The organism is Enterobacter sp. AG326 (assembly GCF_004362415.1).
Taxonomy (GTDB): Bacteria; Pseudomonadota; Gammaproteobacteria; order Enterobacterales; family Enterobacteriaceae; genus Enterobacter; species Enterobacter asburiae.
The window spans coordinates 927910-1043252 of record NZ_SNXG01000001.1 but is presented as its reverse complement, the minus strand read 5'-3'; the positions used below and the strand labels follow the sequence as shown (position 1 = coordinate 1043252).

At 54.9% G+C, this 115343-nt stretch carries 95 protein-coding genes, 4 tRNA genes and 1 other annotated feature (1 of these 100 running past the window's edge); of the genes, 62 read left to right on the top strand and 37 right to left on the bottom strand.

The window, feature by feature from the left end; genetic code table 11:
• The 4 genes from mdtC to yegD all read right to left on the bottom strand — a co-directional run.
• A protein-coding gene (gene mdtC / locus DFO52_RS04930) for a multidrug efflux RND transporter permease subunit MdtC (protein ID WP_047647327.1) crosses the window boundary here: on the bottom strand, positions 1 to 1526 show its start. Its footprint begins 1552 nt before the window's first position; only the first 1526 of its 3078 coding nucleotides appear in the window; it begins with the start codon at positions 1524 to 1526; the stop codon falls past the left edge of the window.
• Complete coding sequence (locus DFO52_RS04925; protein WP_133549557.1) at positions 1527 to 4649, bottom strand: MdtB/MuxB family multidrug efflux RND transporter permease subunit; 3123 nt, start codon at positions 4647 to 4649, stop codon at positions 1527 to 1529.
• Positions 4649 to 5851 carry an MdtA/MuxA family multidrug efflux RND transporter periplasmic adaptor subunit gene (locus tag DFO52_RS04920; RefSeq protein ID WP_133549555.1) on the bottom strand — a complete coding sequence of 401 codons (1203 nt, stop codon included), beginning with the start codon at positions 5849 to 5851 and terminating at the stop codon, positions 4649 to 4651. Before DFO52_RS04920 ends, DFO52_RS04925 begins: the two co-directional genes overlap by 1 nt.
• 212 nt (positions 5852 to 6063) lie before the next feature.
• The gene (yegD, locus tag DFO52_RS04915) at positions 6064 to 7416 is read right to left on the bottom strand and encodes a molecular chaperone (protein WP_059347026.1); all 1353 of its coding nucleotides are present in this window, start codon (positions 7414 to 7416) and stop codon (positions 6064 to 6066) included.
• A 130-nt stretch (positions 7417 to 7546) separates the two neighbouring features.
• On the opposite strand from yegD, the gene alkA reads away from it, so the two are divergent.
• Complete coding sequence (gene alkA / locus DFO52_RS04910) at positions 7547 to 8419, top strand: DNA-3-methyladenine glycosylase 2 (RefSeq protein ID WP_133549553.1); 873 nt, start codon at positions 7547 to 7549, stop codon at positions 8417 to 8419.
• Here alkA and DFO52_RS04905 read toward each other — a convergent pair.
• Positions 8384 to 11713 (bottom strand): diguanylate cyclase, encoded by a 3330-nt coding sequence (locus DFO52_RS04905; RefSeq protein ID WP_133549551.1) that lies wholly within the window; start codon positions 11711 to 11713, stop codon positions 8384 to 8386. The two genes, alkA and DFO52_RS04905, sit on opposite strands and share 36 nt — an antisense overlap.
• Positions 11714 to 12056: 343 nt before the next feature.
• Here DFO52_RS04905 and udk point away from each other — a divergent pair, with 343 nt between their 5' ends.
• The 3 genes from udk (at position 12057) to asmA (ending at position 15244) form a co-directional block, all read left to right on the top strand.
• Positions 12057 to 12698, top strand: coding sequence for a uridine kinase (udk, locus tag DFO52_RS04900; RefSeq protein WP_008500855.1), 642 nt, complete (start codon positions 12057 to 12059; stop codon positions 12696 to 12698).
• A 91-nt stretch (positions 12699 to 12789) separates the two neighbouring features.
• Positions 12790 to 13371, top strand: coding sequence for a dCTP deaminase (gene dcd, locus DFO52_RS04895; protein ID WP_023312408.1), 582 nt, complete (start codon positions 12790 to 12792; stop codon positions 13369 to 13371).
• A gap of 22 nt (positions 13372 to 13393) precedes the next feature.
• Positions 13394 to 15244, top strand: a complete 1851-nt coding sequence (asmA, locus tag DFO52_RS04890; protein ID WP_133549549.1) for an outer membrane assembly protein AsmA — start codon at positions 13394 to 13396, stop codon at positions 15242 to 15244.
• Between the two features lie 109 nt (positions 15245 to 15353).
• Here the strand turns inward: asmA and DFO52_RS04885 are convergent, their stop codons facing one another.
• A complete protein-coding gene (locus DFO52_RS04885) occupies positions 15354 to 16937 on the bottom strand; it encodes a TerC family protein (protein WP_023312406.1) in 1584 nt (527 codons plus the stop codon).
• 693 nt (positions 16938 to 17630) lie between these two features.
• Here DFO52_RS04885 and DFO52_RS04880 point away from each other — a divergent pair.
• The 36 genes from DFO52_RS04880 (at position 17631) to ugd (ending at position 58264) form a co-directional block, all read left to right on the top strand.
• On the top strand, positions 17631 to 18770 hold the full coding sequence (locus DFO52_RS04880; protein ID WP_014170829.1) for a polysaccharide export protein: 1140 nt from the start codon (positions 17631 to 17633) through the stop codon (positions 18768 to 18770).
• Positions 18771 to 18776: 6 nt separating this feature from the next.
• Positions 18777 to 19220: a low molecular weight protein-tyrosine-phosphatase Wzb gene (wzb, locus tag DFO52_RS04875; protein ID WP_023312405.1), complete on the top strand. Its 444-nt coding sequence runs from the start codon at positions 18777 to 18779 to the stop codon at positions 19218 to 19220.
• A gap of 2 nt (positions 19221 to 19222) precedes the next feature.
• Positions 19223 to 21385, top strand: a complete 2163-nt coding sequence (gene wzc, locus DFO52_RS04870; RefSeq protein WP_059347023.1) for a tyrosine-protein kinase Wzc — start codon at positions 19223 to 19225, stop codon at positions 21383 to 21385.
• A gap of 95 nt (positions 21386 to 21480) precedes the next feature.
• Complete coding sequence (gene wcaA, locus DFO52_RS04865) at positions 21481 to 22323, top strand: colanic acid biosynthesis glycosyltransferase WcaA (RefSeq protein WP_023312403.1); 843 nt, start codon at positions 21481 to 21483, stop codon at positions 22321 to 22323.
• Positions 22323 to 22814, top strand: coding sequence for a colanic acid biosynthesis acetyltransferase WcaB (gene wcaB / locus DFO52_RS04860; protein WP_059347022.1), 492 nt, complete (start codon positions 22323 to 22325; stop codon positions 22812 to 22814). Before wcaA ends, wcaB begins: the two co-directional genes overlap by 1 nt.
• Positions 22811 to 24028 carry a colanic acid biosynthesis glycosyltransferase WcaC gene (wcaC, locus tag DFO52_RS04855; RefSeq protein WP_133549547.1) on the top strand — a complete coding sequence of 406 codons (1218 nt, stop codon included), beginning with the start codon at positions 22811 to 22813 and terminating at the stop codon, positions 24026 to 24028. The genes wcaB and wcaC overlap by 4 nt, the downstream gene beginning before the upstream one ends.
• Positions 24003 to 25223, top strand: coding sequence for a colanic acid polymerase WcaD (gene wcaD, locus DFO52_RS04850; RefSeq protein WP_029742034.1), 1221 nt, complete (start codon positions 24003 to 24005; stop codon positions 25221 to 25223). The genes wcaC and wcaD overlap by 26 nt, the downstream gene beginning before the upstream one ends.
• A 16-nt stretch (positions 25224 to 25239) precedes the next feature.
• Positions 25240 to 25986 carry a colanic acid biosynthesis glycosyltransferase WcaE gene (gene wcaE / locus DFO52_RS04845; protein WP_133549545.1) on the top strand — a complete coding sequence of 249 codons (747 nt, stop codon included), beginning with the start codon at positions 25240 to 25242 and terminating at the stop codon, positions 25984 to 25986.
• 15 nt (positions 25987 to 26001) lie between these two features.
• Positions 26002 to 26550 (top strand): colanic acid biosynthesis acetyltransferase WcaF, encoded by a 549-nt coding sequence (gene wcaF / locus DFO52_RS04840; protein ID WP_029742032.1) that lies wholly within the window; start codon positions 26002 to 26004, stop codon positions 26548 to 26550.
• 24 nt (positions 26551 to 26574) lie between these two features.
• Entirely contained in the window at positions 26575 to 27696 is a 1122-nt protein-coding gene (gmd, locus tag DFO52_RS04835) for a GDP-mannose 4,6-dehydratase (protein ID WP_014884502.1), read from the top strand.
• Between the two features lie 2 nt (positions 27697 to 27698).
• The gene (locus tag DFO52_RS04830; protein ID WP_013097874.1) at positions 27699 to 28664 is read left to right on the top strand and encodes a GDP-L-fucose synthase; all 966 of its coding nucleotides are present in this window, start codon (positions 27699 to 27701) and stop codon (positions 28662 to 28664) included.
• A gap of 2 nt (positions 28665 to 28666) precedes the next feature.
• Positions 28667 to 29146, top strand: coding sequence for a GDP-mannose mannosyl hydrolase (locus DFO52_RS04825; protein ID WP_029742031.1), 480 nt, complete (start codon positions 28667 to 28669; stop codon positions 29144 to 29146).
• Positions 29143 to 30366, top strand: a complete 1224-nt coding sequence (wcaI, locus tag DFO52_RS04820) for a colanic acid biosynthesis fucosyltransferase WcaI (protein WP_133549543.1) — start codon at positions 29143 to 29145, stop codon at positions 30364 to 30366. The genes DFO52_RS04825 and wcaI overlap by 4 nt, the downstream gene beginning before the upstream one ends.
• Before the next feature lie 3 nt (positions 30367 to 30369).
• Positions 30370 to 31806, top strand: a complete 1437-nt coding sequence (gene cpsB, locus DFO52_RS04815) for a mannose-1-phosphate guanyltransferase (RefSeq protein ID WP_029742029.1) — start codon at positions 30370 to 30372, stop codon at positions 31804 to 31806.
• 111 nt (positions 31807 to 31917) lie between these two features.
• Positions 31918 to 33288: a colanic acid biosynthesis phosphomannomutase CpsG gene (gene cpsG / locus DFO52_RS04810; RefSeq protein WP_029742028.1), complete on the top strand. Its 1371-nt coding sequence runs from the start codon at positions 31918 to 31920 to the stop codon at positions 33286 to 33288.
• Positions 33289 to 33379: 91 nt separating this feature from the next.
• Positions 33380 to 34774 (top strand): undecaprenyl-phosphate glucose phosphotransferase, encoded by a 1395-nt coding sequence (wcaJ, locus tag DFO52_RS04805; protein WP_029742027.1) that lies wholly within the window; start codon positions 33380 to 33382, stop codon positions 34772 to 34774.
• 1 nt (position 34775) lies between these two features.
• Positions 34776 to 36254, top strand: a complete 1479-nt coding sequence (gene wzxC, locus DFO52_RS04800) for a colanic acid undecaprenyl disphosphate flippase WzxC (protein ID WP_063923199.1) — start codon at positions 34776 to 34778, stop codon at positions 36252 to 36254.
• A gap of 17 nt (positions 36255 to 36271) precedes the next feature.
• Positions 36272 to 37552, top strand: a complete 1281-nt coding sequence (wcaK, locus tag DFO52_RS04795) for a colanic acid biosynthesis pyruvyl transferase WcaK (protein WP_133549541.1) — start codon at positions 36272 to 36274, stop codon at positions 37550 to 37552.
• A complete protein-coding gene (gene wcaL / locus DFO52_RS04790; protein ID WP_133549539.1) occupies positions 37549 to 38769 on the top strand; it encodes a colanic acid biosynthesis glycosyltransferase WcaL in 1221 nt (406 codons plus the stop codon). Before wcaK ends, wcaL begins: the two co-directional genes overlap by 4 nt.
• A 12-nt stretch (positions 38770 to 38781) precedes the next feature.
• On the top strand, positions 38782 to 40173 hold the full coding sequence (gene wcaM / locus DFO52_RS04785; protein WP_133549537.1) for a colanic acid biosynthesis protein WcaM: 1392 nt from the start codon (positions 38782 to 38784) through the stop codon (positions 40171 to 40173).
• Positions 40174 to 40349: 176 nt separating this feature from the next.
• Positions 40350 to 41246, top strand: a complete 897-nt coding sequence (gene galF / locus DFO52_RS04780) for a GalU regulator GalF (RefSeq protein ID WP_112778367.1) — start codon at positions 40350 to 40352, stop codon at positions 41244 to 41246.
• A 383-nt stretch (positions 41247 to 41629) separates the two neighbouring features.
• On the top strand, positions 41630 to 42574 hold the full coding sequence (locus DFO52_RS04775) for an NAD-dependent epimerase/dehydratase family protein (RefSeq protein ID WP_133549535.1): 945 nt from the start codon (positions 41630 to 41632) through the stop codon (positions 42572 to 42574).
• Positions 42574 to 43617 (top strand): glycosyltransferase family 4 protein, encoded by a 1044-nt coding sequence (locus DFO52_RS04770; RefSeq protein WP_133549533.1) that lies wholly within the window; start codon positions 42574 to 42576, stop codon positions 43615 to 43617. The genes DFO52_RS04775 and DFO52_RS04770 overlap by 1 nt, the downstream gene beginning before the upstream one ends.
• Positions 43610 to 44170: a sugar O-acyltransferase gene (locus tag DFO52_RS04765; RefSeq protein WP_133549531.1), complete on the top strand. Its 561-nt coding sequence runs from the start codon at positions 43610 to 43612 to the stop codon at positions 44168 to 44170. The genes DFO52_RS04770 and DFO52_RS04765 overlap by 8 nt, the downstream gene beginning before the upstream one ends.
• Positions 44171 to 44208: 38 nt before the next feature.
• Complete coding sequence (locus DFO52_RS04760) at positions 44209 to 46095, top strand: nucleoside-diphosphate sugar epimerase/dehydratase (protein ID WP_133549529.1); 1887 nt, start codon at positions 44209 to 44211, stop codon at positions 46093 to 46095.
• 102 nt (positions 46096 to 46197) lie between these two features.
• Entirely contained in the window at positions 46198 to 47283 is a 1086-nt protein-coding gene (gene rfbB / locus DFO52_RS04755; RefSeq protein WP_133549527.1) for a dTDP-glucose 4,6-dehydratase, read from the top strand.
• Complete coding sequence (gene rfbD / locus DFO52_RS04750) at positions 47283 to 48182, top strand: dTDP-4-dehydrorhamnose reductase (RefSeq protein ID WP_133549525.1); 900 nt, start codon at positions 47283 to 47285, stop codon at positions 48180 to 48182. The genes rfbB and rfbD overlap by 1 nt, the downstream gene beginning before the upstream one ends.
• Before the next feature lie 52 nt (positions 48183 to 48234).
• On the top strand, positions 48235 to 49113 hold the full coding sequence (rfbA, locus tag DFO52_RS04745) for a glucose-1-phosphate thymidylyltransferase RfbA (RefSeq protein ID WP_063923190.1): 879 nt from the start codon (positions 48235 to 48237) through the stop codon (positions 49111 to 49113).
• Positions 49114 to 49116: 3 nt separating this feature from the next.
• Complete coding sequence (rfbC, locus tag DFO52_RS04740; RefSeq protein ID WP_133549523.1) at positions 49117 to 49665, top strand: dTDP-4-dehydrorhamnose 3,5-epimerase; 549 nt, start codon at positions 49117 to 49119, stop codon at positions 49663 to 49665.
• Positions 49666 to 49727: 62 nt separating this feature from the next.
• A complete protein-coding gene (locus DFO52_RS04735; RefSeq protein WP_166642345.1) occupies positions 49728 to 50948 on the top strand; it encodes an oligosaccharide flippase family protein in 1221 nt (406 codons plus the stop codon).
• Entirely contained in the window at positions 50945 to 52111 is a 1167-nt protein-coding gene (locus DFO52_RS04730) for an O-antigen polymerase (protein WP_133549519.1), read from the top strand. Before DFO52_RS04735 ends, DFO52_RS04730 begins: the two co-directional genes overlap by 4 nt.
• Entirely contained in the window at positions 52108 to 53190 is a 1083-nt protein-coding gene (locus DFO52_RS04725; protein WP_133549517.1) for a glycoside hydrolase family 99-like domain-containing protein, read from the top strand. Before DFO52_RS04730 ends, DFO52_RS04725 begins: the two co-directional genes overlap by 4 nt.
• An 18-nt stretch (positions 53191 to 53208) precedes the next feature.
• Positions 53209 to 54078, top strand: a complete 870-nt coding sequence (locus DFO52_RS04720; protein WP_133549515.1) for a rhamnosyltransferase — start codon at positions 53209 to 53211, stop codon at positions 54076 to 54078.
• A gap of 73 nt (positions 54079 to 54151) precedes the next feature.
• Positions 54152 to 55264, top strand: coding sequence for a glycosyltransferase family 4 protein (locus tag DFO52_RS04715; RefSeq protein WP_133549513.1), 1113 nt, complete (start codon positions 54152 to 54154; stop codon positions 55262 to 55264).
• A gap of 200 nt (positions 55265 to 55464) precedes the next feature.
• The gene (gndA, locus tag DFO52_RS04710) at positions 55465 to 56871 is read left to right on the top strand and encodes an NADP-dependent phosphogluconate dehydrogenase (protein ID WP_024908082.1); all 1407 of its coding nucleotides are present in this window, start codon (positions 55465 to 55467) and stop codon (positions 56869 to 56871) included.
• A 226-nt stretch (positions 56872 to 57097) separates the two neighbouring features.
• A complete protein-coding gene (ugd, locus tag DFO52_RS04705; protein WP_059347010.1) occupies positions 57098 to 58264 on the top strand; it encodes a UDP-glucose 6-dehydrogenase in 1167 nt (388 codons plus the stop codon).
• A 52-nt stretch (positions 58265 to 58316) separates the two neighbouring features.
• Here ugd and DFO52_RS04700 read toward each other — a convergent pair whose 3' ends face one another.
• Positions 58317 to 59321, bottom strand: coding sequence for an NAD-dependent epimerase (locus DFO52_RS04700; protein WP_133549511.1), 1005 nt, complete (start codon positions 59319 to 59321; stop codon positions 58317 to 58319).
• Positions 59322 to 59512: 191 nt separating this feature from the next.
• On the opposite strand from DFO52_RS04700, the gene wzzB reads away from it, so the two are divergent.
• Positions 59513 to 60493 carry an LPS O-antigen chain length determinant protein WzzB gene (gene wzzB, locus DFO52_RS04695; RefSeq protein WP_063441245.1) on the top strand — a complete coding sequence of 327 codons (981 nt, stop codon included), beginning with the start codon at positions 59513 to 59515 and terminating at the stop codon, positions 60491 to 60493.
• A gap of 40 nt (positions 60494 to 60533) precedes the next feature.
• On the opposite strand, the gene hisIE is transcribed toward wzzB, so the two are convergent.
• The 9 genes from hisIE to hisL form a co-directional block, all read right to left on the bottom strand.
• Positions 60534 to 61145, bottom strand: a complete 612-nt coding sequence (gene hisIE, locus DFO52_RS04690) for a bifunctional phosphoribosyl-AMP cyclohydrolase/phosphoribosyl-ATP diphosphatase HisIE (RefSeq protein ID WP_133549509.1) — start codon at positions 61143 to 61145, stop codon at positions 60534 to 60536.
• Positions 61139 to 61915, bottom strand: coding sequence for an imidazole glycerol phosphate synthase subunit HisF (gene hisF / locus DFO52_RS04685; RefSeq protein ID WP_023330862.1), 777 nt, complete (start codon positions 61913 to 61915; stop codon positions 61139 to 61141). The genes hisIE and hisF overlap by 7 nt, the downstream gene beginning before the upstream one ends.
• Complete coding sequence (hisA, locus tag DFO52_RS04680; RefSeq protein WP_133549507.1) at positions 61897 to 62634, bottom strand: 1-(5-phosphoribosyl)-5-[(5-phosphoribosylamino)methylideneamino]imidazole-4-carboxamide isomerase; 738 nt, start codon at positions 62632 to 62634, stop codon at positions 61897 to 61899. Before hisA ends, hisF begins: the two co-directional genes overlap by 19 nt.
• Positions 62634 to 63224, bottom strand: coding sequence for an imidazole glycerol phosphate synthase subunit HisH (gene hisH / locus DFO52_RS04675; RefSeq protein WP_133549505.1), 591 nt, complete (start codon positions 63222 to 63224; stop codon positions 62634 to 62636). Before hisH ends, hisA begins: the two co-directional genes overlap by 1 nt.
• Complete coding sequence (gene hisB, locus DFO52_RS04670) at positions 63224 to 64291, bottom strand: bifunctional histidinol-phosphatase/imidazoleglycerol-phosphate dehydratase HisB (RefSeq protein ID WP_047647361.1); 1068 nt, start codon at positions 64289 to 64291, stop codon at positions 63224 to 63226. The genes hisH and hisB overlap by 1 nt, the downstream gene beginning before the upstream one ends.
• A complete protein-coding gene (gene hisC / locus DFO52_RS04665) occupies positions 64288 to 65349 on the bottom strand; it encodes a histidinol-phosphate transaminase (protein ID WP_133549503.1) in 1062 nt (353 codons plus the stop codon). The genes hisB and hisC overlap by 4 nt, the downstream gene beginning before the upstream one ends.
• On the bottom strand, positions 65346 to 66650 hold the full coding sequence (gene hisD / locus DFO52_RS04660) for a histidinol dehydrogenase (protein ID WP_133549502.1): 1305 nt from the start codon (positions 66648 to 66650) through the stop codon (positions 65346 to 65348). The genes hisC and hisD overlap by 4 nt, the downstream gene beginning before the upstream one ends.
• Positions 66651 to 66655: 5 nt before the next feature.
• Positions 66656 to 67555: an ATP phosphoribosyltransferase gene (hisG, locus tag DFO52_RS04655; RefSeq protein WP_000886595.1), complete on the bottom strand. Its 900-nt coding sequence runs from the start codon at positions 67553 to 67555 to the stop codon at positions 66656 to 66658.
• Positions 67556 to 67600: 45 nt separating this feature from the next.
• Positions 67601 to 67724 (bottom strand) — a sequence feature (His leader region).
• Positions 67700 to 67750 (bottom strand): his operon leader peptide, encoded by a 51-nt coding sequence (gene hisL, locus DFO52_RS04650; protein ID WP_001364200.1) that lies wholly within the window; start codon positions 67748 to 67750, stop codon positions 67700 to 67702. It overlaps the preceding feature by 25 nt.
• A gap of 175 nt (positions 67751 to 67925) precedes the next feature.
• Here hisL and DFO52_RS04645 point away from each other — a divergent pair, with 175 nt between their 5' ends.
• The 3 genes from DFO52_RS04645 to plaP all read left to right on the top strand — a co-directional run bounded on the left by DFO52_RS04645 (position 67926) and on the right by plaP (position 71352).
• On the top strand, positions 67926 to 68750 hold the full coding sequence (locus DFO52_RS04645; RefSeq protein ID WP_133549500.1) for an SDR family oxidoreductase: 825 nt from the start codon (positions 67926 to 67928) through the stop codon (positions 68748 to 68750).
• A 42-nt stretch (positions 68751 to 68792) separates the two neighbouring features.
• Complete coding sequence (locus DFO52_RS04640) at positions 68793 to 69722, top strand: LysR substrate-binding domain-containing protein (protein WP_133549498.1); 930 nt, start codon at positions 68793 to 68795, stop codon at positions 69720 to 69722.
• Between the two features lie 271 nt (positions 69723 to 69993).
• Positions 69994 to 71352, top strand: a complete 1359-nt coding sequence (plaP, locus tag DFO52_RS04630; protein ID WP_023312362.1) for a putrescine/proton symporter PlaP — start codon at positions 69994 to 69996, stop codon at positions 71350 to 71352.
• A 122-nt stretch (positions 71353 to 71474) separates the two neighbouring features.
• On the opposite strand, the gene sbcB is transcribed toward plaP, so the two are convergent.
• Positions 71475 to 72902: an exodeoxyribonuclease I gene (gene sbcB, locus DFO52_RS04625; protein WP_208110469.1), complete on the bottom strand. Its 1428-nt coding sequence runs from the start codon at positions 72900 to 72902 to the stop codon at positions 71475 to 71477.
• A gap of 207 nt (positions 72903 to 73109) precedes the next feature.
• Here sbcB and dacD point away from each other — a divergent pair, with 207 nt between their 5' ends.
• The 4 genes from dacD to DFO52_RS04605 all read left to right on the top strand — a co-directional run bounded on the left by dacD (position 73110) and on the right by DFO52_RS04605 (position 76514).
• Positions 73110 to 74276 carry a serine-type D-Ala-D-Ala carboxypeptidase DacD gene (gene dacD, locus DFO52_RS04620; protein ID WP_029739251.1) on the top strand — a complete coding sequence of 389 codons (1167 nt, stop codon included), beginning with the start codon at positions 73110 to 73112 and terminating at the stop codon, positions 74274 to 74276.
• Between the two features lie 119 nt (positions 74277 to 74395).
• Positions 74396 to 74869, top strand: coding sequence for a DNA gyrase inhibitor SbmC (gene sbmC / locus DFO52_RS04615; RefSeq protein WP_133549494.1), 474 nt, complete (start codon positions 74396 to 74398; stop codon positions 74867 to 74869).
• 92 nt (positions 74870 to 74961) lie between these two features.
• Entirely contained in the window at positions 74962 to 76020 is a 1059-nt protein-coding gene (locus tag DFO52_RS04610) for an FUSC family protein (protein ID WP_023312358.1), read from the top strand.
• Positions 76021 to 76178: 158 nt separating this feature from the next.
• Entirely contained in the window at positions 76179 to 76514 is a 336-nt protein-coding gene (locus DFO52_RS04605) for a DUF496 family protein (protein ID WP_008499467.1), read from the top strand.
• Positions 76515 to 76561: 47 nt separating this feature from the next.
• On the opposite strand, the gene DFO52_RS04600 is transcribed toward DFO52_RS04605, so the two are convergent.
• Together DFO52_RS04600 and DFO52_RS04595 are read right to left on the bottom strand one after the other, a co-directional pair.
• The gene (locus tag DFO52_RS04600) at positions 76562 to 76897 is read right to left on the bottom strand and encodes a gamma-glutamylcyclotransferase family protein (RefSeq protein WP_133549492.1); all 336 of its coding nucleotides are present in this window, start codon (positions 76895 to 76897) and stop codon (positions 76562 to 76564) included.
• 53 nt (positions 76898 to 76950) lie between these two features.
• Positions 76951 to 77026 (bottom strand) — tRNA-Asn (locus tag DFO52_RS04595).
• Between the two features lie 161 nt (positions 77027 to 77187).
• Here DFO52_RS04595 and emmdR point away from each other — a divergent pair.
• Together emmdR and DFO52_RS04585 are read left to right on the top strand one after the other, a co-directional pair.
• Positions 77188 to 78642 (top strand): multidrug efflux MATE transporter EmmdR, encoded by a 1455-nt coding sequence (gene emmdR / locus DFO52_RS04590; protein WP_133549490.1) that lies wholly within the window; start codon positions 77188 to 77190, stop codon positions 78640 to 78642.
• A gap of 103 nt (positions 78643 to 78745) precedes the next feature.
• Positions 78746 to 78821: transfer RNA gene (locus DFO52_RS04585), tRNA-Asn, on the top strand.
• A 142-nt stretch (positions 78822 to 78963) separates the two neighbouring features.
• On the opposite strand, the gene DFO52_RS04580 is transcribed toward DFO52_RS04585, so the two are convergent.
• The 3 genes from DFO52_RS04580 to shiA all read right to left on the bottom strand — a co-directional run bounded on the left by DFO52_RS04580 (position 78964) and on the right by shiA (position 83587).
• Positions 78964 to 80730 (bottom strand): aminopeptidase P family protein, encoded by a 1767-nt coding sequence (locus DFO52_RS04580; RefSeq protein ID WP_133549488.1) that lies wholly within the window; start codon positions 80728 to 80730, stop codon positions 78964 to 78966.
• Between the two features lie 15 nt (positions 80731 to 80745).
• Entirely contained in the window at positions 80746 to 82200 is a 1455-nt protein-coding gene (locus DFO52_RS04575) for an AMP nucleosidase (RefSeq protein ID WP_023312354.1), read from the bottom strand.
• Between the two features lie 73 nt (positions 82201 to 82273).
• Entirely contained in the window at positions 82274 to 83587 is a 1314-nt protein-coding gene (shiA, locus tag DFO52_RS04570) for a shikimate transporter (RefSeq protein WP_133549486.1), read from the bottom strand.
• Between the two features lie 256 nt (positions 83588 to 83843).
• On the opposite strand from shiA, the gene pagP reads away from it, so the two are divergent.
• A complete protein-coding gene (pagP, locus tag DFO52_RS04565; protein WP_059347004.1) occupies positions 83844 to 84419 on the top strand; it encodes a lipid IV(A) palmitoyltransferase PagP in 576 nt (191 codons plus the stop codon).
• On the opposite strand, the gene DFO52_RS04560 is transcribed toward pagP, so the two are convergent.
• Genes DFO52_RS04560 through DFO52_RS04550 form a run of 3 tightly spaced genes read right to left on the bottom strand, consistent with a single transcriptional unit; the run spans position 84416 to position 89525 of the window.
• Complete coding sequence (locus tag DFO52_RS04560) at positions 84416 to 85381, bottom strand: acyltransferase family protein (protein ID WP_047647375.1); 966 nt, start codon at positions 85379 to 85381, stop codon at positions 84416 to 84418. The two genes, pagP and DFO52_RS04560, sit on opposite strands and share 4 nt — an antisense overlap.
• Positions 85378 to 88440, bottom strand: coding sequence for an efflux RND transporter permease subunit (locus DFO52_RS04555; protein ID WP_133549484.1), 3063 nt, complete (start codon positions 88438 to 88440; stop codon positions 85378 to 85380). Before DFO52_RS04555 ends, DFO52_RS04560 begins: the two co-directional genes overlap by 4 nt.
• Positions 88440 to 89525, bottom strand: coding sequence for an efflux RND transporter periplasmic adaptor subunit (locus tag DFO52_RS04550; RefSeq protein WP_166642344.1), 1086 nt, complete (start codon positions 89523 to 89525; stop codon positions 88440 to 88442). The genes DFO52_RS04555 and DFO52_RS04550 overlap by 1 nt, the downstream gene beginning before the upstream one ends.
• Positions 89526 to 89922: 397 nt before the next feature.
• Between DFO52_RS04550 and DFO52_RS04545 the strand changes: the two genes are divergently transcribed.
• From DFO52_RS04545 to ldtA, 3 genes are all read left to right on the top strand, one after another.
• A complete protein-coding gene (locus tag DFO52_RS04545) occupies positions 89923 to 90354 on the top strand; it encodes a universal stress protein (protein ID WP_023312348.1) in 432 nt (143 codons plus the stop codon).
• Positions 90355 to 90401: 47 nt separating this feature from the next.
• Positions 90402 to 93095 carry a cation-transporting P-type ATPase gene (locus DFO52_RS04540; protein ID WP_121931999.1) on the top strand — a complete coding sequence of 898 codons (2694 nt, stop codon included), beginning with the start codon at positions 90402 to 90404 and terminating at the stop codon, positions 93093 to 93095.
• A gap of 61 nt (positions 93096 to 93156) precedes the next feature.
• On the top strand, positions 93157 to 94053 hold the full coding sequence (ldtA, locus tag DFO52_RS04535; protein ID WP_133549482.1) for a L,D-transpeptidase: 897 nt from the start codon (positions 93157 to 93159) through the stop codon (positions 94051 to 94053).
• 145 nt (positions 94054 to 94198) lie between these two features.
• Here ldtA and DFO52_RS04530 read toward each other — a convergent pair.
• Positions 94199 to 94274: transfer RNA gene (locus DFO52_RS04530), tRNA-Asn, on the bottom strand.
• Positions 94275 to 94594: 320 nt separating this feature from the next.
• Here DFO52_RS04530 and nac point away from each other — a divergent pair.
• Together nac and cbl are read left to right on the top strand one after the other, a co-directional pair.
• Positions 94595 to 95512 (top strand): nitrogen assimilation transcriptional regulator NAC, encoded by a 918-nt coding sequence (gene nac, locus DFO52_RS04525; RefSeq protein WP_008499475.1) that lies wholly within the window; start codon positions 94595 to 94597, stop codon positions 95510 to 95512.
• 96 nt (positions 95513 to 95608) lie between these two features.
• Complete coding sequence (gene cbl, locus DFO52_RS04520; protein ID WP_023336219.1) at positions 95609 to 96559, top strand: HTH-type transcriptional regulator Cbl; 951 nt, start codon at positions 95609 to 95611, stop codon at positions 96557 to 96559.
• A gap of 43 nt (positions 96560 to 96602) precedes the next feature.
• Here cbl and DFO52_RS04515 read toward each other — a convergent pair whose 3' ends face one another.
• Positions 96603 to 97211: a glutathione S-transferase family protein gene (locus DFO52_RS04515; protein WP_133549480.1), complete on the bottom strand. Its 609-nt coding sequence runs from the start codon at positions 97209 to 97211 to the stop codon at positions 96603 to 96605.
• A 170-nt stretch (positions 97212 to 97381) separates the two neighbouring features.
• Here DFO52_RS04515 and DFO52_RS04510 point away from each other — a divergent pair, with 170 nt between their 5' ends.
• A complete protein-coding gene (locus DFO52_RS04510; protein WP_133549478.1) occupies positions 97382 to 98293 on the top strand; it encodes a LysR substrate-binding domain-containing protein in 912 nt (303 codons plus the stop codon).
• Between the two features lie 152 nt (positions 98294 to 98445).
• Here the strand turns inward: DFO52_RS04510 and DFO52_RS04505 are convergent, their stop codons facing one another.
• Complete coding sequence (locus DFO52_RS04505) at positions 98446 to 99366, bottom strand: LysR family transcriptional regulator (RefSeq protein ID WP_133549476.1); 921 nt, start codon at positions 99364 to 99366, stop codon at positions 98446 to 98448.
• Between the two features lie 141 nt (positions 99367 to 99507).
• Here DFO52_RS04505 and DFO52_RS04500 point away from each other — a divergent pair, with 141 nt between their 5' ends.
• A complete protein-coding gene (locus DFO52_RS04500; RefSeq protein ID WP_054830247.1) occupies positions 99508 to 99909 on the top strand; it encodes a RidA family protein in 402 nt (133 codons plus the stop codon).
• Between the two features lie 54 nt (positions 99910 to 99963).
• Here the strand turns inward: DFO52_RS04500 and DFO52_RS04495 are convergent.
• From DFO52_RS04495 to DFO52_RS04470, 6 genes are all read right to left on the bottom strand, one after another.
• A tRNA-Asn gene (locus DFO52_RS04495) sits at positions 99964 to 100039 on the bottom strand.
• Positions 100040 to 100203: 164 nt separating this feature from the next.
• Positions 100204 to 102393, bottom strand: a complete 2190-nt coding sequence (locus DFO52_RS04490; protein ID WP_029741691.1) for a TonB-dependent siderophore receptor — start codon at positions 102391 to 102393, stop codon at positions 100204 to 100206.
• Positions 102394 to 102419: 26 nt separating this feature from the next.
• Positions 102420 to 103745, bottom strand: coding sequence for a SidA/IucD/PvdA family monooxygenase (locus DFO52_RS04485; RefSeq protein ID WP_133549474.1), 1326 nt, complete (start codon positions 103743 to 103745; stop codon positions 102420 to 102422).
• A complete protein-coding gene (iucC, locus tag DFO52_RS04480) occupies positions 103742 to 105484 on the bottom strand; it encodes an IucA/IucC family siderophore biosynthesis protein (protein WP_133549472.1) in 1743 nt (580 codons plus the stop codon). The genes DFO52_RS04485 and iucC overlap by 4 nt, the downstream gene beginning before the upstream one ends.
• Positions 105481 to 106428 carry a GNAT family N-acetyltransferase gene (locus DFO52_RS04475; RefSeq protein ID WP_133549470.1) on the bottom strand — a complete coding sequence of 316 codons (948 nt, stop codon included), beginning with the start codon at positions 106426 to 106428 and terminating at the stop codon, positions 105481 to 105483. Before DFO52_RS04475 ends, iucC begins: the two co-directional genes overlap by 4 nt.
• Complete coding sequence (locus tag DFO52_RS04470; protein WP_133549468.1) at positions 106428 to 108170, bottom strand: IucA/IucC family protein; 1743 nt, start codon at positions 108168 to 108170, stop codon at positions 106428 to 106430. Before DFO52_RS04470 ends, DFO52_RS04475 begins: the two co-directional genes overlap by 1 nt.
• Positions 108171 to 108308: 138 nt before the next feature.
• Here DFO52_RS04470 and DFO52_RS04465 point away from each other — a divergent pair, with 138 nt between their 5' ends.
• On the top strand, positions 108309 to 109520 hold the full coding sequence (locus tag DFO52_RS04465) for an MFS transporter (RefSeq protein WP_133549466.1): 1212 nt from the start codon (positions 108309 to 108311) through the stop codon (positions 109518 to 109520).
• Here the strand turns inward: DFO52_RS04465 and mtfA are convergent.
• The gene (gene mtfA, locus DFO52_RS04460) at positions 109517 to 110314 is read right to left on the bottom strand and encodes a DgsA anti-repressor MtfA (RefSeq protein ID WP_023312333.1); all 798 of its coding nucleotides are present in this window, start codon (positions 110312 to 110314) and stop codon (positions 109517 to 109519) included. The two genes, DFO52_RS04465 and mtfA, sit on opposite strands and share 4 nt — an antisense overlap.
• Before the next feature lie 215 nt (positions 110315 to 110529).
• On the opposite strand from mtfA, the gene DFO52_RS04455 reads away from it, so the two are divergent.
• The 3 genes from DFO52_RS04455 to DFO52_RS04445 all read left to right on the top strand — a co-directional run bounded on the left by DFO52_RS04455 (position 110530) and on the right by DFO52_RS04445 (position 113194).
• Positions 110530 to 110676 carry a DUF2256 domain-containing protein gene (locus DFO52_RS04455; RefSeq protein WP_071789391.1) on the top strand — a complete coding sequence of 49 codons (147 nt, stop codon included), beginning with the start codon at positions 110530 to 110532 and terminating at the stop codon, positions 110674 to 110676.
• Positions 110673 to 112202: a cryptochrome/photolyase family protein gene (locus DFO52_RS04450; RefSeq protein ID WP_121932010.1), complete on the top strand. Its 1530-nt coding sequence runs from the start codon at positions 110673 to 110675 to the stop codon at positions 112200 to 112202. The genes DFO52_RS04455 and DFO52_RS04450 overlap by 4 nt, the downstream gene beginning before the upstream one ends.
• 92 nt (positions 112203 to 112294) lie before the next feature.
• Positions 112295 to 113194 carry a LysR family transcriptional regulator gene (locus DFO52_RS04445; protein WP_029741698.1) on the top strand — a complete coding sequence of 300 codons (900 nt, stop codon included), beginning with the start codon at positions 112295 to 112297 and terminating at the stop codon, positions 113192 to 113194.
• Here DFO52_RS04445 and DFO52_RS04440 read toward each other — a convergent pair.
• Both DFO52_RS04440 and DFO52_RS04435 read right to left on the bottom strand, forming a co-directional pair.
• Positions 113169 to 113957 (bottom strand): substrate-binding domain-containing protein, encoded by a 789-nt coding sequence (locus tag DFO52_RS04440; RefSeq protein WP_133549464.1) that lies wholly within the window; start codon positions 113955 to 113957, stop codon positions 113169 to 113171. The two genes, DFO52_RS04445 and DFO52_RS04440, sit on opposite strands and share 26 nt — an antisense overlap.
• A complete protein-coding gene (locus tag DFO52_RS04435; protein WP_023336204.1) occupies positions 113954 to 115267 on the bottom strand; it encodes an MFS transporter in 1314 nt (437 codons plus the stop codon). Before DFO52_RS04435 ends, DFO52_RS04440 begins: the two co-directional genes overlap by 4 nt.
• Positions 115268 to 115343 lie beyond the last annotated feature (76 nt).

The following is a 115343-nucleotide window of genomic DNA, read 5'->3' as shown; positions in this document are numbered from 1 at the left end:
ATCAGGAGGCGGCCAAAGCCTTTGCGGCGCGGCTGCGAATGGGGCTTGCTGCGCTTGAGCATCCAGCCGCACATCATCGGCGTCAGCGTTAGGGAGATAACCAGCGAAATCCCGATGGCGACGGAGAGGGTGACGGCAAACTCGCGCAGCAGTCGGCCCGGCAGCCCGCCCATCAGCAGCAGCGGCAGGAATACCGCCACCAGCGACAGGCTCATGGAGAGCACCGTAAAGCCCACCTCGCGCGTGCCCTGCAGCGCAGCCTGCAGCGGCTTCACGCCCGCTTCCAGGTGGCGGGAAATGTTTTCCAGCACCACGATGGCGTCATCCACCACGAAGCCCGTCGCTATCGTCAGGGCCATCAGCGACAGGTTGTTGAGGCTAAACCCGCACAGGTACATGGCGGCAAAGGTACCGATCAGCGAGACCGGCACGGCCACCGCCGGAATAAGCGTCGCGCGACCGGATCGCAGGAACAGGAAGACCACCAGGATCACCAGCGCGACGGAGATAATCAGCGTTTGCTCCACCTCTTCAAGCGAGGCGCGAATGGTCGGGGAGCGATCCTGGGCGATTTGCAGATCGATTGCTGCCGGGATGGTCTCCTGCAGGTCCGGAAGACGGGCACGAATGCTGTTCACCGTCTCAATAATGTTCGCTTCCGGCAGCTTGCGGATCATCAGCAGAATGGCCGGTTTAGCGTTGGTCATCCCGGCGTTACGAACGTCCTGCACCGAGTCGGTGACGCTGGCAACGTCGCTCAAGCGCACCGCCGCGCCGTTGTTGTAGTGAATAATGAGCGGCTGATATTCCGCGGCGGTTTTCAGCTCGTCGTTGGTGTGGATCTGCCAGCGGTGGCTGCCGTCCTCAATCGCCCCCTGCGGCTTGCGGACGTTAGCCGTGCTGATGGCGGAGCGCACGTCATCCAGCGACACGCCCTGGTTGAACAGCGCCTGCGGGTTTAGGCCGACGCGCACGGCGGGCAGGGAACTTCCGCCGACGCTCACGTCACCGACGCCGTTAATTTGTGAGATTGTCTGCGCCAGCTGGGTAGATGCAAAGTCGTAAAGCTGCCCCTGCGAGTACGTATCCGAGGTCAGCGTCAGGATCATGATCGGCGCATCGGACGGGTTGGCCTTGCGGTAGGTTGGACGGCTCGGCATCCCGCTCGGCAGCAGGCTTTGCGCGGCGTTGATGGCCGCCTGCACGTCGCGCGCCGCACCGTTAATATCCCGGTCGAAGCTGAACTCCAGAATGATGCGCGTGCTGCCCAGCGAGCTGCTGGAGGTCATCTCGTTGACCCCCGCAATCCGCCCAAGGGAACGCTCCAGCGGCGTGGCAACCGACGAGGCCATGGTCTCCGGTGACGCACCCGGCAGCGAGGCGCTGACCATGATCACCGGGAAATCCACCTGCGGCAGCGGCGCTACCGGCAGCAGCCGGAAGCCCAGCACGCCGCAGAGGGTAATGGCGAGCGAGATTAAAATCGTCGCCACCGGGCGATAAATGAAGAGGGCGAAAAACTTCACTTATGCCTCCTCTTCACGTTTCGGGAAGCGGCTTTTGGTCCACAGCGCCAGGCGGTCAAACAGCAGGTAGATCACCGGCGTGGTGAAGAGCGTTAGCACCTGGCTCACCAGCAGACCGCCGACCATGCCGATACCCAGCGGACGGCGCAGCTCCGCGCCGACGCCGGTGCTGAGCATCAGCGGCAGCGCGCCCAGCAGGGCGGCCAGCGTGGTCATCAGGATCGGACGAAAACGCAGCAGACAGGCCTGGAAGATGGCATCGCGCGGCGACATGCCCTGCTCGCGCTCGGCGGCCAGGGCGAAGTCGATCATCATGATGGCGTTTTTCTTCACGATCCCGATAAGCAGGATGATGCCGATGATGGCAATGACGTCCAGCTCGCTGCCCGCCAGCATCAGTGCCAGCAGCGCCCCCACGCCCGCCGTCGGCAGGGTAGAGAGGATGGTGATCGGGTGGATAAAGCTTTCGTACAGCACCCCGAGCACGATGTACATTGCCACGACCGCCGCGACGATCAGCCAGATGGTGTTACCCAGCGCGGCCTGAAACGCCAGCGTGCTGCCCTGGAACTGGGTCTGAATATCGGACGGGAAGCTGAGCTCTTTTTCAGCAGCCTGAATGGCCTCCACCGCTTCGCCGAGAGAATAATTGTCCGGCACGTTGAAGGAAATGGTGGTGGACGGGAACTGATCCAGATGGTTAATCGACAGCGGGGTATAGCGTTCTTCCACCGTGGCGATAGCGCTCAGCGGCACAATGCCGCCGTCTTTACCGGTCAGGCGCACCGAGTCCAGTGCGGCGAGGCCGGGCGTGTTCTCCGTGTTGTGCTCCAGCACCACGCGATACTGGTTGGCCTGGGTGTAGATGGTGGAGATCAGGCGCTGGCCGAAGGCGTTGTACAGGGCGTTGTCCACGTCCGACATGGTGATGCCCAGACGGCTGGCGGTATCGCGGTTGACGTTCACGTACGCCGCCAGCCCTTTGTCCTGCCAGTCGCTGCTGACGTCGGCGAGCTGCGGCAGGGTGTTAAGCTTATTTACCAGCTGCGGCACCCAGGTGCTGAGGGCGTCCAGCGAAGTGGCCTGCAGCGTGAACTGGTACTGCGTGCGGCTGACCTGGGTATCAATGGTCAAATCCTGAATCGGCTGCAGGTAAAGCTCAACGCCCGGCACGCGCGCGACGGCGTTTTGCAGACGCTCAATGACGGCGTTGACGCGGTCGTCGCGTTCATCCAGCGGCTTGAGGTTGATCTGCAGACGCGCGCTGTTGAGCGACGGGTTGGTGCCGTCGACGCCCACGTAGGAGGTCAGGCTCTCTACAGCCGGATCCTTCATGACGATCTCAGACACCTGCTGCTGGCGCTGGGCCATGTTCGCGAAGGAGACCGACTGCGGGGCCTGAAGCGTGCCCTGAATAATGCCGTTGTCCTGGATCGGAAAGAAACCTTTCGGAATGAAAATCCACAGCATCACGCTAAGTGCCAGGGTTCCCAGCGCCACGCCGAGCGTGGCCCACGGATGGTTCAGAACTTTCGCCAGCACGCGGCCGTAGGCGGCAATAATGCGCTCGAACATCCGCTCGGAAGCGCGCGAGAAGCGGTTTTGCTTGCGCAGGGACTCGTGGCTGAGCATGCGGGCGCACATCATCGGCGTCAGGGTCAGCGACACCACGGCGGAGATCAAAATGGCGACCGCCAGCGTCACGGCAAACTCGCGGAACAGACGTCCGACGATATCGCCCATAAACAGCAGCGGGATCAGCACCGCAATTAGCGAGAAGGTCAGCGAGATAATGGTAAAGCCGATTTCGCCCGCGCCCTTCAGCGCGGCCGCCAGCGGCTTTTCGCCTTTCTCGATATAGCGCGAAATGTTCTCGATAACGACGATGGCGTCATCCACCACGAACCCGGTGGCGATGGTGAGCGCCATCAGCGTCAGGTTGTTAATCGAAAAATCGAGGAACACCATCACCGCAAAGGTCCCGACCAGCGAGAGCGGCACGGCGACGGCGGGAATAACGGTGGCCGGAACGTTACGCAGGAACAGATAGATGATCATGACCACCAGCGCAATCGCCAGCATCAGCTCAAACTGGGTGTCGGTAACCGACGCGCGAATGTTGGTGGTACGGTCGGAAAGCACCTTCACGCTGACCGATTTCGGCAGGCTTTCGATCAGCTGCGGCAGCATGGTGCGGATGCTGTCGGCGGTTTCGATGATGTTAGCGCCCGGCTGACGCTGCACGTTCATCACGATCGCCTGCTGCCTGTTGGCCCAGGCGCCGAGCCAGCTGTTTTCCGCGCCTTGCTCCACGGTCGCCACGTCGCCCAGACGCACCGGGGCGCCGTTCTGGTAAGCAATAATCAGCTGACGGTATTCATCGGCGGACTGCATCTGATCGTTGGCAGAGAGCGTCACGGCGCGGGTGGGGCCGTCCAGCGAGCCTTTTGCCGAGTTAACGTTGGCGCTGCTGATGGCTGTGCGGATGGTTTCGCTGGTCAGGCCCAGCGCGGCAATCGCCTGCGCGTTAAGCTTCACGCGCACGGCGGGGCGCTGGCCGCCCGCCAGCGTGACGAGGCCGACGCCGGAGACCTGTGAAATTTTCTGCGCCACGCGCGTTTCGACCATGTCTTCGACCTGGGTCATCGGCATGGCGGAGGAGGTGACGGCAAGCGTCATGATTGGCGGATCCGCCGGGTTCACCTTGCTGTAAACCGGCGGGTTAGGCAGGTCGGACGGCAGCAGGTTGGTGGCGGCGTTGATGGCGGCCTGCACCTCCTGCTCGGCGACGTCCAGCGACAGCGTCAGCTGGAACTGCAGCGTCACGACGGATGCCCCGCCGGAACTCTGGGAGGACATCTGTTTTAACCCCGACATCTGGCCGAACTGGCGCTCCAGCGGGGCGGTAATGGCGGACGTCACCACGTCCGGACTGGCCCCGGGATAGAGAGTGACAACCTGAATCGTTGGGTAATCCACCTCCGGCAGCGCCGACACGGGCAGGAAGCGATAGCCGATAATCCCGGCGAGCAGGATCGCCACCATCAGCAGCGTGGTCGCGACAGGACGGAGGATAAACAGGCGTGACGGCCCGCCTGTAGAGCCTGGGGGCATAACCTGCATCAGGATTTCTCTCCCTGTTTCGCAGGTTCAACCACTTCCACTTTGGCCCCTTCGGTCAGACGGTCAATGCCGTCGGTAACCACGCGGTCGCCTGCGGAAAGGCCGGCGGCGATGACCACCGTCTGGCTGTCCTGGATACCGGTTTTCACCAGGTGCTTGCTGACCTTATTGTCGTCGTTAAGTACCCAGACGAAATTACCTTCGTTACCCATCTGCAGCGCAGCGGTGGGGATCACCACCGCGTTCTCTTCGGTCGCGACCAGCATGCGCGCGTTGACGAACTGGTTCGGGAAGAGGGCATCGTCTTGGTTGTTAAAGCGCGCCTTCAGCTTGATGGTGCCGGTGGTGGTGTCGATCTGGTTATCCAGGCTGAGCAGGGAGCCTTCGCTCAGCTTCTGCTTGTTGCTGCGGTCCCAGGCTTCAACCACCAGACCTTTACCTGCTTTTTGCGCCTGCACCACGGTCGCAATGTCGCTTTCCGGCAGGGTAAAGACTAAATCAATCGGGTGGGTCTGGGTGATGACCACGATGCCCGTGGTGTCGCCGCTGGAGATCTGGTTGCCGATATCGACCTGCTTCAGGCCCACGCGCCCGTCTATCGGCGCGGTGATGCGGCTCCAGTCCAGCTGCAGCTGTGCGCTGGCCACGGCGGCCTCGTCGGCTTTGATGGTGCCCTGCGTTTCGCTGACCAGCGACTGCTGGGTATCCAGCTCCTGACGAGACACGAGGTTGGTTTTCACCAGCTGCTGGTAGCGCGCCAAATCGCGACGGGCGTTGGCGAGCGTGGCTTTGTCTTTCGCGAGCTGCCCCTGCGCCTGGGCGAGGGCGACCTTAAACTGGCTCGGGTCTATTTCGGCCAGCAGATCGCCAGCTTTAACCTGCTGACCTTCCTGGAAGTGAATGGCCATCAGCTGGCCGTCGACGCGGCTGCGCACCGTCACGGTGTTGGCGGCGGTAATGGTTCCGAGACCGGTAAGGTAGCGAGGAACGGCTTTATTCACCGCCGTCGCCGCCTGGACCGGCGCCAGCGCGCCGCCGCGCATGCCGTGACGCCCTCCGCCTGCCGGGCGCTGTGCCTGACTGCTGGCACCGGCGGGAGCGGCGGAGTTCGCGGATTGACTGTGCCAGTACCAGGCGGCGGCAAGGACCACCACAATGATGCCAGCGGCGATTGCCCAGCGGGATTTGTTACTGCCTTTCATCGTTATACGTTCTCATCCTGAAGACTTCGGGGAATGATACTAGTTTAGTCAGCTAACACAGCGGAAAAATGGAGGAAATATGGAAGACTGTCAGGAATGGTCTGAATGGAGGTAAACGCAAAACGGCAACATCCGTTGCCGTTTTTGGTGTTTTCTCCCTCTCCCTGTGGGAGAGGGCCGGGGTGAGGGCACCAGACCGCACCGCAACAACGCTAGCTAAACATCACCTGCGCCCAGCGCGCCAGACCAGCGGTAACGGAGCCAAAGTCATCCCCACCGGCAATCGGAATGCCCGGCAGCTGTTCCGTCAGCGCTTTTTTGATCAGCGGCGAACGGGCGCTACCCCCGGTCAGGTAAATCACGTCCGGCTTCTCTTTGCCGTTCTCCAGCGCCAGCTGCACCTGCTCCAGAATACGCTGTAGCGGCTGCGCGAGCGCCGTCTCCAGCCCGTCCTGCGAAATCGCGGTGGCCAGATCGTCGCTAATAAACGGCAAGGAGACCGCATGCTCAGCGCGGTCGGAAAGGGCAATTTTGCTCTCTTCGGCAGTGCGCACCACGCGGTAGCTCAGGCGCTGACGCCACACTTTATACAGCAGGGCAACCTTCTCGGCGTCCTGCGCGTCGCGCACCAGATCGTTAAGGAAGCGGCCGTTCGCGGTGCTGTAAAAATCACTCTGCGCAGGCACGTCGTTGATGGCAATCGCGTTCCACCACGGCAGGATCGGCAGGGCGATGCCTTTTTCCGTCTGACCGCCCATGCCGAGCAGCGGCATCAGGCTCTTGAATGCCAGCGCGATATCGAGATCGTTACCGCCTACGCGGCAGCCGCTGTGCCCGAGCAGGCTATTTTCACGATCGCGACGGTTATGCCACTGCGGTCCCATCAGCAGCAGCGAGCAGTCCGTGGTGCCACCGCCGATATCCACGACTAATACGCGCTTCTCTTCCGCCAGCGTGGCTTCAAAGTCCAGCCCCGCGGCAACCGGCTCGTACTGGAACACCACGTCGCGGAATCCTGCCCGGTGCGCCGCGCGTTCAAGGATCCCCTGCGCCTGCTGGTTAGCCTCGTCGCCGCCCAGCCCCTGGAAGTTGATCGGGCGGCCAATGACCGCCTGGGTAATCGCATCGGAGACCTGCGTCTGCGCCTGATTGCGAATATGCAGCATCATCGCGCACACCAGGTCTTCGAACATCGCCACCTGCTGCGGCTTCAGCCCGCTGGCGCCGAGGAAGGATTTTGGCGACTTTACGAAGTAAACCTCTTCAGGATCTTCAATGTAGTGCCCGAGCGAAGAGAGGCCGAACTGCACGCTGGAGGGCGTAACGTCGATGTCTTCCTCGCGGTTAAAGCTGACCGCCCGGCGCAGCAGCGCCTGGGTCTCCGCCGCCGTGGCCGGAACCTGATGGTGGCGGAACAGCCATTCGCTTACCGCTTCACGCGTCGGCGCGCAGAGCATTGAGGGCAGCAGCGTGCTCTCTTTTTCCATTTTCAGGAGCTGTGGCTGCCCGTTTTGCATAATCGCAACCGAGCAGTTTGCCGTACCGTAGTCGAATCCAATAAACACGATAAATCCCCATGCCAGTGAGAAGGGGCGAGACTTTAACGAAATGTCTTCATGGCGACAACAGGAATATGAAAGCAAGGCAATACAAGGTCTTTCCGTTTATGCTGATAAGAACAAAAAAGGAGCAACGATGTACACCCTGAACTGGCAACCCCCTTACGACTGGCATTGGATGTTTGGCTTTCTCGGCGCGCGTGCGGTGACGGGCATTGAAACCGTCACACACGACTACTACGAGCGCAGTTTTGCCTGTGAAGGGCATCAGGGGATATTTCGCGTCACGCCGGATATCGCCACCCATACGCTGACCGTCACGCTCAGTCCGGGGTTAATCCCGGTTGCGCAGACGTGCCTTGAACGCATCGAACGCCTGTTCGATCTCGCCTGCAACCCGCAGCATATCGCGGATACGCTGGGCGATCTCGGTGCTGCCCGGCCAGGCTTGCGTTTGCCGGGGGCGATGGATGCGTACGAGCAGGGCGTCCGGGCGATCCTCGGACAGCTGGTGAGCGTGGCGATGGCGGCGAAACTGACGACGCGCGTGGTGGCGCTGTGCGGCGAACCGGTGGCGGACTGTCCGGGCTATCTCTGCTTCCCCACGCCGGACGCGCTGGCGGCAGCGGACCCGCTGGCGCTGAAAGCGTTGGGCATGCCCGTAAAACGCGCGGAGTCGTTAATTCACCTGGCGCAGTCGGTCATCGACGGGACGTTTCCGCTTTTCCCGCCCGCGAATATTGAGGCCGGGATGAAGGCGCTACAGCAGCGGCCGGGGATAGGGCGCTGGACGGCAAACTACCTGGCCCTGCGCGGCTGGCAGGCGAAAGATGTCTTTCTGCCGGATGATTATCTGATTAAGCAACGCTTTGCCGGGATGACGCCCGCGCAGATTCGGCGTTATGCCGAGCGCTGGCAGCCGTGGCGCTCTTACGCGCTGCTGCATATCTGGTATACCGACGGCTGGACGCCGTCAGTTGATGGCGAAATAGCTGGTGTTGAGCAGTAGATCCAGCGGCTGCGGCTCGGCGATGGTGTCACCAAAGATAAAATCAATTCCGATGCCGGAGAGCGTATCCATCATAATGGGCTGATTGCACGGGCCCGCGATGGTTTTCATCCCCAGACGCTGGGCGTGGCCCTGAACAATGGTCACCATCATCTCATCCATCAGGTTGCCATACACGTTGCTTACCACTTCTGCGTCCAGCATCAGATAGTCGGCCATATTGGCGGTCAGGTGAGTGAAGACGTTCATGTCGTGACCCACCTGGCTGAAGATCACGCGGCAGCCCGCCTGGCGAAGCTTTTGCAGACTCCGCTGCAGGTTTTTATCCGGGCTGCACACCACGTCGGCAGAGATAACCAGATGCAGGAGACGGCCCGGCATCGGGCTTTTATCCAGCAGGTCGAGAAGTTCATCGACCAGCGTTACGCTAGCTAAACCGGCCTCAGAAAGCGGCAGCGCCACTCCCATGCCTTTACTGGCGACCTGGGCGGCAGAGGCGCGGAAAAACTCATTAAAAATGCGCCTGTCGAGGGCGTGCAAAAGCTCAGGCTCGGCCAGGCCCGAGCGGAAGGCATGCTCTTCCTGGACTTCGCCCTGGCTGGTCCACAGGCGTAACGACAGCAGCCAGAAATTACTGCTTTCCGGAATGCGCGGGGAAGCGACGCTGCGGGCGATCATCATCAGGTGATTGTCTTTAATCATGTGCCACTGTTCATCAAGCGACATCATGCTGCGCGTATTGTGATCCCGCTCCTGCTGGGGTTCGTAAACCGTCACCATGCCGCGCCCGCTGTTTTTCGAGGCATAACAGGCTATATCCGCCTGCGACATCACCTCCGACGCCTGATGGTTATTTTCATCAATCAGCGTGATGCCTGCGCTGGCGCCGATCCGGTGCAGGCGGCCTTCCCACATAAAGTGATAGTCATTGATCGTGTGGATCAGGCGCCCGGCGATATAGCGCGCGCTTTCAATATTGCAGTCCGGCAGCAGTAACCCGAACTCATCTCCGCCCAGACGCGCCAGCACGTCGCTGGAGCGGAGCATGGTCAACATCAGAGAAGAGAGTTCCCGCAGCAGGGCATCGCCCGCCGCATGGCCTGCCGTATCGTTGACGGCTTTGAAGCGATCGAGATCGATAAAGACCAGGGCATGACGCTGGCGCGTTTCGCGAACGGTCTGCAGGAGCCGTTTAAGATGATTTTCGAAGCTGACCCGGTTTGCCAGATGGGTCAGGGCATCGTGGGAGGCGCTATAGCTCAGCTGACGCAGCATTTTGCGCGACTCGGTCACGTCCTGAATCACGATAACCGAGCCAATATTCTGCCCGTCCAGCGTGCTGAGCGGCGTAATGCTGTAGTGAATATCAAAATTACCGCCGGTACGGCAGTTCAGCACCACGTCCTGATCAATATCGGAACGGGACATATCGCCGCTGTGAATATTCTCCATCAGCGGCCCTTTTTCACCAAAGGTGATGTGCAACACCTTCAGGATCGGCTGGCCGATAGCCTCGGTCTGCAGCCAGCCGCTCATTTTCTCGGCCACCGGGTTCATAAAGGTGACGTTCATGTTGATATCGGTACACAGCACCGCTTCACCGATGGAGTCGAGGGTAATGTGCAGACGCTCTTTTTCCTGGAAAAGAGCCTCGTTGAGCTGCTTCACCTCGGTCATGTCCATGTTGATCCCGAGCAGCCGTTCGACTTCACCCTGCTTATTGAGCACCCGATTCGCCAGGGAGCGAATATGGCGCACGCCTTCCTTCACGCGGATGCGGAATTCCAGCTTAAACGGCAGGCGGGAAATCAGCGAGTCCCGCAGCACCTGCTCAGCGTGGGCACGATCTTCCGGCAGCATCGTGTCGTGCCAGAGCTGCCAGGTAGGCTTGATGTGCGGCGGGATTTCATATAGCTCAAACATCCGCTTGTCCCAGCTGATAATGTCTGGCTCCAGATCCCACTCCCAGATGCCGATACCGCCCGCTTCGTTAGCCAGCGTAATGCGCTCCATCAGGCGTTTGTTGACCCACTCGGTCTGCTTCAGGTCGTTAATGTCTTCAATCTGGGCGATAAAATAGAGCGGCGAGCCGTCAGCATGGCGCACGACGGAGACGGCAAGGAGCGCCCAGACCACTTCCCCGTTGCGGGTGTAATAGCGCTTCTCGAGGGTATAGGTATTGATGTCGCCGTTGACCAGTTGTTCGAGCTGTTCCAGGTCGGTGTGCAGATCTTCCGGCCAGGTGAGCTGCTGGAAGGTCAGCGACTGAAGCTCCGTCTGGCTGTAACCGAGGAAATTGCACAGCGCCTTGTTAGCCTGCAGCCATTTGCCCTCAATGCTGACCAGCGCCATACCGATGGCGGAATACTCCATCGCATTGCGGAAACGCTCCTCGCTTTCGGTGATGTGCTTGCGCTCTGCGCGGAAGGCGTACATCACCATGGTCATCACGTTGGCAGGCAGGAGCAGCATCAGGAACGGCAGCCAGGGGGCGTTTAGCATCGGCCCGACGTGCTGGGTTGTCAGCGCCACAGGGTTTTGGGCAATCATCAGCGACACAACCATCACCGTAACCAGAAACACCATGAACGCTTCCATCCGCGGCAAGCGCACGGCGCTCCACATAAGCAAAACGATAACGCAGGTGAAAGGCCACGGCAGCCAGGTGATGGCTGCCCAGCTGAGGGCCAGCGTTACGGCCAGCGTGGTCAGGGTTTCAAGCAGCAGTCTCGGGTCACGGTGGCGCAGCAGATAATGCGGTTTGAACAACAGTCCCAACGGTACCACCGCCAGTGCGCCAATAGCTTCGGACAACACCCAGACGAAGAAATTACGCAAGGGTTCAGGGCCGGGAGCCAGCAGAGAGACCAGGACGCCGCCAACCAGCGGCGGTATCACTGCGCTGCCGATGGCCACGCGGACCCAGTCATTCAGATTCTGCAGCGGGTTGTACCATGGGAGCAATTTGCGCAGCAATAGCGCGCCGGTAAAAGCTTCAACCACGTTAATTGAGGTGTAGGTGAGGCTTATCGATCCCCACGAAAACAGCATCCAGGTGGCCAGAATATTGCCGAACGAACAGGCCAGGGCGATTCCCGGCCACATTTTTCCTGCATGGCGGTAAAACGCCACCATCATAATCGCGGTGGGGAACCAGAGCGGGGCCAGCAGGGTGCCGAACCGGGTGAGTTCCAGCGAAAATAAGGTAAAGATAAAGGTGACCAGGCCCAGACAGACAAGTCGTATTAAAGGATGTGGGGTGGTAACCAAAACCCGCTGGTATTGTTTATTCATTACCGCTTTATCCAGAGACGCCATGCCGTCAGGGAAGATGTCCGAACGCGTGAATTTGATAATTTGGTTTATGCTAGTACAAACAATTTACAATTCATATGGTGACCGCTCAGAATTTGACACCACAGACTTATTAAATAGAGGCTCCGTGAAAAAAAACGGTTAAACGCTGAAAAAACGCTCATTTAAATTTCACTCAGGGAATAAAGCGCCTCTTTTCGGCCAGTCTCGCAGAACCTGTGCTTTCGACTGGTATCACGCCCGCGAAATCCCTATAATTGCCGCGTTTGACGCTCCGGCGTCGTCCTTCCTTAACATCCAGGTTAATCAGGTCGCTAAATTTATGACTGATAAGTCTCATCAGTGCGTCATTATAGGCATCGCCGGCGCATCGGCTTCAGGTAAAAGTCTAATTGCCAGTACGCTTTATCGCGAACTGCGTGAACAAGTAGGTGATGAGCATATCGGCGTCATTCCCGAAGACAGCTATTACAAAGATCAATCCCATCTGTCGATGGAAGAGCGCGTCAAAACCAACTATGACCACCCAAATGCAATGGATCACAGCTTGCTGTTCCAGCATTTAGAAGCGCTCAAGAGCGGCCAGGCGATTGAGCTGCCCGTTTACAGTTACGTAGAACACACCCGCACCCAGGAAACCATCCGCATCGAGCCGAAAAAGGTCATTATCCTTGAAGGCATCCTGCTGCTGACCGACGCCCGCCTGCGCGAATCCATGAACTTCTCGATTTTCGTTGATACCCCGCTGGATATCTGCCTGATGCGCCGCATCAAGCGTGACGTAAATGAACGCGGCCGTTCGATGGACTCCGTCATGGCGCAATACCAGAAAACGGTCCGCCCGATGTTCCTGCAGTTTATTGAGCCATCCAAACAATACGCCGATATCATCGTGCCGCGCGGGGGTAAAAACCGCATTGCTATTGATATCTTAAAAGCGAAAATCAGCCAGTTTTTTGAATAAGCCGCGCGAATTGTGTACCGTTCAGAGATAACCTGGTTTTACCCTGAGCGCTTAACGCCTCAGGGTACGATGCATGAAAGGAGAAAGTGCCATGCGTCTTTGTGATCGCGATATAGAAGCCTGGCTGGATGAAGGCCGTTTGTCTATTACCCCACGTCCACCCGTTGAGCGTATCAATGGCGTGACCGTTGATGTTCGGTTAGGCAATAAATTCCGCACCTTTAGCGGCCATACCGCACCGTTCATTGACCTTAGCGGGCCGAAGGACGAAGTCAGCGCCGCGCTCGATCGCGTGATGAGTGACGAAATCGTAATCGATGAAGGCGAAGCTTTTTATCTGCATCCGGGTGAACTGGCCCTGGCGGTGACGTTTGAATCTGTCACCTTACCTCCGGACCTGGTCGGCTGGCTTGATGGCCGTTCTTCGCTGGCGCGACTGGGGCTGATGGTTCACGTGACCGCGCACCGTATCGATCCAGGCTGGTCGGGGCGTATCGTGCTGGAATTCTTCAATGCCGGTAAATTGCCGCTGGCGCTGCGCCCGGGCATGATGATCGGCGCGTTGAGCTTTGAACCGCTGTCAGGCCCGGCAGATCGTCCTTACAACCGTCGGCAGGACGCAAAATATCGCGACCAGCAGGGCGCGGTTGCCAGCCGTATTGATAAAGACTGATCGTTAGCCCATTGAGGATGCCATGAGAAGAGTTCTGACAACGCTGATGATTTTGCTGGTGGTGCTGGTGGCTGGCCTTTCGGCGTTGGTTCTGCTGGTTAACCCCAACGATTTCCGCGCTTACATGGTGCGGCAGGTCGAGGCGCGCAGTGGTTATCAACTGAAGCTTGACGGGCCGCTGCGCTGGCACGTCTGGCCGCAGCTCAGCATTCTCTCTGGCCGCATGTCGCTCACGGCGCCGGGGGCGGCCCAGCCGCTGGTGTCCGCAGACAACATGCGCCTTGATGTGGCGCTGATCCCGCTCATTTCCCATCAGCTGCAGGTTAAGCAGGTGATGCTGAAAGGCGCGGTGATTCAGCTCACCCCGCAAACCGAAGCCGTGCGTGATGCCAGTGCGCCGGTTGCTCCGCGCGAAAATACTCTGCCTGATGATCCGTCCGATACCGGCTGGTCCTTTGATATCGGCAAGCTGAAAGTTGCCGATAGCGTGTTGGTTTTCCAGCATGAGCACCAGGAGCAGGTGACCATTCGCAACATTAACCTGCAGATGGAACAGGATGCTCACCATCTTGCGTCGCTGGAATTTAGCGGGCGCGTGAACCGCGATCAGCGTGATTTGTCCCTGTCGCTGAATGCTAATGTGAACGCCTCAGACTATCCGCACCAGCTTACGGCCGACATCCAGCAGCTGAACTGGCAGCTGACGGGTGCCGATCTTCCCACCCAGGGGATCACAGGGCAGGGAACGCTGCAGGCCGTGTGGCGCGAAGAGCAAAAGCAGCTGGAGCTGGATAATCTCAACCTGCAGGCAAATGACAGTAGCCTGAAGGGGCAGGCGAGCGTCACGCTCGAAGAGAAGCCGAAGTGGGTGCTGAATCTGCAGTTTGACAAGCTCAACCTGGAAAATCTGCTGCCGCCTCTGCCCGCCAGCGCCACGGACAGCGATACCACGCAGACGGGGCAAAGCCAGGCACCGGTATCACGTCCGGTAATCTCGTCTAATCTCGATCAACCTGACTATAACGCCCTGCGCGGGTTCACGGCGGATATTCTGCTGAAAGCCAATAGCCTGCGCTGGCGCGGAATTGATTTCACCGACGTGAGCAGCCAGATGTTTAACCATAATGGTTTGCTGGTGATCTCCGAGCTTAGCGGAAAGATGGGCGCAGGGAACCTCTCGCTGCCCGGCACGCTGGACGTCCGTAAAGACGTTGCCACCGCCGAATTCCAGCCGCGTCTCGACAACGTTGAGATAGGCACCATCCTGAACGCGTTTAACTATCCGATATCCCTGACGGGGCAGTTGACGCTCGCGGGTGACTTCTCAGGCACGAAAATTGATGCCGATGCTTTCCGCCACGAGTGGCAAGGGCAGGCGCATCTTGATCTGAAAAATTCCCGTATGGAAGGGCTTAACTTCCAGCAGCTGGTGCAGCAGGCGGTCGAGCGCAGCAGCGATGTGAAGGCCCAGGATAACTACGACAGCGCCACGCGCCTCGACAGCTTCACCACGGACCTGACGCTGGACAGCGGACAACTTACTCTCGACGGTATGCAGGGTACTTCTTCACTCTTATCAATGACCGGTGAAGGTAAGTTGGATCTGGTGAAAGAGACGGCTGACACGCGCTTTAACGTGCGGGTACTTTCCGGCTGGCAGGGTGAAAGCAAGCTCATCGACTTCCTGAAAGAGACGCCGGTCCCGCTGACCGTATACGGCAAATGGCAGGCCCTGAATTACAGTCTGGAGGTGGATCAGATCCTGCGTAAGCATCTGCAGGATGAAGCGAAACGTCGGCTTAGCGGCTGGGCGGAACGCAATAAAGATTCACAGGACGGTAAGGATGTGAAGAAGCTGCTGGATAAGCTTTAATGTCCGTTGCGCCGGGTGGCGTTGCGGCCTGATGCCCTCACCCCGGCCCTCTCCCACGGGAGAGGGAGCAAACACTAAAAACGGCAACCGGGTTGCCGTTTTGTTTTACCTAAACCTCAAAATCCAGTTCTTCCTCATCCCGCAGCGGAATGAGCTGAACCTTCTGCACGCGATGGTTTTCAATCTGCAGCGTTTTGAGCAGATAGTCGCCAACCTGAACTTCTTCCCCCGGCTGCGGGATACGCTGCAAATACTCCATCAGCAGACCGGCAATAGTGTGATATTCCCGTTTTTCATCCAGCGGTAGCGGCACGTATTGCACCAGGTCTTCCAGCGGCATATGGCCGTTAGCCGTCCACGAACCGTCTGCGTTTTTCTGAATGTCATGGCGGGCATCAATCTCATCCACCTCGTTAGGCAGATTACCGGCAATGGTTTCCATGACGTCGCTGAGCGTGACCAGTCCTTCCACAGAACCAAACTCATCCACCACAAAGGCAAAGTGCGTGCGCGCGTTACGGAATTGCTCAAGGGCGGAGAGCAGCGGTAGTCCCTCCGGGAAAACCAGCGGCTGGCGGACCAGGACGCGCAGATTGAGCGCCTCGCCGTGCAGCTGCTGCTGGAGCAGGTCAATAACATGCACCACGCCCAGCAGCTCTTCTTCCTCTTCACCGCCGGTCACCACCACGCGGGTGTGCTGGTTTTTATCCAGCAGGGCGCGAATGTGCTCTTCCGGTGCCGTCAGGTCGATATGCTCAATGTCATGCCGCGAGGTCATGATGCTGCTGACCGTCCGCTGGTTCAGATTGAGCACCCGCTCGATCATCCGTCGTTCCTGCGGGTCGAAGATCAGCCCGTCGCTGTGATCGGCCAGCATGGCGGAGGATTCGGCATCCAGCTCCGCATCCTCTTTCTTACCGCTTAGCAGGCGCATAACCGTGTCGGCCGTGCGCTGACGCAGGGTCTGATTCGCGGACAGGAAGCGGCGGCGGTTAAATATCGCCAGCTGGTTGAGCGCTTCAATCATGACCGAGAAGCCGATGGCGGCGTACAGGTAACCTTTCGGAATATGGAAGCCAAAACCGTCGGCCACCAGGCTAAAGCCAATCATCAGCAGGAAGCTCAGGCAGAGGATCACGATGGTCGGGTGACTGTTCACAAAGCGGGTCAGCGCCTTGCTGGCCATGACCATCAGCGTGATGGCAATGATCACCGCGGCCATCATCACCGCAAGGTGGTCCACCATCCCGACGGCGGTGATCACCGAGTCGAGAGAAAAGACCGCATCCAGCACCACGATTTGCGCCACCACCGGCCAGAATTTCGCTCCGCGGCGCTGGGTCGGGTTCTCGCTGTCTTTGCCCTCCAGCCGCTCGTTGAGCTCCACCGTGGCTTTGAACAGCAGGAACAACCCGCCGAAGAGCATGATCAGATCGCGGGCGCTAAAACTCAGGCCGTGAATGGAGAACAGAGGCTGAGTGAGCGTCACCAGCCAGGAGATAGAGGCCAGCAGCAGTAAACGCATCACCATCGCCAGCAGCAGACCCGTCACGCGCGCGCGGTCGCGCTGGGAAGGGGGCAGTTTTTCAGCGAGGATGGCGATAAAGACCAGATTATCAATCCCGAGCACGAGCTCGATGACGACCAGCGTAACCAGCCCGGCCCAGATTGAGGGATCGGCAATCCATTCCATAGTAATAGCAATACCTTCTGTTATATGACGAATGTCACACTTCGATCATGGATAAAGCTGGGGGAAATTGCAATGCCGGGCTGAGATTTCTCTTAATACGACGGGTAAAAAAGAGAGCATTCTCAATAGGGTGTAAATAAGCGAAATACGTATATTTAATTACAATGAAGGCATTTTAGGATATATCGCAGGTGATGATTTTTACTCTCATTTTGTCAATATAAAGAAATTCCTAAAAGGTCAAAAATTTGCTCTTAATATTAATCTTAAAAACCGATATTAGGACAGTTGTCTCCTTGCCTGCTATTAGGTTAGCTGCAACAATTCTCCCAGCATCAAATGTTAAATCTCGGTGTTGCTATTAATGTTCGGTCTTCAGGGATGGTTATTCATTATCCGTCGGGTTTCTCAAGCGACTGATATATATCCAGAAGACCTTGCTCAAGAGGGTGTCTATCCATAACACATTGTTTAGTCAGTGGATTGGTAACTGAAAAGCCAAGGGCGGTAGCGTGCCTGAAAGCGTGTGAATCAGCCTCGATTATTCTGTCAATAGCCAATGGATGAATAAGCTTTTTTTAGGACTGATGCCAGTTATATTTCTATTTGATTAACTGCATGCTGAAACCCAATACGACTCGAGCTTATTTAAATTGCACAGGATAATTACTCTGCCAAAGTGATAAATAATCAATGATGAAATCCAAAATGAAATTGATGCCATTATTGGTGTCTGTGACCTTGATGAGTGGTTGCACGGTCTTTCCCGGCAGCAATATGTCAACAATGGGTAAGGATGTGATCAAGCAACAGGATGCCGATTTTGATCTCGACAAAATGGTGAATGTTTATCCACTTACGCCTCGTCTGGTCGAACAATTACGTCCACGTCCGAATGTTGCCCAGCCGAATATGTCGCTGGACCAGGAAATTGCGTCCTATCAGTACCGCGTGGGGCCGGGTGACGTGATCAACGTGACCGTCTGGGACCACCCTGAACTGACCACGCCAGCGGGCCAGTACCGCAGCTCAAGCGACACCGGTAACTGGGTGCAGTCAGATGGCACCATGTTCTATCCCTACATTGGTAAAGTCCATGTTGCAGGGAAAACGCTTGCCGAAATCCGTAGTGATATTACCGGCCGCTTAGCGCAGTACATCGCCGATCCGCAGGTGGACGTTAATATCGCCGCATTCCGCTCGCAAAAAGCCTATATCTCTGGACAGGTGAACAAATCCGGCCAGCAGGCCATCACCAACGTTCCTCTGACCGTACTGGATGCCATCAACGCCGCGGGCGGGTTAACCGACGGAGCCGACTGGCGCAACGTCGTGCTCACCCACAACGGGAAGGAGCAGCGTATTTCGCTGCAGGCGCTGATGCAAAACGGCGATCTGACCCAGAACCGCCTGCTCTATCCGGGCGACATTCTCTACGTGCCGCGCAATGACGATCTGAAAGTCTTCGTGATGGGTGAAGTGAAGAAACAGAGCACCCTCAAAATGGACTTCAGCGGTATGACGCTGACCGAAGCGCTGGGCAATGCTGAGGGTATCGATCTGACGACCTCTAACGCGACCGGCATCTTCGTTATCCGTCCGCTGAAAGGTGAGGGCAGTGCGAAAGGCAAGATTGCCAACATCTACCAGCTGGATATGTCCGATGCGACCTCTCTGGTGATGGCAACGGAGTTCCGTCTCCAGCCATACGATGTGGTGTACGTCACCACCGCGCCGGTTGCCCGCTGGAACCGTCTGATCAACCAGTTGCTGCCAACCATCAGTGGCGTTCGCTACATGACGGATACGGCGCGCGACATTCATACCTGGTAATCCGCGATGTTTAACAAAATTCTGGTGGTATGCGTGGGGAACATTTGCCGTTCCCCTACGGCTGAACGGTTGTTGAAACACTACCAGCCCGAACTGACCGTTGATTCGGCCGGGCTGGGTGCACTGGTCGGTAAAGGTGCCGATGAGCGCGCAACGAGCGTGGCGCGGGATCATCACCTCTCTCTCGACGGCCACGTGGCCCGCCAGGTCACTGGCCGCATGTGCCGGGAGTATGACCTGATCCTGACGATGGAAAAACGCCATATTCATGCGCTGTGCGATATCGCTCCGGAGATGCGCGGCAAGGTGATGCTGTTTGGTCACTGGGACAATGAACGTGAAATCCCCGATCCGTATCGCAAAAGCCATGAGGCCTTTGAGGCGGTTTACACCTTACTTGACCAGTCTGCCCAACAGTGGGCGCAGGCACTGAAAGTTCAGCAGGGATAACAATGACAGAAAAAACAAGACCTTCTGCCGCCCCGACTTCGGGCAGTGATGAAATTGATATTGGGCGCCTGGTCGGCACTGTTGTAGAGGCAAAATGGTGGGTGCTTGGCATTACCGCCGTGTTCGCCGCGGCGGCCGTCGTCTATACGCTGTTCGCCACCCCTATCTACAGCGCCGACGCGCTGGTGCAGATCGAGCAGAATACCGGCAACTCGCTGGTGCAGGACATTGGTTCCGCGCTGGCGAACAAGCCGCCGGCATCCGACGCCGAAATTCAGCTCATCCAGTCACGCCTGGTGCTGGGTAAAACGGTTCACGACCTCGGGCTCGATATCTCCGTCACCAAGAATACCTTCCCAGTCTTTGGTGCCGGCTGGGATCGGTTGATGGGACGAAGCAACGACACGGTAAAAGTCACTGACTTCGTGCTGCCGAAAGGGGCGGCCGATCAGACGTTTACCCTGAAGGTGCTTGGCCCGAAACAGTACCAGCTAACCAGCGACGCAGGCTTTAGCGCCCGCGGTGAAGTGGGGCAGATGCTGACCAAAGACGGCGTCAGCATGATGGTCAGCGCGATTAACGCCCAGGAGGGCGGCGAATTCACCGTCACCAAATTCTCCACGCTGGGGATGATCAACAATCTGCAAAATAACCTGACCGTCACCGAAAACGGTAAGGACACCGGCGTGCTGAGCATGACCTTTACCGGTGAAGATAAGGATCAAATCCGCGACATCCTGAACAGCATTACCCGCAACTATCTTGAGCAGAACGTTGAGCGTAAGTCAGCGGAAGCGGCGAAAAGCCTGGCCTTCCTCGCCAAACAGCTCCCGGAAGTGCGCGCCCATCTGGATGATGCCGAGAACAAGCTGAACGCCTATCGTCAGGATAAAGACTCCGTTGACCTGCCGCTTGAAGCGAAATCGGTCCTCGATTCGATGGTCAACATTGATGCGCAGCTCAACGAGCTGACCTTCAAAGAGGCGGAGATTTCCAAGCTTTATACCAAACGTCACCCGGCCTACCGCACGCTGCTGGAGAAACGCCGCACGCTGGAAGAGGAGAAGGCGAAACTCAATGACCGCGTGACCGCGATGCCGAAAACGCAGCAGGAGATCGTGCGTCTGACCCGCGACGTGGAGTCAGGACAGCAGGTTTACATGCAGCTGCTGAACAAGCAGCAGGAGCTGAAAATCACCGAAGCCAGTACCGTTGGTGACGTGCGCATCGTTGACCCGGCCATTACCCAGCCTGGCGTACTGAAGCCGAAGAAAGCGCTGATTATTCTCGGCAGCATTATTCTCGGCCTGATGCTCTCCATCGTGGGCGTGCTGCTGCGTTCGCTGTTCAACCGTGGTATCGAAAGCCCGCAGGTTCTGGAAGAGAGCGGTATCAACGTCTATGCCAGCATTCCGCTGTCCGAGTGGCAAAAATCCCGCGACAGCGTCAAAACCATCAAGGGCGTCAAGCGTTACAAACAGAGCCAGCTTCTGGCGGTGGGTAACCCGACCGACCTCGCCATCGAAGCGATCCGTAGCCTGCGCACCAGTCTGCACTTCGCCATGATGCAGGCCAAAAACAACGTCCTGATGTTAACCGGCGTGAGCCCGTCAATCGGTAAAACCTTCGTCTGCGCCAACCTGGCAGCGGTGGTCAGCCAGACCAACAAGCGCGTGCTGCTGATCGACTGCGATATGCGTAAGGGCTACACCCACGAGCTGCTGGGTACCAACAACGTTAACGGTCTGTCGGAAATCCTGCTCGGCAAAGGTGAAATCAGCCAGAGCGCGAAACCTACAACGGTGCCGAAATTTGACCTGATCCCACGCGGTCAGGTACCGCCTAACCCGTCCGAGCTGCTGATGAGCGAACGCTTTACCGAGCTGGTGGAGTGGGCGAGCAAAAATTACGACCTGGTGCTGATCGATACGCCTCCAATTCTGGCCGTGACCGACGCGGCCGTTGTTGGCCGCCATGCGGGCACCACGCTGATGGTAGCGCGTTACGCGGTGAACACCCTGAAAGAGGTGGAAACCAGCCTGAGCCGCTTCGAGCAGAACGGGATTGAGGTGAAAGGAGTGATCCTGAACTCCATCTTCCGCCGCGCGACCGGGTACCAGGATTACGGCTATTACGAGTACGAATATAAATCTGACAGCAAATAAAAATCCCCCTCACCCTAACCCTCTCCCCAGAGGGGAGAGCAGCTTTCTCCCTCTCCCTCCGGGAGAGGGGCGGGGTGAGGGATAAGGGGAAGACCATGACCACACAACGCCCTTTAGTTTCAATCTATATGCCGACATGGAATCGTCAGCAGCTGGCGATCCGCGCAATCAAATCCGTCCTGCGACAGGATTACGATAACTGGGAGCTGATCATCGTTGATGACTGCTCTTCCTCGTATGAACAGCTGCAAAAGTTTGTGACTGACCTCAACGACCCGCGGGTGGTCTATACGCATAACGCCATTAACTCCGGCGCATGTGCGGTGCGTAATCAGGCGATTATGCAGGCCAAAGGGCAGTATCTGACCGGGATCGACGACGATGACGAATGGACGCCGAACCGCCTGTCTATCTTCCTGTCGCATAAAGAACAGCTGGTCACGCACGCTTTCCTGTATGCCAACGACTATGTCTGCCAGGGCGAGGTTTACTCGCAGCCCGCGAGCCTGCCGCTGTATCCGAAATCACCGTACTCTCGCCGCCTGTTCTACAAGCGCAACATTATTGGTAACCAGGTCTTCACCTGGGCGTGGCGTTTCAAAGAGTGCCTGTTCGATACCGAACTCAAGGCCGCGCAGGATTACGATATCTTCCTGCGCATGGTGGTGGAATACGGCGAGCCGTGGAAAGTGGAAGAGGCCACGCAGATCCTGCACATCAACCACGGGGAGATGCAAATCACCTCCTCGCCGAAAAAGTTCTCCGGCTACTTCCATTTTTACCGCAAGCACAAGGACAAGTTTGACCGTGCCAGCCGTAAATATCAGCTCTTTACCCTCTATCAGATCCGCAATAAGCGCATGAACTGGCGCACGCTGCTGACGCTGCTGTCCGTGCGTAACGGCAAGCGCCTGGCTGATGGACTTCGGGGGAAATAATGTTTCTGGAAGATTGCCGCGCTAACGGCTGGAGCCTGCGTCCGTGCTGCATGGTTCTGGCGTATCGCATCGCGCACTTTTGCTCGGTGTGGCGTAAGAAAAACGTGCTGAACAATATCTGGGCAGCACCCGTGCTGGTGCTGTACCGCATCATCACCGAATGCTTTTTTGGCTATGAAATTCAGGCCGCTGCCACCATTGGCCGCCGCTTTACCATCCATCACGGCTATGCGGTGGTGATCAACAAGTTTGTGGTCGCCGGGGATGATTTCACCATTCGTCATGCGGTCACCATTGGCAACCGCGGGCCTGACAGCCTGGCCTGCCCGGTCATCGGCAATAACGTCGAGCTGGGGGCGAACGTGGTGATCATCGGTGACATTACGATTGGTAATAACGTCACGATTGGTGCTGGCAGCGTGGTGCTGGACAGCATTCCGGATAACGCGCTGGTGGTGGGAGAAAAAGCCCGCGTGAAGGTGATTAAATGAACATTCTGCAATTTAACGTACGCCTCGCAGAAGGCGGAGCGGCAGGCGTGGCCCTGGATTTGCACCAGCGCGCGCTGCAAAAAGGACTTCAGTCTCGTTTTATTTATGGCTACGGCAAAGGCGGCAAGAAAAGCGTTAGCCACGATAACTTCCCGCAGGTGCACAAGCACACGCCGCGTCTGACCTCGATTGCCAACATTGCGCTGTTCCGCCTGTTTAACCGCGATCTGTTTGGCAACCTGAACAATCTTTACCGCACGGTTACCCGCACCACGGGCCCGGTTGTGCTGCATTTTCACGTGCTGCACAGCTACTGGCTGAATCTGGAAGAGGTGGTGGCGTTTTGCCAGAAGGTGCAGGCCCACAAGCCGGACACCCGATTCGTCTGGACGCTGCACGATCACTGGAGCGTGACGGGCCGCTGCGCGTTTACCGACGGCTGCGAAGGCTGGAAAGATAACTGCCAGAAGTGCCCGACGTTAAGCAACTACCCGCCGGTGAAGGTGGATCGCGCGCATCAGCTGGTGGCCGGAAAGCGTCAGCTGTTCCGCGACATGCTCTCGCTCGGCTGTACGTTTATCTCCCCGAGCCAGCACGTAGCCGATGCCTTCAACAGCCTGTACGGGGCAGGGCGCTGTCAGATTATCAACAACGGCATCGACGTAGCGACGGAAGCCATTCTTGCCGAGCTGACCCCGGTGGCCGAAACCGCGGGCAAACCGAAGATCGCTATCGTTGCGCATGACCTGCGTTACGACGGTAAGACCAACCAGCAGCTGGTGCGCGACATGATGGCGCTGGGTGACAAGATAGAGCTTCACACCTTCGGCAAGTTTTCACCGTTCGAAGGGGCCAACGTGGTGAACCACGGGTTTGAGACCGACAAGCGCAAGCTGATGAGCGCGCTGAATGAAATGGACGCCCTGGTGTTCAGCTCCCGCGTGGATAACTACCCGCTGATCCTCTGCGAAGCGCTCTCTATCGGCGTGCCGGTGATTGCCACCCACAGCGATGCGGCGCGTGAAGTGCTGGAAAAGTCCGGCGGGAAAACCTTCACGGAGCAGGAGGTCCTGCCTCTGGTACAGCTGCCGAAGGCGCAGATTGCTGAGATCGTTTTTGGTACTGACCTGGGATCGTTCCGCAACCGCAGCCGCAAGGCCTACAGTGGACAACAGATGCTGGAGGAATATGTCTCGTTCTATCAGAATCTGTAGTTATCTGCTGCTGCCGCTGATCTACCTGCTGGTCAACGTCAAAATTGCCCAGCTCGGCGAAAGCTTCCCGATAACCATCGTAACCTTCTTGCCCGTTCTGCTTCTGCTGTATGTCGATAAAATCAACCTCAAGAAGCTGATGATTGCCTTAGGGCTGGGCACGGGCCTGACGCTGTTTAACTACATCTTTGGCCAGTCGCTGGATGCCAGTAAATACGTCACCTCGACCATGCTGTTTGTTTATATTGTTATTATTATCGGAATGGTCTGGAGTATTCGGTTTAAAACTATTTCTCCGCACAATTATCGGAAAATCCTTAGGTTCTTTTATATTGCCGTTGCGTTAATTGTTATGCTTGCCGCGCTGGAGATGGCGCAAATTATTCTCACCGGCGGCAGCAGCCTGATGGAGATAATTTCGAAATATCTCATTTACAGTAACAGCTATGTATTGAACTTCATCAAGTTTGGCGGGAAGCGTACTACGGCCCTCTATTTTGAACCGGCGTTTTTCGCTCTGGCGTTAATCTCAATTTGGCTCAGCATCAAACAGTTTGGTATCAAAACGCCTAAGACCGATGCTATGATTCTTGCAGGAATTGTTCTGTCTGGATCGTTCTCAGGGGTAATGACATTTATCCTGTTTTACCTGCTGGAGTGGGCGTTCCAGTACCTGAACAAAGATGCGATTAAGAAAAAACTGCCGCTGGCGATTATCTCCCTGACGGTATTTATGGTAGGCGTGATATTTGCCTTCCCGTACATCTCAGAACGTCTGGGTGATTTGGGAACGGAAGGGTCTTCGTCCTATTATCGCATCATTGGGCCACTGGTGATGGTGGGTTATTCCTTAACCCATATTGATGGGGTAGTAAGATTCGGCTCACTTTACGAATATGTTGCATCATTCGGAATCTTTAACGGTGCGGATGTCGGTAAAACCATAGACAATGGTCTGTATCTGTTAATTATTTATTTTTCGTGGTTCGCCGTACTGTTGACCCTGTGGTATCTGTTTAAAGTTTTCAAAATGATGATTAACGCGTTTGGTGATAACCAGAACTTTCGCGTTCAGCTTTATCTGTTTACTCCGGTGTCGCTGTTTTTTACCGGGTCAATATTTAGCCCGGAATATGCTTTCTTGATTGTCTGTCCGTTTATTCTGCGCAAGGCGCTTAATATTACGAACGTATGACGAAATGAGGTGATTTATGTTTCTTAGCGTCATTACTGTCGCTTTTCGTAATTACGAAGGGGTGGTAAAAACCTGGCGCTCGCTGCGCAACCTGGCGCGCGATCCAAGCCTCACCTTTGAGTGGATTGTGGTCGACGGCGGCTCGAACGATGGCACGGCGGAGTTTCTGGAAAAACTCAACGGTGAGTTCAACTTACGCTACATCAGCGAGAAAGATAAAGGCATCTATGATGCGATGAATAAAGGCATCAGCATGGCGCAAGGCCGTTATGCCATCTTCCTGAACTCGGGCGACATTTTCCATGATGACGTGGCGCTGTTTGCCCGTCAGCTGGCTCGCCAGAAAGAGGACGCCATGTATATTGGCGATGCGCTGCTCGATTTTGGCGACGGACATAAAGTGTGCCGCAGCGCGAAGCCAGGCTGGTATATCTACCACAGCTTGCCGGCCAGCCATCAGGCCATTTTCTTCCCGGTAAAGGGTCTGAAAAAACAGCCTTACGATTTGCAGTATAAAGTGTCTTCCGATTATGCGCTGGCAGCCAGCCTGTATAAATCAGGTTACCCGTTCCGTCGAATTAAAGGCATGGTGTCTGAATTCTCAATGGGCGGCGTGTCAACGTCTAATAATCTGGAATTGTGCCAGGATGCCAAAAACGTACAGCGTAAAATATTACGCGTACCGGGGTTCTGGGCGGAATTATCTTATTTATTACGCCTGCGTACCACAGGCAAAACGAAAACCTTATATAACAAAGCCTGAATATAAGGAAACGCAATGCAGGATTTAAAAGGTTTCTCCGTGCCGAAAGGTTTTCGGGGCGGGAACGGTATTAAGGTACAGCTGTGGTGGGCCGTTCAGGCAACATTATTTGCCTGGTCGCCGCAAATACTGTACCGCTGGCGAGCTTTTTTATTGCGCCTGTTTGGCGCAAAAATCGGAAAAAACGTAGTCATCCGACCTTCTGTGAAAATTACCTATCCGTGGAAATTAACGCTGGGAGATTACGCATGGGTTGGGGATGACGCGGTGTTATATACCCTTGGCGAAATAACGATTGGCGCAAATTCGGTGGTTTCACAGAAGTGTTATTTGTGCACCGGCAGCCACGATTTTATGAGTCAGCATTTTGATATTACCGCTTCGCCTATTGCGATAGGTGAAAAATGCTGGCTGGCAACGGATGTTTTTGTTGCACCGGGTGTTTCTGTTGGCGATGGCACGGTAGTCGGTGCCCGCAGCAGCGTTTTTAAATCGCTACCGGCAAATAAAATTTGCCGTGGCAACCCCGCAGTGGTGATACGCGAACGCGTTGAAACTGATTAAATTCATAAGTAGAGGAATATAAACATGTCTAAAGTCGCTCTCATCACCGGCGTTACCGGGCAGGATGGTTCTTACCTGGCAGAGTTCCTGCTGGAAAAAGGGTATGAAGTACACGGTATTAAACGTCGTGCGTCTTCTTTCAACACCGAACGTGTGGATCATATTTATCAGGATCCTCACGCGGCGAACCCGAAATTCCACCTGCACTACGGCGACCTGACCGATACCTCCAACCTGACCCGTATCCTGCAGGAAGTACAGCCGGATGAAGTCTACAACCTGGGCGCGATGAGCCACGTAGCGGTCTCCTTCGAATCCCCGGAATACACCGCTGATGTTGATGCCATGGGTACGCTGCGTCTGCTGGAAGCGATCCGCTTCCTTGGCCTTGAGAAGAAAACTCGCTTCTACCAGGCATCCACCTCCGAGCTGTACGGCCTGGTGCAGGAAATCCCACAGAAAGAGACGACGCCGTTCTACCCGCGCTCTCCGTATGCGGTAGCAAAACTGTACGCCTACTGGATCACCGTGAACTACCGTGAATCCTACGGCATGTACGCCTGTAACGGCATCCTGTTCAACCACGAATCTCCGCGTCGCGGCGAAACCTTCGTGACCCGCAAAATCACCCGCGCCATCGCCAACATCGCGCAGGGTCTGGAGTCTTGCCTGCACCTCGGCAACATGGATTCCCTGCGTGACTGGGGCCATGCCAAAGACTACGTGAAAATGCAGTGGATGATGCTGCAGCAGGAACAGCCAGAAGACTTCGTGATTGCGACCGGCGTGCAGTACTCCGTTCGTCAGTTCGTTGAAATGGCCGCGGCACAGCTGGGCATCAAACTGCGCTTCGAAGGCACCGGCGTGGAAGAGAAAGGTATCGTGGTTTCCGTGACCGGCCACGACGCTCCGGGCGTGAAGCCAGGCGACGTGATTGTGCAGGTTGACCCGCGCTACTTCCGTCCTGCTGAAGTGGAAACCCTGCTGGGCGACCCAACCAAAGCGCACGAGAAGCTGGGCTGGAAACCAGAAATCACTCTGCAGGAGATGGTTTCCGAGATGGTAGCCAAAGATCTTGAAGCAGCGAAAAAACACTCCCTGCTCAAGTCTCATGGCTACGAGGTTGCCATCGCGCTGGAGTCCTGAGAATGACAAAACAACGTATTTTTGTCGCCGGTCATCGCGGAATGGTGGGTTCCGCGATTGTTCGCCAGCTGGAGCAGCGCGGTGACGTCGAGGTGGTTGTCCGCACGCGCGACGAGCTGAACCTGCTCGACAGCCGTGCGGTACAGGACTTCTTTGCTAACGAACGCATTGACCAGGTGTATCTGGCCGCGGCGAAGGTGGGCGGCATTGTTGCCAACAACACCTACCCGGCGGATTTCATCTACGAAAACATGATGATCGAGAGCAACATCATTCACGCGGCGCATCTGCACAACGTGAATAAGCTGCTGTTCCTCGGATCGTCCTGTATTTACCCGAAAATGGCGAAGCAGCCGATCGCCGAGAGCGAACTGCTGCAGGGCACGCTGGAAGCGACCAACGAGCCGTACGCGATTGCCAAGATTGCCGGGATCAAGCTGTGCGAGTCCTACAACCGTCAGTACAACCGCGACTATCGCTCGGTGATGCCGACCAACCTGTACGGACCGCACGACAACTTCCACCCGAGCAACTCGCACGTGATCCCGGCGCTGCTGCGCCGCTTCCACGAGGCGACCGCCGAGAACGCGCCGGACGTGGTGGTGTGGGGCAGCGGTACGCCGATGCGTGAATTCCTGCACGTGGACGACATGGCTGCCGCCAGCATTCACGTGATGGAGCTGGATCGCGAGGTGTGGCAGGAGAACACCGAGCCGATGCTGTCGCACATCAACGTTGGTACCGGCGTGGACTGCACCATTCGCGAGCTGGCGCAAACCATCGCGCAGGTAGTGGGCTACAAAGGCCGCGTGGTGTTTGACGCGACGAAACCGGACGGCACGCCGCGCAAGCTGCTGGACGTGACCCGTCTGCATCAGCTGGGCTGGTATCACGAGGTGTCACTGGAGCAGGGTCTGGCCAGTACCTACCAGTGGTTCCTGGAAAACCAGCACCGCTTCCGGGGGTAACGATGTTTTTAAGTCAGGAAGATTTTGCCACGGTAGTGCGTTCCACTCCGCTCATCTCAATTGATTTGATCGTGGAGAACGAACGCGGCGAGTTCTTGCTGGGGAAACGAACCAACCGTCCTGCACAGGGCTTCTGGTTCGTGCCCGGCGGGCGCGTGCAGAAGGATGAGACGCTGAGCGATGCGTTTGAGCGACTCACTCTGGCGGAACTGGGCCTGCAGCTGCCGATGGCAGCGGGCCAGTTTTACGGGGTCTGGCAGCACTTCTATGACGATAACTTTTCAGGCACCGGGTTCACCACGCACTACATCGTGCTGGGGTTCCGCCTGAAGGTGAGTGAGGCAGACCTGCGTCTGCCTGATTCTCAGCATGACGACTACCGCTGGCAAACGCCAGAGGCGCTGCTTGCCAGCGACAATGTGCATGACAACAGTCGTGCCTATTTCCTGGCTGAACGTCAGGCCGAGGTGCCGGGCATATGAAGATCCTCGTATACGGAATCAACTACTCGCCGGAATTAACCGGCATCGGGAAATACACCGGCGAGATGGTCGAGTGGATGGCGAGCCAGGGACATGACGTGCGGGTCATTACCGCGCCGCCGTACTACCCGGAGTGGAAAGTCGGGGAGCGCTACTCAAGCTGGCGCTACCGTCGCGAAGAGGGTGCAGCGACCGTCTGGCGCTGCCCGCTGTATGTCCCTAAGCAGCCCTCAACGCTGAAACGGTTACTTCATCTGGGCAGCTTTGCCCTGAGCAGTTTTTTCCCGCTGATGGCGCAGCGTCGCTGGAAGCCGGATCGCATTATCGGCGTGGTGCCGACGTTGTTTTGCACGCCGGGCATGCGCCTGCTGGGCAAACTCTCCGGCGCGCGCACCCTGCTGCATATTCAGGATTATGAAGTTGACGCCATGCTGGGCCTGGGGCTGGCAGGCAAAAGCAAGGGCGGCAAGGTGGCGAAGCTCGCCAGCGCGTTTGAGCGCAGCGGGCTGCACAACGTGGATTACGTCTCGACTATCTCGCGCTCGATGATGAACAAGGCGCAGGAGAAGGGCGTCCCGGCGGAGAAAGTCATTTTCTTCCCGAACTGGTCCGAAGTGGCGCGTTTTCGCGATGTAACTGAGCAAGATGCTCAGGCCCTGCGCGCGCAGCTCGGTTTGCCTGAAGATCAAAAAATCATTCTTTACTCAGGCAACATCGGCGAAAAGCAGGGGCTGGAAAGCGTGATTGAAGCGGCCCAGCTGCTGAGTGAACATCCGTGGACGTTTGTGATTGTCGGGCAGGGCGGTGGAAAAGCGCGGCTGGAAAAAATGGCCGGGGAACGCGGCTTGACCAACGTGAAATTTTTCCCGCTTCAGTCTTACGAGGCATTGCCTGCGCTGCTGAAGATGGGTGACTGCCATCTGGTGGTCCAAAAACGCGGCGCCGCGGACGCGGTGCTGCCGTCCAAGCTGACCAACATTCTGGCAGTGGGCGGTAACGCGGTGATCACGGCGGAAGCCGAAACAGAATTAGGCCAGCTGTGTGACAGCTATCCGGGGATTGCCGTGTGCGTGGAGCCGGAATCGGTCCCGGCGCTGGTAACCGGAATTGAACAGGCACTTGCCATGCCAAAAGTGAACACGGTGGCACGTGAATATGCCGAACGCACGCTCGAAAAAGAGAACGTGCTGAGCCAATTTATTGCAGATATACGGGGATAAATCATGAGTCAAACCACTTTGTATCCGGTTGTGATGGCTGGTGGCTCTGGTAGCCGGTTGTGGCCGCTGTCCCGCGTGCTCTATCCAAAACAGTTCCTCTGCCTGAAAGGGGATCTCACCATGCTGCAGACGACGGTAAACCGTCTGCACGGCGTGGAGTGTGAAAGCCCGGTGGTGATCTGTAACGAACAGCACCGCTTTATTGTTGCCGAACAGCTGCGCCAGCTGAATAAGCTCACCGAAAACATAATCCTGGAGCCTGCCGGACGCAATACCGCGCCTGCGATAGCCCTGGCGGCGCTGGCGGCAAAACGCAGCAGCCCGGACTGTGATCCGCTGATGCTGGTCCTGGCGGCAGACCACGTTATCCAGCAGGAAGACGCCTTCCGCGACGCGGTGCGTGCGGCGATCCCTTACGCCGAGAGCGGCAAGCTGGTGACCTTCGGCATCGTGCCGGATCTGCCGGAAACCGGCTATGGCTATATTCGTCGCGGCAGCGTGACGCCGGGTGAAGGCGACAGCGTGGCGTTTGACGTGGCGCAGTTTGTTGAAAAACCGAATCTGGAAACCGCGCAGGCGTATGTCGCCAGCGGTGAGTATTACTGGAACAGCGGGATGTTCCTGTTCCGTGCCGGACGCTATCTGGAAGAGCTGCGCAAATACCGCCCGGATATTCTGAACGCCTGCGAGAAAGCGATGGCGGTGGTGGACCCGGATCTCGACTTCATCCGCGTGGATGAAGAGGCGTTCCTCGCCTGCCCGGAAGAGTCCATTGACTATGCGGTGATGGAACGTACGGCGGACGCCGTCGTGGTACCGATGGATGCGGGCTGGAGCGATGTCGGCTCCTGGTCCTCCCTGTGGGAGATCAGCGCCCATACCCCGGAGGGTAACGTCCACCACGGCGATGTTATTAGCCACAAAACGGAAAACAGCTACGTCTACGCCGAATCCGGCCTGGTGACCACGGTCGGGGTGAAGGATCTGGTGGTTGTCCAGACCAAGGACGCCGTGCTGATTGCCGACCGTAACGCCGTGCAGGACGTTAAAAAAGTGGTGGAGCAGATCAAGGCCGATGGGCGTCACGAGCACCATATTCACCGCGAAGTCTACCGTCCGTGGGGGAAATATGACTCCATTGACTCCGGTGACCGCTACCAGGTGAAACGCATCACCGTGAAGCCGGGCGAGGGGCTGTCGGTGCAGATGCACCATCACCGCGCCGAGCACTGGGTGGTGGTTGCGGGTACCGCTAAAGTCACTATCGACGGTGAAATCAAACTGCTGGGTGAAAACGAGTCCATTTATATTCCGCTGGGGGCGACGCACTGTCTGGAGAACCCGGGGAAAATTCCTCTCGACTTAATTGAGGTGCGCTCCGGCTCGTATCTGGAAGAGGACGATATCGTGCGCTTCCAGGACCGCTACGGGCGGGTGTAGCACTCTGCATTATGCCCGGTGGCGCTGCGCTTACCGGGCCTGCGAATGACAAAAAAATCAATTTGGCCATTAAGTGGTCAGGGCCGACTGTTGCCTGAAAAAGGGGTCATCATGGAAAAATTAACCTGTTTTAAAGCCTACGATATTCGCGGCAAGCTGGGCGAAGAGCTGAATGAAGACATCGCGTGGCGCATTGGCCGCGCGTACGGCGAATATTTAAAACCGCAGACCATCGTGCTGGGCGGCGACGTGCGTCTGACCAGTGAATCCCTCAAGCTGGCCCTGGCGAAAGGGCTGCAGGACGCGGGCGTGGACGTGCTGGATATCGGCCTTTCCGGGACCGAGGAGATTTACTTTGCCACCTTCCACCTGGGCGTGGACGGCGGTATCGAAGTGACGGCCAGCCACAACCCGATGGACTACAACGGGATGAAGCTGGTGCGCAAGGGCGCGCGCCCGATCAGCGGCGACACCGGCCTGCGCGACGTGCAGCGCCTGGCGGAAGCCAACGATTTCCCGCCGGTGAACGAGGCGAAGCGCGGCAGCTACAAAAAAATCAACCTGCAGAAAGAGTACATCGACCACCTGCTGGGCTACATCAACGTGGCGAACCTCAAGCCGCTGAAGCTGGTGATTAACTCCGGTAACGGCGCGGCCGGCCCGGTGGTGGACGCGCTGGAAGCCCGCTTTAAGGCACTGAACGTGCCGGTGACCTTCGTCAAGGTACACAACACCCCGGACGGCAACTTCCCGAACGGTATTCCTAACCCGCTGCTGCCGGAGTGCCGCGACGACACCCGCAACGCGGTGATTGAGCACGGCGCGGACATGGGGATCGCCTTTGACGGCGATTTCGACCGCTGCTTCCTGTTCGACGAGAAAGGGCAGTTCATCGAGGGCTACTACATTGTCGGCCTGCTGGCGGAAGCGTTCCTCGAGAAAAACCCGGGCGCGAAAATCATTCATGACCCGCGCCTTTCCTGGAACACCGTCGACGTGGTTTCCGCGGCGGGCGGCACGCCGGTGATGTCCAAAACCGGCCACGCCTTCATCAAAGAGCGCATGCGCGAAGAAGACGCCATCTACGGCGGCGAGATGAGCGCCCACCACTACTTCCGTGATTTTGCCTACTGCGACAGCGGGATGATCCCGTGGCTGCTGGTCACTGAGCTGCTGTGCCTGAAGGGACAGACGCTGGGCGAGCTGGTGCGCGACCGCATGGCGGCGTTCCCGGCGAGCGGGGAGATCAACAGCAAGCTGGCGCAGCCGGCCGAGGCCATTGCCCGCGTGGAGCAGCACTTTGCGATCCACGCGCTGGAAATTGACCGTACGGACGGCATCAGCATGGCGTTCCCGCAGTGGCGCTTCAACCTGCGCTCGTCCAACACCGAGCCGGTGGTGCGCCTGAACGTGGAGTCCCGTGCTGACACGGCGCTGATGGAAGCCCGAACGAAGGACATTCTGGCGCTGTTGAATCAGTAATACGAAAACCTTACCCCTCACCCTAACCCTCTCCCCTTTAGGGAGAGGGCCGGGGTGAGGGATGGGGTGTTGGTTGAATAAAGGAACAACGATGACGAATCTAAAAAAACGCGAACGAGCGAGAACGAATGCATCGTTAATCTCTATGGTGCAGCGTTTTTCTGATATCACCATCATGGTCGGTGGATTATGGGCGGTGTGTCGGATCGGCGGGCTGCCGTTCTTATATATGCATCTGCTGATGGCACTCATTGCGCTGGTCGTGTTTCAGATGATCGGCGGGATGACCGATTTTTACCGCTCCTGGCGCGGCGTGAAAATGACCACCGAGCTGATGCTGCTGCTGCAGAACTGGACCCTAAGCCTGATCTTTAGCGCAGGCCTGGTGGCATTCAGCCATGATTTTGATAATCGCCTCGTCACCTATCTCTGCTGGTATCTGCTGACCAGCGTCGGCATGGTGGTGTGCCGTTCCCTTATCCGCTTCGGCGCGGGCTGGCTGCGTAACCGCGGTTATAACCGTCGCTTCGTTGCGGTAGCGGGCGATCTGCCGGTTGGTAAGGTCCTGCTCGACAGCTTCCGCAAAGAGCCGTGGTTAGGGTTTGAAGTGGTCGGGATTTATCACGACGCGAAGCCGGGCGGCGTGCCGTCGGACTGGGCGGGCAATTACGAACAGCTTATTGAAGACGCGAAAGCCGGTAAAATTCACAACGTCTACATCGCCATGCAGATGAGAGACGAATCCCGCATTAAGCAACTGATGCGCGAGCTGGCGGACACCACCTGTTCGGTGATCCTGATCCCGGACGTCTTTACCTTTAACATCCTCCATTCACGCATTGAAGAAGTGAACGGCGTGCCGGTGGTACCGCTGTACGACACCCCGCTGTCCGGGATTAACCGCGTGCTGAAGCGCGCGGAAGATATTGTGCTCTCTTCGCTGATCCTGTTGCTGATTTCGCCTGTTCTGTGCTGCATTGCCCTGGCGGTGAAGCTGAGCTCTCCCGGCCCGGTGATCTTCCGCCAGACCCGCTACGGTATGGACGGTAAGCCGATTATGGTGTGGAAATTCCGCTCCATGAAGGTGATGGAAAACGACAAGGTGGTGACCCAGGCAACGCAGAACGATCCGCGCGTCACCCGCGTGGGGAACTTCCTGCGCCGCACCTCGCTGGATGAACTCCCGCAGTTTATCAACGTCTTCACCGGCGGCATGTCGATTGTTGGCCCGCGTCCGCACGCGGTGGCGCACAACGAGCAGTACCGCTCGCTGATTGAAGGCTACATGCTGCGCCATAAGGTGAAGCCGGGCATCACCGGCTGGGCGCAGATCAACGGCTGGCGCGGCGAAACCGACACGCTGGAAAAAATGGAAAAACGTATCGAATTCGATCTGGAGTACATCCGCGAATGGAGTATCTGGTTTGATATCAAGATTGTTTTTCTGACCATCTTCAAAGGTTTCGTGAACAAAGCGGCGTACTAAGATGAGCTTACGTGAAAAAACCATCAGCGGGGCGAAGTGGTCAGCGATGGCGACCATCGTCATCATTGGCCTCGGTCTGGTGCAGATGACCGTGCTGGCGCGCATTATTGATAATCACCAGTTCGGCCTGCTGACCGTCTCGCTGGTGATTATCGCGCTGGCCGATACGCTGTCTGACTTTGGTATTGCCAACTCGATTATCCAGCGCAAAGAGATTAGCCATCTTGAGTTGACCACCCTCTACTGGCTGAACGTGGGGCTGGGGATTTTCGTGTTCGTGCTGGTGTTCCTGCTGAGCGACACTATCGCCAGCGTGCTGCATAACCCGGATCTGGCTCCGCTGATGCGCACGCTGTCGTTTGCTTTCGTGGTGATCCCGCACGGGCAGCAGTTCCGCGCGCTGATGCAGAAAGAGCTGGAGTTCAACAAGATCGGCATGATCGAGACCAGCGCCGTGCTGGCGGGTTTTACCTTCACCGTGGTGAGCGCCCATTTCTGGCCGCTGGCGATGACCGCCATCCTCGGATACCTGGTTAACTCTGCCGTGCGCACGCTGCTGTTCGGCTACTTTGGCCGCAAGATCTACCGTCCCGGGCTGCATTTCTCTCTCGCATCCGTCTCGTCCAACCTGCGCTTTGGCGCGTGGCTGACGGCGGACAGCATCATCAACTATGTGAATACTAACCTGTCGACGCTGGTGCTGGCGCGTATTCTTGGCGCGAGCGTGGCGGGGGGATACAACCTGGCCTACAACGTCGCGGTGGTGCCGCCGATGAAGCTGAACCCGATAATCACCCGCGTCCTGTTCCCGGCATTCGCCAAGATTCAGGACGACACCGAGAAGCTGCGCGTTAACTTCTACAAGCTGCTTTCCGTGGTGGGGATTATCAACTTCCCGGTGCTGCTGGGGCTGATGGTGGTTTCCAGTAACTTCGTGCCGCTGGTGTTTGGCGAGAAGTGGAACGGCATCATCCCGATCCTTCAGCTGCTGTGCGTGGTGGGGCTCCTGCGCTCCGTGGGGAATCCGATTGGTTCCCTGCTGATGGCAAAAGCGCGCGTGGATATCAGCTTTAAGTTCAACGTGTTCAAAACCTTCCTGTTTATTCCGGCGATTATCGTCGGCGGGCATATGGCAGGCGCCATCGGCGTCACGCTGGGCTTCCTGCTGGTGCAGATAATCAATACCGTTCTGAGCTACTTCATCATGATCAAGCCGGTGCTGGGCTCCAGCTACCGTCAGTACATCCTGAGCCTGTGGCTGCCGTTCTATCTCTCGTTGCCGACCCTGGCGGTGAGCTACGGCCTGGGCATCATCCTCGGCGGCCACCTGCCGCTGGCCGCGCTGCTGGCGGTACAGGTTGCCGCGGGCGCGCTGGCATTTGGCGTGATGATTGTGCTGTCGCGCAATGCGCTGGTGGTAGAGATGAAGCGCCAGTTTTGCCGTAACGAAAAAATGAAAACGCTGCTTCGCGCAGGCTAGTTATTTAAGAGGCCATTATGAAATTATTAATTCTTGGCAACCATACCTGCGGCAACCGTGGCGACAGCGCCATCCTGCGCGGTTTACTGGATGCAATTAACACCCTTAAGCCTGAGACCGAAGTGGACGTGATGAGCCGTTATCCGGTCAGCTCATCCTGGTTGCTGAACCGCCCGGTGATGGGCGACCCGCTCTACAGCCAGATGAAACAGCATAACAACGCCGCGGGCGTGATGGGCCGCGTGAAGAAAGTGCTGCGTCGTCGCTACCAGCACCAGGTGCTGCTTTCCCGTGTGACCGATACCGGCAAGCTGCGCAACATCGCTATCGCGCAGGGCTTTACCGATTTTGTTCGTCTGCTGTCCGGCTATGACGCCATTATCCAGGTTGGCGGTTCTTTCTTTGTCGATCTCTACGGCGTGCCGCAGTTTGAGCATGCGCTCTGCACCTTTATGGCGAAAAAGCCGCTGTTTATGATTGGCCACAGCGTCGGGCCATTCCAGGATCCGCAGTTTAACCAGCTCGCAAACTACGTCTTCGGCCACTGCGACGCGCTGATCCTGCGCGAGTCGGTCAGCCTCGACATGATGAAGCGCAGCGAAATTGACACCTCAAAAGTTGAGCACGGCGTGGACACTGCGTGGCTGGTGGATCACCAGGACGACAGCTTCCAGCCGAGCTACGCGGTGCAGCACTGGCTCGACGTGGCGGCGAAACAGAAAACCGTCGCAATAACCCTGCGCGAGCTGGCGCCTTTTGATAAACGTTTAGGCACGACCCAGGCGGCGTACGAGAAAGCCTTCGCCGACGTGGTGAACCGCGTGCTGGACAGCGGGTACCAGGTGCTGGCGCTCTCCACCTGCACGGGTATCGACAGCTACAACAAAGACGACCGCATGGTGGCGCTGAACCTGCGCAATCTGGTGAACGATCCGTCCCGCTATCACGTGGTGATGGACGAACTGAACGATCTGGAGATGGGCAAGCTGCTCTCCGCCTGCGACCTGACCGTGGGCACGCGTCTGCACTCCGCCATTATCTCCATGAACTTTGGCACGCCGGCCATTGCCATCAACTATGAGCACAAATCAGCAGGCATCATGCAGCAGCTCGGTATGCCGGAAATGGCCGTGGATATCCGTCATCTGCTGGATGGTTCGCTGGGTGCGATGGTGGGGGACACCCTGGGTCAACTGCCTGCCATCAATGAACGCCTGGCCGCGGCGGTGAAAGCCGAGCGCGAGAAGGGCATTGGGATGGTTAAATCGGTACTTGACCGCGTGCGGGAGGGGAAATGAAGGTTGGTTTCTTCTTACTGAAATTTCCGCTGTCGTCTGAAACGTTTGTCCTGAACCAAATCACCGCGTTTATCGATATGGGATATGACGTGGAGATTATCGCCCTGCAAAAGGGCGATACCCAAAATACCCATGCGGCGTATACCCAGTATGGGCTGGAGGCGAAGACCCGCTGGCTGCAGGATGAGCCGTCCGGGAAGCTGAGTAAGCTGCGCCACCGGGCCAGCCAGACCTTGCGCGGGATCCACCGCGCCTCGACGTGGCGGGCGCTGAATGTTTCCCGCTATGGGTCCGAATCCCGCAATCTGATCCTGTCGGCCATCTGCGGGCAAACGGCGCAGCCGTATCGTGCCGACGTGTTTATCGCCCACTTTGGCCCGGCGGGCGTCACCGCCGCGAAGCTGCGCGAGCTGGGCGTGATTGACGGTAAAATTGCGACTATCTTCCACGGTATCGACATCTCCAGCCGCGAAGTGCTGAACCACTACACCCCGGAGTATCAGCAGCTGTTCAGACGCGGCGACATGATGCTGCCCATCAGCGACCTGTGGGCCGGACGCCTGAAAAACATGGGCTGCCCGGGAGAAAAAATTGCCGTTTCGCGAATGGGCGTGGACTTAACGCGCTTCACTCGCCGTCCTGTCAAGGTGCCGGGAAAACCGCTGCAGATCATCTCCGTTGCTCGTCTGACCGAGAAGAAAGGCCTCCATGTGGCCATTGAAGCCTGCCGCCAGCTGAAAGCGCGCGGGGTGGATTTCCACTATCGCATTCTCGGCATTGGGCCGTGGGAGCGTCGTCTGCGCACGCTTATCGAACAGTATCAGCTGGAAGATGTCGTAGAGATGCCGGGCTTCAAGCCGAGCCACGAGGTCAAGGCCATGCTCGACGAGGCGGATGTGTTTCTGCTGCCCTCGGTGACGGGCGCCGATGGCGATATGGAAGGCATTCCGGTGGCGCTGATGGAGGCGATGGCCGTAGGTATTCCTGTGGTATCAACACTGCACAGCGGGATCCCGGAGCTGATTAAGTCTGATCATTCCGGCTGGCTGGTGCCGGAGAATAACGCGATGGCCCTTGCGGATCGATTAGCGGCCTTCAGCGACATCGACCAGCAGGCGCTGGAGCCCGTGCTCCATAACGCCCGACAAAAAGTGGAAACCGATTTTAACCAACAGGTGATTAACCGTCAGTTAGCGAGCCTGCTGCAAACGTTATAACGCCGAGGATGTATGCTGAAAAAGATTACCCGACGCACCTTTGTCTCTTCTCTCTCCGTTCTGGCGGCCACGCCGCTGCTGTCGTCACGCATCGCGCGGGCGGCAAGCGGGAGAACGGTTTCTGTTAATCAGTACAATAACAACGACTGGATCGCCGCCTTTAAGCAGGCGTTCAATGACGGTGACACCGTCGTGGTCCCCGCCGGGCTCACCTGCGAAAACATCAATACGGGCATTTTCATTCCCGACGGTAAAACGCTGCTGATCCGCGGGGCGTTAACCGGCAACGGGCGCGGCCGCTTTGTTCTGCAGGAAGGCAGCAAAGTAATAGGCGAAGGTGCTGGCCGCACGGAGAACATCACGCTCGACGTTCGCGGCTCTGACTGCGTCATCAAAGGGCTGGCCATGAGCGGTTTTGGCCCGGTGACGCAGATCTACATCGGCGGCAAGAAACCCAGCGTGATGCGCAATTTGCTGATTGATAACATCAGCGTAAGCCAGGCCAACTACGCCATCCTGCGCCAGGGTTTCCACAACCAGGTGGACGGTGCCCGCATTACCAACAGCAAATTTAGCCATCTGCAGGGGGATGCGATCGAGTGGAACGTCGCTATCAACGATAGCAATATCCTGATCTCCGATCATGTCATCGACAACATCAACTGCACCAACGGCAAGATCAACTGGGGCATCGGCATTGGCCTCGCCGGCAGCACCTACGATAACGACTATCCGGAGAAGCAAACCGTCAAGAACTTCGTGGTGGCAAACATTACCGGCAGCAACTGTCGCCAGCTGGTGCACGTTGAAAACGGTAAACATTTTGTTATTCGCAATATTAAGGCCAAAAATATAACTCCCGACTTCAGTAAAAAGGCAGGAATAGACAATGCCACGGTGGCCATTTATGGCTGTGATAATTTCATTATTGATAATGTCGATATGGTGAATAGTGCCGGAATGTTAATCGGCTATGGGGTGATAAAAGGCGATTATTTGTCCATCCCGCAGAACTTCAAGCTCAACAATATTCATCTCGATAATCGTCAGCTTGCGTATAAATTGCGCGGAATACAGATTTCATCCGGTAACGCCACCTCGTTTGTGGCGATAACCAACGTGGAAATGCAGCGTGCTACGCTTGAACTGCACAACAAGCCGCAGCATCTTTTTTTACGCAACATCAATGTGATGCAGGAAGCCGCTGTGGGTCCCGCCCTCAAGATCAACTTCGACCTGCGCAAGGATGTGCGGGGTAAATTTATGGCGAAAGATGAGACCTTGCTGTCGCTGGCGAACATTAAAGCGGTGAATGAGAAGGGGCAAAGCTCGGTGGATATTGACCGTGTCGACCAGCAGGTGGTGAATGTGGAAAAGCTTAACTTTGCGCTTCCGCACAGATAATCGACAAATAGCTGTTTTGAGACTATTCCTGGGAAAGAAGCGTGATCTATTCAGATTACAACTACAGAAATTTGTAGGGCTAAGGCGTAACATTACCTGAGGATTACGGCAAATCATGCTGGCGAAAACAGGTTTAAGAGCTATAATTCGTCAACCATTTTAAGGTGGAAGAAATAATGATTAATTTGAAAGCAGTCATTCCGGTAGCAGGCTTGGGCATGCATATGCTGCCAGCCACAAAAGCCATTCCTAAAGAGATGCTGCCGATTGTCGACAAGCCAATGATTCAGTACATTGTCGACGAGATTGTTGCTGCAGGGATCAAAGAAATCGTCCTGGTTACGCACTCGTCCAAGAATGCGGTAGAAAACCACTTCGACACCTCTTACGAACTCGAAGCGCTGCTTGAACAGCGCGTTAAGCGCCAGCTGCTGGCGGAAGTGCAGTCTATTTGTCCGCCAGGCGTGACCATCATGAACGTGCGCCAGGCGCAGCCGCTGGGTCTGGGCCACTCTATTCTGTGTGCCCGTCCGGTTGTGGGCGATAACCCATTCATCGTCGTGCTGCCGGATATCATCATTGATACTGCTTCTGCCGATCCGCTGCGTTATAACCTGGCGGCAATGGTGGCACGTTTCAATGAAACCGGCCGTAGCCAGGTGCTGGCGAAACGCATGAAGGGCGATCTCTCCGAGTACTCTGTGATCCAGACTAAAGAGCCGCTGGAGACGGAAGGGCAGGTGAGCCGCATCGTTGAGTTTATCGAAAAACCGGATCAGCCGCAGACGCTGGACTCAGACCTGATGGCTGTAGGTCGCTATGTTCTGAACGCAGATATCTGGGCCGAGCTGGAAAAAACCGAGCCAGGCGCCTGGGATCGTATTCAGCTGACCGACGCGATTGCCGAGCTGGCGAAAAAACAGTCCGTAGATGCTATGCTGATGACCGGCGACAGCTATGACTGCGGTAAGAAAATGGGTTATATGCAGGCGTTCGTCAACTATGGGCTGCGTAACCTGAAAGAAGGGGCGAAGTTCAGAACCCGTATTGAGAAGTTGCTCGCAAGCGACTGATATTCCGGCCACGATTTGAACAAGCGGCAGTCATTATTTTGGTATGTTGATATCTAACCAAAATGATGACTGCCGTTTTTTGTTATAAATTAAATAATTACATAGAGTTATCGGGTTTAAATCTGGATCGCTTTGTAGCGATTTGTGCTTGTTTCTGAGGTCGTTTAGGACGACAATTAACGCCAGTTTTTTGTCTGTATCCAGACAAGAAAAATCATTTAATCACACATCGCTCAGTGCACTGGTAGCTGTTAAGCCAGGGGCGGTAGCGTGCCTTGTATTCGCAATTGAATATAGAACGAACAGTCGTGCCTATACAGTTTCTCGCGATCCTGCACTCTTCGCAGGCAAAAAATATCAGATAGAGCAGATAGGGGATATCAATGAAAGTATTGGTGACGGGCGGAACCGGGTTTCTTGGTACTGCTTTAGTCCGGACGTTGAAATCATCAGGACACGAGGTGATATTAACAACGCGCAAGCAGGAGAACACTGAACAGGGAATTTACAACCTGGGTGATATCTCAGCCGATACCAACTGGATAAATCTTCTTCAGGGATGCGACACTGTCATTCATACTGCGGGAAGAGCACATATCCTTAATGATGATGCTCAGGACGCTTTAGCGGAATTTCGCCGTGTTAATCACGACGCGACGATGAAATTAGCGAGAGATGCTGCGACCAGCGGGGTTAAACATTTTATATTTGTAAGCTCAATCGGCGTTAACGGTAATGCCACCTCAGGGATCCCATTTACTGAGGCCTCGGAGCCACAACCCACTTCCGATTACGCCATTTCCAAGCGAGAAGCTGAGCAGAGTCTACTTAATCAATTTGCAGAAAGCGATATGGCGATCACCATTGTCCGTCCTGCATTGATTTGTGGTGAAAATGCACCGGGTAATATACAGCGTCTTTTAAAACTGATTTCTAAAAACCTACCGTTGCCATTTAAAAATGTTAGGAACAAGCGAGCACTGGCGTCTCTGGATAATGTTGTCAGTTTCATCAGCGAATGCGTGGTGAATGAGAAATCTAAAAATCAACTCTATTTACTTGCAGATGCAGAACTTCCTTCAACCAAAGATATGATTAATGCCTTTGCTTCAGGAATGGGCATTAAAGCGAAACTGATCTCATTCCCAACGGGTATCTTCAGGTTATTACTTTCTACTGTTGGTAAACGAGGTATTTACGATCAGCTGTTTGGCGATCTGGAAGTCGATGCCTCTAAATCCCGGGAACATTTAAACTGGACGCCCCCGATAACGCTTTATGAAACGATGAAAAAAACGGCGAAATATTATACCGAAGGTAATAAATAATGATGAATTTTGGGATTGTGATATTCGCTTTTTTTGTCTCATGCGCACTGACTTGGGGATTGCGGGGGTATGCCATAAAGCATAATGTTATTGACCGCCCTAACCAGAGAAGTTCTCATTCTGTACCCACCCCTCGAGGTGGTGGGGTAGCGATCGTCCTGACGCTCCTGGTTGCTTTAGTAGGATTTTATCTTAATCATACGCTTACGTTGGAGAGCTTCCTGGGTTTGTTTATTCCAGGGGTAATTGTTGCCATCATCGGTTTCCTTGATGATCATGGTCATATTGCGGCACGCTGGCGTCTATTGATGCATTTCCTGGCAGCAGCAATTGGCATCTATTTCCTGGGATCCTTCCCTGTCATTACGCTGTTTGGTTACGATCTTTCCTTATCCTGGATTGGTATGATTCTGGGCTGTATTTATCTGGTCTGGATGTTGAATTTGTATAATTTCATGGATGGAATTAATGGCTTAGCCAGCGCTGAAGCAATAACATTTGCCGCATGTAGTGCAATGTTGATTGTTGTAAACCAGTACACGGACGCGCCTGGAAGTATTTTTCCGATAACGCTTGCTCTTATCGGTGCCGCGGCTGGCTTTATTGTCTGGAACTTCCCGATAGCAAAAATCTTCATGGGCGATGCCGGAAGTGGTTTTCTTGGGATAACAATCGGGCTGATGATCCTGCATATTGCGAAAGTTGACTCGCATTTCTTTATTGCAGAATTATGCTTGCTGGGCGTATTTATCGTCGATGCCACAACAACTTTGTTGAGGAGGCTCGTAGCAGGTAAAAAGGTCTATGAAGCACATGCCAGCCATGGCTACCAAATCCTCGCAAGAAAATATGGCAGCCACGTTCCGGTGACATCATTGGCGATTGCCGTCAATCTGCTGTGGCTCTTCCCCATTGCCTTTTTTATTGCCTCAGGCAAAATTGATGGTGTTGTGGGGCTGCTCATCGCCTGGTTCCCGATTCTCGTTGTTGCACTGAAATGTGGTGCAGGCGTTAAAGACAAAGAGAGCAACGTCAATGCATGACTTATTGATTTTGGGAGCGGGTGGTCATGGCCGTACGCTGTACGAGACAGCGAGACTGCTTGGATATAGGGATATCGTTTTTCTCGACGATAATGCATCCCACATCCATGACACAAATAAACTCATTATTGGAAAAATTTCTGAACTACATTTACATATCGAAAAGGCCAGTCATGTAGCGATTGGTATTGGAAATAATAAAGTCAGAGAGCAGCTCTATCGGCAGCTTACCAGCTTCGATATTCACCCCGTAAAGCTTATTCATCCCTTTGCATTTGTCAGCCCATCGGCGACGATTGGTGATGGTTCAGTCATATTAGCGGGAGCGGTGGTAGGTGCTAACACAAAATTAGGTACGGGTACGATTGTAAATAGCCATTCGACAGTAGATCATGATTCAACTCTGGGGGATTTTGCTCACTTAGGTGTTGGTGTACATCTTGCTGGAGGCACTGCTATTGGGAAATCGGCGTTTTTGCAGGTGGGTACAGTGTGTGGTTATAATGCAAAAGTAGATGATGACTCAGTGTGTTATGCTGGTACTATTTTATAAACTGAATGCAAGCTTTAACGAGGCGACCAGTTTTTAGTATGCTAAATTATTTAATATCTTTACCCAGACCAATCAAACGAATTATTACTCTTTCCATAGATATTGTACTGCTCTTATGTGCATTTTGGTTTGCATTTTGGGTACGTATCGATTCAATGACTCCAATATATAGTACGGCGCATTGGTTATTTATATTTTCAATAATTTTCGTCACTCTGGCGATATTTGTTAAATTAGGGCTCTATCGAGCCGTAATTCGCTACATTACTGCAAAAATATTACTGGTAGTTACGGTTGGGATGGTTATATCATCCATTTTGCTTATTATCGCAGCGTTTTATACTAATCTCTATTTGCCGAGAACGATTCCATTTATTTATTTCTCGTTCGGTTTACTGCTTATTGCCGGATCGCGGCTTGGTATGAGGATGTTGGTCAATCGCGGGCTGAATCTGGGCACTCGGGTGGTGATTTATGGGGCCGGAGCATCGGGCCGTCAGCTACTGCCAGCGCTGAGCCAGATGGACGAATATTATCCTGTTGCTTTTGTCGATGACAACCGTGCTCTGCAAGGTCAGGTGATTCATGGCGTCAGCGTTTTCGCGCCGGAAAAACTACCATGGTTGGTTGAGAAATACGAAGCGAAGAAAATTCTGCTTGCCATGCCAAGCGCCAGTCGAGCCAGGAAGAACGAAGTCATTAAAACACTGGAAGGTTTGCCGTGCGAGGTACTCTCGATTCCCGGCATGGTCGATCTTGTAGAGGGCAAAGCGCGTATTGACTCGTTGCGCAAAGTGGTTATTACCGATCTGCTGGGCCGCGATCCTGTTTCACCCATTCCGGAATTGGTTTCCCGTAATATCAACGGGAAAACGGTTATGGTCACCGGGGCAGGAGGATCGATTGGTTCTGAGCTTTGCCGGCAGATAATTAAAAATAAGCCGAACCAGCTTATTCTGTTCGAATTGTCAGAATTCTCACTCTATTCCATTGATTCGGAGCTGCGTAATCTGAATCTCAACCAGAATCTTAAGGTTAAAATTTACCCAATTCTAGGCAACGTACAAGATAAAGAGCATCTCGAAAGATTAATCAACACATTCAACGTCAATACGATTTATCATGCTGCGGCGTACAAGCATGTACCGCTTGTCGAGTTCAACGTTCTGGACGGAGTGCGCAATAATATCTTTGGTACGTTGAGCTGCGCTCAGGCTGCAGCAAGTTGCGGTGTAGAAAACTTTGTCTTAATTTCGACCGATAAAGCCGTGCGGCCTACCAATACAATGGGGGCGACCAAACGAATGGCTGAGTTAGTGCTGCAGGCGCTGGCGAAGGAATCCAGCAAAACTTGCTTCAGTATGGTTCGCTTCGGCAACGTATTGGGTTCGTCGGGTTCTGTTGTGCCGTTGTTTGAAAAACAGATAGCTGCAGGTGGTCCTGTGACTCTGACCGATGAGAATATTACGCGTTACTTTATGACTATTCCTGAAGCGGCGCAGTTGGTAATACAGGCGGGCGCCATGGGTACGGGCGGCGATGTTTTTGTTCTGGATATGGGGGAGCCAGTCAAGATCATCGATCTTGCACATCGCATGATTACCTTGCAAGGACTCACTGTTCGTGATGATAAAAATCCTTATGGTGATATTGAGATAAAAACGACGGGTCTGCGCCCAGGTGAGAAACTGTATGAAGAGTTGCTTATCGGCGACAATGTATCTACAACACAGCACCCGCGTATCAGGACCGCTAATGAAGTGATGTTGCCATGGAGTGAGATGAGCATTATTCTCCATGACCTCGACAACGCCTGCTGTGAGTTCGACTACGAACGCGTGCGTGAGATACTGTTGCAGGCACCTGCAGCATTCAATCCAACCGACGGTATCTGCGATTTACTCTGGAATGAAAAAATAAGTTAAAATAGCAGATGGTCGTTTTCTCAGCCTTGAGTGCTTATCGAAAGTCACCAGGGCGTCGGCATGTAATATATTGTTTCTGAAAAACTTAAGAGCGAAATAAACGTGAAAATTCTGGTCACTGGTGGAGCAGGCTTTATTGGGTCTGCAGTGGTACGACACATTATTAATAATACGCAAGATTCTGTGATTAACGTCGATAAATTAACTTACGCAGGGAATCTTGAATCTCTGGCTGATGTTGCGCAGAGCGATCGCTATCATTTTGAACATGCCGATATCTGCGACAACGACGCAATGGCGCGTATTTTTGCAGAACACCAGCCGGATGCTGTAATGCATCTGGCCGCCGAGAGCCACGTTGATCGCTCGATTACGGGCCCTGCAGCTTTTATCGAGACTAATATTGTTGGCACCTATGTTCTGCTTGAAGCAAGCCGCAAGTACTGGTCTGAGTTAAGTGCTGATAAAAAAGCGTCATTCCGTTTTCACCATATATCTACAGATGAAGTGTATGGCGATCTTCCGCACCCTGATGAAGTTGCAAAAGGCACTGCACTGCCGCTGTTTACTGAAAAAACTGCCTATGCCCCAAGCAGTCCTTACTCTGCTTCTAAAGCGTCCAGCGACCATTTAGTCCGTGCATGGCTACGCACCTACGGTTTCCCTACCATTGTAACTAACTGTTCGAACAACTACGGCCCTTACCATTTCCCGGAAAAACTCATCCCTCTGGTAATCCTCAATGCGCTGGATGGAAAAGCCCTACCGGTTTACGGTAAAGGTGATCAGATTCGCGACTGGCTGTACGTTGAAGATCACGCCCGTGCGTTATATACCGTGGTGACGCAAGGCAAGATTGGTGAAACCTACAACATCGGCGGCCACAATGAAAAACAAAATCTTGATGTGGTAAATACCATCTGTTCCCTGTTGGATGAAATTGTTCCGAAGGAAGGCTCCTATCGCGAGCAGATAACCTATGTGACTGACCGTCCTGGTCACGATCGCCGCTACGCGATTGACGCTGAGAAGATTAGCCAAGAGCTGGGCTGGAAGCCTCAGGAAACCTTCGAAAGTGGCATTCGCAAAACGGTAGAATGGTACCTGGCGAACACACAATGGGTAGAGAATGTGAAAAGCGGCAGCTACAAATCCTGGATTGAAGAAAACTATGGAGATCGTGTCTAATGAATATTCTTCTATTCGGTAAAACCGGTCAGGTGGGTTGGGAGCTACAACGTGCTCTTGCGCCGCTAGGTAATTTGATTGCTCTTGATGTCCATTCTCAGGAGTATTGTGGCGATTTCAGTAATCCTGAAGGTGTTGCAGAAACTGTGCGTCGTATTAAGCCTGACGTGATCGTTAACGCAGCTGCGCATACCGCGGTCGATAAAGCTGAGTCAGAACCAGAATTTGCTCAATTGTTGAATGCAACTAGTGTCGAGGCGATTGCTAAAGAGGCTCAAAAGCTGGGTGCCTGGGTTGTTCACTACTCTACAGATTACGTATTCCCTGGTAATGGAAATACGCCGTGGCTGGAAACGGATGCCACAGCGCCACTCAATATTTATGGTGAGACCAAATTAGCTGGTGAAAAAGCGTTAAGTGAAAATTGCGCACGCCATTTGATCTTCCGGACGAGCTGGGTTTATGCCGGCAAAGGGAATAACTTTGCACGTACTATGCTGCGACTGGCAAAAGAGCGCTCTGAACTGTCAGTTATTAACGATCAATTTGGTGCACCTACAGGCGCTGAATTATTAGCAGACTGCACGGCTCATGCTATTCGGGTTGCCCTGAATAAACCTGAGGTGGCAGGAACTTATCATCTGGTTGCCAGTGGCACGACAACCTGGTATGACTATGCCTCGCTGGTATTTGAAGAAGCGCGTAAAGCAGGAATGGAATTGGCATTAACCCAGCTTCATGGGGTGCCAACCAGCGCGTATCCGACACCTGCAAAACGACCGGCAAACTCCCGCCTGAATACCTTAAAGTTCCAGCAGAATTTCAACCTGGTACTGCCGCAATGGGACGCGGGGGTTAAGCGTATGCTGACTGAATGGTTTACAGCAACAGCGATTTAATAATGATAAAGATGCCGGAGGATGGGCATCTCATGAATATAGAGATGATGAAATGAAAACGCGTAAAGGTATTATTCTGGCGGGTGGTTCTGGTACTCGCCTGTATCCAGTTACAATGGCTGTTAGTAAACAATTATTACCAATTTATGATAAGCCGATGATTTACTATCCGCTGTCTACGCTGATGCTAGCAGGTATCCGAGATGTTCTAATTATTAGCACGCCACAGGATACACCACGTTTCGAACAACTGCTGGGTGATGGAAGCCAGTGGGGGCTGAATCTGCAATACAAAGTTCAGCCAAGTCCGGATGGGCTGGCGCAGGCTTTCATTATTGGTGAAGAATTCATTGGTAACGACGATTGTGCCCTGGTATTGGGAGATAACATTTTCTATGGTCACGATCTTCCGAAATTGATGGATACCGCCGTAAATAAAGAAAATGGGGCAACAGTATTTGCCTATCATGTGAATGATCCTGAGCGCTACGGTGTTGTTGAATTTGATAAAAATGGCACCGCCATCAGCCTCGAAGAAAAACCGCTGGAGCCGAAGAGTAATTATGCGGTGACGGGGCTCTATTTCTACGATAACAGTGTCGTTGAGATGGCGAAAAATTTAAAACCGTCTGCGCGTGGTGAGCTGGAAATCACTGATATTAACCGTATTTACATGGAGCAAGGAAAGCTTTCCGTTGCGATGATGGGCCGTGGGTTTGCCTGGCTTGATACAGGAACTCATCAGAGCCTGATCGAAGCGAGTAACTTCATTGCAACCATCGAAGAACGCCAAGGACTAAAAGTTGCATGTCCTGAAGAAATTGCCTACCGCAAAGGATTTATTGATGCTGAGCAGGTTAAAAAACTCGCTGCTCCGCTATCAAAAAACCAATATGGACAATATTTGTTGAAAATGATTAAAGGTTATTAACTGATGAACATTATTAAGACTGAAATACCCGATGTATTAATATTTGAACCAAAGGTATTTGGAGACGATCGTGGTTTCTTCATGGAAAGTTTCAATCAGCGAATGTTCAACGAAGCTGTAGGTAAAGAAGTTAATTTCATTCAGGATAACCACTCCAAATCTAGCAAGAACGTACTTCGCGGTTTGCACTATCAGCTTCAACCATATGCTCAAGGTAAATTAGTGCGTTGTGTTGTAGGTGAGGTTTTTGATGTTGCTGTCGATATTCGGAAAGGCTCAAAACATTATGGAAAATGGGTCGGAGTATATCTTTCTGCTGAGAACAAGAAACAGTTATGGATTCCTGAAGGATTTGCTCATGGCTTTTTTGTATTGAGCGATATTGCAGAATTTGTGTATAAAACAACTAACTACTATTCTCCTGAGCATGAGCGTTCAATCTTATGGTCAGATAGTGATCTGAGCATTGAATGGCCAATCAGTCACGATTGTTTGCCAAGTTTATCTTCCAAAGACCTTTCTGGTAAAGCTTTCAGAGATTCAGATTATTAATTTATGCTTGGGCCTGTAAATAGCATACAGGCTTTTTTCACATAACTGAGTGTATTGTACCAGTGAAAAAAAACATTATATTGCTATTTTTTGTGCAGGCATCAAACTACTTATTCCCTTTGCTAACTCTTCCCTATTTAATGCGTATCCTCGGTGCTGAGAATTTTGGCGTTGTCGCTATGGTTCAAGCATGGATACAGTATTTTATAATTTTTGTTGATTATGGTTTTAACTTTAGCGCGACATTATTAATATCAGTTAATAAAAATAAACAATCTAAAATCAACTCTATTTATACAGCAGTGACTGCTGCCAAGTTATTATTGTTATTGGTTGTGTTATGCATTTTTTCTTTATATGTGATGATTAATGGTTCAGATATATACTCACATCTGATCCTCTTAGGCATGATTTCTGTCATTGGTACGGTTATATTTCCTGTATGGTTATTTCAAGGTATTGAAAAAATGCAGGGTATTGCAATATGTACAACCATAGCAAAATGTATATCTCTATTGCTAATTTTCCTTTTAGTGAAAACAAGTGATGATATGAATATGGCTGTAATTAGTCAATCATCAGGAATGTTTGTTTCAGGAATTTTGGCTTGTATTTTTATAAAAAAACAAAAATTGGCAAAGTTAACAAAAGTTTCAATGCAAGAAATATATTTAGTTTTGTCCAAAGGATTTGACCTTTTTGTATCTAATATTACTATTAGTTTCTATACAACTTTAAATATATTGATTATTGGTTATTTTGGTGGTCCGGCACTGGCAGGATATTTTTCAGCAGCAGATAAAATTCGAACAGCTGCACAAGGTTTAATGAGTCCCGTTCAGCAAGCGATGTTCCCAAGAGTGAGTTCATTGATTAATGATGGGAAAACGCTCAAGGAAATTTTGAACTTATATGGCAAGAAATTTATGGCATTTGGCTTGCTAATATCTTTCTCAATGGCGGCTATAGGATATCCCGTATCTCTTTATTATTATAGTGCGGAATATCGCGTGTCATCTATGATATTACTGATGATGTCTCCTCTACCATTCATTGTGTCAATCGGTGTTGTTTATGGACAGTGGTGGTTGATACCTAATAATTTAACAAAAATTGTCAGAAAAACATATCTGGCTGTTAGTTTCATGCATATTATAGTTTCTGTTATATTAATGCATATTACTCCGACCTACGGTGTGACTATCAGTGTTATCATTACAGAAATAATTGTTTCTGCTATTTTTGTATTGGCTACTATTAATAGCGGAAAAATATCAAAATGATTAAGTGCAGGCCCAGAAACCCAGCTAGTTATCTATGTCTCTATATTGTCGTTTCATTAGTGTTATGGTTTTCTCAAAATAGTTTATATATTACTTTTAATTCCGGTTTGATGCTATTAATTGTTGCTTATTTGTATTTTTTCTTAGGTTGTTATATTGGAAACAGAACAACAAATCACCATCATTCAGATGAAATAATAAAAAATAAACCGATAGTTAATTTTGCATTTCAGATAAAAATTCTACTTGCAATCAACTTGGTTATATTGGTTTATCTTTGCTTCCTTTTTAATGATATTATATCAGGCGGTATTTCTTTCGCAGAATATAGAGATAGTCTATTTAAAGATCAATCAATAAAAGAATATTATGGCGCTTTTGCTGCCTACTTATTTGTCTTTGCAACGTTAGTTCCACTTTTTGGTATCAGCTATGGCTTATATTTAAAGATTAATCATAATAAATCTGCAATCTTTTTCTTCTCATTTTTAATGCTGATAGGGAAAGAAAGTATTTTGATTTCTAGATATTATGTGTTTGCCCCAGTTTTGGCTTCAATACTAATATTATATTGTTATGATAGCAAAATGACTTTAAAGAAGGTGGTTTTTACTCTTACCGTATTTCTGATCTTGCTATTAGCAATATTTGCTTTTAGAGGGGATAGTGATTTAAGCCAAAGTCTAATTAATACTCGTAATTATGCTGTTGCTGGTTACTCACTTTTTACTCATGCGATTGATAGCGGTGATATTGATACATTATATGAGCTTTCGAGTCCATTTTCTTTTTTAGGAATCCTTGGGGCTAAGTTTTATGATCAAAGTTCTTTCTTTGCAAAAGTGCAGGACTTTGTGCTACTCGGGAATGCTGGTTATTTTAATGCTTTTTATACATCATTATTATTACCGTTTTTATATTTTGGTAGCTTAGGGTTAGCTTTGCTGAGTTTATTGTATGGATATATTTTATCAAAAAATCATAAATTATTTTTGCATCGAAACTCATTCCTGAACTTCAATTCACTTTTTGCCTTGGTTGTTATTTTCTTTTCTCATCAATTTTTACCGGTGCAGTTATCCTTTTTTTGGGATTATTTTCTGATTTCGTTATCAGTTCATTTTATTGTAGTATGTTATAGAAATATAAGGAGCAATTTTTGAAAACGTTAGCATTTTATCTTCCGCAGTTTCATGAGATTGAAGAAAATAATAAGTGGTGGGGGAAAGGTTTCACTGAATGGGTTAATGTCAAAAAAGCAACGCCTCTTTTTAAAAACCATTATCAACCTAGAGAACCTTTGAATGACTATTATTATAATTTGCTTGAAGTCGAAACTTTGAAATGGCAATCGGAATTGGCAAAAAAATATCATATCGATGGTTTTTGTTTTTATCATTATTGGTTTAATGGTAAGCGTTTATTGGACAAACCTGCTGAACTATTATTAGAGAATATAGATATAGATCTTCCATTCCTTTTTTCATGGGCTAACGAGCCATGGACTCGTAGTTGGGATGGTAGTCATCGAGATGTTATCATGCCCCAGAGTTATGGAGACGAATCAGATTGGTTGAATCATTTTAATTATCTCAAGCCATTTTTTGAAGACGAAAGATACATTAAGCATAATGGAAAACCTGTTTTTCTGTTATACCGCTCTGCTAGCTTTGAGAAGTGCAACGAGTGGATTCAGTATTGGCGAAAACTGGCAAAAGATACGTCGTTCGGCGATATACATTTCGTATCAACACTTACTTCATTCGCTCAAGATCATCGCCAGTTAGATTTTGATGCGGAATTGAATTTTGAACCCATGTGTACTTTTGAACACAATATGGGGAAAATTAAGCCGCTAGTACGAAAAATCGTTGGAAGGATAAAACGTATTTCTAATGAAAAATTAAAAACCAATTACGTGGAGCAGTTATTATCTTATCAATCAATCTGGGATAAAATACTTGAAAAAGATTTCAGTGAAACGCATTATTCTGGTGCATTTGTTGACTGGGATAATACTCCCAGGAAAAAGACTAAATCGTTGGTTATGAAAGGAAGTGATCCGCAAGTATTTAAGAATAATTTTGACAAACTTTATAAAAAGTCTGTGACTGCAAATGTTCCTTATCTATTTATAAATGCATGGAATGAATGGGCTGAAGGTACTTATCTTGAACCTGATAAAAAACATGGTCATGGTTATTTGGAAGCGGTGAAAAAAACTATTGAAAAATATAAATAAATTGATTGGTGGTAAATCGTGATTAGTTCTGTAACTGTAACATTCAATCCTGATATTATTTGTTTAGAAAAACAGTTTCTATCTTTGCAGGACCAGATAGATGATGCTGTTATTGTGGATAACGGATCTCAAAATTTTAATGATGTGAAAGCATTAGCTAACAGATTTGATTTTGTTTTGATCAGTTTACCCGTCAATATGGGACTTTCACATGCACAAAACATTGGTATTGAAAATTCCTTATCTCGCGGTGCCAATTATTTATTGCTGCTTGACCAGGACAGTGTGCTAGGTACTAATTTTATTAGCGCCATGAGTAAAGTGTACACTCAGTATAATGTAGGTATTCTTGGCCCTTCTTTTTATGATCCTCATACAAACGAATTTTATTGGGGAACTAATTATATTGGTCCTTTTATTAAACGTACACTAATTCAAGAAATAACTGATGTAACTTATGTTATTGCATCTGGCTCTTTCTTTTCTTCTGAAGTATATAAGAAAGTTGGCAAGATGGAAGAAGCATTATTCGTAGATTATATCGATGTTGAGTGGGCTCTGCGCGCTAAAAAAGTTGGATACCGTGTAGCGATGACTAATCAAGCCTCCATGGCTCATACGATTGGTGATTCAAGGCTGAATTTGTTAGGGCGTAAAATATCTATTCATAGTCCTATGCGACGTTATTTTCTTGTGAGAAATAGCTTCTTTATGATTAGGAAATCTTATATTCCTTTAGGTTATAAAGTTAGAGAGGTCTTCCTGAATTGTGCACGTGCAGCAATATCTTTACTCCTAAATAAACAAAAAAAGAAAACGCTAATGATGATATTTTACGGTATTTCTGATGGTGTTGCAGGCAGATTTGGACCATTTAAAAGAAATTAGTAGCCACTGTTAATATCTCATTGCAAGTTGATGAGCATTAGTAACGATATACTTATCGGACTGTTTCAAAAAAATGAAAATTCTTTACATAATTACACGTGCGAATGAAATCGGTGGTGCTCAGACTCATTTGCGAGATATGACATCTGCTTTGGTAAATGATAATCACCAGGTAGAGTTAATTGTTGGGGAGCAAGGAGCTCTGGTTGATGAACTTCGGGCACTGAATGTGAAAGTTCATATTATACCTGAGCTTGTAAGAGAAATATCGCCATACAAGGATATTAAAAGCGCGTTAATTACTCGAAAAATTATAAAAGAATTTTCTCCTGATGTCGTTGCACTTCATTCTTCTAAAGCTGGAATTGTAGGAAGATTGGCAGCTCTATTCCTGAATGTTCCTGTTGTTTTCACCGTGCATGGTTGGTCATTTGCGAATGGTGTTAATGATAAAAAACGTCGTTTATACATTGTAATTGAACGATTTTTCAGCAAGATAACAGATGAAATAATTACAGTTTCCGCTCAGGATAAACAGCTTGCGATCAAACATAACGTCGCGTCTGCCAAACAGCAAACAGTGATTCATAATGGTGTGCCGTTAAAAAACTTTCCTCCTCATGCTTATCATAATAATGACGTAATAAAGTTAATTTCAGTTGCTCGTTTTTCTGAGCAAAAAGATCATGAAAGCTTATTGAAAGCTTTAAGTCTCCTGGAAACAAAAGATTGGATTTTGACTCTGGTAGGTAAAGGTCCAAAACTAGATGATATGAAGGCTCTCTCACGAGAGCTTGGAATAAGTGAAAATGTTATATTTATGGGTGAGCGTTTAGACGTAGACGCCTTACTGGCAGACAGCGATATTTTCCTGTTAATTTCAAACTGGGAAGGTTTCCCAATCAGTATTCTCGAGGCTATGCGTGCAGGTTTACCTGTTTTGGCTTCAGATGTTGGGGGTGTTTCAGAATCTGTCATTGATGGTAAAACGGGGTACCTTGTTCCTCGTGCAGATGTTGACGCCGTTAAAAACAGGCTGGCTGATTTAATAAACGATTTTTCTTTGCGTGCTGAATTTGGCAAGTCAGGAAATGAATTCTTCATGAAAAATTTTTCATTCAATGCTATGTACAATAAAACTTTGGAGCTTTATCAAAAAGCAATTAATAAAAAGCATAACAAATAATTATATTATTGCGTAATTTTTTTATTATAACGAATTATACCTGAACGTTTTTTAAGGATTAAAATACATCCAGTTTTGTGTTGTCTTAGGTGATCAAGGCCACAAATGCCTACCTCTGACCCTGATTTATGAGTTAAGATTCTTGCAAATTATATCTGTCGGGGGCACCCGACAGTGACCACACCTGACAGGAGTATGTAATGTCCAAGCAACAGATCGGCGTTGTCGGTATGGCAGTGATGGGGCGCAACCTGGCGCTCAACATCGAAAGCCGTGGTTATACCGTCTCCGTTTTCAACCGCTCCCGTGATAAGACCGAAGAAGTGATTGCCGAGAACCCAGGCAAGAAACTGGTTCCTTTCTATACGGTGAAAGAGTTCGTTGAGTCTCTGGAAACGCCTCGTCGTATCCTGTTAATGGTGAAAGCGGGCGCAGGCACCGATGCAGCTATCGATTCCCTGAAGCCTTACCTCGAAAAAGGTGACATCATTATTGATGGCGGTAACACCTTCTTCCAGGACACAATTCGTCGTAACCGTGAACTGTCTGCTGAAGGCTTTAACTTCATCGGTACCGGGGTTTCCGGTGGTGAAGAGGGCGCCCTGAAAGGCCCATCTATCATGCCTGGCGGCCAGAAAGATGCGTACGAACTCGTTGCGCCTATCCTGACCAAAATCGCAGCCGTGGCTGAAGATGGTGAGCCTTGCGTAACATACATCGGTGCCGACGGTGCAGGCCACTATGTGAAAATGGTGCACAACGGTATCGAATACGGCGACATGCAGCTGATTGCCGAAGCTTATTCCCTGCTGAAAGGCGGTCTGAACCTCTCTAATGAAGAGCTGGCTGAAACCTTTACCGAGTGGAACAAAGGCGAGCTGAACAGCTACCTGATCGACATCACCAAAGATATCTTCACGAAAAAAGATGAAGAGGGTAAATACCTGGTTGATGTGATTCTGGATGAAGCTGCGAACAAAGGTACCGGTAAATGGACCAGCCAGAGCTCTCTGGATCTGGGCGAACCGCTGTCTCTGATCACCGAATCCGTCTTTGCGCGTTACATCTCTTCCCTGAAAGAGCAGCGTGTTGCAGCGTCTAAAGTGCTGTCAGGCCCACAGGCTAAACCAGCAGGTGACAAAGCCGAATTTGTTGAAAAAGTTCGTCGTGCCCTGTACCTGGGGAAAATCGTTTCTTACGCGCAGGGCTTCTCTCAGCTGCGTGCGGCGTCAGACGAGAACAACTGGGATCTGAACTACGGTGAAATCGCGAAGATCTTCCGCGCGGGTTGCATCATTCGTGCGCAGTTCCTGCAGAAAATCACCGATGCCTATGCTGAAAACGCCGGTATCGCCAACCTGCTGCTGGCACCGTACTTCAAGAAGATTGCGGATGAATATCAGCAGGCGCTGCGTGACGTGGTTGCCTACGCTGTCCAGAACGGGATCCCGGTTCCGACCTTCTCTGCTGCAGTAGCCTACTACGACAGCTACCGCGCGGCCGTTCTGCCTGCCAACCTGATTCAGGCACAGCGTGACTACTTTGGTGCGCATACTTACAAACGCACCGATAAAGAAGGCGTGTTCCATACTGAATGGATGGAATAAGTTAACTTACTCGCTGTAATCAAAACCCGGAGCCAGTCTCCGGGTTTTTTTATGCAAAAAATGTCGCCTGTTATTCGAAGTAGTCTGAATATCGCCCCGCTCGTAGTGATTACTCCTGGTTTACCTTGACAGTTCAGTTTGCCAGGAGGTACAAAGCCCAACAGTTATGTTTATCGCGATGGTCTGGCGGCCATCAGTACAGTTAACTCACAGAAGTCATTAGCGAATGAAAATAACAATCTCCGGAACAGGGTATGTCGGTCTTTCTAACGGCATTCTGATTGCCCAGAATCATGAAGTGGTTGCGCTGGATATCGTGCAGGCCAAAGTGGATATGCTCAATCAGAAAAAATCGCCGATTGTGGATAAAGAAATCCAGGACTATCTCAGCAATAAACCGCTGAATTTCCGCGCCACGACAGATAAAGAAGATGCATACCGCGATGCGGATTACGTCATCATTGCGACGCCTACTGACTACGATCCTAAAACCAACTACTTCAACACCTCAACTGTAGAGGCGGTGATCAAAGACGTTATCGCGATCAACCCTGATGCGGTAATGGTCATTAAATCGACCATTCCTGTTGGTTTTACCAAATCCATTAAAGAAAAATTCGGTATTGATAATATCTTCTTCTCGCCGGAATTCCTGCGTGAGGGTAGAGCGCTTTACGATAACCTGCATCCTTCGCGTATCGTTATTGGCGAACGTTCTGAGCGCGCTGAACGTTTTGCCGCACTGCTGCAGGAAGGCGCAGTGAAGAAAGATATTCAGGTGCTGTTCACCGACTCCACCGAAGCTGAGGCGATTAAGCTCTTCGCGAATACCTACCTGGCAATGCGAGTAGCTTATTTCAATGAGCTCGACAGCTACGCAGAGAGTCTTGGACTGAATACCCGCCAGATTATTGAAGGGGTGTGTCTCGACCCGCGTATTGGCAACCACTACAACAACCCGTCATTTGGCTACGGCGGCTATTGCCTGCCAAAAGACACTAAGCAACTGCTGGCAAACTATCAGGCTGTACCGAACAATCTGATATCGGCGATTGTTGATGCTAACCGTACACGTAAAGATTTCATTTCCGACTCCATCCTTGCGCGTCAACCGAAGGTTGTTGGTGTGTACCGTCTGATCATGAAGAGTGGCTCCGATAACTTCCGCGCCTCTTCCATTCAGGGGATCATGAAGCGCATTAAGGCGAAAGGGGTTGAGGTTGTTATCTATGAGCCTGCCATGCCGGACGATCAGTTCTTCAATTCCCGTGTGATCCGCGATCTGGATGCCTTTAAGAAAGAAGCTGATGTCATCATTTCAAACCGCATGGCGGAAGAGCTGGCTGATGTAGCGGATAAGGTTTATACCCGCGATCTGTTTGGTAGCGACTGATTCTCTGCTTTATCCTGTAAAAAACCCGGCTGAATTGCCGGGTTTTTTATTTTCAGACCTTGTAGAAATCGCGATACCAGTCAACGAAGTTCTTTACTCCGTCTTTGACTGAGGTTTGCGGTTTAAAACCAATCACGTCATACAGTGCTTTAGTGTCTGCGCTGGTTTCCAGTACGTCGCCTGGCTGGAGAGGCAGCATGTTTTTCTCGGCTTTTTTACCCAGCGCGTCTTCCAGGGCGGTAATGTAATCCATCAGTTCTACTGGCGAACTGTTACCGATGTTGTAAACCCGGTAAGGCGCTGAGCTGGTTGCCGGGGAGCCGGTCTCAACGGTCCAGTTAGCATCTGCCTGAGGAATAATATCCTGCAGACGAATAATTGCTTCAGCGATGTCATCAATATACGTGAAGTCGCGCTTCATCTTACCGTAGTTATAGACATCAATGCTTTTGCCTTCAATCATCGCCTTAGTAAACTTAAACAGGGCCATGTCCGGGCGTCCCCACGGACCGTACACGGTAAAGAAGCGCAGGCCGGTGGTCGGCAGATTGTAGAGATGCGAATAGGTATGCGACATCAGTTCATTGGCTTTTTTGGTCGCGGCATAGAGCGATACCGGATGATCCACGGAATCGTCAGTGGAGAAAGGCATCTTGCGGTTGAGGCCATATACGGAGCTGGATGAGGCATACAGAAGATGCTGAACGTTATTATGGCGGCAGCCTTCCAGCACGTTGAGATGGCCGATAAGATTGGCATCCGCATAGGCGTGCGGATTCTCCAGAGAATAGCGAACGCCCGCCTGTGCGGCCAGGTGAATGACGCGATCAAATTTCTCACTGGCGAAAAGCGTGGTCATACCCTCGCGGTCAGCTAATTCCAGCTTGTGGAAGGTGAAATTCTCAGATTTTAACAGTTCCAGGCGTGCCAGCTTCAGGTTGACATCATAGTATTCATTGAGGTTATCGATACCAACAACCTGATGACCGGCCTCAAGGAGGCGTTTGCTGACATTCGCACCGATAAAACCTGCAGCGCCCGTGACCAAAAATTTCATAGCTTCCCTCATAAACCTTTTCTTACAGATGCCATAGCGCATCACATGGTGTCTATGATAGCGCGAAGGGTCGAAGTTACATAACCCATCTTTCCGATTTAACTCATCGGATTCTTATAGAAAAATCGCCAGTAACAGATAAACTATGCAGACATCATTCTGTTTGCCCTTTTTCATCTGTTAGGGATTGTATGACACAAAACAACAATAGCCAGGTCAGTCGAAGCAATGACCCTGAGCAAATTGATTTACTTGATTTAATGCTGCAGCTGTGGCGTGGGAAGTGGATGATAGCAACCTTTGTTGTTGTTTTTATCGCCCTGGCAATTGGATATTTATCGGTCGCAAAGGAGAAATGGACCTCCAGTGCGATTATTGCACAACCTGATGTAGCTCAAATTGCAACCTATTCCAATGCATTGAATATCCTCTATGGCAGTGCTGCGCCAACGATGCTTGATGTTCAAACACGTGTTATTGGTCGTTTTAATTCTTCCTTCTCTGCATTGGCACAGGCACTTGAAAATCAGGAAGAACCTGAAAAACTGGCGATTGAGCCTGCTGTAAAAGGGGAAGCATTGCCATTAAGTGTTTCCTATACCAGTACATCCGCAGAAGCCGCTCAAAAACAGCTGGCGCAGTACATCCAGCAGGTTGATGAGCAAACGGCAAAAGAGCTTGCCGTTGACCTTAAGGACAACATCAAGGAGCAGATAAAGACCCTTAATGATTCTCTGCAAAACCAGGAGAAGGTTGCCCAGGAGCAGAAGGATCTGCGTATCAAACAGATTGCTGAGGCTCTGAAGAATGCTGAAGCGGCTAAAATCACTACGCCGCAGATTCAGCAAACCCAGGATGTGACGCAGGAAACGATGTTCCTCCTGGGAAGCGAGGGATTGAAGTCGATGATTGAAAACGAAGCATCCCGTCCACTGGTCTTTTCTGCTGCCTATTATCAGACCAGGCAAAACTTGCTGGACATTCAAAACCTGAACGTAAACCCGGACACCATCCACGTTTATCGTTACGTCATGAAGCCGGATCTGCCAGTCCGTCGCGACAGCCCGAAAAAAGCTGTTATTTTGGTCCTTGCCGTGTTGCTTGGCGCGATGGTCGGTTCTGGCGTCCTGCTTGGCCGTAACGCATTGCGCAACTACAAACCAAAAGCCTGATTTGCAGATTAAAAAAAACCGGGGATTATCCCCGGTTTTTTTATTTGTGACGTTTGCGAAGATTCTCAATCACCGCCGTCAAATCCAGCTCCTGATCCTGCAGCAGCACCAGCAGGTGATACATTAAATCAGACGCTTCATTCGTCAGCTCCTCGCGGTCATGCACCGTCGCCGCCAGCGCCGTCTCAACGCCTTCTTCACCTACCTTCTGTGCGATACGCTTGGTTCCGCTGGCGTACAGCTTCGCGGTGTAGGAACTTTCAGGATCCGCCGTTTTACGGTCTGCCAGCAGCTGTTCCAGCTGATACAGGAACAACCACTGGTGGCTCGTCTCGCCGAAGCAACTGCTGGTCCCTTTGTGGCACGTCGGTCCAATCGGGTTTGCCAGCACCAGCAGGGTGTCGTTATCGCAGTCGGGCACCATGCTGACCACATTAAGGAAATGGCCCGAGGTTTCCCCTTTGGTCCACAGGCGCTGTTTCGTGCGGGAGTAGAAGGTCACTTTGCCGCTGTCGATCGTTTTCGCCAGCGCGTCCTGGTTCATATACCCCAGCATCAGCACTTCCCCTGAGACGGCATGCTGGACCACCACCGGCAGTAATCCGTCCGTTTTTTCCCAGTCCAGCTGCGCCTGTTGTTGTTCTGTTAACATACCCTGATCTCCACGCCCTGGTCGGCCAGGTACGTTTTTAACTCACCAATATTAATAATCTGTTTGTGGAACACGGACGCGGCCAGCGCGCCGTCCACGTTCGCATCGCGGAAGGCTTCGAGGAAGTGTTCCATGGTGCCCGCGCCGCCGGAGGCAATCAGCGGAACGTGGCAGACCGCACGGACTTTTTTTAGCTGCTCGAGGTCATATCCGTTACGCACGCCGTCCTGGTTCATCATGTTGAGGACAATCTCGCCCGCGCCACGCTTCTGCACTTCCTGCACCCAGTCGAGCGTTTCCCACTGCGTCACGCGCGTGCGGCTTTCATCCCCGGTGTACTGGTTTACGTGGTACTTGCCCGTTGCGGCGTCATACCAGGTGTCGATCCCAACCACAATACACTGTACGCCAAAACGATCGGCAAGGCGGGTGATCAGCTCCGGGTCGGCCAGGGCCGGGGAGTTGATAGAAATCTTGTCGGCGCCAAACGAGAGAATTTTGGCGGCGTCGTCTGCGGATTTAATCCCGCCCGCCACGCAGAATGGAATGTCGATCACTTCCGCCACGCGTGCCACCCAGCTTTTATCGACCACGCGGCCATCGCTTGAAGCGGTAATATCATAAAAAACCAGCTCGTCGGCGCCTTCATCGGCATAGCGTTTTGCCAGCGGAACGATGTCGCCAATGATCTCGTGGTTGCGGAACTGCACGCCTTTCACGACCTGACCATCGCGTACGTCCAGGCAGGGGATTATCCGTTTTGCCAGCATTGAATCGCCTCCGTCACAGTAAATTTTCCTTCCAGCAGGGCCCGGCCCACAATCACACCTTGCACACCGGTACCGCGCAGCGCGGCCACGTCCTCTATATCACCGATACCGCCAGAAGACTGGAACGCTACCTGCGGATAACGCGCGCAGATCTCTTCATACAGCGAGACGTTGGAGCCCGCCAGCGTTCCGTCCCGGGATATGTCCGTGCACAACACGTGCTTCAGACCAACGGGAAGATAGATATCGACCAGCTCTTCCAGCGTCACGCCGGAGTTTTCCTGCCAGCCGCTAACGGCCACCTGCTTATTACCCTGTTCATCAATACGCACGTCCAGCGCCAGGACCAGGGCATCGGCGCCAAAGCGGCGGAACCAACCTTTCACGGTCTCAGGATCTTTCACGGCGGTTGAACCCACCACCACGCGGGCAACGCCAGCGTCCAGCAGCGCCGCGACGTCATCCTCCGTACGCACGCCGCCGCCGACCTGGACGGGCACATCAACACCCGCAACAAGTTGTTTAAGCAGCGGGATCTGGCGTTTCGCCGGGTCTTTCGCGCCCGTCAAATCCACCAGGTGCAGTACCTGCGCACCCTGGGCGGCATAATCCTGCAGACGCGGCAGCGGGTCGTTTCCGTAGTCGCGCTGCTGGCCGTAATCGCCCTGATGCAGACGGACAACCGTACCGTCAATTAAATCTAACGCGGGAATAATCATCACATCTCCAGGAAGTTTTTCAGCAGCTGCGCGCCCGCGGCGCCAGAGCGCTCCGGGTGAAACTGCACGCCGAAGAAATTGTCTTTCTGTACGGCCGCCGTGAACGCTTCACCGTAGGTGCACTGGGCGATCGTGTTCACGTTCACCGGCATGGCGTAGCTGTGCACGAAGTAAAAATACGAGCCGTCTTCAATGCCGCGAAACAGCCTGTCGCCCGCTTTGGCGTAGACGCGGTTCCAGCCCATGTGCGGCAGAGGCAGGCCGTGGTCGGTCATTTTCGGCACGTCTTCGTCAATAATACCCAGCAGGTCAACGCCGTTGCTCTCTTCGCTGCGGCGGCCCAGGATCTGCATGCCCAGACAAATGCCCAGTACCGGCTGGGTACAGGCTTTGATCAGGTCGACCAGCTCGCGTTCGCGAATCTGATCCATCGCTGCCTGCGCGGTTCCCACGCCCGGTAAAAAGAGTTTGTCGGCGCGCAGCACCACGTCCGGGTCACGGCTCACCGCCGGCTCATAGCCGTGGCGCGCAATGGCCGATTTCACGGAGTTCAGGTTGGCGCATCCGGTATCCAGAATCACCACGTTCATTACAACACTCCTTTCGACGAGGGAAGGGCGTCACCTTCCACGCGAATTGCCTGGCGAAGGGTACGGCCAAAGGCTTTAAAGAGGCTCTCCACGCGGTGGTGGTCGTTCTTGCCCTTGGTCTTCAGGTGCAGCGTCAGGCCCATGGTGTAGGACAATGAGCGGAAGAAGTGCTCCACCATTTCGGTGCTCAGATCGCCCACGCGCTGATAGGTGAAGTCGGCTTTATATTCCAGGTGCGGACGACCGGAGATGTCCATCGCGCAGCGCGCCAGACACTCGTCCATCGGCAGGACAAAGCCAAAACGGTTAATGCCGCGCTTATCGCCGAGCGCCAGCTTCAGGGCTTCACCCAGAGCCAGGCCGGTATCTTCCACGGTGTGGTGATCGTCAATGTAGAGGTCGCCTTTTACCGCGATCTCCATGCGGAAGCCGCCGTGGGTGGCAATCTGATCCAGCATATGGTCGAAGAAACCGACGCCGGTGTGGATCTTGCTGCCGCCTTCACGGTCCAGCCAGACTTTCACGTCAATCTGCGTCTCTTTGGTGTTGCGCTCAACGTGGGAATAGCGGTCGCGCTTTGTCAGCTGCTCGCCAATCTTCGCCCAGTTAAGGTTGTTGCGGTCGTAGCGCAGCCCCGCGATGCCCATGTTTTCCGCCAGCGTGATATCGGTGATGCGATCGCCGATGACATAGCTGTTGGTTTTATCCAGCGCATCTTCTGCCAGGTAGCGCTCTACCAGCTTCACCTTTGGCTTACGGCAGTCGCACTCGTCGGCCGGCATGTGCGGGCAAATCAGCACTTCATCAAATACCACGCCCTGAGAGGTCAGCACCTGCATCATCAGATTATGCGGGCCGTCAAAGTCTGCCTGCGGGAAGCTGTCGGTACCCAGACCATCCTGGTTGGTGATCATCACCAGCTTAAAGCCTGCTTTTTGCAGCTTGAGCAGCACCGGGATAACGTCCGGTTCAAAAGCCAGCTTGTCGAATCGATCGACCTGAAAATCGGCTGGTGGCTCCGAAATAAGGGTGCCGTCACGATCGATGAAAAGGATCTTCTGGGTCATATTTTCTCCGCTTTCAGGGCGTTAATCACGCGCTGGCTCTCTGCACGGGTGCCTACGGTAATGCGCAGGCACCCGCTCAGAGAAGGTTGTTTATTCTGGTCTCGTAAGATAATGCCCTGATCCCACAAAGATTTAAATACGGCACTGGAGGCGGTGAAGCGCACCAGGATGTAGTTGGTTTCCGAGTCGAACACCTGCTCCACGCAAGGGATATTCTTCAGGGCGGTCACCAGATACTGACGTTCCTCCAGAATTTGCGCCACGCGCTCGCGCATCGCGTTGATCCCCTGAGGCGTTAGCGCCTGTGCCGCAATATCGGCAACCGGCGTCGAGAGCGGGTACGGGGCAATCACTTTCAGCAGCAGGTCGATGACCTCTTTATTCGCTAGCGTGAATCCGCAGCGCAGACCCGCAAGGGCAAAGGCTTTCGACAGCGTACGCAGTACCACCAGGTGCGGGTACTCCTCCAGCCAGCCTGCCAGCGTCGCCTGTGGGCAGAACTCGATGTAGGCTTCGTCGGCCACCACCAGGGCTTTACCGCGCGTCATCTCCAGCAGGGTGCGGATATCCTGCGGGTTGATAATCTGTCCGGTCGGGTTGTTCGGGCTACAGACAAAGACAACTTTTACGCCATCGAGATTGTCGGCAATGCCCTGCAGATCCAGCTGCCAGTTCTCCAGCGCCTGCACGTTGCGGCACGCTACGCCGAAGGTTTCCGCGCTGACGCTGTACATGCCGTAGGTCGGCTGGCAGTACATCACCGCGTCTTTGCCCGGCTCGCAGAAGGCGCGGATCAGCAGTTCAATGCCCTCATCCGCACCGCGGCTGACCAGCACCTGCTCTGGCTTCACTCCCGCATACTGCGCGTAGTTTTCAATCACGGCCTTCGGCTGACACTCCGGATAGCGGTTCAGCGTTTGCTGCGACAGCTCAAACTGCACCGCCGTCGGGAATTCGTTGGCGTTCAGCCAGACATCTCCTTTGCCTCCGAGACGACGCGCGGACTGATAAGGCGTCAGGCGACGGACATTTTCGCGGGCTAATTCTTCAATGTTCATGCTTGCTCCTTCAGGGCTGCAACGCGCAGCGTAACGGCATTTTTGTGGGCGGTCAGCCGCTCGGCGGCGGCCAGGGTTTCAATAGTAGAAGCCAGTGACGCAAACCCTTCCCGGGAGAGCTCCTGCACGGTCATGCGTTTCTGGAAATCCGCCAGGCCCAGGCTCGAACAGGTTGAGGTGTAGCCATACGTGGGCAGCACGTGGTTGGTGCCGGAGGCGTAATCGCCCGCGGACTCCGGTGACCAGTCGCCGAGGAACACCGAGCCCGCGCTGGTAATGCTGTCGACCAGATCGCGCGCGCTGCGGGTCTGAATAATCAGGTGCTCCGGACCGTACTGGTTGGAGATGACAATGCACTGCGCCAGATCGCGCGCCACTATCAGGCGGCTGGCCGCTAGCGCCTGACGTGCCGTGTCGGCGCGGGGCAGGTCGGCAAGCTGACGCTCCACGGCTTCGCCCACGCGTTTCGCCATATCGGCGTCCGGCGTCAGCAGGATGACCTGCGAGTCCGGGCCGTGTTCCGCCTGAGAAAGCAGGTCGGACGCCACGAAGTCCGGCGTTGCGCCGCTGTCGGCAATCACCAGCACCTCAGACGGCCCGGCAGGCATATCGATGGCCGCGCCGTCCAGACGCTGGCTGACCTGACGCTTGGCTTCGGTCACGTACGCATTGCCCGGGCCAAAAATCTTGTCGACCTTCGGAATGGATTCCGTGCCGAACGCCAGGGCTGAAATCGCCTGCGCGCCGCCCACTTTATATACCGCCTGCACGCCGCACAGCTTCGCCGCATAAAGGATCTCGTCGGCAATCGGTGGCGGTGAGCACAGCACCACTTTCTGACACCCGGCAATGCGTGCGGGAGTCGCCAGCATCAATACGGTGGAGAAAAGCGGGGCAGAGCCGCCGGGAATATAGAGGCCAACGGATGCAACCGGGCGCGTGACCTGCTGGCAACGCACGCCGGGCAGGGTTTCAACATCCACGGTCTGCAGCTTTTGCGCGGTGTGGAACGTATCAATGTTTTTCACCGCGACGGCCATCGCCTGTTTGATGTCGTCACCCAGACGATTGCTGGCATCAATGATTTCCTGCTCGGTAACCCGTAATGCGCCGACTTCCGTCTTATCAAACTTCGCGCTGTATTCACGCAGCGCGTCATCGCCACGTGCTTTGACGTTGTCCAGGATCTCGGCCACGGTGCGTGAGATGCTTTCTGAGGCGGAAATCGCCGGGCGCATCAGCAGCTCGCGCTGCTGTGCGTCGCTACAGGTATTCCAGTCGATGATTGTGTTAAAGCTCATGGCCATTACTCCATCATCTTCTCAATAGGCAGCACCAGGATGGAGCTTGCGCCCAGCGCCTTCAGTTTTTCCATGGTTTCCCAGAACAGGGTTTCGCTGCTCACCATGTGCATCGCCACGCGCTGCTGATCGCCCGCCAGCGGCAGGATGGTTGGGCGCTCAGCGCCCGGCAGCAGGGCAATCACTTCATCCAGACGCTCGGTTGGGGCGTGCATCATGATGTATTTAGACTCACGCGCCTGAATCACGCCCTGAATGCGGGTCAGCAGCTTGTCGATCAGCTGCTGCTTGGCATCGGCCATCTCGCCGTCGCGCTGAATCAGGCACGCTTTAGAGCGGTAGATCACTTCCACTTCGCGCAGACCGTTCGCTTCCAGCGTCGCGCCGGTCGAGACGAGATCGCAGATGGCGTCCGCCAGACCCGCACGCGGAGCCACTTCAACGGAGCCGTTCAGCAGGCAGGATTTAAACTGCACGCCTTTCTGGTCGAGATAACGCTTTAACAGGTGAGGGTAAGAGGTGGCAATACGTTTGCCGTTCAGCGCGGCCGGGCCGTCCCACGCTTCGTCAACCGGCGTAGCCAGCGACAGGCGGCAGCCGCCGAAGTCCAGACGACGCAGGGTGAAGTAACGCGGGTCTTCGCCCTGCGCGCGGCGGGTCAGCAGCTCTTCTTCCAGCACGTTTTCACCGATGATGCCGAGGTCAACGACGCCGTCCATGACCAGGCCGGGAATATCGTCATCACGCACGCGCAGAATGTCGATGGGCATGTTTTCAGCCAGAGCAATCAGGCGCTGGGTGTGCAGGTTAATTTTAATCCCGCAGCGGGCCAGCAGTTCGCGTGAGTCGTCGCTCAAACGGCCTGATTTTTGAATAGCTATGCGTAAGCGTGAGTTATCTAACATTCTTTATTCCTCGTTAACCTGTTTTAACCTGTCTGAATTCGGTCCAAAAAAAAGCCCCCGGAAGAAGATCTTCCGGGGGCTTTCTCATGCGTTCATGCACCACTGGAAGATCCAAACGTCTTCCAGCACACATCGCCTGAAAGACTAGTCAGGATGATGGTGATGATGGTGGTGTTTAAATTGAACGCGTGTCATATAAATTCTCGATGAATGCTTATTCATTTGATGTCTTTTAACCTAAACCAGTTGTACGACATATTGCAAGGGCTTTTTTTGATCATTAATTCATTTCATATTGATGCTATGAATTGTGTGTTCTGCCGGGCTGGCGTAGCCTTATAAAAGACGAGTATGAGTCAGGAGAATTCGCATGAAAAAGGTCGCGATTGTCGGTTTAGGATGGCTGGGAATGCCGCTGGCGATGTCATTAGCCGCGAAAGGCTGGCAGGTGACCGGGAGCAAAACAACGGCGGATGGGGTGGAGGCAGCGCGCATGTGCGGTATTGACGGCGTTGAACTGCGCCTTGAACCGGAGCTGGTGTGTGATGCTGACGATCTGGACACGCTGATGAACGTCGATGCGCTGGTGATCACGCTCCCCGCGCGGCGCAGTGGCCCGGGCGAGTCGTTTTATCTGCAGGCGATGCAGGAGATCGTCGACAGCGCGCTGGCGCACCATGTTCCGCGCATCATTTTTACCAGCTCGACGTCGGTCTATGGCGAGGTTGAAGGCGTTGTTAAGGAGAGTTCCGAGCGCCGTCCCGTTACGGCGAGCGGTCAGGTTCTGAAAGAGCTGGAAGACTGGCTGCATAATCTTCCCGGCACGCAGGTCGATATCGTACGTCTGGCGGGGCTGGTGGGCCCTGGCCGCCATCCGGGACACTTTTTTGCCGGAAAATCTGCGCCGGACGGCCAGCATGTCGTCAATCTTGTCCATCTTGACGATGTTGTAGGCGCGATTGAGCTACTCTTGCAGGCTCCGAAAGGTGGACACATCTATAATATATGTGCACCGTCCCATCCGGCGCGCAGCACGTTTTACCCGCTGATGGCACGTCAGCTGGGCCTGGCGGCGCCGGTTTTCGGTGAGGCAAAGGATGACAGTAAAGGCAAAATTGTTGATGGCAATCGCATTTGTCATGAGCTGGGGTTTGAGTATCAGTATCCCGATCCGCTGGTGATGCCCATGGAATAAGACCCGCAGCGGAGACGATCGCGCACCAGAAGGGGGGCGAGCATGAAACCGCTGCTGGATGTTCTTATTATTCTGGATGCTCTGGAAAAAGAGGGGAGCTTTGCCGCTGCGTCAGCAAAGCTCTACAAAACCCCATCTGCGCTGAGCTATACCGTTCAAAAACTGGAAAGCGATCTCAATATCCAGATCCTCGATCGCTCCGGGCACCGCGCACGTTTCACCCGTACCGGACAGATGCTGCTGGAAAAAGGCCGTGAAGTCCTCCATACCGTTCGTGAGCTCGAAAAACAGGCTGTAAAACTCCATCAGGGATGGGAAAACGAGCTGGTTATTGGCGTGGATGATACCTTTCCGTTTTCTCTCTTGACGCCGCTGATTGAAGCCTTCTATCAACACCACTGCGTGACCCGGCTCATCTTTATAAACGGCGTGCTGGGTGGCTCCTGGGATGCCTTAACGCAGGGCAGGGCGGACATTTTCGTCGGTGCACTCCATGAGCCTCCCCAGCTGAGTGATTTTGGTTTTGCCCGGCTGGGCGTGCTGGAGCAGGTGTTTGCCGTAGCGCCTCATCACCCGCTGGCTCAGGAACCCGAGCCGCTTAACCGTCGCGTGATTAAGGGCTACCGCGCCATAGTCGTCGGGGACAGCTCTCGTCCGGAATGTTCGGTCTCCTCGCAGCTGCTTGATGAGCAGGAGGCCATTACCGTTTTCGACTATAAAACCAAGCTGGAACTGCAAATAAGCGGCCTTGGCTGCGGCTATTTACCCCGCTATCTGGCGCAGCGGTTTATAGACAGCGGTGCGCTTGTTGAAAAACAGGTACTTGCTCAAAGCAGTAATGAATCGGTATGGGTAGGCTGGAATGAACAAACTGCCGGGCTTGCAAGCGCCTGGTGGCGAGACGAGATTTTAGCAAATAGTGCTATCGCCGCCGTTTACTCTCAGCCCGGCGTCCAGAAATCAGCCAGTTAGCAAAAAGAAAAACGGACCTGGCGTTGCAAAGTATTGCCTTTTGTATCCGATGTGGGGCAAAATGCCGCCGCTGCAACCAAATGAATAATCGACGATATAAAAGGCGTCGGTTATTTTTTTTTGCATGTACGAAACGAAACTAAAAACCAAGAGGCCGGGCTTCGTACCGGATAGATATTTACTAAAATCCGACAGTTGTTGTCGCTGAGGAAGAAAGAAATGGGGCACTTTTTCGCTTACGTGGCGGTTATCACCGTAAAGGAGAATAACTATGTCGCATAACGCAACTCCAAACACCTCTCGCGTGGAATTACGTAAAACGCTTACGTTGATTCCGGTTGTTATGATGGGCCTTGCCTATATGCAACCGATGACGCTGTTCGATACATTCGGTATCGTATCAGGCCTCACAGACGGTCATGTGCCGACGGCATACGGCTTCGCGCTGATTGCGATCCTCTTTACCGCGCTGAGCTACGGTAAGCTGGTACGTCGCTATCCGTCTGCTGGTTCCGCCTACACCTATGCCCAGAAATCCATCAGCCCGACAGTTGGCTTTATGGTGGGCTGGTCTTCGCTGCTCGACTATCTGTTCGCGCCGATGATCAACATTCTGCTGGCAAAAATTTATTTTGAAGCGCTGGTGCCGTCGATTCCATCCTGGATGTTCGTCGTGGCGCTGGTGGCCTTTATGACTGCCTTTAACCTGCGCAGCATTAAGTCCGTTGCCAACTTTAACTCCGTGATCGTCGTCCTTCAGGTTGTCCTGATTGCCGTTATTCTTGGCATGGTGATTTACGGTGTGTTCCACGGTGAAGGTGCCGGCACTCTGGCGAGCAGCAAGCCGTTCTGGTCTGGTGATGCCCATGTGATCCCGATGATTACCGGGGCAACCATTCTGTGCTTCTCCTTTACCGGTTTTGACGGCATCAGCAACCTGTCTGAAGAAACGAAAGATGCAGAGCGCGTGATCCCTCGTGCAATCTTCCTGACGGCGCTGATTGGCGGTCTGATCTTTATTTTCTCGACCTATTTCCTGCAGCTGTACTTCCCGGATATCTCCCGCTTCAAGGATCCGGATGCGTCTCAGCCGGAAATCATGCTCTATGTGGCGGGTAAAGCGTTCCAGGTTGGCGCGCTGATATTCTCCACCATTACCGTACTGGCGTCCGGTATGGCCGCGCATGCAGGCGTTGCGCGTCTGATGTACGTGATGGGCCGCGATGGCGTATTCCCGAAAAGCTTCTTCGGCTACGTTCATCCAACCTGGCGTACTCCGGCGATGAACATCATCCTGGTCGGTGCCATTGCGCTGCTGGCGATTAACTTTGACCTGGTGATGGCAACAGCGCTGATTAACTTCGGTGCGCTGGTGGCGTTCACCTTTGTTAACCTGTCGGTTATCTCTCAGTTCTGGATCCGTGAAAAGCGTAACAAGACGCTGAAAGATCACTTCCAGTATCTGTTCCTGCCGATGTGCGGTGCCCTGACCGTGGGCGCGCTGTGGGTTAACCTGGAAGAGAGCTCTATGGTGCTTGGCCTGATTTGGGCGGGTATCGGCCTGATTTACCTGGCCTGCGTCACGAAGAGCTTCCGTAACCCGGTTCCACAGTACGAAGACGTCGCGTAAGACTGTGTCGGGTGGCGGCTACGCCTTACCCGACCTACATACCTTGTAGGCCCGCGTAAGCGAAGCGCCACCGGGCAAAAAAAAGCCGGAGACATCGCCTCCGGCTTTTTTATACCCATCGATCAAACTATCTCTTGCGCGTACTGGAACAGGGATTTCAACAGTGCCTGTTTCTCAGCATTCCCTTCATACTGGCCATAAAGCATTTCCAGCTCCTGGGCATAGCTATTAAGGAACTCCGGGGTAAAGACATTGCGACGGTGCTGCAGCCAGCGTTCCTGCTCTGCCTCGTCCAGCGTGCCGGGGTAGTTACGCGCGCGGTAGTTAAACATCAGTTTTTCGATGCGTTTATCGGCGAAAGTAATATCCAGCGCCGGTAAGTTACGCGGCTCGGTTTGCAGAACGATATTCATCGCCGCGCGATCGGCATCGCTGAAGAAACCGTTGTAGAGCTGGGCATCCACGTTTTCTGACGGAACGAACGGCTCCGCCTCGGCAAAGATCGCGACCACTTTCTCGCGCACCTGCGGGTTATCGCGCAGCACTTTCAGGTTATCGAGGCAGTGCTGCCGGTTAATGCCCAGTCTGTCCGCATCTTCCGGGCGCAGCGTATTCGCCTGCGCCAGTACCGGACATTTATTGATATGCACCAGTTTGACCGGCACCGCAGGCAGATCGCCGAGTTCATTTTTCGGGGTATAAAGCCGTTCGCGCAGGCTATCGCTGTCGAGCTCGAGCAGCGGCGAAATATCGCCGGCTAAATCCACCATGATGACCGCATTACGATTGTCCGGATGCCAGGCCAGCGGGGCGACCCAGCTGGTATTCCCGCGCCAGGCGCCAAACATGCCGGAGATATGCACCAGGGGTTTCATCTGCGGTACGTCAATAAGGGTCATGAGCTTCTGTTTGCTGCGGTGGCTCAGCAAATACTCAAACAGCCGGGGCTGCGCGTTTTTCACCAGCTTCGCCATGGCAATGGTGGCATAGACGTCCGCCATCGCGTCATGGGCATTGCTGTGCTCGATGCCGTTGGCGCGCGTCAGGTGTTCCAGCCGGAAGCTCGTCAGCCCTTCCTCATTTTCCGGCCAGTTAATGCCCTCAGGACGCAGGGCATAACAGGCGCGCATGATGTCGAGCAAATCCCAGCGTGAATTGCGGTTCTGCCAGCTCCAGGCATAGGGATCGTAGAAGTTACGATAGAAGATGTTGCGCGTCACTTCGTCATCGAAGCGGATGTTGTTGTAACCGATCACGCAGGTATTGGGGACGGTAAACAGATCGTGGATGCGTCGGGCGAATTCTGCCTCGTTAACGCCTTTCTCGCGCGCTTCCTGAGGAGTGATCCCGGTGACCATGACCGCCCCGGGCTGCGGCAGGTAGTCATCAGCCGGTTTGCAGTAAAAGACCTCAGGCTCGCCAATAATGTTGAATTCGTCGTCGGTACGGATGGCAGCAAACTGCGCCGGTCGGTCCAGCGCCGGGTGCGTGCCAAAGGTTTCGTAGTCATGAAATAAAAAAGTCGGGCGAGCGGCAGAGTCAGACACCAGTAATACCATCCTGTTAAAAAATGACGTCACTATGGTAAACGATCGTGCGGTTCAGACCGAATAAAAAGCACCGCCGTGACGCAAATTTGCGCGCCAGCTTCAGAGAAAAATCTGCGTTCTGTCACATTTTTTTGCAATTAAGCCAGGTAACGACATCAGAACTCCCGTAAAAAGGTCATCGATTTTTAATGACCTGAGGATATACCGTTGAAACGCCGTCTGTTTATTGCTGTTTCTTTACTCGCTTCGAGTGTCTCATCTGCTTTTGCGGCCGAACCACTGGATTTTTCGCCGCAGCCTCCGGCCATTCAGGCTGGTTCCTGGGTGCTGATGGACTACACGACTGGCCAGATCTTAACGGCGGGCAACGAACATCAACAACGCAATCCGGCGAGCCTGACCAAGCTGATGACGGGATATGTGGTCGATCGGGCCATTGATAGCCATCGCATTACGCCGGAAGACATTGTCACCGTCGGGCGTGACGCGTGGGCAAAAGGCAACCCGGTTTTTGACGGCTCGTCGCTGATGTTCCTGAAAGAGGGCGATCGCGTCTCCGTGCGTGACTTAAGCCGCGGTCTGATTGTCGATTCCGGCAACGACGCCTGCGTGGCGCTGGCCGATCACGTGGCGGGCGGCCAGCCGCAGTTTGTGAAGATGATGAACGACTACGTGCAGAAGCTGAACCTGCGCGATACGCACTTTGAAACCGTCCACGGGCTGGACGCACCGGGCCAGCACAGCTCGGCCTATGACCTGGCCGTACTTTCCCGGGCCATCATTCACGGCGAGCCTGAGTTTTACCATATGTACAGCGAAAAGAGCCTGACCTGGAACGGGATCACCCAGCAAAACCGTAACGGCCTGCTGTGGGATAAAACCATGAACGTGGACGGGCTTAAAACGGGGCACACCTCGGGAGCGGGCTTTAACCTGATTGCGTCCGCCGTTGACGGGCAGCGTCGTTTAATCGCGGTGGTGATGGGGGCGGACAGCCCGAAAGGGCGTGAGGACCAGGCCCGGAAACTGCTGCACTGGGGGCAGCAGAACTTCGATACGGTGCAAATCCTGCACAACGGTAAAAAAGTGGGGACAGAGCGTATCTGGTACGGCGATAAGGAGCAGGTGAAACTGGGCACCGACCAGGACTTCTGGCTGGCCTTGCCGAAAGCGGAAGTGCCGAACATCAAAGCCAAATACGTGCTGGATAAAAAAGAGCTGGAAGCGCCGATTGCTGCGCATCAACGGGTCGGGGAGATCCAGCTCTATGACCGCGACAAGGTGGTGGCGCACTGGCCGCTGGTGACGCTGGAAGCCGTTGATAAAGGTGGACTGTTCTCTCGCATGAGCGATTATCTGCATCACACGCTCTAGCGGTTGACGAGCAGACTGGCAGGGTTGCGAGTCTGCTCACATAATAAACACTTCTCGTTTGCTGAACCCTCAGAATCCGCTTTATAGTGTATGTATATACAGTAATAAATGGAGGCAGCATGGACTACAGCATCAAGCAGCAAAAGAAACGTAAGATTGCCGGTTTTCATTTGGTCGGACCGTGGGAACAAACGGTAAAACAGGGCTTTGAACAGCTGGTGATGTGGGTGGACGGGCGCCACATTGAGCCGCTGGAGTGGGTTGCGGTCTACTACGATAATCCGGATGAGGTCCCGGCAGAAAAACTGCGCTGCGATACGGCCGTTACGGTACCGGATGATTTCGTTATCCCGGAAAACAGCGAAGGCGTCATGATGACGGAAATCGCGGCCGGGGATTATGCCGTGGCGACGGCGCGCGTGGAAAACTACGACTTCGCCACGCCGTGGTATCAGTTCTTTAATTCCCTGCTGCAGGACAATAAGTACCAGATGGCGCTCAAACCCTGCTTCGAGCGCTATCTCAATGACGGCAATGCGGACGGCTACTGGGATATCGAAATGTATACCGCGGTAGAGCATAAAACGGCTTAAGCCTGCTAAATGAAGGGTTTTTCAGCCGGGAGCGATCCGCCCGGCTGAAAACACAGTACAATTGTGATTTGCCGTGTAGCTGGAGAGCGGGTGTGCGTCCCGACAAATCATTAACCCCTTTTGAAATTCGGTTGTACAAACATTACCGCGTGGTGCACGGGTGTCGCATCGCGCTGGCGTTCGTATTGACGTTTGTACTGGTCCGTTTGCTGGACGTTCCGGAAGGGACGTGGCCGCTGATCACCCTTGTGGTGGTAATGGGGCCCATCTCGTTTTGGGGGAACGTTGTTCCGCGCGCCTTCGAGCGAATTGGCGGGACGGTTTTAGGCTCGGCCCTTGGGCTTATCGCCCTGAAGCTGGAGCTCATCTCATTTCCCGTGATGCTGGCATGGTGCGGTGCCGCCATGTTCCTGTGCGGCTGGCTGGCGCTGGGTAAGAGGCCGTATCAGGCGCTGCTGATTGGTATTACGCTCGCGGTGGTTGTCGGTGCGCCCGCCGGGGATATGACCACGGCGCTGTGGCGAAGCGGGGATGTCATCCTGGGGTCACTGCTGGCCATGCTATTCACCGGTATCTGGCCGCAGCGGGCTTTTCTGCACTGGCGTATTCAGATGGCGAACTACGTCACCGCCTTTAACCGCGTCTATCAGGCCGGTTTTTCCCCGAATCTGGTTGAGCGTCCCCGGCTGGAAAAGCATCTGCAAACGATCCTCAACGATGTGGTCAAAATGCGCGGCCTGATCACGCCCGCCAGCAAAGAAACCCATATTCAGAAATCGATTTTCGAAGCCATCCAGACGGTAAGCCGCAATCTGGTCTGCATGCTTGAACTGCAGATCAACGCGCACTGGGCCTCGCGTCCCAGCCATCTGTTGATGCTTAACGCGCAGACCCTCAAAGAGACCCAGCAGATGACGCAGCAAACGCTGTTGACCATCGCTCATGCGCTCTATGAAGGGAACCCGCAGCCGATACTGGCCAACAGTGAGCGGCTGAATGAGATCGTCGCGGAGCTGAAGCAGCTAATCAATGAGCGCCAAAGCGATAACGTGGCGGAAACGCCAATTCATGGCTACGTCTGGCTGAGCATGGAACTGGCGCGGCAGCTTGAGCTGTTATCGCACCTTATTTGCCGGGCGCTGCGCAAATAAAAGGCGTATGTGACGGCTGCTGCTTCGATTCAGCAGCAATTGGGGTTATGATAGCTTTAAACGATATACTCATTGTCATTCGCAGCCGCTGTCAGTAAGGTTATTGTTACAACGGTTGCTTTAACGAATCCGAATCTCACATTATCAGGGGTGTAAAAATGGAAACTACCAAGCCTTCGTTCCAGGATGTTCTGGAATTCGTCCGCCTGTTCCGCCGCAAAAACAAGCTGCAGCGTGAAATCCAGGACGTTGAGAAGAAGATCCGTGACAACCAGAAACGTGTTCTGCTGCTCGACAACCTGAGCGACTACATCAAGCCAGGTATGAGCGTTGAAGCTATTCAGGGCATCATCGCCAGCATGAAGAGCGACTATGAAGACCGCGTTGATGACTACATCATCAAAAACGCTGAGCTGTCCAAAGAGCGTCGCGACATCTCCAAGAAGCTGAAAGTGATGGGCGAAATCAAAAACGGCGAAGCAAAAAGCGAGTAATCGCAGCGAATAGTGAAAAAGGCTCTCTGGTGACAGAGAGCCTTTTTTTATGATTCAGAACGCGGCTGTAGCTGATAAATCCAGGCCTTAACCTGCTTGCCTTCAAGGGTGGTCACCGTGATCTCAACCCGATCGTAGCCGTCTTCAAATTCATCCAGCATTTGCCAGTGAGCGGCAAGGTTATCCGAGATAAACAGATAGCCTTCGACGCGGGGTCCGTCAGGGTGGAGCACAATTCCCGGGAAGTCCGCCGCAGCGCCCCAGCCGCGTTCGTAAAACGTGCCGGATACGGAACCGGCCAGCCATTCGCCGCCGATGTTTTCAAGAATATGCGCATTAGAGTGGCCCGGGCGCAGCGTGCCGTAGACAAACAGAGCGTTCATTTTCCCTCATCCGCAAAGCAAAAAGCCTGCTTTAAAAGCAGGCTTTTTAAATTTGGCTCCTCTGACTGGACTCGAACCAGTGACATACGGATTAACAGTCCGCCGTTCTACCGACTGAACTACAGAGGAATCGTTGTGGAGGCTTATCTTAGCGGCGAAAAAACTTTTGTCAAACCTGATCTTAGGGAAAATCGACTGATTGCTGATTCTGTCGTCAGTTTGTTGTAAATCCACACATCTTTTTCTGGAAAATACTTTGCAGGATTAGCATTTGTCCCCCATCATTTGAAATGGAGTTTCAACTTTTCTCGCTAAGGTCCATTTTGAACGTCACTGCCTCCTTACGCCAGGCGATAGAGCGCACGCCGTGGTATGCAAAACGTAAAAGCTATCGTGTCCTGTTCTGGCGTGAAATCACCCCTCTTGCCGTGCCTATCTTCCTGGAAAATACCTGCGTTCTGCTGATGGGGGTCCTGAGCACCTTCCTGGTGAGCTGGCTGGGGAAAGAGGCGATGGCAGGGGTTGGGCTGGCGGACAGCTTTAACATGGTGGTGATCTCGTTCTTTGCCGCCATAGATCTCGGGACGACGGTGGTGGTGGCCTTTAGCCTCGGCAAGCTTGATCCCAAACGTGCACGCGAGGCGGCCCGCCAGTCGCTAATGATCATGACCATTTTTTCGATCGTTCTGGCGGCGGTGATCCACTATTTCGGTAGAGAGATTATCGACTTTGTCGCCGGGGAGGCCACGAACGAGGTTAAAGACCTGGCGCTGACCTATCTGGAGATGACCGTCTTAAGCTATCCGGCGGCTGCCATTGCGCTGATTGGCAGCGGCGCGCTGCGCGGGGCGGGCAACACCAAAATTCCGCTGCTGATCAACGGCGGGATGAATATCCTGAATATCATTATCAGCAGCGTGCTGATCTACGGCGTGTTCTCGTGGGAGGGGCTGGGGTTCGTCGGTGCGGGACTGGGCTTAACCATTTCACGCTATATCGGTGCGGTAGCCATCATTGGGGTGCTGATGGCGGGGATCACCCCCTCGCTGCGTCTGACGCTGAAAAGCTATTTCCGTCCCTTTAATTTCGCCATTATCTGGGAAGTGATGGGGATCGGCATTCCCGCGAGCATTGAATCGGTCTTGTTCAACGGCGGGAAGCTACTCACGCAGATGTTTGTCGCCGGGATGGGGACCGACGTTATCGCCGGTAACTTTATCGCCTTCTCTATTGCCTCGCTGATTAACCTGCCGGGTAACGCGCTGGGTTCGGCATCGACCATCATTACGGGTAAACGGCTCGGGAAAGGTCAGATAGGCCAGGCGGAGCGGCAGCTGCGCCACGTCTTCTGGCTGTCGACCATTGGACTGACGCTGATCGCCTGGGGAACCGCGCCGTTTGCCGGGCTGATGGCCTCGTTCTATACCCACGAAGACGACGTTAAAGAGGTCGTTAAGATCCTCATCTGGCTCAACGCGGCCTTTATGCCCATCTGGGCGGCCTCATGGGTATTGCCCGCCGGGCTGAAAGGGGCGCGCGATGCCCGCTTTGCGATGTGGGTATCGATGCTCGGCATGTGGGGATGTCGCGTTGTCGCGGGGTATACGCTCGGGGTGATGCTCGGATGGGGTGTGGTCGGCGTCTGGCTGGGGATGTTCCTCGACTGGGCCGTGCGGGGCGCGCTGTTCTACTGGCGGATGGTCAGCGGGCGCTGGCTGTGGAAATATCCGCGGAAAAATGCCTGACAATTGCGCGAAGTGGAGAATAATTCGGCAAACGATCGGAAATATGCATTCTGCCTTTGACATCATGGGGGAGCATCGATAATATGCGCCCCGTTCACACGATTCCTCTGTAGTTCAGTCGGTAGAACGGCGGACTGTTAATCCGTATGTCACTGGTTCGAGTCCAGTCAGAGGAGCCAAATTTGAAAAGCCTGCTTTTAAAGCAGGCTTTTTGCTTTTCTGCGAAAGGTAAATGCAAAACGGCAACCTTGTTGCCGTTTTTAGTGTGTGCACCCTCTCCCGTGGGAGAGGGTTGGGTTGAGGGCACCAGACCGCACGAAATTACACACTAATCGGTGCCGTCGCCTCAACCAGCCACGGACGCGCATCGCTGTTCACCAGAGGTGAGAGCGCCTCGCGCACTTGCCGGTGATACGCATCCAGCCACTGCTTTTCCTGCTCGCTCAGCAGATGCAGCTCAACCTGACTTAAGTCGATCGGGATCAGCGTCAGCGAGGCAAATTTGCAGAACCCCGGACGGCTCTCCACAATCTCCACCTGGTTTTCAATACGAATACCGTGGCTATCGCCCAGATAGTAGCCCGGCTCGATAGTCATGATATTGCCCGCCACCAGCGGCCACGGGTTGACCTTTTTGGCGATGCGATGCGGGTTCTCATGGATCAGCAGCTGATGCCCCACGCCGTGCCCCGTGCCGTGATCGTAATCCAGCCCCATCTCCCACAGCGGGCGACGCGCAAACGCATCCAGCTGATGCCCCTGAGTCCCGGAAGGAAACTGCAGGGTAATGAGCGACAGGAAGCCTCTCAGCACGGCAGTGTAGTGCAGGCGCTGCTGCGGATCGACCTGACCCCACGCCAGCGTGCGCGTGGCGTCGGTAGTGCCGTTAACATACTGGCCGCCGGAATCGTTCAGGTAAAAATGGTCATGGCCGATAGGCTTATTGCTGGCCTCGCTCGAATGGTAGTGGCACATCGCCGCATTGCTCGAAGAGGCGGAGATGGTTTCAAAACTCTGCTCGATGAACCCCGGCTGCTGTTGACGGAACGCAAGCTGCTGCGCCTGTGCGTCCAGCTCGGTGAGCGGTTGCCCAGCCGCCTCGCGCCGCGGCACTTCACGGCTCAGCCAGGCGAGGAAGTTGACCCACGCGGCCCCGTCCCGGTGATGGCACTCGCGATAGCCTGCCAGCTCGACCGGGTTTTTAGTCGCTTTCATCAGGGTGATGGGGTCGGTCCGCCAGACAATTTCTCCCCGTGGCTCAATGGCGAAGCGCAGTGCCACCGGCGCGGAATCGGCATCAACCATCACCCGTTTGCCTACAGCAATCTGCTGGCAGCGTTCAATAAAGGTATCCTGCGGGGCAACGGTAAACGCATTGCGCACATTACCAGGCAGGGCGCTGAGCTTATTGTCGTTAACAAACCACTCAACGTGACCGTCACGACCGAGAAGGGCAAAGGAGAGCGGTACCGGGCTGTAGGGAATATCCGCACCGCGCACGTTTAGCAGCCAGGCGATGTTATCCGGCAGGGTGACGGCGAGATAATCAGCGTTGTTGGCGGCCAGCACGGCGGCGACGCGCTGGCGTTTGTCCGCGCTGCGTTCGCCGCTGTGTTCAACCGGCATTTCACGGATAAGCCCCGCCGGCGCGGCAGGGCGATCGGTCCATAGCGTATCAAACGGCGAGGCCTTCAGAGGCACCAGCTCGCACGGCGTGGCAGACAGTTGCTCAAACTCCGAGTTGGTCATCAGCAGCGCGTCAAAACCGATGCGCGTTCCTGCCGCAACGTTTTCTGCCAGCCATTCTGCCAGCGGCTCGTTGTGCAGGTGGTGGATCTCAACCTCATCCGTATTGACCTGAACGCGTGCCTGAACCTGATAGCGCCCGTCGACGAACAGCAGCGCTTTGTTTTTCAACACCAGCGCCACGCCGGCCGAGCCGTCAAAGCCCGTCAGCCAGGCCAGCTTTTCGTCGTAGGGCGCGCAGTATTCGCTCTGCCAGGCATCCGCGCGCGGGACGATCATCCCGTCGAGTTGACTGGCCTCAAGCCAGTGGCGCAGGGCAGAGAGCGGTGATGTGGTGTGCATGGTTTATCCTTGTTATTAGCGGAACGGCGGCTCGTTGAAGGTGCGCAGCTTGCGCGAATGCAGCTTGTCGCCCTCCGCGCGAAGTAAATCAATCGCACGAATACCAATCTGCAGATGCTCGGAGATTGCCCCTTCGTAGAAACGGTTGGCCTGGCCCGGAAGCTTAATTTCGCCGTGCAGCGGCTTATCGGAGACGCACAGCAGCGTGCCGTAAGGAACGCGGAAGCGATATCCCTGGGCGGCAATGGTGGCGCTCTCCATATCGATCGCCACCGCGCGGCTCAGGTTGAACCGCAGCGCGGAGGCGGAGTAGCGCAGCTCCCAGTTGCGGTCATCCGTTGTGACGACCGTGCCGGTGCGCAGGCGCTGTTTAACCTCTTCACCCGGCATGCCGCTGACCTCTTTGGTAGCGTCATACAGCGCGCGCTGTACTTCGGCGATGCTTGGGATTGGGATGTCTGGCGGCAGGACCGCATCAAGCACGTGGTCATCGCGCAGATAGGCGTGTGCCAGCACGTAGTCGCCAATCAGCTGGCTTTCGCGCAGGCCGCCGCAGTGGCCAATCATCAGCCACACGTCCGGGCGCAGGACCGCCAGATGGTCACAAATGGTCTTGGCATTTGACGGGCCCACGCCGATGTTTATCAGGGTGATGCCCTGACCGTCGGCGGTGATGAGGTGCCAGGCGGGCATCTGGTGCTTTTTCCACGCCAGGTCGGAGATCGCCTGCTCGGGCGCTTCGGTCTCCGCGGTGATCCAGATCCCGCCCGCGCAGGACAGCGCGATATACGGGCTTTCCGGGTCGAGGATCTGACTGCAGCCCCAGCGGACAAACTCATCAACGTAGCGGGTGTAGTTGGTAAAGAGCACGAACGGCTGGAAATGTTCGACTGGCGTACCGGTGTAGTGGCGCAGGCGCGCAAGGGAGAAATCGACCCGGCGGGCATCAAAATGCGACAGGGGAGAAAATTCTGCCGGGTGATAAATCCCGTCGGCCGTCTCATCGCCAATCTGTGAAAGTTCCGTCGTCGGGAAGTGGCGGGTCAGCCCCGCGCTCATGGAGCGGTCAAGGGTTAACGCCGAACCGTCAATCACGTAGGGATACGGGATCTCATGCTGCGAGGGCTCAACGGCAATGTGCGCGCCGTAATCCTGGTACAGCAGCGTGAGTTGTTCTTCAAGATACGGGCGGAACAGCGCAGGGCGGGTGACGGTGGTGCTGTAGCAGCCGGAGTGGGTAAAGCGCGCGTAGGCGCGGGTTTTGGGATTACTGCTGGCGCTGCCGTCCCAGGTCACAGAGAGCGATGGATAAACAAAAAGGCCCTCGGTTCTGGCCTTTTGGTCGGGAAGTTTCCCTGTTTCGATATATTCGCTGATGGCGCCGCGCAGCGCGTTGACGGACTGTTCGTACAGCGCGTCGAGTTTTTCCAGCGCCTGAGCCGGGGTCAGGCTGGAGCCCTTATTATTCATCTCTGTCTCCTTGTTCCACAGGTGTGCGACTCTACCCGATAGTATGTCACACGCCCGTGAAACAAAAGGGAGATCAGCAGTGGCTCGTCTCTTTCATCAGCAGCGCAGTCGCCGCCGACAGCAGGCAGCCGGCCAGCAGATAAATCGCCACGCTGTGCCAGTTGCCGCCGGAGAAGGTCACCAGCGCGGCGGCAATAAACGGCGTAAATCCGCCGCCGACCACGCTTGCGACCTGGTATCCCACGCCCGCGCCGCTGTAGCGGTAGCTTGCGCCAAACAGCTCGGTGAACATCGGCTGCTGTACGCACACCACCATATCGTGAGCGATGTTGGCGAGCATGATGGCGAAGAAGACAATCCAGAAGATCGACTGCGCCTCGAGCGCCATAAAGAACGGCCAGGCGCTGAGGGTGCCAATCAGCGCCCCGGTGATGTAAACGCGACGGCGGCCAAACCGGTCCGCCAGCCACGCGAAGCAGGGGATTGTCAGGCAGCTGATCCCGCCGACCAGCAGGCCAATATTCAGGAACAGCTCGCGGGGGAGGCCGAGGTTCTGCGTCGAATAGTTCAGGGCAAACGCGGTGACGATATACATCGTCAGCAGCTCGCACAGGCGCAGGGCGATAATTTTCAGAAAAGCGCCAGGGTGCCGGACGAGGGCTTCCATAACCGGAAGACGTTTGTTCGTGGCCGGTTTTTCCTGCTGCTTTTCGAACTCTGCCGACTCCTCCATCCCGTTGCGGATCCACAGCGCGGCGATGACCAGCACGATGCTGAAGATAAACGGAATGCGCCAGCCCCAGCTCAGGAACTGCTCGTCGGTGGTGAACTGGCTGATTAGCGATACCAGCCCGGTGGAAAGCAGCAGGCCTACGCCGTACCCGACCTGTACGCCGCTGCTGTAAAACGCTTTCCGGTGCTTCGGCGCGCTCTCAACGGACAGCAGCGCCGCGCCGCCCCATTCGCCGCCTACGGCGAAGCCCTGGATGGCGCGCAGGGTGACCAGCAGTACCGGTGCCCACCAGCCGATGGAGGCAAACGAGGGGAGAATACCGATAAGCGCGGTGGCGATCCCCATCATCCAGACGGTGAGCATCAGCATGCGCTTGCGGCCAAGACGGTCGCCGAAGTGGCCGAAGATCACCCCGCCCAGCGGGCGAAACAGAAAGCCGACGCCGAAGGTGGCAAATGCGGCGAGTGTGCCCATCGCGGGGCTGACCTGAGGAAAAAACTCGCGGTTAAACACCAGGGCGGCAGTGATGCCGTAAAGCAGAAAATCATACCAGTCGACGACGGCACCCGCGAAGCTGCCTAAGGCCGCGCGGCGGGCACGATTGAGCGAAGGTGTCTCCTCGTTGGGACGATCGGAGATGAGGGTGGAGTCCATAATTGTCCTGTCCATACTGATTTTTAATTATTGGTATAAGAAAAGGTCACTCACAAAGCAGCCGTCGTATCAACGGAACCTATGAGACTACCGCGACAAAACGCCTGAGAAAACGTTTTTATCTTTCCGGAAGGCGCTGAATAAATAAATTTCATCTTCCCCTACCTCGATATAAATCAGTCTGTTTGGCTCCGGTTAGTGCTGAATGGATTACAGTTATAGATACCGCTGCGTGGCCTAAGCTGAGGGAATAACGATGCAACGCACCTTTTCGGCATTCTGGATGGTCCTGTTTTTATTCGTCGCACCGCTTAACGCGGAGCCCAACGTCTACGGTGAGCAACGCATCAGCGGCTGGTGGAATGCGCTGACGGATGATATCTCCCAGACCTGGGAAGAGCCTCAACGTTACGACCTGTACCTGCCGTTCCTGAGCTGGCACGCTCGCTTTATGTACGACAAAGAAAAAACGGACAATTACAATGAAATGCCGTGGGGCGGCGGGCTGGGCGTTTCCCGCTATAACGAAGAGGGCAACTGGAGCGCGCTGTTCGCGATGATGTTCAAGGACTCGCACAACGAATGGCAGCCCGCGATGGGCTATGGCTGGGAAAAAGGCTGGTATCTGGATAATGCCAAAGATTTCCGCCTTGGGCTCGGCGCCGCGGCGGGCATCACGGCGCGAGATGATTTTGCAAACTATGTCCCGCTACCGTTCATCTTCCCGCTTTTTTCGGCCGGGTATAAGCGCGTTACCGTTCAGTTCACCTATATTCCCGGGACGTATAACAACGGCAACGTGCTCTTTGCCTGGCTGCGCTTAGGCTTTTAAAGGGTGATCACCTTTTTAGCCACGGCGTTAGACAATACCAGCATGGAGAAGAGAACAGAGGTAATGAAAGTGAGCACAATCAGCGCCAGCTTCATGCCGAGAGAGGTCACCGGTATCAGCGCCGTCAGCAGATGAAACACCGAGTAGTGCACGATGTACACGCCGGTCATCGTTTTGCTGATGGCGGCCAGAATGGACTCCTTAAATTCAGCGTTGCGGCGAAAGCGCACGCCGTTCGCCGCAATCACCAGGGCAATAATCAGGATGTAGATCTGCGAGCCGGTAAGAATAAAGGCGTTTCTGTCCGCCTTGAACAGCGCGAAGAAGAAGTGGCGCTCGTAAAACCAGGTGAAGAGGTAGATAAACGGGATGGCGACAACCGCCGCCCGGACCACATTTTTGCGGCTAATCCACTCGGCGACTTTCGGGTCGCAGAAGAGTTGCCCCGTCAGATAAAACAGCAGCCACGTCCACAGCCGATACTGCGGTGAAAGAGAAAGGGCGTGCGTTTCAGGATAGAGCGCCGATAGCAGATCGTATCCGTAGGAAAAGAGCAGCAGGGCGGCAATCGCGCCGCAGAACAGCGATCGCCGCTGGCTGAGCCATTCCACCGCCGGGTGGAAGGTGTAAATCACCACAAACGCAAACACGAACCAGGGCTGGATTAAATACCCGCGCTGATAGGGCTCCCACAGGTAGTAGATCGTTATCCAGAACAGAAAAACAATCACCAGACTTTTAATTTTACCCAGCTGCCAGCGGGTGCCGTGCCGTGATTGTCCGTCGAGATAGCCCGCAACGACAAAAAACAGCGGCGTGGCAATCGTCGAGATAAAGGTTAAAAACCCCAGGATCCAGTGATAGTCGTAATCATAATGATCCCAGGTGTTGTAGATGGTAAAGAAGGTCACCGCCGTCATACAGCCCAGCGTTTTGATAATGTTCAGCCCTGTCGCATTCATTGTTGTTTGGCTTCGTCCTTACGATGGAAACACGCATAGATAACGGGGAGTACCAGCAGCGTCAGGATTGTAGCAAACCCCAGTCCAAACATAATCACAACGGCCATGCTCTGGAAGAAAACGTCCAGCAGCAGCGGAGCCAGGCCGAGTACGGTCGTAAACGCGGTGAGCAGGATGGGGCGCAGGCGCGAGGTCGCGGCGTACACGATCGCCTCGTGCTGATCCTTTTGCGTTTTCTGCTGTTCGATCTCTTCCACCAGCACGATGCCGTTGCGGATCAGCATGCCGCTCAGGCTCAGCAGGCCAATCAGCGCCATAAAGCCAAAGGGAATGCCGGTAAGTAAAAATCCCGGCGTCACGCCAATCAGCGCCAGCGGTACGGTCAGCCAGATGGCGACCGCATTTTTCACCGAGCTGAACATCAGCACCGTAATAACAAACATCACCAGATACCCGAGAGGTAGCGTAGTGAATAGCCCCTGCTGCGCTTCGCTGGAGTTTTCCGCGTCGCCCCCCCACTCGATGCTGTAGCCGTGTGGCAGGCTAAGGGCATCAATCTGCGGCTTCACGCGGGCAAGAATGTCCCCGGAGGTTTGCTGGCTCAGCGGGTCCGGGTCCGTCTGAACCGTCAGCACCCGCGAGCGGTCGCGTCGAAGGATGAGCGGATCTTCCCACTCCAGCGAGAAGCGGCTGACGACGTTACTCAGCGGGATATACTGCTGCCGCGTCTGGCTCCACACCAGCACGTTATTCAGGTGATTGGCGTCCAGCCGTTCGCTCTCAGGCGGGCGCACCACGACCGGGAGCAGGTCGCTGCCTTCCCGGTACAGCCCCGCCCGGCTGCCGGAGAAGTTCATCTCCAGCGCGTTATCAACGTCCTGCTTATCTACGCCAAGCTCGCGGCCCAGGGCGGCAATGTACTGTGGGCGGATAACCTTGCTGCGGTTTTGCCAGTCGTTCCTGACGCTGCCCGTGGCCGGGTCGCGCGTGAGGATATCGTCCACCTGGCTGGCTATCAGACGCAGCCGGTCAGGGTCGGGGCCTTTAATGCGCACCTCAATGGCGCTGTCGCCGGAGGGGCCAAACATCACGCGTTTGGTGCTGGCGTTGACCTGCGGATAGTTCCGCGCGATGTACTCGTCCACGTGGCGCGTCAGGGCAGAGATGTTGCGCTGGTCGTCCATTCTTACCATGATCTGCGCATAGTTGCTGTACTGGCGCTGTCCGCTATAGGTCAGAATGAAGCGCATACTTCCCTGACCAATGGTTGAGACGGTGGTCTCCACGCCAGGCTGGCCATTGATCGTCTTTTCAATATCGCTGGTCATTTTCTCAGTCCACTTGATATCCGTACCGTAGGGTAACCACAGGTCGACAAAGAAAATCGGCGTATTAGACGACGGGAAAAAGTTTTGCCGTACGGCGCCGAAGCCCCAGACAGACGCGGCCAGCAGCGCAGCCATCACAATGAGCGTCGGTGCCTTATGGTGCAGCAGCGTGTTAAGCAGGCGCTGGTAGGCGCGGTAGAGGCGTTTATCGTAAGGATCTGACTCGTCGGTTTTATCGGGCGCGCTGTCGTTTTTAAACAACCACCACTTAATCAGCACCGGGGTGAGGGTGAGCGCCGAAAACCAGCTCAGCATCAGGGAAATCAGCAGCACCTGGAACAGGGATTTACAGTATTCCCCGGTGGAGTCCTGCGACAGCCCGATAGGAGCAAACGCCAGGATGGCAATCACCGTCGCCCCCAGCAGCGGCAGGGCGGAGCGGCGGATGATGTAGTTCACGGCGGTTAACAGCGGGGAGCCCTGCTGTCGGGCAATCAATACTCCTTCGACAATCACGATGGCGTTATCCACCAGCATGCTGAGGGCGATAATCAGCGCCCCGAGCGAGATGCGCTGCAGCTCAATGCCCCACAGATACATAATCAGCAGCGTGCCGAGCACGTTAAGCGCGAGAGAAAACGCAATGATGATCCCGCTGCGCACGCCCATAAAGATCAGCAGTACGCCGATGACAATCGCCAGCGCCATCAGAAAGTTAATAATAAAACCGTTAACGGAGTGGCCCACTTCGGCTGCCTGATCGTAAAACAGGTCTATCTGTATGCCCGCCGGTTTTTCCGCCGACATCTGGTTTAGCTTCGCCTCCAGCGCGTGGCCCACGTCGATAACGTTCACGCCGGGAATAAACGAGACGCCCATGGTAACGGCTTTTTTGCCGTTGGCATGGTAGATACTGGCCGGCGATTCGTTCAGCCCGCGCGACAGCGTGGCGATATCCCGCAGACGCGTCGCCGCCCCGGTGCCGGAAGGCGTGATGATGATATCCGCCAGTTCATCAAGATTCTCGAACTCACCGGTCGGGTGTAGGCGAATGGATTCCGTGCCGGAGGTGATTTCTCCGGCGCTGGAAACGACGTTAAGTCTGCTGAGCAGGGCGGAAAGCTGGTTCAGCGTAATGCCGCGCGCGGCCATTTTGGTCAGGGAGATATCGATATTGACCTGTTGGCTAATGGCCCCGCCGATGGCGACCTTCGCGACGCCGGGGATCAGAATCAACTCCCGGCGCAGCTGCTCCGCATATCGCACCAGTTCAGGATTACTGAATTCATCTCCGGAAATGGCGAAGAAGAAGCCGAACACGTCGCCGAAATCGTCATTCACAAAGGGCGTGACGACGCCGGGCGGGAACAGACGCGAGGCATCGCCCACGCGGCGGCGCAGTTCATCCCAAATCTGCGGCAGCTCGTTCGAGTGATAGCGAGAAGCGATGTTAACGGTGATTTGCGACAGACCGTTTGAAGAGATGGAGCTCACGTTGTCCAGATAAGGCAGCTGCTGAAGGGCATTCTCCAGCGGAAGCGTCACCTCCTCTTCAACCTGCTGAGCGGATGCGCCGGGATAGTGGGTGACCACCACTGCGGTTTTGATGGTAAAGGCGGGATCTTCCAGCCTGCCGATATTCAACAGGGCGAAAATACCCCCGATGCCCAGCAGCAGGATCGTTAGCCAGACGCGAACAGGGTTATTAATAAATTGACGAGAGATATCCATTACAGTCCCCGTTCACGCGTCCAGATACGCACCGGCTGGTTAGCATGGAGCTCCCCAACGCCTGCGGCCACCACGCGTTCGCCCGCCTTAAGCCCGCTGGTAATCACCACGCCTTCGGTGCTCACTTGCCCCACGCTGACCTTGCGGTCTTCAAGATGGAGCGTGTCGCCTTCGCCCGTTACGACCCAGACGTGCGGCTCGTTGCGCGGGCTGTTGTTCGGGTTAAAGACTGCCTCAACCGGTACGACCAGCGCCTGAGCGTCCGCGCCCGCCGGGAGGTTGGTTAAATTGATGGTCACCGTACCGCTTACGCCACCGACGGCGGGAAAATCATCTGGCCGCGGCATGGTGAGTATCACCTGCCAGGTCAGGGTATTGCTGTCGCTGCTGCCCGAATGCTCTTTGTAGACGGCGGTAAATTCCCGATCCGGAATGGCGTTAATTCTCACCACGGGGCGATACTGCGCGTTGCGGATATCAAAGGTCTTAAACAGGTTTTCAGGGATGCTGAACACCACGTCCAGCAGGTCGGTGCGGGTTAACGTCGCGATGGGCTGGCCGGGGGACACTACCTGATGGTTTCGCACGTGCACGCTGGCCGCCGTCCCGCTGAAGGGGGCAACGAGCGTCATCTGATTTAGCTCTTCTCGGGCAATCTGCAGCGCCGCATTCGCCGAATCGCGGTTCGCGCGCTGCACGTCCATTTCTGCTTTCGAAATCGCCTGGCGGCCCGCCAGCGTCTGGAAGCGGTCAAACTGCCTCTGGGCCAGCGTCGCCGCCGTTTGCCTGTCGTTAACCCGCTGCTGGGCTTCACGGGCGTTCAGTCTGGCAAGCTGTTGCCCCTGTTTGATGGCTGCACCCTGACGCACATCGAGCGCTTCAATTTGACCTGCGCGCTTGAAGGAAAGGTCTGTGGCATCGCCCGATTCAATGCGGGCGGGAAAAACGCGCTGCTGGGCGTGACCTGGAACCGTCACCTCCGCCACTTTTACCATCCTGGGAAGGGGGGAAGCTTGCTTCGGTTTTGGATCGCACGCCGTGAGCGTTAACAAAACGAACGGTAAAAGAGAGAGGTAGCGGTTCACTGTATTCCCCTAATAAATAACAGTTTTATTTATTCCATAACCTGGATAGGGGGTGACACTATTCTGCCAGAACAGTGACGACCATATAGGTAAATAAACCAATCGCCGTGCTGGCGATAATGGCAAGTGCAATAAACATACCCAGGCGGATCAGGCTTAAACCATACATACATTCCTCCATGAGTCGGAAGCGGTGGCTGACTATGAGCATAGTCGGCGAAAAGATAAATGTTAAATAACCATTATCAGTGGGGAAACGCTAAATCTGATATTCCTGTGCTACGTTTAATATTGTTCATCTCTTTTTATCGTAACTGTCATTAAGGGCAACCCCCTGCATTTAATGCGTTTTTTTGCTTCATTCACTCTCGTGTTGGTTATAAAAAGGATGCTCGATATGTATAAAAACATTCTCGTTCCGGTGGATGTCTACGAGACAAGCCTGGCGGATAAAGCGTTGCAGCATGCACAGTTTCTGGCGCAAAGCGCATCGGGTGACATTCATTTGCTGCACGTCATGCCCAAATTTTCAGCCGAACTGACGCGTGGTTTTATTTCAGATGCGCGCAAAATGGATGAATATATGATTAATAATTCAAAAGAAAAGCTGTCTGATCTGGTCAAAAAAGTAAATCTGCCAGAAGAGCGTGTTCATCTCCACGTCCGTAGCGGGAATGTTCGTGATGAGGTTATTAAGCTGGCGGATGAACTTACCGTCGGCGCGATTATTGTCGGCTCGCGAAATCCAAATATTCAAACCCATTTGTTAGGATCGGAGGCGGCAAGTATTGTTCGTTACGCTCATGTTCCTGTTTTCGTTATTCGTTAATTACAGAGAAGCAAGGTGATTTCTGAATAGAACCTGAGGAAGGAACGATGAAAACAGGAAAACCTGAACGTCCGTATTATCAACAAACCGTTGACGAAACCCTGTCGAATATCCACTCCACCCTGGAAGGCCTTAGCGGCACAGAGGCATCAGCCCGACTTCAGCAGCACGGTGAGAATGCGTTACCGCAAAAAAAGGGTAAACCCGCCTGGCTACGCTTCCTGGCGCATTTTAACGACGTATTGATTTACGTTCTGCTGGTGGCCGCGTTGCTTAAGCTCTTTATGGGCCACTGGGTAGACATGTTTGTGATCCTTGGGGTTGCCATCATTAACGCGCTGATTGGCCATATCCAGGAGAGCAATGCTGAAAAATCGTTGCAGAGCATTCGCAATATGCTCTCCAGCGAAGCCGTGGTGGTACGACAGGGGAATCACGAAACGATCCCCACCACGGCGCTGGTCCCGGGAGATATCGTGGTGATCCGCGCCGGGGATCGTATCCCTGCGGACCTGCGCGTGGTTGAAGCGCATAACCTGCGCGTGGAGGAGGCCATCCTGACCGGCGAATCCACCGTTGTTGAGAAAAACAGCGATGCGTTAAGCGGGGAACTGCCCTTAGGTGACCGGTATAATCTGCTCTACTCAGGCACTACCGTCAGCTCCGGCGGCGGTAAAGGCGTGGTGGTGGCAACCGGGGGCGAGACCGAGCTGGGCCACATCAATCAGATGATGTCCGACATTGAAAAGCACCGCACGCCGCTGATGGTGCAGATGGATAAGCTCGGTAAGACCATCTTCATCACTATCCTGGTGATGATGGTGGCGCTGTTTGTCTTTAGCCTCCTGTTCCGGGATATGCCGGTTTCTGAACTGGTGCTGTCGCTTATCAGCCTCGCCGTTGCCGCCGTGCCGGAAGGCCTGCCGGCCATTATTTCCATCATCCTTTCGCTTGGCGTACAGGCCATGGCGCGTCGCAAGGCCATTATTCGCAAGCTGCCTACGGTGGAAACGCTGGGGGCGATGACGGTCATCTGCTCGGATAAAACCGGCACCCTGACGATGAATGAAATGACGGTCAAAGCAGTGATTACCGCTGACACGACCTATCGCGTAGAGGGCGACAGCTACGAACCGGTGGGGAATATTCACCCCGTAGATGACCCGACGCCCGTCAGCGTGACGCAGGGTTCCCTGCTGGAACGCTATCTGCGCACCATTGACCTCTGCAATGACAGCCAGCTAATCAAAGACGAGCAGGGGCTGTGGAAAATCACCGGGGGCCCAACCGAGGGCGCGCTGAAGGTGCTGGCGGCGAAAATCCCGCTCCCACCGGTCGACACCGAAATGCGCAGCAAAATCCCGTTTGATTCACAGTATAAATACATGTCCACGCTGTACCGGCTGGGCGATGAAGAGGTGATTTTAATCACCGGCGCGCCGGACGTCCTGTTCCGCCTCTGCCAGTACCAGCAGACGAATGACGGACTGCAGCCGTTCGATCAGCCTTACTGGGAAGGGAAGATTGAAGAGTATGCCCGGGAAGGTCTGCGCATGGTGGCCGCGGCCTGGAAACCTGCCCGCGAGGGACAACGCGAGCTGGATCACCCGGACCTGCATGATGGCGTGATCCTGCTGGGTATTGCAGGGATGATGGACCCGCCGCGTCCTGAAGCCATTACCGCCATTGCCGACTGTCTGCAGGCCGGGATCCGCGTGAAAATGATCACCGGCGACCACCCGCAAACGGCAATGAGCATTGGGCAAATGTTGGGGATTGGTAACGCCGCAAGCGCTATCACCGGACGTGAGCTGGAGGCGATGGACGATCGTCAGCTGAGCGACGCCGCGCAGCAGTACGATATTTTCGCCCGAACCAGCCCGGAGGATAAATTCCGCCTTGTGCAGGCTCTGCAAAGTAAGCAGGAAGTCGTGGGCATGACCGGGGATGGCGTAAATGATGCCCCCGCGCTCAAGCGGGCGGATGTGGGTATTGCCATGGGGATTAAGGGGACGGAAGTGACCAAGGAAGCCGCCGACATGGTGTTAACGGATGACAACTTTGCCACCATTGCAAGCGCGGTGCACGAGGGACGCCGGGTTTACGATAACCTGAAAAAGACCATTCTGTTCGTTATCCCCAGCAACATCGCGCAGGCTCTGCTGATCATCATCGCGCTGCTGGCGGGGAACCTGATCCCGCTGACGCCGGTCCTGATCCTGTGGATGAACATGGCGACGTCGGCAACGCTGTCGTTTGGCCTGGCGTTTGAAGCGGGTGAGAAGGACATCATGAACCGGCCACCGCGCAAGGCGAATCTCCATGTGATGGACGGCTATGCCATCTGGCGCGTCGTGTTTGTCGGTCTGATGATTGCCATTAGCGCCTTCGTGCTGGAAGCCTGGCTTCAGCCGCGCGGTTATTCGGCGGAATTTATCCGCACCGTGCTGCTGCAAACCCTGGTCACTGCGCAGTGGTTCTACATGCTCAACTGCCGCGTTAATGACGGCTTCTCGCTGAGCAAAGGCCTGCTGGCGAACAAAGGGATTTGGATCGTGAGCGGCGTACTGCTGGCGTTACAGCTTCTTATCATTTACGCACCGTTCATGCAGATGCTGTTTGGCACCGAAGCGCTGCCGTTCCGCTACTGGGTCATCACCTTCCTGATTGGTTTTGTGATGTTCCTTATTGTCGAGGCGGAGAAAGTGCTGACGCGCAGGTGGCGCAAAACCGAGGCGTAATAGCGTAAACTGAGAAAGCCTGCCTGAGACTAGGCTTTCTCTTTTTTGAGCACAGGAAACTATGATTCGACTTACCTGGTTCGTCCTTACGCTGTGTGCCGCTGTACCCGGTGCGTTTGCCGTAACCTATACGCTTCCGCCGGAAGGCAGTCGTCTGGTGGGAAACCCGATTATCATCACCGTTCCCGAAGGCAACACGCTGCCTCTGGAAGCCTTTGCCGCGCGGTACGGGCAGGGGCTAAGCAATATGCTGGAAGCAAACCCGGGCGTGGATCCTTTTTTGCCCAAATCCGGCACCCGGCTGGTGATACCTCAGCAGCTGATTTTGCCTGACACCGTCCGCGAGGGCATTATCGTTAACGCGGCAGAAATGCGCCTTTACTATTACCCGCCTGGCGGTAACACCGTTGAAGTACTGCCCATCGGCATCGGTCAGGCCGGGCGCGAAACCCCGCGTAACTGGGTGACGGCCGTTGAGCGTAAGCAGGAGGGGCCAACCTGGTCTCCGACGCCGAATACGCGTCGCGCCTATGCGGCAGAAGGGAAAACGCTGCCGGCATTTGTGCCCGCCGGGCCGGATAACCCGATGGGGCTGTATGCGATTTATATCGGCAGGCTGTATGCCATTCACGGCACAAACTCGAATTTCGGCATCGGGCTGCGGGTGAGCCAGGGCTGTATCCGTCTGCGTAATAACGACATCAAGTATCTTTTCGATAATGTTCCCGTAGGCACCCGCGTGCAGCTGATCGACAGGCCGGTTAAAGTCACCACCGAGCCGGACGGCAGCCACTGGGTGGAAGTTCACGAGCCATTATCACGTAACCGCGCGGAGTTTGAATCGACCAGTAAAGTGCCGCTGCCCATTTCAGCCGCGCAGCGAACGCAGCTGATAAACGAGGGCGCGGGCGCTGAGCTGGAACGGCGGTCGGGGATGCCGGTTAAGATCGGTATGTGAAGGGAAAGTGCGGGCTGGTGCCCTCACCCCAGCCCTCTCCCGCGGGAGAGGGTGCAAACACTAAAAACGGCAACCCGGTTGCCGTTTTGCATTTACCTTGCGCAGAAAAGCAAAAAGCCTGCTTTAAAAGCAGGCTTTTTAAATTTGGCTCCTCTGACTGGACTCGAACCAGTGACATACGGATTAACAGTCCGCCGTTCTACCGACTGAACTACAGAGGAATCGTGTGAACGGGGCGCATATTATCGACCTGCGTTCGCCTTGTCAAAGGGTGGATCAACGCCTTTTGATCGTTTGCTGACAAAATCGGCAAAGTGATGTTTTTGACAGCGGAATGCACCGTCATGGTGCGGGTATACCCCTAATGGGGCAGATCATAAACTGCTGTTTCGGTAATAAAACCCCCCTCTGTAATTAGGTTTCCTTATTTTCAGGCGCTTAGCGAACAATTTAGACCGCCTGGTAAAAGTGGCATTCATATTGCAAAACCTGTTCAACAACGACAGCCGTTTCCGGCACAGCATTTCGAACAGGGGGCAAAATGAACTTAAGACGACTGAAATACTTCGTAAAAATCGTCGATATCGGCAGCCTGACTCAAGCGGCAGAAGTGCTGCATATCGCGCAGCCTGCGCTGAGCCAGCAGGTGGCTACTCTGGAAGGCGAGATGGATCAGCAGCTGTTGATCCGCACCAAACGCGGCGTCACGCCAACGGAAGCAGGCAAGATCCTGTATACCCATGCGCGCACCATCCTCCGCCAGTGTGAACAGGCGCAGCTTGCGGTGAATAACGTGGGACAGACCCTGAGCGGGCACGTTTCTATCGGCCTGGCGCCGGGAACGGCCGCGTCCTCTATTACCATGCCGCTGCTGCAGGCCGTTCGCGCCGAGCTGCCTGAGGTGCTGGTGTACCTGCACGAAAACAGCGGCTCCGTGCTGAATGACAAACTGCTCAACGGCCAGCTGGATATGGCGGTCCTTTACGATCGCTCCCCGGTCGCCGGCATCACCAGCCAGCCGCTGCTGAAAGAAGATCTCTACCTCGTGGGGACCCGCGACTGTCCGGGCCAGAGCGTAGACCTTACCGCCGTGGCAGAGATGAACCTTTATCTACCGCGCGACTACAGCGCCGTGCGCGTGCGCGTGGACGAAGCGTTCTCCCTGCGCCGCCTGACGGCTAAAATCATCGGTGAAATTGACTCAATCTCCACGCTCACCGCGGCCATTGCCAGCGGAATGGGCGTGACGGTTCTGCCGGAATCCGCAGCACGCTCGCTGTGCAGCGCGGCAAACGGCTGGATGGCGCGCATCACCACGCCTTCGATGAGCCTGCCGCTGTCGCTGAATATGTCTGCACGCGGTTCGCTGTCGCCGCAGGCGCAGGCGGTAAAAGAGATTTTGATGTCGCTGGTCAGCAAGCCGTCGCTTGAGAACCGTGAACTCCAGCTCGTGAGCTGATATTCCATAAAAGCATAAGATGCTGGTTTTTATTATTTGTTCTGCAGCGCGGCTGACTCTAACAATAGAGCTATGTCAGATGCGCCGGAGTGAATCGTGAATTTCCAGCAACTTAAAATTATCCGTGAGGCGGCCAGGCGGGACTACAACCTGACCGAGGTCGCCAATATGCTTTATACCTCTCAGTCCGGCGTCAGCCGCCATATCCGCGAGCTGGAAGAGGAGCTGGGCATAGAGATCTTTATCCGTCGCGGCAAGCGGCTGCTCGGCATGACGGAGCCGGGCAAGGCTTTACTCACTATCGCTGAGCGGATCCTCAACGAGGCCAGCAACGTGCGTCGTCTGGCGGATCTCTTCACCAATGACGCCTCGGGCGTACTCACCATCGCCACCACCCACACCCAGGCGCGCTACAGCCTGCCGCCGGTGATTAAAGCATTCCGCGAACTTTTCCCCGACGTCCGTCTGGAGCTCATCCAGGGCACGCCGCAGGAAATTGAAGTGCTGCTGCAAAACGGTGGGGCGGATATCGGCATTGCCAGCGAACGCCTGAGCAACGACCCGCTGCTGGTGGCGTTCCCCTGGTTCCGCTGGTACCACAGCTTATTACTCCCGGTCGATCACCCGCTGAATCAGGTTTCCCCTCTGACGCTGGAAGACGTCGCGAAATGGCCGCTAATTACCTACCGCCAGGGGATAACCGGACGCTCGCGCATAGACGAGGCGTTCAACCGCAAAGGGCTAACGCCGGACGTGGTGCTGAGCGCGCAGGATTCTGACGTGATCAAAACCTACGTCGAGCTGGGTCTCGGCATTGGCCTGGTGGCGGAACAGTCCAGCGGAGAACGCGAGGACGGGAACCTGGTGCGTCTTGATACGCGTCATCTGTTTGACGCCAATACCGTATGGCTTGGCCTGAAGCGCGGGCAGCTGCAGCGCAACTACGTGTGGCGCTTTATCGAGCTCTGCAACGCCGGGCTGTCGGTGGATGAGATTAAACGCCAGGTGATGGAACCGGAAGAAGTGGCGATTGATTATCAGATTTAGGCGCTGGTTTGCCCGGTAGCGCTGCGCTGACCGGGCTCATCGCTTAGTTGAACGGATATTTTTTAAAGACCGCCTGTGATTCGAATGATTCGGCAACCGCCTGAATCTCTCTAAAATCCGCTGCGTTAACGACGTGGGGGATCATCGACTGAATAAACGTCCAGACAACCGTGCTCGTGACGGCAACCTGATCGGGAGCGGCGGAGGTCGGACGCGTCTTCAGCAAGACATTCCATTCCCTGCAGGCAGCAAGCAGCTGGGTTGTAATGCGTTCGACCCATAAAGCGTGCTGCTTTTCCACCGGGCGCTGGTGGTGTTCATACACATTTTGCACGGCTTTCTCCGCGGCGGCGAGGATAAAGCCCAGCGTCTGAAGATCGTTTGCCAGCGCATCCGGCGCGACGGGCAGGAGCCTCCGCCCGGGGGCGGCCTGAGCCTCGAAATAATTCAGTATCAGCGACGAATCCATCAAACGTATTCCGTTATCCAGAATCAGCGTGGGCGCTTTTACCGCGGGGTTGATTCGGGAGAACGCTTCGAAAGTGCTAAAGACCGACAGCGGCTGGCTTTCAAAATCAACGCCATAAAGCTCAAGGGAGATCGCCACGCGCCGTACATAAGGTGAATCCATCATGCCAACAAGCTTAATCATCGTTCCCGTTTTCCTGTCTCTGTGAAATAACGCGTCATTGAAGAGGATGAACAGACAGTACAATACAAACTTCCTGGCGAATATCTTCAGTATCTTACCGTAAAGGTTAGTATTACTGACATGTGGGCAAGCTGTCGTTATACATCCAGCGCTGATAAGGGAGTGCTTTCATGTCGGATTTTCCACCCATTGCCAGTTTGCGAAGCTTTGAAGCCGTCGCCCGTCTTGGCAGCGTGACGCTGGCGGCGAAAGAACTCCACGTTACCCATTCCGCTATCAGCCAGCAGATCAAACTGCTGGAGGAGATGGTGGGCGTTAAGCTCTTTATCCGTCAGGGACGCGGGGTGCAGATCAACGAAGAAGGGCGGCTCTATGCCTTACAGGTACGCGAGGCGCTGAACCATATCGCAGATGCCACCCGGCTCGTGCAGGTGAAGCCGAGAAAGCAGGAGTTGACGCTGGCGATGGTGCCGTCTTTTGGATGCCACTGGCTGTTGCCGCGCCTGGAACGCTTTCGCGCGAAATATCCACTTATCACCCTGCGGATCCAGGCCAGCCTGACGGTCACCAGCCTGCAGCAGGAGGGGATAGATATCGCGATACGGATGGGGAAGGGAAACTGGGAAGGGAGTGAAAGCCATTACCTTTTTTCCGATCAACTCATTGTGGTGGCCGCACCCGGCTATAACGGCGGTGTGCTGCCCGCTACGCCGGCTGAGATTGCAAAAAGTCATATTATTTTTTCCATGGAGTCGTGGAAAACGTGGTGCGTGAATGCGGGGCTGGAGAAAGAGATCGTGCCTGGCGGTTTATGCATTAACGACTCCAATATCATTATTGAAGCCGTTCGGCTCGGGAAAGGCATCGCGCTGGAGCGCCGCTCTCTGGTTCAGGATGCCATCACCCGGGGCGAGCTGGTCCAGCTAACCTCCATCACCGCGCCGTATCCCTGGCCTTACTGGCTGGTGACAGCACAGGCAACGGAGACGAAGCCGGAGGTGGCTCTTTTTGTCGCGTGGCTGGATGAGGAAGTGGCGGCCTGGCGGCAGTTGGTGGTTGCCGCGGAAAGCAACGGCCAATAGAAAAGCAGGCTTTTCAAATTTGGCTCCTTTGACTGGATCGCCTTACCCAAAAGTTGGCTAAGTTGTAAGCCAACTTTGAATTCCCTTTCTGTCAAAACGCCATGATGACCACTAGTCAAAGCTGATATACGACTCAGCGGGCTGAGATGCAGTTATTTATTGGCAGAAGTAGGGACATGCTGCTGCATCAATTCAACGATCCAATCAATAAAAACACGCAGTTTGGCGTTAACGTGGCGGTTCGGCGGAAATGCCAGATACAGGGGCATTGGATCAATACGCCAGTCTTCAAATAGCGGAATCAAGGAACCACATGCCTGATGCGCTGCCGCCATATAGACGGGTAGCGCAATCACGCCTAATCCCGCGAGCCCAGCTTCGAGGTAGGCGTTGCCATCATCCACTGCAAGCACATAGCTTCCCGTGATTTCAATACGTTCACTCTCACCGTGCAGTACCAGAGGATCAACCTTGCCGGTGCGTGAGGACAAGAATCCCACTATGCGATGGTCCGTGTTTTCCAGCTCTCGCGGGTGCGCAGGGGCGCCGAGGCGTTCCACATAGCTCGGTGCGACGTAAACACCGATTTGTAAATCGCCGACATGGCGTGCGATCAGGGACTGGTCGTTGATTGCACCGCCGCGCACGACGCAATCCACGTTGTCGCCGATCAGATCCACCACCCGGTCACTCACGCCCATGTCGAACTGGATATCAGGGTAGCGCGCGTGAAAAGCCGGTAGCGCGGGCACCAGCACCAGGCGGGCGAGAGGAGTGGGCACATCTATCCGTAGCCGTCCCCTGGGCGTCATCGCCGAACTGGAGAGGCTATTTTCAGCATCTTCCATGTCCGCCAGCAGGCGGATGACGCGCTCGTAGTAGACCGCGCCATCAGGAGTCACACCGAGCCTACGGGTAGTGCGATGGAGCAGCCTGACGCGCAGTCGCGCTTCCAGCTGCTGAATAAGCTGCGTCACCGTGGTTTTGCTCATATGAAGCGTTTGGGCAGCCCTGGTGAAACTGCCTGCCTCCACCACGCGAGCAAAGGCGCGCATCGCATCGAAACGATCCATCCCTTGTCCTCTTTTTTCATCGATTGTTTGGATATTACAAACAATGATGGACAAAGTCGCTTGTTTATCCGCCCGCTCCGGCGCCTGTAAAGTGTGTTTATGCTCACCGGGCAGATTTAGCCCCATTACAGAGGTACAAACATGACAACGCGCGAAGCCGTTTTTCCCTTCGGTCGGCAGGCGCTCTATGAGCGCAATCGCTATTCACCCGCCATCAAATCTAACGGCTTCCTGTTTGTTTCGGGACAGGTTGGTAGCCGGGAGGATGGTTCGCCGGAAGAGGATCTCAACGCGCAGATCCGGCTGGCATTCGATAACCTTAATGCTGTTCTTACGGCTGCGGGCTGCACGTTCGATGACGTAGTTGACGTTACCCTCTTTGTCGTCGATCCCGAGTCAAACCTCGACGCTATCTGGAGAATCCTGCCAGAATATTGGGGGGAAGCGCCTTACCCTACGTTGACCGGGATCGGCGTGACGTGGCTGTACGGATTCCAGTTTGAGATTAAGGTGATTGCCAGGCTGGATGCGATTCAGAGTTAACTTCAGATACGCAGAAAAGCAAAAAGCCTGCTTTAAAAGCAGGCTTTTTAAATTTGGCTCCTCTGACTGGACTCGAACCAGTGACATACGGATTAACAGTCCGCCGTTCTACCGACTGAACTACAGAGGAATCGTGTGAACGGGGCGAATATTATCGACCTGCGTTCACCTTGTCAAAGGGGGAAATTAAACTTTTCGTTCGTTTGCCGACAATTTCAGCAAATCGCTGATTTTATGGCAAATTTGCGTTGAAATTACACAGCAAAAAGCGCCGCCCGCAGGCGGCGCGCAGGATCAGAACAGTACGGAGTAGTTCAGACCAAAGGTACGTCCGCGGCCTTTATAGGTATACAGGCCCGGTGCGCCGTAGGTTGGGCTATACAGCCCCGGCGCGCGCTGGCCCCAGGCGGTGGTGTAGTCTTTGTCCAGCAGGTTTTCCACGCTGAAGCTGACCTTACCCACCGGCAGGGCGTAGCTGCCCAGGAAGTCGACCGTGTTATAGCCATCGATCTTCTTGCCGTCGGAGTCTGACACGTCAAAGGTCTGCGTGCTCTGCACGCGCAGGGTCCAGTCGCCCGGCGCCCAGTTGACCCATGCGCTGGCTTTCGACGGGCTGGCGCTGTCGACCGTCAGCTTCTCCCATTTGCCGTTTTCGCGCGTTTCAGACTTGATGGCGTTAAAGTTCGCACCGGTGCTCCAGTCGCTGTCGGTGAAGAAATAGTCCACCTGACCTTCCACCCCGTAGATACGACGCTTGTCGTCTTCCAGGTTGATGGTCATATCCGTCTTGTTGATGGTGATGGTTTTATCCGAGAGCGAGTAATACGCCGCGACCTGCGTGCGCAGGTTATCGCCGGTGTAGCGCCAGCCCAGCTCATAAGCGTTGACCTTGATACCGTCCAGCGTCGAGTCGTTCACGTTGACGCTGTTCAGCAGGCGGTAGTGACCGTTGCTGAGCTGATAGGTGCCGGAGCCGTAGTACTTCGCCAGGTCCGGAATTTCGAAGCCCTGGGAGAAGTTAAACCACAGCTGCTGCTGTTCGGTCAGGCGACCGAGGATCCCGGCGTTGAACAGGAAGTTGTTGTAATCGGTTTTCCCGCCCGGTACCGCGTCGGCGGAGGTGGCTTTCCCGGTGGCGATGGCCTGCTGCTGGGCGTAACCGACAAAGTCGTCCACCTTGTTTTCGGTGTACTGATAACGCACGCCGCCGCTCAGGGTGATGGCGTCAATGTCGTAGCTGGCCTGCAGGAACGGGGCGAGGTTGGTGATGCTGTAGCCCGGGTAACGGCCGACGTTGTAGGCGTTATCCAGCTCCATGCCGCCGCTCGCCGCGGCCTTGCTCAGGTTAAAGAACTGCTGGTTGGCATCGAAGGTTTCGTGGTCGGCATCCACACCCCAGGTCAGCGTTAAATCGTCCACCGGCTTGCTGTTCAGCGTCAGCTTGCCGCCGTAAAAATCGGTTTTCTGCTGTGAAGCCCCGATGCTGCTCACCACGCCTTTGGTCAGGGTCGGGAACGGATAATAGGTCAGGCTCTCGTCGCGATAGTAAATCTGCGCGACCAGATCCTGGCCCCAGAAGTCGGTATTGGAGTACTGCAGGTTAATCAGATGGCGCTCGGTGCCCGGTACGCGGTCAGAATCGAGATTACCTTTGTTGTACGCGGTCGCATCGCCCGTTACCGCCGAGAAGTTCTTCCCGAGATACAGCCCATGCTTGCCGTCGGACTCGCTCTTGTAGTACTGCGTCGTCAGCTGCAGCTGCTGACGATCGTCAATGTTGATGGTGCCTGTTCCCATCACATCAATACGGTCGGAATACTGGAGGCCGGTCTGGGTGTTATCGATAATCACCTCGTTGCCTTTGCCGTCATACCAGCCGCCGTAGCGCTGATACGACACCGACAGACGACCGGAGGCGTTGTCGTTGCCGCCGCTTACGGCTGCCGACACGTTCTCATCGTGATCGTTGTGGCTGTTAAACCCGCTCTTTGCCCCTGTCTGGAACTCAACTTCGGTATCCGGCTGGCCCTTTTTGGTGACGATGTTCACCAGGCCGCCGGTGCTGCCGCCGCCGTAGAGCGAGGTAGCGCCGGAGATCACTTCGATACGGTCAATGTTGAACGGATCGATAGAGTCCAGCTGGCGGCTGTCGCTGCGGGACGAGTTCAGGCGAACGCCGTCCACCATCACCATCATGGAGCGGCCGCGCAGGTTCATGCCGTAGTTGGTACGGCCCTGGCTGCTGACGTCCATGCCCGGGATCAGCTGCGCCAGCACCTCTTTAATTTCTTTCCCGCCCTGAACCTGCTGCTCAATTTCAGCCCGCTCAATGACCCAGGTGGTCTGCGCCATCTCCGCCACGCTGCGGTGCGCGCGGCTGGCGGAGACAACGATATTTTCTTCCTTTTGTTCTTCCGCCCACGCAGAGGTAGAAAGCATTGCAAGCAAGCAAGGATTTAAAACCCAAAGATGAGAACGTTTCATTGTTATGTTGATCCTGATTGTGTGTGTCAGTACTCGGTGGTTTTTGCTAATGATTTAACAACCGGGCTGCTGTCCGGGCTGGCGGTGGTGCGCCAGTGGATAACGCCGGGGGTGGTGGCCAGCTCAAACGGCTCGTCGGCGTGCGCGCGATTAAGAATTCGCGCCGCGCGCCAGGCCATCAGGCTGAGCTGGGGTTCGGCAATGCCGAGACGGTGCATCCCGGCATTCACTGCGAACAGGCGGTTGCTCTGCGGTCCGTCCCATTCGAGAGTGAAATCGTTGTTGATGCAGAAGGCTTCGTCCGTATCCAGATGCAGGCGATGAGACAGCGGCGCGAGGAACGCGGGCTGAACGGCGCGGTAGCCGGTGGCGAAGATCGTCACGTCGCTCTCCAGCTGCTCGCGGCCGCCGTCGAGGTGATGCTGAATGCTCAGACGATGTCCGTTTTCCTGGTGCGTCAGAGACGTCACCGAGCGGGACGGCAGGAGATGCGCCCAGGGTTTTTCACGCAGCACTTCGAAGCGGTGGTACATGGCGCGGTAAATCGCCAGCAGGGACTCGGTGGTGATACCGTCGGAGGTCATCTTCTGCTCGTGCAGCATCTGCCGACGGGCCTCTTCACCGAGCGTGGAGAAGCTGTCCACGTACTCCGGCGTGAAATACTCATTGGCAAAGGCGGCTTCATCCAGCGCGTTGTAGTTATTGCGGCGCGATACCCAGTTCAGGCTCAGCGGCTGACCCCATTCGCCGCGGAAGATATTCAGGAACAGGTCGGCCCCGCTCTGGCCGCCGCCGACCACGGTGACGCGCTTGCCCGCAAGATCCGGCGTGCGGAGCATCATCTCGCTGGCGTGGAAGCAGGTATCGTCCTGCACGGTAACGCAGTCAGGCAGGTTGATCTGTTTGCCAATCCCCACGCAGACGTGGCGCGCCAGGAAGCGGTCGCGCTGGGTCATCACCTCAAACAGGCCGCTTTTATCATCAAAGCTCACCTGCTGTACCTGCTGGCTGAAGGACAGATTGGTGAGGTTTTCCGCCGCCCAGCACAGGTAGTCCGCAAACTCTTCGCGGGAGACGGTGCGCTGCTCGGTGGTCAGGAAGCGATAGAACTTTTTGCGCTGCACCAGGTAGTTCAGGAAGCTGTGGCGGTTGGTTGGCTCCACGGCGCTGACCAGATCCTTCAGGAAGCTGGTCTGCATGTGGCAGTCCGGCACCATCATCCCCGGGTGCCAGGAGAAATGCGGTTTACGCTCAAGGAACAGCGAGCTAAAGCCGTCCAGCCCTTCGGCCAGAGCGGCGATGCTGAGGTTAAACGGGCCAATACCAATGCCGATGAAATCATAGGTTTTCATTGCGCTGACTCCCGGGAGGCGAGAAAAAGAGGGTTATCGAGGTCGGTAACGTAGTTCGGCAGCATGCGGCTGCCGCCGTCGTGTTCGGAGAAGGTCAGTTTGACCGGGTTGAGGATCACGCGAATAATCTGCGGCTTGAAAAGATCGAATTTGGCGAAGCGTTCTGCCAGATCCGGGTGCGCCGCCATATAACCCCGTAATACTCCGGCCAGAATCTGGTAGAAGCGCGTTTCGCTGACGCCGCTTTGCAGCGTGAGGCGCGAGATAAAGCGCAGCACCGTCACAAAGTTACCGGTTTGCAGGTCGTGAATAATGTAATCCGCGCTCAGGCGCGCCGTGACGGCCTTCACCTGCTCCGGCAGGCTCTGCGCCTGCGGGAAATCCTCATCCACCAGGCGCATATCGCCCTGGAAATCTTTCAGCAGGATGCGCTGCGGGACGTAATCCTTCATCACCAGCGTCACGTTCTGGCCGTGGGCGATCAGCGCCACGCCGTAGCGGCAGAGCAGGTGATAGAACGGGATCACCGTTGCCTCAAACAGCTTTTCCAGCCACGCGTCGGCGCTTAGCCCCGAGCGTTTAATCCACGCGTCGATCAGCGGGCGCCCTGCATTGTCGGTTTCCATCAGCGCCGCCATCAGCACCGCCTGCTCACCGTCCTCTAAATAACAGGACGGGTTCTCGCGCCAGATCACCCCCAGCATCTCCTGATAGCGGTAGGGCGCTTTCGGCAACGCGGCGTAAACCGGATGCGACAGATAGCCGGCGGCGGGTTCGCCAAGCACCTGCGCACCGGAGCGGGCAAGCGTGGCGTCGGTGGCAAACTGCTGCTGAAGCCAGCGCGAGGCCAGCGGCCCGGCGGCAATGTACTTGCCCGGAATGCCGCGATAGCAGGAGGTGTTGTAGATGGTCAGCGGAAGCTTGATGTCATACGGCGCGCGACGGCTGACGTTGGTGAGCGTGCGCAGGGACTGCTGCGCCAGATACTCGTCGCCAAATTCGCCCAGCTCAACCATCTCTCCGCGCGCCAACTGCGCCAGGAAATGAATGGCGATCTTCTGCTGCCACTGCCACGGGTGCAGCGGCACCGGCAGCCAGCCGTCGTTGAGACCCAGCGCCTGCCAGCGGGCGTCAAAGCGGGCGCGCTCGGCGTTGTCCATGGCGCTCGCCAACAGAGCGTTGATATCGCAATCGGCGTCGCTGCTCCAGACCAGATGTTTCCGCTGAACGGCAACCCAGTGCAGACGAAAACGTCCGCGATACTCGGGCGCGTACTGGCGCAGCGCGTCCAGCCCCCAGCCGCGGCGGCCTTTGTTGAAAATAAACTTCGGGTGACCGCTCATCAGACACTGTAATTCGTCCGGGTCGAGGTGGATCAGCGCGTCCGCGTCCAGCGCTTCACGCGCCTGTAGGAGCTGCATGTCGCCGCGCAGCGTGGCGTAGAGATCTTCCATGTGCTCTGCCGTTTGCGCGTCGCTCATCTCCAGCACCGTCGCCAGCTGCAGCAGCGCGCTTTCCGCTTCGACGGCATCGCCGCTGGCGGCGATCAGGCTGTTCGGGTCGATATGCAGCCAGCCCCAGATCCCGCGCGCGGCGCGAAACTGCCAGGACTCGTTGCCCATGCTGATGCGCCAGCCGTCCGACGAAACCGGCTCAGCGCGCAGGGTGCGTTCGTATTCCAGCTCGGCGAGGATCTTCGCCACCATCTCGCGGTTCACTTTCTGCCAGAGCGCGTTCACAGTTCCACCTCGCTGAAGAAGCGGTGGCGCTTGCTCATGATGAGGCGCGAGCGCTTGTGCGGGAAGTCGAACTCTTTCACCGTGTCGAAACCGGCGGAGGCCAGGTGGCGGAACAGGCGCTGGTTGTCGAAGCGCGGCTCGGCTACGATGCGCGCGGTGCGCGGTTCATCGAGATACAGATAGTGGCTCAGGGCGCGCAGCCAGCTGCGGATGTACTGCGCGCCGCGCCAGTTCTCTTCGCCCACCAGCATGTGCAGGCCGCGGTCAAACGGCTGCCAGCGGTAGTGGCGGCCAATGCGGTCTTCCGCCGCCCAGTAGAGTTCAAAATAGCCGAACGGCTGGTCGTCGAAGCAGCCGATAACCGGGTAGCAGTAGGTCGAGTCAAGCTGACGGCGCAGGTAGCTTTCCTGCTCGGCCTGCGGGCCCGCCATCTCCCAGAAGGCGTTCACGCGCGGGTTGTTCATCCATTGGGTAAAGCGCTCGCCGTCCATCGCCACGTCGGCTACGCGGAAGCTGAGGGTGCGCTTAATTTGCGGATCGTAACGACGGTACACTTCGCCCTGCGGGCGGTGAGGACGCAGCGGGAAATACAGCTGACGGCTCTCATCAAACTGCATCCCGCCGCTGGCTCGTGATTGTTCGCCTTTCAGCCACAGCGGCAGCTGCCAGAAGGTTTCGCGTGCCAGATAGTCCCCGTGAGCCAGGCTAAACAGCGCCTGCGCCTGGGGTTCATCCTGCCAGGTCGCCCAGGGCAGGGTAATGCCGGTCAGCGCGGGTGCGGCAACAAACAGCTGATCGAGGGCTTCGACCAGCCAGCCGTCCGGGATCCCCCTCAGACGCTCCAGCACCGCGCTGCCGTCGAGACCCAACGTCAGCGGCAGCGCGCGATCCGTTGCGGTGCAGCGAAAGCCGTAGCCGGAATGGACGATATTCGCGATTGCCATTACGCCTTCTCCTTGTAAAACGGGTTGCTAAAGTCGAAATAGATCACCGCCGGATCGGCGATGGTGTTTTCATTGCGATCGTGCAGGTAACAGAAGAAGTTGCCTTTGCAGTTCCAGGTCGGGCTGTCGAGGACGTAGTCGAGGCAGCGGGTCTGCTTTGCCGTCTTGCGCAGTTCCGTCAGCGCGTCGCGCACGCGGGACATCAGGTTCTCCTCGCTGTCAAAACCGGCGGCGGCGAGGGCGGCGGTGACGGCAAGGGTAGAGTTCAGCAGCAGGTAATAAGGGAAGTAGCGCAGCAGCTGGCTCTCACCGAAGCGGTTTTCCACCTCCGTTTCGCCCGCCTCTTTCAGCCACCCGTCGGCTCCTTCGGTCCACGCGCTGCCCTGGCAGTCGCGGTAGATCAGCCCGACGGGGAAATCCTGCTGCATCTCAACGAGGATATTTTGCTGGTGCGCCAGCAGGACCAGACCGTAGTCCGCCTCGGCGCTGAACAGCGGGAGCAACACGCGGTCGCAATAGGCGTCCAGCCAGCAGCGGGCGGCCTGGGCGAGCGGTAATTCCAGACGCTGGCTCAGACGGCGCACCGCGGAGGCCAGCAGGCTGTCGCCGCCGTCCGGCGCGGCCTGGGTCAGGCTCACCAGTACGTTGGTTTGCGTTTCGGGGGTATCGAACAGCAGGTTGACGCGCAGGGCCATCAGGCTCTCTTCCTGAATAGCGCCGCTTTCGTCACGCAGCCCCGCCCAGCCGTCTTCCTGCATCACGCGCATGGTCGGGTAGCGTGACTGTAATTCTTGCCAGCGTTCTGTTTTCGCCAGGCGCGCCAGGCGCATTCCGCGCTTAACCTCTTTGACCGACAGCGTGCGCACGGAGTTGGTCAGGCGCACGCTGAGGGAGAACTTAATCATGTCGCCGTTGGTTTCGCTGTACAGCGAGCGGGAGGAGCTGGTGGGCAGCCACTGCGCGCCCGCTTCGCCCAGATCCTGCAATGAACCGTTTTCCGCCAGACGCTGGCACCAGTCCTGCTCCAGCAGATAGTCGGCCTGCCACGGATGCATCGGCAGCAGCCAGCGGGTGTCGGTGAAGTGGCCGAGCAGCTCAGGCGCGCTCTGGGCCGCGAAGCGCAGCAGACGCTCGCGCAGGGAGACGTTCAGGCTGTCGCCGGCAACGAGCGTGCTCTCAACGGCAAACCAGCGCAGCGGGAAGCGGGAGGCGAAATCGGGCAAATAGCGACGCGCCTCGGTTTCGCTGAACGGCTCGTGGGATTTTGGCGCCGGGTGAAACGCGTGGCCGACCAGCAGCGCCTGTTCCGCGTCGGCAAACGTCAGCGGCTTATCGCGCAGGTTTGCCCAGCCGTGGCGCAGATCGATAGCCTGCCATGTGTGCGCATGGCTTTCGAGAACGCGCTGCTTAAAACGCGCCAGCGTATCGGCATCCAGCGAGCCTTTTACTGACGTTTTTTCAAGAATTAAATCAACCAGTTGGTCAAGTGTGACGGTGTCACCGTCATCACTGTTGCTTTGAATAAGCGTTGCCGGGAAACGGTACTGATGATGCTGGGTGGGAGAGAAATAGCGTACCGGAACCCGAAGCGCCTGGGTTTGTGACAGCGGGATATGAATGTTCGGTAACGCATCCGCAGCGGTAGCGGGGAGATAGCGCCAGTCCTTCGTTTCGCGCAACAGGGCGTTTAAAAAACACTGGGCTGCAACGTCTGTACCGGCAGAGCGGGGCAGAGCACGCATAGATGTACCTCATTCCATGATTGATAATAATTCTCGTTATGATATTCATTCTGTTTACAGTCGCAACCATTTTTGCAATATTTGTTTTCATAAACTTCATGATTTCCACACATTTATTGACACTATGTTCACATTCTCATGCGCGCTGACTCAGAAACATTGACCGAAAACGTCACCTCAAAAGCCAACTGGCCCCTGGCGTTATGTGCGGGTTTATTAGGTATCGGGCAAAACGGCCTGCTGGTGATGCTCCCGCAGCTGGTGACCCAGACCGGGCTGTCGCTCTCGGTCTGGGCCGGCCTGCTGATGTTCGGATCCATGCTCTTTTTACCGGCCTCGCCCTGGTGGGGACGCCAGAGCGAGCGGCGGGGATGTAAGGCCGTGATGGTGGCCTCGCTGAGCGGCTATCTGGCCAGTTTCGTCGTCATGGCGCTGGTGGTCTGGGCGATGGCGGCCGGAAGGCTGGATACTTACTGGGGACTGGCGGGGCTGATCCTCTCGCGCCTGCTCTACGGACTGACGGTCTCGGGGCTGGTGCCTGCGGCCCAGACGTGGGCTATTCAGCGTGCGGGGCTGGAGAAGAGAATGGCGGCGCTGGCGACGATAAGCTCCGGCCTCAGCTGCGGACGTTTGCTCGGCCCGCCGCTGGCGGCGCTGATGCTCAGCGTCAGCCCGGTGGCGCCGCTCTGGCTGATGGCGATCGCGCCGTTAATCGCCCTGCTGCTGGTTATTCGCGAAGTCGCAGACCCGCCGCTGCCGCCGGTGGCGCACCAGGCGACCCGCCTGCAGGCCTCCATGCTGCCGTTCCTGCTGCTGGCGCTGCTGCTGGCGGCGCTGGTGAGCCTGATGCAGCTTGGACTGTCACCGCATCTTAGCCCCCTGCTGGAGGGCAACGCCCGGGACATCAGCCATCACGTTGCGCTTCTGCTGAGCCTGGCCGCGCTGGCCACGCTCGCGGCGCAGTTTCTGGTGGTCCGCCCGCAGCATTTCACCCCGGTGACGTTGCTCTGCATCGCGGCGGTGCTGATGGTGGCCGGGCTTGGGCTGATGACCGTCGCGGGTTTAACACTGTTCTACGTGGGGATTGTTATCACGTCACTCGGGGCGGCGATGGCCACGCCGGGCTACCAGCTGCTGCTGAACGACAGGTTGACCACCGGAAAAGGGGCGGGCGTCATCGCCACCAGCCACACGTTAGGCTACGGCGTCAGCGCGCTGCTGGTGCCCGTGGTGACGCGCTTTTACGGCGAGCAGTCTTTGACGGTGGCCGCATGGGGAATGGCAGTGCTGTTTTTAGCGTTGAGCATAGGGGTACGGTCAACCGAGCGGACCCCTTCTGAAAAGCCTTAATGGATCTGGCGGGAGGAATGGCCGCCAGACTCCTCATTTTGCCGCAGACGCTGCAGGGGATCCTGCTGATAAAACTGGCAGAAACGCTGCCACAGCGCCGGGAAGCGGGGCGCGAAGAGCTCGGGCGCGCTGAAGAAATACTCCGACAGCACCGCAAAGCACTCGGCCGGGTCGGTTGCCGCATAGGCGTCAATGCTGGCCGCGCTTTCGCCGACCAGGTCTATTTCATCCTGAATGTTATCCATCGCCGCGTGCAGATCGTGCTCCCAGCCCGCCACCTCGCGAAGCGGGATCAGCGGTACTCCGCTGGCGCGATCGCCGTTGCGGGTATCGAGCTTATGCGCCACTTCATGGATAACCAGATTAAAACCGGACGCATCGAACGAGTCCTGAATGTCGAGCCAGTTCAGGATAATCGGCCCCTGCTGCCAGCTTTGTCCGGACTGCACCACGCGCTGGTTGTGCACCAGCCCGATATCGTCCTGCCATTCGTCATCCACCACGAACGGCGCGGGATAGATAAGCACCTCGTGGAAACCGTCCAGCCACTCAATGCCGAGCTCAAGCACCGGCAGACAGAAAAGCAGGGCGATGCGCGCGTTTTTCAGGGGATCGAGTTCGAAACCCTGTAGTGGAACCAGGCGTTTTTGCTGTAAAAAACGATCCGCCAGCTGAACCAGTTTCGCTTGTTCATCCGGCTTAAGATTAGCCAGAACAGGGATCGTCAGCGCGTCATCCCATGGCAGCGCCATATCCCGGCCAGCTTCATTCGTTTTCCAGGGCCACTTTATCATCGCTTTGCTCGCAAACTCGTCACTTGAACAAAAATGGGAAAGTCAGGTTTGGTTAAGATGCCAAAAAATCGCTCACTGCGACAATTCCAGCCTGAATAAACTATCATTCGTACGTAGCGGTGGGTAGCGGTTTACGGGCATCACCTTCATTTTGTGAAGTCTGTCGTAGCCTTAACCCACAGGTTCAGTGAAGAAATCAGTACGGTATTGAAAAGATGAGCGATTTCAAAGGTAACAAGCAGAACCTGCCCAGTCGAGCGTGCGCGCACTGCCAGCGTCCCATGACGTGGCGCAAAAAATGGGCGAAATGTTGGGATGAGGTTAAATACTGTTCTGAGCGCTGTCGCAGGAGCCACCGTTGACCGAACTGCGCCTGATCCTCGGCGATCAGCTTAATCCGCACCACAGCTGGTTTGATGCCTGCAATCCGAATGTCATTTACGTGATGCTGGAGCTGCGGGCAGAAACGGCGTACGTGCTTCACCACGCTCAGAAAGTGATCGCCATTTTTGCGGCCATGCGCGCGTTTGCCTCTGCGTTAAAGGAGAAGGGGCATCGGGTGAGGTATGTCCGGCTCTCTGACGGCTCAAACCGCGGCGCGCTGGAAGACAATCTCAACGCGCTTGTCGCGCATTACGGCGCCGACAGGGTGATATGGCAGGAGCCCGACGAATGGCGCCTGGATACGCAGCTGCAGGCGTGGGCGAAAGCGGCTTCAGTCGAAACGGCCTGCGTCAGCAGCGAGCATTTCTTCACCACCCGTGAACAGGTGAGCGCGTTCTTTGCGACGCGCAAAAGCTGGCGAATGGAGTACTTTTACCGGGAAATGCGTCGTCAGCACGGCATACTGTTAACCTCAGAAGGCGAGCCGGAAGGGGGAAAATGGAATTTTGATGCCGAAAACCGCAGGCGCTGGTCCGGCGAACCGCCCGCGCCGGAGGATTCGCGTCCGCTCCATGATTATTCAGCCTTATGGGTTGAGATCCAGCGCTGCGGCGTAAACACCTTCGGCGAACCGCAGGCCGGGAATTTTCGCTGGCCGCTCAACCGTTCGGAAGCCAAAGCCAGGCTGGATGAATTTATCGCTTACGTGCTCCCCCATTTCGGCGCCTGGCAGGACGCGATGCACGCTGAGGAGCCTTTTCTTTTCCACTCGTTAATTTCATTCGCGCTGAACACCAAAATGCTCAATCCGCGGGAAGTGGTGGCTGCCGCCCAGCAGGCATGGCGTTCGGGCCATGCGCCGCTGCCAGCCGTTGAAGGGTTTATCCGACAAATTCTCGGCTGGCGGGAGTACGTGCGTGGGATCTACTGGTCGCAGATGCCGGGCTATCGGGAACTGAATGCCTTAGACCAGCACGCGCCGCTGCCGGACTGGTTCTGGACCGGCAGGACGCAGATGCGCTGCCTGGCGCATGCGATTGGGCAGTCGCTCACCGAGGCTTACGCCCACCATATCCAGCGCCTGATGGTCATCGGGAACTTTAGCCTGCTCAGCGGCCTGTCGCCGCAGGCGGTTCATGAATGGTATCTGGGTGTCTACATTGATGCCTTTGAATGGGTGGAGCTGCCCAATACCCTCGGGATGAGCCAGTTTGGCGATGGCGGGTTACTGGCCAGCAAGCCCTACGTCTCGAGCGCGTCGTACATTCATAAGATGAGTAACTACTGTCAGGGGTGCCGGTATCAGCACAGCCAGCGTACCGGAGAGCTGGCGTGTCCCTTCAATGCCCTTTACTGGGATTTCTTTGCGCGCAACCAGGCGCGTCTGGGTAACAATCCCCGCCTGGGCATCGTTTTTAAACAGCTTGCGGACATGAAGGAAGAGGAGCGGCAGGCCATTGCCGATCGCGCCGGGTATGTTCGCCTGAATCTCAACGAGCTTTGACGTATTTCAACAACGCGCCGGTTGCGGTGGGTCAATAAGACGCTATTATTTTTGACTTTGCTGCGCATTCCCTGACAGGACATCCAGACGCTATGCCCGTGAATTTTGACCTTAACGATCTTTATGCTTTCAGAGCGTTAGTGGAATACGGTAACTTCCGTGTCGCTGCTGAATCTATCTGCTTATCCCAGTCGGCGCTGAGCCGCAGGATTGAAAAGCTGGAAGCCGCGCTGGGAAACCGGCTGTTTGACCGTACCACCCGCCGCGTGGCCTTAACGTTATACGGGCAAAACTTTGCTGAACGCTCCGCGCAGCTGCTCGACAACGTTGAGTCAATGCTGGCGGATGTTGATAAAGTCAGCGAAGAGCGGACGGGCCTGATCACGGTTGCCACGGTCCCTTCCGCGGCCTGTTACTTTATGCCCGATGTGATCCGTCGTTTTCAGTCTCGCTATCCGCGCGTGCGCATTAAGCTCATCGACAGCAGCGCGGGGAATGTGATTGACGCCGTGGCCCGAAGCCAGGCGGATTTTGGCATCAGCTTCGCAGGAAACCTGCCGTCTGAAATCGAATTTTTCCCGCTGGTGGAGGATGTCTATGTTGCAGCGTGCCGAAAGGATCACCCGCTGGCGCAGAAGAATCATCTGACGTGGCAGGCCTTTTACCAGCAGGATTATATCTCCCTCGATAAAACGTCAGGTAACCGTAACCTGCTCGATCGGATGCTGGGGGATATCGTTCCCGAACGCCCGAGCGTCTGCGAAACGCGCCACGTTACCACGATGCTCGGCATGGTAGAGGCGGGGATCGGCATTGCTGCCGTTCCCGCCATGTCGATGCCGACGTCAGAGCACACGCTGCTGACGCATCTGCCGCTGGTGGCGCCGGAAGTGAAACGCACCGTGGGGCTTATCCGGCGCCGGGGGCGTATCCAGTCCTACATTGCGGCTGAACTGGAAAAACAGATCACCGAGCAGTATCGGCGGACGTAACGGGGATCATCCCCGTTTTCTGGATGACGGCCCTGGAGGGCGGTGAGGCGAGATAGGTCAACAGCGCTTTCCCCTCCGCGGGATGTTCTGCGTGACGGGTGACCGCACCCGCGAACCGCGTGATGTACTGCAGATTATCCGGGATTTTCCCGATAAAGGTGACGCCCTGAACCGGCAGCAGCTCGCTGACCTGCTGGAAACCGACGGCGTATTTTCCTTTCGCCACTTCTGAGGCGACCGGGATACGCTCGACCATTGTCGCTTTACCCGCCACTTCTTTTTCGATCCCCATTTTTTTGAACAACGTCTGGCTGACGTACCTGCCGCTGGCGCTGTCAGAGTAGGCGATGGAGCTGGCCTGCAGCAGCGTTTTACGCAAAGCCGCCTCGCTGCTGATATCAGGGACATCCGCACCTTTTTTCACCACCATGCCAACGGGGGAGTCCGCGAGTTCCGTTCGCGAACCCGGCTGGGTCTGGGCGGCTTTTTCGAGCTTCTCCAGCGCATCGCCCACCATAATCACCACGTCGGCTTTCTCGCCGCGCGCCAGTCGATTTGGGATAGCCTGCGGCGTAGCGCCCATTGAGGGGCCGGGGATGATCACGATTTTATCCCCGGTCCGGCGTTCATAGTCCGGGGCCAGCTTTTCCAGGGCGGCCTTGAAGCCGCCTGAAATCATGACCTTTACGTCCTGGGCACAGGCATTAACGCTCAGGAGCGTCAGCACCAGCGCGCTGGCGGTAAAGCGATAAGTGCGTTTCATACTGCCCCCTGTGACTTGACGGTGTTTTGCAGCGATACCGCGCGGCGGCGGTAGAGGTAGAGCGTGGCCAGCAGGGCACACACGGCAGCGAAACTCATCCAGTAGCCAGGCGAGGCTTTGTCACCGGTGTATTCAATCAGCGCGGTGGACATTACCGGGGTAAAGCCGCCAAAGACCGCCGTTGCCAGGCTGTAAGCCAGAGAGAACCCCGCCACGCGCACTTCAGCAGGCATAATCTCCGTCAGGGCCGGGATCATCGCGCCGTTGTACAGGCCGTAGAGGAAGGAGAGCCACAGCAGTACGCTCAGCATCATGGAAAAGCTGGGCGCGCTCGCCAGCAGCGTCAGGGCAGGGTAGCTGGTCGCCAGCGCCAGCAGGGCCATGGCAATCAGCACCGGCTTGCGCCCGAAGCGATCCGACAGCGCGCCGCCCACCGGCAGCCAGATGAAGTTAGAAATCGCCACCAGCAGCGTGACCAGCAGGCTGTCCGAGGCGCTGAGCATCAGCACCTTTTTGCCAAAGGTGGGGGCGTAGACGGTGATCAGGTAGAACGCGGTGGTGGTCATCGCCACCATCAGCATGCCCGCGACCACCACCTGCCAGTTGCCAAGCAGCGTTTTAAAGACCTGACGCATCTCCAGATGATGGCGGCGCGCGCTGAACTCTTCTGTTTCCTCCAGCTTGCGGCGCAGGAAGAAGATAAACGGCACGATTAAACAGCCGAACAGGAACGGGATGCGCCAGCCCCATTCGCGAATGGCGCTCTCCTCCATCAGGGCATTCAGGGCAAAGCCCATCGCCGCGGCGACCATAATGGCGACCTGCTGGCTGCCGGACTGCCAGCTGGTGTAAAACCCTTTGCGGCCCGGCGTGGCGATTTCAGCCAGATAGACCGAGACGCCTCCAAGCTCTGCACCGGCGGAAAAGCCCTGCAGCAGACGGCCCGTCAGCACCAGCAGCGGCGCCCACAGACCGATGCTTTGATAAGAGGGGATAAGCACAATCAGGAACGTCCCCGCCGCCATGATGGAAAGGGTAACGATCAGACCCTTTCTGCGCCCAACCTTGTCAATATACGCGCCAAGCACGATGGCCCCGATGGGACGCATCAAAAAGCCCGCGCCGAAGACGGCGAAGGTCATCATCAGCGACGCAAATTCACTGCTTGCCGGGAAGAACGTATGGGCGATGTAGGTGGCATAGAAGCCGAACAGAAAGAAATCGAACTGCTCAAGAAAGTTGCCGGACGTCACGCGAAGTATGGCGCCCGCTTTCGAGCGTACGGTTGCAGGTGAGGTTGAGGAAAACATGGTTATCTCCAGTTTATTGTTGACGTTTTACGCGTCTGTTTTTGAAAACTGGATCAGGTTGAGGAAATAGATAAGC

Coding starts and splice junctions, on each gene's coding strand:
- cpsG (WP_029742028.1), top strand. CDS start 31,918: ATGGAAAAATTAACCTGTTTTAAAGCCTACGATATTCGCGGCAAGCTG.
- DFO52_RS04825 (WP_029742031.1), top strand. CDS start 28,667: ATGTTTTTAAGTCAGGAAGATTTTGCCACGGTAGTGCGTTCCACTCCG.
- DFO52_RS04490 (WP_029741691.1), bottom strand. CDS start 102,393: ATGAAACGTTCTCATCTTTGGGTTTTAAATCCTTGCTTGCTTGCAATG.
- rfbA (WP_063923190.1), top strand. CDS start 48,235: ATGAAAACGCGTAAAGGTATTATTCTGGCGGGTGGTTCTGGTACTCGC.
- alkA (WP_133549553.1), top strand. CDS start 7,547: ATGTACACCCTGAACTGGCAACCCCCTTACGACTGGCATTGGATGTTT.
- DFO52_RS04440 (WP_133549464.1), bottom strand. CDS start 113,957: ATGAAACGCACTTATCGCTTTACCGCCAGCGCGCTGGTGCTGACGCTC.
- DFO52_RS04500 (WP_054830247.1), top strand. CDS start 99,508: ATGACAACGCGCGAAGCCGTTTTTCCCTTCGGTCGGCAGGCGCTCTAT.
- ldtA (WP_133549482.1), top strand. CDS start 93,157: ATGATTCGACTTACCTGGTTCGTCCTTACGCTGTGTGCCGCTGTACCC.
- wcaD (WP_029742034.1), top strand. CDS start 24,003: ATGTCTCGTTCTATCAGAATCTGTAGTTATCTGCTGCTGCCGCTGATC.
- DFO52_RS04575 (WP_023312354.1), bottom strand. CDS start 82,200: ATGAATAATAAGGGCTCCAGCCTGACCCCGGCTCAGGCGCTGGAAAAA.
- DFO52_RS04640 (WP_133549498.1), top strand. CDS start 68,793: ATGAAACCGCTGCTGGATGTTCTTATTATTCTGGATGCTCTGGAAAAA.
- hisA (WP_133549507.1), bottom strand. CDS start 62,634: ATGATTATTCCCGCGTTAGATTTAATTGACGGTACGGTTGTCCGTCTG.
- gmd (WP_014884502.1), top strand. CDS start 26,575: ATGTCTAAAGTCGCTCTCATCACCGGCGTTACCGGGCAGGATGGTTCT.
- DFO52_RS04700 (WP_133549511.1), bottom strand. CDS start 59,321: ATGAAATTTTTGGTCACGGGCGCTGCAGGTTTTATCGGTGCGAATGTC.
- DFO52_RS04760 (WP_133549529.1), top strand. CDS start 44,209: ATGCTAAATTATTTAATATCTTTACCCAGACCAATCAAACGAATTATT.
- nac (WP_008499475.1), top strand. CDS start 94,595: ATGAACTTAAGACGACTGAAATACTTCGTAAAAATCGTCGATATCGGC.
- hisH (WP_133549505.1), bottom strand. CDS start 63,224: ATGAACGTGGTGATTCTGGATACCGGATGCGCCAACCTGAACTCCGTG.
- wcaB (WP_059347022.1), top strand. CDS start 22,323: ATGTTTCTGGAAGATTGCCGCGCTAACGGCTGGAGCCTGCGTCCGTGC.
- DFO52_RS04905 (WP_133549551.1), bottom strand. CDS start 11,713: ATGAATAAACAATACCAGCGGGTTTTGGTTACCACCCCACATCCTTTA.
- DFO52_RS04580 (WP_133549488.1), bottom strand. CDS start 80,730: ATGCACACCACATCACCGCTCTCTGCCCTGCGCCACTGGCTTGAGGCC.
- pagP (WP_059347004.1), top strand. CDS start 83,844: ATGCAACGCACCTTTTCGGCATTCTGGATGGTCCTGTTTTTATTCGTC.
- DFO52_RS04770 (WP_133549533.1), top strand. CDS start 42,574: ATGATGAATTTTGGGATTGTGATATTCGCTTTTTTTGTCTCATGCGCA.
- DFO52_RS04455 (WP_071789391.1), top strand. CDS start 110,530: ATGAGCGATTTCAAAGGTAACAAGCAGAACCTGCCCAGTCGAGCGTGC.
- hisB (WP_047647361.1), bottom strand. CDS start 64,291: ATGACCCAGAAGATCCTTTTCATCGATCGTGACGGCACCCTTATTTCG.
- wcaF (WP_029742032.1), top strand. CDS start 26,002: ATGCAGGATTTAAAAGGTTTCTCCGTGCCGAAAGGTTTTCGGGGCGGG.
- wzc (WP_059347023.1), top strand. CDS start 19,223: ATGACAGAAAAAACAAGACCTTCTGCCGCCCCGACTTCGGGCAGTGAT.
- DFO52_RS04510 (WP_133549478.1), top strand. CDS start 97,382: ATGTCGGATTTTCCACCCATTGCCAGTTTGCGAAGCTTTGAAGCCGTC.
- galF (WP_112778367.1), top strand. CDS start 40,350: ATGATTAATTTGAAAGCAGTCATTCCGGTAGCAGGCTTGGGCATGCAT.
- DFO52_RS04600 (WP_133549492.1), bottom strand. CDS start 76,897: ATGAACGCTCTGTTTGTCTACGGCACGCTGCGCCCGGGCCACTCTAAT.
- plaP (WP_023312362.1), top strand. CDS start 69,994: ATGTCGCATAACGCAACTCCAAACACCTCTCGCGTGGAATTACGTAAA.
- wcaK (WP_133549541.1), top strand. CDS start 36,272: ATGAAATTATTAATTCTTGGCAACCATACCTGCGGCAACCGTGGCGAC.
- DFO52_RS04445 (WP_029741698.1), top strand. CDS start 112,295: ATGCCCGTGAATTTTGACCTTAACGATCTTTATGCTTTCAGAGCGTTA.
- wzzB (WP_063441245.1), top strand. CDS start 59,513: ATGACACAAAACAACAATAGCCAGGTCAGTCGAAGCAATGACCCTGAG.
- DFO52_RS04545 (WP_023312348.1), top strand. CDS start 89,923: ATGTATAAAAACATTCTCGTTCCGGTGGATGTCTACGAGACAAGCCTG.
- wzxC (WP_063923199.1), top strand. CDS start 34,776: ATGAGCTTACGTGAAAAAACCATCAGCGGGGCGAAGTGGTCAGCGATG.
- cpsB (WP_029742029.1), top strand. CDS start 30,370: ATGAGTCAAACCACTTTGTATCCGGTTGTGATGGCTGGTGGCTCTGGT.
- DFO52_RS04605 (WP_008499467.1), top strand. CDS start 76,179: ATGGAAACTACCAAGCCTTCGTTCCAGGATGTTCTGGAATTCGTCCGC.
- ugd (WP_059347010.1), top strand. CDS start 57,098: ATGAAAATAACAATCTCCGGAACAGGGTATGTCGGTCTTTCTAACGGC.
- DFO52_RS04465 (WP_133549466.1), top strand. CDS start 108,309: ATGCGCGCTGACTCAGAAACATTGACCGAAAACGTCACCTCAAAAGCC.
- DFO52_RS04540 (WP_121931999.1), top strand. CDS start 90,402: ATGAAAACAGGAAAACCTGAACGTCCGTATTATCAACAAACCGTTGAC.
- emmdR (WP_133549490.1), top strand. CDS start 77,188: ATGGAGTTTCAACTTTTCTCGCTAAGGTCCATTTTGAACGTCACTGCC.
- wcaE (WP_133549545.1), top strand. CDS start 25,240: ATGTTTCTTAGCGTCATTACTGTCGCTTTTCGTAATTACGAAGGGGTG.
- shiA (WP_133549486.1), bottom strand. CDS start 83,587: ATGGACTCCACCCTCATCTCCGATCGTCCCAACGAGGAGACACCTTCG.
- DFO52_RS04730 (WP_133549519.1), top strand. CDS start 50,945: ATGATTAAGTGCAGGCCCAGAAACCCAGCTAGTTATCTATGTCTCTAT.
- DFO52_RS04925 (WP_133549557.1), bottom strand. CDS start 4,649: ATGCAGGTTATGCCCCCAGGCTCTACAGGCGGGCCGTCACGCCTGTTT.
- rfbC (WP_133549523.1), top strand. CDS start 49,117: ATGAACATTATTAAGACTGAAATACCCGATGTATTAATATTTGAACCA.
- hisF (WP_023330862.1), bottom strand. CDS start 61,915: ATGCTGGCAAAACGGATAATCCCCTGCCTGGACGTACGCGATGGTCAG.
- DFO52_RS04515 (WP_133549480.1), bottom strand. CDS start 97,211: ATGATTAAGCTTGTTGGCATGATGGATTCACCTTATGTACGGCGCGTG.
- DFO52_RS04765 (WP_133549531.1), top strand. CDS start 43,610: ATGCATGACTTATTGATTTTGGGAGCGGGTGGTCATGGCCGTACGCTG.
- DFO52_RS04645 (WP_133549500.1), top strand. CDS start 67,926: ATGAAAAAGGTCGCGATTGTCGGTTTAGGATGGCTGGGAATGCCGCTG.
- rfbD (WP_133549525.1), top strand. CDS start 47,283: ATGAATATTCTTCTATTCGGTAAAACCGGTCAGGTGGGTTGGGAGCTA.
- wcaI (WP_133549543.1), top strand. CDS start 29,143: ATGAAGATCCTCGTATACGGAATCAACTACTCGCCGGAATTAACCGGC.
- sbmC (WP_133549494.1), top strand. CDS start 74,396: ATGGACTACAGCATCAAGCAGCAAAAGAAACGTAAGATTGCCGGTTTT.
- DFO52_RS04715 (WP_133549513.1), top strand. CDS start 54,152: ATGAAAATTCTTTACATAATTACACGTGCGAATGAAATCGGTGGTGCT.
- DFO52_RS04920 (WP_133549555.1), bottom strand. CDS start 5,851: ATGAAAGGCAGTAACAAATCCCGCTGGGCAATCGCCGCTGGCATCATT.
- DFO52_RS04435 (WP_023336204.1), bottom strand. CDS start 115,267: ATGTTTTCCTCAACCTCACCTGCAACCGTACGCTCGAAAGCGGGCGCC.
- hisIE (WP_133549509.1), bottom strand. CDS start 61,145: ATGTTAACAGAACAACAACAGGCGCAGCTGGACTGGGAAAAAACGGAC.
- DFO52_RS04470 (WP_133549468.1), bottom strand. CDS start 108,170: ATGCGTGCTCTGCCCCGCTCTGCCGGTACAGACGTTGCAGCCCAGTGT.
- hisC (WP_133549503.1), bottom strand. CDS start 65,349: ATGAACATTGAAGAATTAGCCCGCGAAAATGTCCGTCGCCTGACGCCT.
- DFO52_RS04505 (WP_133549476.1), bottom strand. CDS start 99,366: ATGGATCGTTTCGATGCGATGCGCGCCTTTGCTCGCGTGGTGGAGGCA.
- hisD (WP_133549502.1), bottom strand. CDS start 66,650: ATGAGCTTTAACACAATCATCGACTGGAATACCTGTAGCGACGCACAG.
- wcaC (WP_133549547.1), top strand. CDS start 22,811: ATGAACATTCTGCAATTTAACGTACGCCTCGCAGAAGGCGGAGCGGCA.
- DFO52_RS04555 (WP_133549484.1), bottom strand. CDS start 88,440: ATGGATATCTCTCGTCAATTTATTAATAACCCTGTTCGCGTCTGGCTA.
- DFO52_RS04885 (WP_023312406.1), bottom strand. CDS start 16,937: ATGGAATGGATTGCCGATCCCTCAATCTGGGCCGGGCTGGTTACGCTG.
- DFO52_RS04880 (WP_014170829.1), top strand. CDS start 17,631: ATGATGAAATCCAAAATGAAATTGATGCCATTATTGGTGTCTGTGACC.
- DFO52_RS04775 (WP_133549535.1), top strand. CDS start 41,630: ATGAAAGTATTGGTGACGGGCGGAACCGGGTTTCTTGGTACTGCTTTA.
- DFO52_RS04475 (WP_133549470.1), bottom strand. CDS start 106,428: ATGGCAATCGCGAATATCGTCCATTCCGGCTACGGCTTTCGCTGCACC.
- wcaL (WP_133549539.1), top strand. CDS start 37,549: ATGAAGGTTGGTTTCTTCTTACTGAAATTTCCGCTGTCGTCTGAAACG.
- wzb (WP_023312405.1), top strand. CDS start 18,777: ATGTTTAACAAAATTCTGGTGGTATGCGTGGGGAACATTTGCCGTTCC.
- dcd (WP_023312408.1), top strand. CDS start 12,790: ATGCGTCTTTGTGATCGCGATATAGAAGCCTGGCTGGATGAAGGCCGT.
- gndA (WP_024908082.1), top strand. CDS start 55,465: ATGTCCAAGCAACAGATCGGCGTTGTCGGTATGGCAGTGATGGGGCGC.
- mtfA (WP_023312333.1), bottom strand. CDS start 110,314: ATGATAAAGTGGCCCTGGAAAACGAATGAAGCTGGCCGGGATATGGCG.
- wcaA (WP_023312403.1), top strand. CDS start 21,481: ATGACCACACAACGCCCTTTAGTTTCAATCTATATGCCGACATGGAAT.
- DFO52_RS04485 (WP_133549474.1), bottom strand. CDS start 103,745: ATGAAAACCTATGATTTCATCGGCATTGGTATTGGCCCGTTTAACCTC.
- DFO52_RS04560 (WP_047647375.1), bottom strand. CDS start 85,381: ATGAATGCGACAGGGCTGAACATTATCAAAACGCTGGGCTGTATGACG.
- hisG (WP_000886595.1), bottom strand. CDS start 67,555: ATGTTAGATAACTCACGCTTACGCATAGCTATTCAAAAATCAGGCCGT.
- asmA (WP_133549549.1), top strand. CDS start 13,394: ATGAGAAGAGTTCTGACAACGCTGATGATTTTGCTGGTGGTGCTGGTG.
- wcaJ (WP_029742027.1), top strand. CDS start 33,380: ATGACGAATCTAAAAAAACGCGAACGAGCGAGAACGAATGCATCGTTA.
- wcaM (WP_133549537.1), top strand. CDS start 38,782: ATGCTGAAAAAGATTACCCGACGCACCTTTGTCTCTTCTCTCTCCGTT.
- DFO52_RS04830 (WP_013097874.1), top strand. CDS start 27,699: ATGACAAAACAACGTATTTTTGTCGCCGGTCATCGCGGAATGGTGGGT.
- udk (WP_008500855.1), top strand. CDS start 12,057: ATGACTGATAAGTCTCATCAGTGCGTCATTATAGGCATCGCCGGCGCA.